Annotated in this window: 102 protein-coding genes and 1 pseudogene (2 of these 103 only partly in view); 63 read left to right on the top strand and 40 right to left on the bottom strand. The window is 69.7% G+C overall.

All coding sequences use genetic code 11. The features are described from left to right. Positions 1-1,058: the 3' portion of a phosphoribosylformylglycinamidine cyclo-ligase gene (gene purM, locus C5B97_RS01645; RefSeq protein WP_104310392.1), read on the top strand. Its footprint begins 49 nt before the window's first position; 1,058 of the gene's 1,107 nt are visible here — the last part of the coding sequence; the start codon falls outside the window, past its left edge; it ends in the stop codon at positions 1,056-1,058. A 325-nt stretch (positions 1,059-1,383) separates the two neighbouring features. Here the strand turns inward: purM and C5B97_RS01650 are convergent, their stop codons facing one another. Continuing rightward, entirely contained in the window at positions 1,384-2,325 is a 942-nt protein-coding gene (locus C5B97_RS01650) for an asparaginase domain-containing protein (RefSeq protein ID WP_258067830.1), read from the bottom strand. Positions 2,326-2,570: 245 nt separating this feature from the next. Here C5B97_RS01650 and C5B97_RS01655 point away from each other — a divergent pair, with 245 nt between their 5' ends. From C5B97_RS01655 to C5B97_RS01675, 5 genes are all read left to right on the top strand, one after another. Further along, positions 2,571-3,509, top strand: a complete 939-nt coding sequence (locus tag C5B97_RS01655) for an ABC transporter substrate-binding protein (protein WP_104310394.1) — start codon at positions 2,571-2,573, stop codon at positions 3,507-3,509. A gap of 160 nt (positions 3,510-3,669) precedes the next feature. Further along, positions 3,670-5,352 carry an aromatic amino acid ammonia-lyase gene (locus tag C5B97_RS01660; RefSeq protein ID WP_104310395.1) on the top strand — a complete coding sequence of 561 codons (1,683 nt, stop codon included), beginning with the start codon at positions 3,670-3,672 and terminating at the stop codon, positions 5,350-5,352. Between the two features lie 49 nt (positions 5,353-5,401). After that, positions 5,402-6,466, top strand: coding sequence for an ABC transporter ATP-binding protein (locus C5B97_RS01665; protein WP_104310396.1), 1,065 nt, complete (start codon positions 5,402-5,404; stop codon positions 6,464-6,466). Further along, the gene (locus tag C5B97_RS01670; RefSeq protein WP_104310397.1) at positions 6,463-7,206 is read left to right on the top strand and encodes an ABC transporter permease; all 744 of its coding nucleotides are present in this window, start codon (positions 6,463-6,465) and stop codon (positions 7,204-7,206) included. The genes C5B97_RS01665 and C5B97_RS01670 overlap by 4 nt, the downstream gene beginning before the upstream one ends. Next, positions 7,206-7,967, top strand: coding sequence for an ABC transporter permease (locus C5B97_RS01675; protein ID WP_104310398.1), 762 nt, complete (start codon positions 7,206-7,208; stop codon positions 7,965-7,967). Before C5B97_RS01670 ends, C5B97_RS01675 begins: the two co-directional genes overlap by 1 nt. A 231-nt stretch (positions 7,968-8,198) precedes the next feature. Here C5B97_RS01675 and ald read toward each other — a convergent pair whose 3' ends face one another. Next, positions 8,199-9,320, bottom strand: a complete 1,122-nt coding sequence (gene ald, locus C5B97_RS01680) for an alanine dehydrogenase (RefSeq protein ID WP_104310399.1) — start codon at positions 9,318-9,320, stop codon at positions 8,199-8,201. Between the two features lie 141 nt (positions 9,321-9,461). Here ald and C5B97_RS01685 point away from each other — a divergent pair, with 141 nt between their 5' ends. From C5B97_RS01685 to C5B97_RS01730, 10 genes are all read left to right on the top strand, one after another. Then, positions 9,462-9,944, top strand: coding sequence for an Lrp/AsnC family transcriptional regulator (locus C5B97_RS01685; RefSeq protein ID WP_104310601.1), 483 nt, complete (start codon positions 9,462-9,464; stop codon positions 9,942-9,944). A gap of 276 nt (positions 9,945-10,220) precedes the next feature. Further along, on the top strand, positions 10,221-11,609 hold the full coding sequence (locus C5B97_RS01690; RefSeq protein ID WP_104310400.1) for a dihydroorotase family protein: 1,389 nt from the start codon (positions 10,221-10,223) through the stop codon (positions 11,607-11,609). 2 nt (positions 11,610-11,611) lie between these two features. Continuing rightward, complete coding sequence (locus C5B97_RS01695) at positions 11,612-12,454, top strand: IclR family transcriptional regulator (RefSeq protein ID WP_104310401.1); 843 nt, start codon at positions 11,612-11,614, stop codon at positions 12,452-12,454. Beyond that, positions 12,447-14,336, top strand: a complete 1,890-nt coding sequence (locus C5B97_RS01700; protein ID WP_211892242.1) for a urocanate hydratase — start codon at positions 12,447-12,449, stop codon at positions 14,334-14,336. The genes C5B97_RS01695 and C5B97_RS01700 overlap by 8 nt, the downstream gene beginning before the upstream one ends. Next, positions 14,329-15,447 (top strand): DUF917 family protein, encoded by a 1,119-nt coding sequence (locus C5B97_RS01705; RefSeq protein WP_104310403.1) that lies wholly within the window; start codon positions 14,329-14,331, stop codon positions 15,445-15,447. The genes C5B97_RS01700 and C5B97_RS01705 overlap by 8 nt, the downstream gene beginning before the upstream one ends. Further along, complete coding sequence (locus C5B97_RS01710) at positions 15,437-16,744, top strand: M20 family metallo-hydrolase (RefSeq protein ID WP_104310404.1); 1,308 nt, start codon at positions 15,437-15,439, stop codon at positions 16,742-16,744. Before C5B97_RS01705 ends, C5B97_RS01710 begins: the two co-directional genes overlap by 11 nt. Before the next feature lie 215 nt (positions 16,745-16,959). Continuing rightward, positions 16,960-17,640 (top strand): alpha/beta fold hydrolase, encoded by a 681-nt coding sequence (locus C5B97_RS01715; protein WP_104310405.1) that lies wholly within the window; start codon positions 16,960-16,962, stop codon positions 17,638-17,640. 25 nt (positions 17,641-17,665) lie between these two features. Next, a complete protein-coding gene (locus tag C5B97_RS01720; protein ID WP_104310406.1) occupies positions 17,666-18,157 on the top strand; it encodes an FBP domain-containing protein in 492 nt (163 codons plus the stop codon). A gap of 117 nt (positions 18,158-18,274) precedes the next feature. Then, positions 18,275-20,539, top strand: coding sequence for a carbon starvation CstA family protein (locus C5B97_RS01725; protein ID WP_104310407.1), 2,265 nt, complete (start codon positions 18,275-18,277; stop codon positions 20,537-20,539). A gap of 25 nt (positions 20,540-20,564) precedes the next feature. Then, positions 20,565-20,768: a YbdD/YjiX family protein gene (locus C5B97_RS01730; RefSeq protein ID WP_104310408.1), complete on the top strand. Its 204-nt coding sequence runs from the start codon at positions 20,565-20,567 to the stop codon at positions 20,766-20,768. Between the two features lie 7 nt (positions 20,769-20,775). On the opposite strand, the gene C5B97_RS01735 is transcribed toward C5B97_RS01730, so the two are convergent. After that, positions 20,776-21,153, bottom strand: a complete 378-nt coding sequence (locus C5B97_RS01735) for an SdpI family protein (protein WP_104310409.1) — start codon at positions 21,151-21,153, stop codon at positions 20,776-20,778. 68 nt (positions 21,154-21,221) lie between these two features. Further along, on the bottom strand, positions 21,222-21,467 hold the full coding sequence (locus C5B97_RS01740; protein ID WP_104310410.1) for a DUF3073 domain-containing protein: 246 nt from the start codon (positions 21,465-21,467) through the stop codon (positions 21,222-21,224). 179 nt (positions 21,468-21,646) lie between these two features. Here C5B97_RS01740 and C5B97_RS01745 point away from each other — a divergent pair, with 179 nt between their 5' ends. Beyond that, the gene (locus C5B97_RS01745) at positions 21,647-22,840 is read left to right on the top strand and encodes an NAD(P)/FAD-dependent oxidoreductase (RefSeq protein ID WP_104310411.1); all 1,194 of its coding nucleotides are present in this window, start codon (positions 21,647-21,649) and stop codon (positions 22,838-22,840) included. Positions 22,841-22,875: 35 nt separating this feature from the next. Here the strand turns inward: C5B97_RS01745 and C5B97_RS01750 are convergent, their stop codons facing one another. From C5B97_RS01750 to C5B97_RS01775, 6 genes and pseudogenes are all read right to left on the bottom strand, one after another. Continuing rightward, positions 22,876-24,357, bottom strand: coding sequence for a permease (locus C5B97_RS01750; RefSeq protein ID WP_104310412.1), 1,482 nt, complete (start codon positions 24,355-24,357; stop codon positions 22,876-22,878). Next, complete coding sequence (locus C5B97_RS01755) at positions 24,354-25,127, bottom strand: ABC transporter ATP-binding protein (RefSeq protein WP_104310413.1); 774 nt, start codon at positions 25,125-25,127, stop codon at positions 24,354-24,356. Before C5B97_RS01755 ends, C5B97_RS01750 begins: the two co-directional genes overlap by 4 nt. A gap of 134 nt (positions 25,128-25,261) precedes the next feature. Further along, positions 25,262-25,726 (bottom strand): CrcB family protein, encoded by a 465-nt coding sequence (locus C5B97_RS01760; protein ID WP_104310414.1) that lies wholly within the window; start codon positions 25,724-25,726, stop codon positions 25,262-25,264. Beyond that, positions 25,726-26,184 carry a CrcB family protein gene (locus C5B97_RS01765; RefSeq protein ID WP_181026851.1) on the bottom strand — a complete coding sequence of 153 codons (459 nt, stop codon included), beginning with the start codon at positions 26,182-26,184 and terminating at the stop codon, positions 25,726-25,728. The genes C5B97_RS01760 and C5B97_RS01765 overlap by 1 nt, the downstream gene beginning before the upstream one ends. Before the next feature lie 963 nt (positions 26,185-27,147). Then, positions 27,148-27,471, bottom strand: a pseudogene (locus C5B97_RS18120) (PadR family transcriptional regulator); the annotation flags it as partial. Further along, positions 27,468-28,487: a hypothetical protein gene (locus C5B97_RS01775; protein WP_104310417.1), complete on the bottom strand. Its 1,020-nt coding sequence runs from the start codon at positions 28,485-28,487 to the stop codon at positions 27,468-27,470. The pseudogene C5B97_RS18120 and the gene C5B97_RS01775, both read right to left, overlap by 4 nt. Positions 28,488-28,682: 195 nt before the next feature. Between C5B97_RS01775 and C5B97_RS01780 the strand changes: the two genes are divergently transcribed. From C5B97_RS01780 to C5B97_RS01805, 6 genes are all read left to right on the top strand, one after another. Then, positions 28,683-29,771 (top strand): YdcF family protein, encoded by a 1,089-nt coding sequence (locus C5B97_RS01780; RefSeq protein ID WP_181026852.1) that lies wholly within the window; start codon positions 28,683-28,685, stop codon positions 29,769-29,771. A gap of 105 nt (positions 29,772-29,876) precedes the next feature. Next, entirely contained in the window at positions 29,877-30,506 is a 630-nt protein-coding gene (locus tag C5B97_RS01785; RefSeq protein WP_218854885.1) for an RNA polymerase sigma factor, read from the top strand. Between the two features lie 361 nt (positions 30,507-30,867). Then, on the top strand, positions 30,868-31,560 hold the full coding sequence (locus tag C5B97_RS17685) for a hypothetical protein (RefSeq protein WP_146080690.1): 693 nt from the start codon (positions 30,868-30,870) through the stop codon (positions 31,558-31,560). A gap of 118 nt (positions 31,561-31,678) precedes the next feature. Then, the gene (locus C5B97_RS18125; RefSeq protein ID WP_258067831.1) at positions 31,679-35,134 is read left to right on the top strand and encodes an efflux RND transporter permease subunit; all 3,456 of its coding nucleotides are present in this window, start codon (positions 31,679-31,681) and stop codon (positions 35,132-35,134) included. 179 nt (positions 35,135-35,313) lie between these two features. After that, complete coding sequence (locus C5B97_RS01800; protein ID WP_104310421.1) at positions 35,314-37,473, top strand: DEAD/DEAH box helicase; 2,160 nt, start codon at positions 35,314-35,316, stop codon at positions 37,471-37,473. A gap of 120 nt (positions 37,474-37,593) precedes the next feature. Then, complete coding sequence (locus C5B97_RS01805; protein ID WP_104310422.1) at positions 37,594-37,929, top strand: hypothetical protein; 336 nt, start codon at positions 37,594-37,596, stop codon at positions 37,927-37,929. A gap of 111 nt (positions 37,930-38,040) precedes the next feature. Here C5B97_RS01805 and C5B97_RS01810 read toward each other — a convergent pair whose 3' ends face one another. The 3 genes from C5B97_RS01810 to C5B97_RS01820 are packed head-to-tail and all read right to left on the bottom strand — an operon-like array spanning position 38,041 to position 41,362. Then, the gene (locus C5B97_RS01810; protein ID WP_104310423.1) at positions 38,041-38,907 is read right to left on the bottom strand and encodes an energy-coupling factor transporter transmembrane protein EcfT; all 867 of its coding nucleotides are present in this window, start codon (positions 38,905-38,907) and stop codon (positions 38,041-38,043) included. Continuing rightward, positions 38,904-40,802 (bottom strand): ABC transporter ATP-binding protein, encoded by a 1,899-nt coding sequence (locus tag C5B97_RS01815; protein WP_104310424.1) that lies wholly within the window; start codon positions 40,800-40,802, stop codon positions 38,904-38,906. Before C5B97_RS01815 ends, C5B97_RS01810 begins: the two co-directional genes overlap by 4 nt. Further along, positions 40,799-41,362: an ECF transporter S component gene (locus tag C5B97_RS01820; protein WP_104310425.1), complete on the bottom strand. Its 564-nt coding sequence runs from the start codon at positions 41,360-41,362 to the stop codon at positions 40,799-40,801. Before C5B97_RS01820 ends, C5B97_RS01815 begins: the two co-directional genes overlap by 4 nt. 177 nt (positions 41,363-41,539) lie before the next feature. Here C5B97_RS01820 and C5B97_RS01825 point away from each other — a divergent pair, with 177 nt between their 5' ends. From C5B97_RS01825 to C5B97_RS01870, 10 genes are all read left to right on the top strand, one after another. Next, on the top strand, positions 41,540-41,938 hold the full coding sequence (locus tag C5B97_RS01825; protein ID WP_104310426.1) for a BlaI/MecI/CopY family transcriptional regulator: 399 nt from the start codon (positions 41,540-41,542) through the stop codon (positions 41,936-41,938). A 74-nt stretch (positions 41,939-42,012) separates the two neighbouring features. Next, the gene (locus C5B97_RS01830) at positions 42,013-42,837 is read left to right on the top strand and encodes a M48 family metalloprotease (protein WP_104310427.1); all 825 of its coding nucleotides are present in this window, start codon (positions 42,013-42,015) and stop codon (positions 42,835-42,837) included. A gap of 3 nt (positions 42,838-42,840) precedes the next feature. Continuing rightward, positions 42,841-43,323, top strand: coding sequence for a hypothetical protein (locus tag C5B97_RS01835; protein ID WP_146080691.1), 483 nt, complete (start codon positions 42,841-42,843; stop codon positions 43,321-43,323). 64 nt (positions 43,324-43,387) lie between these two features. Continuing rightward, positions 43,388-44,830 carry a sensor histidine kinase gene (locus tag C5B97_RS01840; RefSeq protein ID WP_181026853.1) on the top strand — a complete coding sequence of 481 codons (1,443 nt, stop codon included), beginning with the start codon at positions 43,388-43,390 and terminating at the stop codon, positions 44,828-44,830. A 104-nt stretch (positions 44,831-44,934) separates the two neighbouring features. After that, entirely contained in the window at positions 44,935-45,666 is a 732-nt protein-coding gene (locus C5B97_RS01845) for a response regulator transcription factor (RefSeq protein ID WP_104310430.1), read from the top strand. Positions 45,667-45,826: 160 nt separating this feature from the next. After that, entirely contained in the window at positions 45,827-46,711 is an 885-nt protein-coding gene (locus C5B97_RS01850; RefSeq protein ID WP_104310431.1) for an ABC transporter ATP-binding protein, read from the top strand. Next, entirely contained in the window at positions 46,708-47,907 is a 1,200-nt protein-coding gene (locus tag C5B97_RS01855) for an ABC transporter permease (protein WP_104310432.1), read from the top strand. The genes C5B97_RS01850 and C5B97_RS01855 overlap by 4 nt, the downstream gene beginning before the upstream one ends. A 202-nt stretch (positions 47,908-48,109) precedes the next feature. Continuing rightward, entirely contained in the window at positions 48,110-50,194 is a 2,085-nt protein-coding gene (locus C5B97_RS01860) for an acyl-CoA dehydrogenase (RefSeq protein ID WP_258067854.1), read from the top strand. Between the two features lie 114 nt (positions 50,195-50,308). Continuing rightward, positions 50,309-51,664 (top strand): FAD-dependent oxidoreductase, encoded by a 1,356-nt coding sequence (locus tag C5B97_RS01865; RefSeq protein WP_104310434.1) that lies wholly within the window; start codon positions 50,309-50,311, stop codon positions 51,662-51,664. A 9-nt stretch (positions 51,665-51,673) separates the two neighbouring features. Further along, positions 51,674-52,135: a flavodoxin domain-containing protein gene (locus tag C5B97_RS01870; RefSeq protein WP_104310435.1), complete on the top strand. Its 462-nt coding sequence runs from the start codon at positions 51,674-51,676 to the stop codon at positions 52,133-52,135. A 36-nt stretch (positions 52,136-52,171) separates the two neighbouring features. Here C5B97_RS01870 and C5B97_RS01875 read toward each other — a convergent pair whose 3' ends face one another. Beyond that, the gene (locus C5B97_RS01875; protein ID WP_104251644.1) at positions 52,172-52,639 is read right to left on the bottom strand and encodes an Lrp/AsnC family transcriptional regulator; all 468 of its coding nucleotides are present in this window, start codon (positions 52,637-52,639) and stop codon (positions 52,172-52,174) included. A 576-nt stretch (positions 52,640-53,215) separates the two neighbouring features. Here C5B97_RS01875 and C5B97_RS18130 point away from each other — a divergent pair. Further along, entirely contained in the window at positions 53,216-53,932 is a 717-nt protein-coding gene (locus tag C5B97_RS18130) for a cyclase family protein (RefSeq protein ID WP_244295948.1), read from the top strand. A 20-nt stretch (positions 53,933-53,952) separates the two neighbouring features. Then, a complete protein-coding gene (locus C5B97_RS01885; protein ID WP_258065797.1) occupies positions 53,953-54,717 on the top strand; it encodes an IclR family transcriptional regulator in 765 nt (254 codons plus the stop codon). 3 nt (positions 54,718-54,720) lie between these two features. On the opposite strand, the gene C5B97_RS01890 is transcribed toward C5B97_RS01885, so the two are convergent. From C5B97_RS01890 to C5B97_RS01900, 3 genes are all read right to left on the bottom strand, one after another. Beyond that, a complete protein-coding gene (locus tag C5B97_RS01890; protein ID WP_104310436.1) occupies positions 54,721-55,479 on the bottom strand; it encodes an IclR family transcriptional regulator in 759 nt (252 codons plus the stop codon). A gap of 64 nt (positions 55,480-55,543) precedes the next feature. Continuing rightward, entirely contained in the window at positions 55,544-56,698 is a 1,155-nt protein-coding gene (alr, locus tag C5B97_RS01895) for an alanine racemase (RefSeq protein WP_104310437.1), read from the bottom strand. A gap of 8 nt (positions 56,699-56,706) precedes the next feature. Continuing rightward, the gene (locus C5B97_RS01900; protein WP_258067855.1) at positions 56,707-58,161 is read right to left on the bottom strand and encodes an amino acid permease; all 1,455 of its coding nucleotides are present in this window, start codon (positions 58,159-58,161) and stop codon (positions 56,707-56,709) included. Between the two features lie 341 nt (positions 58,162-58,502). On the opposite strand from C5B97_RS01900, the gene C5B97_RS01905 reads away from it, so the two are divergent. From C5B97_RS01905 to C5B97_RS01915, 3 genes are all read left to right on the top strand, one after another. Next, positions 58,503-59,591 carry a homoserine dehydrogenase gene (locus C5B97_RS01905; RefSeq protein ID WP_104310439.1) on the top strand — a complete coding sequence of 363 codons (1,089 nt, stop codon included), beginning with the start codon at positions 58,503-58,505 and terminating at the stop codon, positions 59,589-59,591. Continuing rightward, complete coding sequence (locus C5B97_RS01910; RefSeq protein WP_244295812.1) at positions 59,588-61,012, top strand: aldehyde dehydrogenase family protein; 1,425 nt, start codon at positions 59,588-59,590, stop codon at positions 61,010-61,012. Before C5B97_RS01905 ends, C5B97_RS01910 begins: the two co-directional genes overlap by 4 nt. A 154-nt stretch (positions 61,013-61,166) precedes the next feature. Beyond that, on the top strand, positions 61,167-62,066 hold the full coding sequence (locus C5B97_RS01915) for a neutral zinc metallopeptidase (RefSeq protein ID WP_104310440.1): 900 nt from the start codon (positions 61,167-61,169) through the stop codon (positions 62,064-62,066). Positions 62,067-62,211: 145 nt separating this feature from the next. Here C5B97_RS01915 and C5B97_RS01920 read toward each other — a convergent pair whose 3' ends face one another. Next, positions 62,212-63,045 (bottom strand): aldo/keto reductase, encoded by an 834-nt coding sequence (locus C5B97_RS01920; protein ID WP_104310441.1) that lies wholly within the window; start codon positions 63,043-63,045, stop codon positions 62,212-62,214. Between the two features lie 103 nt (positions 63,046-63,148). Then, positions 63,149-64,078, bottom strand: coding sequence for a LysR family transcriptional regulator (locus C5B97_RS01925; RefSeq protein WP_104310442.1), 930 nt, complete (start codon positions 64,076-64,078; stop codon positions 63,149-63,151). Positions 64,079-64,153: 75 nt separating this feature from the next. On the opposite strand from C5B97_RS01925, the gene C5B97_RS01930 reads away from it, so the two are divergent. Continuing rightward, positions 64,154-65,767: an aminotransferase class I/II-fold pyridoxal phosphate-dependent enzyme gene (locus C5B97_RS01930; RefSeq protein ID WP_258067832.1), complete on the top strand. Its 1,614-nt coding sequence runs from the start codon at positions 64,154-64,156 to the stop codon at positions 65,765-65,767. A gap of 133 nt (positions 65,768-65,900) precedes the next feature. On the opposite strand, the gene C5B97_RS01935 is transcribed toward C5B97_RS01930, so the two are convergent. Both C5B97_RS01935 and C5B97_RS01940 read right to left on the bottom strand, forming a co-directional pair. Then, positions 65,901-66,431, bottom strand: a complete 531-nt coding sequence (locus C5B97_RS01935; RefSeq protein WP_104310443.1) for a GNAT family N-acetyltransferase — start codon at positions 66,429-66,431, stop codon at positions 65,901-65,903. A gap of 76 nt (positions 66,432-66,507) precedes the next feature. After that, positions 66,508-67,539, bottom strand: coding sequence for a LacI family DNA-binding transcriptional regulator (locus tag C5B97_RS01940; RefSeq protein ID WP_104310444.1), 1,032 nt, complete (start codon positions 67,537-67,539; stop codon positions 66,508-66,510). 157 nt (positions 67,540-67,696) lie between these two features. Between C5B97_RS01940 and C5B97_RS01945 the strand changes: the two genes are divergently transcribed. The 5 genes from C5B97_RS01945 to C5B97_RS01965 all read left to right on the top strand — a co-directional run bounded on the left by C5B97_RS01945 (position 67,697) and on the right by C5B97_RS01965 (position 73,236). Next, entirely contained in the window at positions 67,697-68,923 is a 1,227-nt protein-coding gene (locus C5B97_RS01945) for a Gfo/Idh/MocA family protein (protein WP_104310445.1), read from the top strand. A 1-nt stretch (position 68,924) separates the two neighbouring features. Continuing rightward, complete coding sequence (locus tag C5B97_RS01950; RefSeq protein ID WP_104310605.1) at positions 68,925-69,920, top strand: Gfo/Idh/MocA family oxidoreductase; 996 nt, start codon at positions 68,925-68,927, stop codon at positions 69,918-69,920. A gap of 290 nt (positions 69,921-70,210) precedes the next feature. Beyond that, complete coding sequence (locus C5B97_RS01955; protein WP_104310606.1) at positions 70,211-71,188, top strand: substrate-binding domain-containing protein; 978 nt, start codon at positions 70,211-70,213, stop codon at positions 71,186-71,188. 66 nt (positions 71,189-71,254) lie between these two features. Then, positions 71,255-72,337 carry an ABC transporter permease gene (locus C5B97_RS01960; protein ID WP_104310446.1) on the top strand — a complete coding sequence of 361 codons (1,083 nt, stop codon included), beginning with the start codon at positions 71,255-71,257 and terminating at the stop codon, positions 72,335-72,337. Then, positions 72,337-73,236 (top strand): ATP-binding cassette domain-containing protein, encoded by a 900-nt coding sequence (locus C5B97_RS01965; RefSeq protein WP_104310447.1) that lies wholly within the window; start codon positions 72,337-72,339, stop codon positions 73,234-73,236. Before C5B97_RS01960 ends, C5B97_RS01965 begins: the two co-directional genes overlap by 1 nt. 84 nt (positions 73,237-73,320) lie before the next feature. Here the strand turns inward: C5B97_RS01965 and C5B97_RS01970 are convergent, their stop codons facing one another. Continuing rightward, positions 73,321-73,722, bottom strand: a complete 402-nt coding sequence (locus C5B97_RS01970) for a YccF domain-containing protein (protein ID WP_104310448.1) — start codon at positions 73,720-73,722, stop codon at positions 73,321-73,323. 175 nt (positions 73,723-73,897) lie between these two features. Between C5B97_RS01970 and C5B97_RS01975 the strand changes: the two genes are divergently transcribed. After that, the gene (locus C5B97_RS01975) at positions 73,898-74,398 is read left to right on the top strand and encodes a heme-degrading domain-containing protein (RefSeq protein ID WP_104310449.1); all 501 of its coding nucleotides are present in this window, start codon (positions 73,898-73,900) and stop codon (positions 74,396-74,398) included. 25 nt (positions 74,399-74,423) lie between these two features. Here C5B97_RS01975 and recQ read toward each other — a convergent pair whose 3' ends face one another. The 3 genes from recQ to C5B97_RS01990 all read right to left on the bottom strand — a co-directional run bounded on the left by recQ (position 74,424) and on the right by C5B97_RS01990 (position 77,144). Continuing rightward, entirely contained in the window at positions 74,424-76,307 is a 1,884-nt protein-coding gene (gene recQ / locus C5B97_RS01980) for a DNA helicase RecQ (RefSeq protein WP_258067833.1), read from the bottom strand. A 107-nt stretch (positions 76,308-76,414) separates the two neighbouring features. Then, positions 76,415-76,576, bottom strand: coding sequence for a hypothetical protein (locus C5B97_RS17840; protein WP_181026855.1), 162 nt, complete (start codon positions 76,574-76,576; stop codon positions 76,415-76,417). A 265-nt stretch (positions 76,577-76,841) separates the two neighbouring features. Continuing rightward, positions 76,842-77,144: a rhodanese-like domain-containing protein gene (locus tag C5B97_RS01990; RefSeq protein ID WP_104310452.1), complete on the bottom strand. Its 303-nt coding sequence runs from the start codon at positions 77,142-77,144 to the stop codon at positions 76,842-76,844. A gap of 269 nt (positions 77,145-77,413) precedes the next feature. Between C5B97_RS01990 and efeU the strand changes: the two genes are divergently transcribed. The 5 genes from efeU to C5B97_RS02015 all read left to right on the top strand — a co-directional run bounded on the left by efeU (position 77,414) and on the right by C5B97_RS02015 (position 83,501). Then, the gene (gene efeU, locus C5B97_RS01995) at positions 77,414-78,322 is read left to right on the top strand and encodes an iron uptake transporter permease EfeU (protein ID WP_104310453.1); all 909 of its coding nucleotides are present in this window, start codon (positions 77,414-77,416) and stop codon (positions 78,320-78,322) included. A gap of 26 nt (positions 78,323-78,348) precedes the next feature. Further along, on the top strand, positions 78,349-79,566 hold the full coding sequence (gene efeO, locus C5B97_RS02000) for an iron uptake system protein EfeO (RefSeq protein ID WP_104310454.1): 1,218 nt from the start codon (positions 78,349-78,351) through the stop codon (positions 79,564-79,566). A 278-nt stretch (positions 79,567-79,844) separates the two neighbouring features. Further along, positions 79,845-81,146 carry an iron uptake transporter deferrochelatase/peroxidase subunit gene (gene efeB, locus C5B97_RS02005; protein ID WP_104310455.1) on the top strand — a complete coding sequence of 434 codons (1,302 nt, stop codon included), beginning with the start codon at positions 79,845-79,847 and terminating at the stop codon, positions 81,144-81,146. Between the two features lie 64 nt (positions 81,147-81,210). Next, positions 81,211-81,960 carry a response regulator transcription factor gene (locus tag C5B97_RS02010; RefSeq protein WP_104310456.1) on the top strand — a complete coding sequence of 250 codons (750 nt, stop codon included), beginning with the start codon at positions 81,211-81,213 and terminating at the stop codon, positions 81,958-81,960. Then, the gene (locus C5B97_RS02015; protein WP_104310457.1) at positions 81,957-83,501 is read left to right on the top strand and encodes a cell wall metabolism sensor histidine kinase WalK; all 1,545 of its coding nucleotides are present in this window, start codon (positions 81,957-81,959) and stop codon (positions 83,499-83,501) included. Before C5B97_RS02010 ends, C5B97_RS02015 begins: the two co-directional genes overlap by 4 nt. A 14-nt stretch (positions 83,502-83,515) precedes the next feature. Here the strand turns inward: C5B97_RS02015 and C5B97_RS02020 are convergent, their stop codons facing one another. The 3 genes from C5B97_RS02020 to C5B97_RS02030 form a co-directional block, all read right to left on the bottom strand. Next, positions 83,516-85,018: an MFS transporter gene (locus C5B97_RS02020; protein WP_104310458.1), complete on the bottom strand. Its 1,503-nt coding sequence runs from the start codon at positions 85,016-85,018 to the stop codon at positions 83,516-83,518. A 210-nt stretch (positions 85,019-85,228) separates the two neighbouring features. Further along, complete coding sequence (locus C5B97_RS02025; RefSeq protein WP_104310459.1) at positions 85,229-86,617, bottom strand: M20/M25/M40 family metallo-hydrolase; 1,389 nt, start codon at positions 86,615-86,617, stop codon at positions 85,229-85,231. Positions 86,618-86,621: 4 nt separating this feature from the next. Further along, positions 86,622-87,155, bottom strand: a complete 534-nt coding sequence (locus tag C5B97_RS02030) for a MarR family winged helix-turn-helix transcriptional regulator (protein ID WP_104310460.1) — start codon at positions 87,153-87,155, stop codon at positions 86,622-86,624. A gap of 39 nt (positions 87,156-87,194) precedes the next feature. Here C5B97_RS02030 and C5B97_RS02035 point away from each other — a divergent pair, with 39 nt between their 5' ends. After that, positions 87,195-88,169: a DMT family transporter gene (locus C5B97_RS02035; protein ID WP_104310461.1), complete on the top strand. Its 975-nt coding sequence runs from the start codon at positions 87,195-87,197 to the stop codon at positions 88,167-88,169. Here the strand turns inward: C5B97_RS02035 and C5B97_RS02040 are convergent. The 3 genes from C5B97_RS02040 to C5B97_RS02050 all read right to left on the bottom strand — a co-directional run bounded on the left by C5B97_RS02040 (position 88,142) and on the right by C5B97_RS02050 (position 90,454). Beyond that, the gene (locus C5B97_RS02040) at positions 88,142-88,645 is read right to left on the bottom strand and encodes a dihydrofolate reductase (protein WP_104310607.1); all 504 of its coding nucleotides are present in this window, start codon (positions 88,643-88,645) and stop codon (positions 88,142-88,144) included. The genes C5B97_RS02035 and C5B97_RS02040 overlap by 28 nt on opposite strands. 101 nt (positions 88,646-88,746) lie before the next feature. After that, a complete protein-coding gene (locus C5B97_RS02045) occupies positions 88,747-89,556 on the bottom strand; it encodes a thymidylate synthase (RefSeq protein WP_104310462.1) in 810 nt (269 codons plus the stop codon). 88 nt (positions 89,557-89,644) lie between these two features. Next, positions 89,645-90,454, bottom strand: coding sequence for a hypothetical protein (locus tag C5B97_RS02050; protein WP_104310463.1), 810 nt, complete (start codon positions 90,452-90,454; stop codon positions 89,645-89,647). A 131-nt stretch (positions 90,455-90,585) separates the two neighbouring features. On the opposite strand from C5B97_RS02050, the gene C5B97_RS02055 reads away from it, so the two are divergent. The 11 genes from C5B97_RS02055 to C5B97_RS02105 all read left to right on the top strand — a co-directional run bounded on the left by C5B97_RS02055 (position 90,586) and on the right by C5B97_RS02105 (position 103,897). After that, entirely contained in the window at positions 90,586-91,437 is an 852-nt protein-coding gene (locus tag C5B97_RS02055) for a sugar nucleotide-binding protein (RefSeq protein WP_104310464.1), read from the top strand. A gap of 186 nt (positions 91,438-91,623) precedes the next feature. After that, positions 91,624-93,396, top strand: a complete 1,773-nt coding sequence (locus tag C5B97_RS02060) for an amidohydrolase (RefSeq protein WP_104310465.1) — start codon at positions 91,624-91,626, stop codon at positions 93,394-93,396. A 259-nt stretch (positions 93,397-93,655) separates the two neighbouring features. Next, positions 93,656-94,801 (top strand): Gfo/Idh/MocA family protein, encoded by a 1,146-nt coding sequence (locus tag C5B97_RS02065; protein WP_218854887.1) that lies wholly within the window; start codon positions 93,656-93,658, stop codon positions 94,799-94,801. Positions 94,802-94,874: 73 nt separating this feature from the next. Then, positions 94,875-95,789: a sugar phosphate isomerase/epimerase gene (locus C5B97_RS02070; RefSeq protein WP_104310466.1), complete on the top strand. Its 915-nt coding sequence runs from the start codon at positions 94,875-94,877 to the stop codon at positions 95,787-95,789. A gap of 131 nt (positions 95,790-95,920) precedes the next feature. Further along, a complete protein-coding gene (locus C5B97_RS02075) occupies positions 95,921-96,676 on the top strand; it encodes an SDR family NAD(P)-dependent oxidoreductase (protein ID WP_104310467.1) in 756 nt (251 codons plus the stop codon). Next, positions 96,673-97,818, top strand: a complete 1,146-nt coding sequence (locus tag C5B97_RS02080; RefSeq protein WP_219819741.1) for an aldose 1-epimerase family protein — start codon at positions 96,673-96,675, stop codon at positions 97,816-97,818. The genes C5B97_RS02075 and C5B97_RS02080 overlap by 4 nt, the downstream gene beginning before the upstream one ends. Before the next feature lie 98 nt (positions 97,819-97,916). After that, entirely contained in the window at positions 97,917-99,347 is a 1,431-nt protein-coding gene (locus C5B97_RS02085; RefSeq protein WP_104310469.1) for a CaiB/BaiF CoA-transferase family protein, read from the top strand. Then, positions 99,344-100,663 carry an ABC transporter substrate-binding protein gene (locus C5B97_RS02090; RefSeq protein WP_146080692.1) on the top strand — a complete coding sequence of 440 codons (1,320 nt, stop codon included), beginning with the start codon at positions 99,344-99,346 and terminating at the stop codon, positions 100,661-100,663. Before C5B97_RS02085 ends, C5B97_RS02090 begins: the two co-directional genes overlap by 4 nt. Beyond that, a complete protein-coding gene (locus tag C5B97_RS02095; protein WP_104310470.1) occupies positions 100,660-101,454 on the top strand; it encodes an enoyl-CoA hydratase/isomerase family protein in 795 nt (264 codons plus the stop codon). Before C5B97_RS02090 ends, C5B97_RS02095 begins: the two co-directional genes overlap by 4 nt. 197 nt (positions 101,455-101,651) lie before the next feature. Next, positions 101,652-102,872, top strand: coding sequence for a fumarylacetoacetate hydrolase family protein (locus C5B97_RS02100; protein WP_249312591.1), 1,221 nt, complete (start codon positions 101,652-101,654; stop codon positions 102,870-102,872). Further along, positions 102,869-103,897 (top strand): LacI family DNA-binding transcriptional regulator, encoded by a 1,029-nt coding sequence (locus tag C5B97_RS02105; RefSeq protein ID WP_104310471.1) that lies wholly within the window; start codon positions 102,869-102,871, stop codon positions 103,895-103,897. Before C5B97_RS02100 ends, C5B97_RS02105 begins: the two co-directional genes overlap by 4 nt. 92 nt (positions 103,898-103,989) lie before the next feature. Here the strand turns inward: C5B97_RS02105 and C5B97_RS02110 are convergent, their stop codons facing one another. The 7 genes from C5B97_RS02110 to C5B97_RS02140 form a co-directional block, all read right to left on the bottom strand. Beyond that, positions 103,990-105,564: an AMP-binding protein gene (locus C5B97_RS02110; protein ID WP_104310472.1), complete on the bottom strand. Its 1,575-nt coding sequence runs from the start codon at positions 105,562-105,564 to the stop codon at positions 103,990-103,992. A gap of 154 nt (positions 105,565-105,718) precedes the next feature. Then, positions 105,719-106,141: a RidA family protein gene (locus C5B97_RS02115; protein WP_104310473.1), complete on the bottom strand. Its 423-nt coding sequence runs from the start codon at positions 106,139-106,141 to the stop codon at positions 105,719-105,721. A gap of 39 nt (positions 106,142-106,180) precedes the next feature. Then, a complete protein-coding gene (locus C5B97_RS02120) occupies positions 106,181-107,260 on the bottom strand; it encodes an acyltransferase (RefSeq protein WP_181026857.1) in 1,080 nt (359 codons plus the stop codon). Between the two features lie 242 nt (positions 107,261-107,502). Beyond that, positions 107,503-108,558 carry an ABC transporter permease gene (locus tag C5B97_RS02125; protein WP_104310475.1) on the bottom strand — a complete coding sequence of 352 codons (1,056 nt, stop codon included), beginning with the start codon at positions 108,556-108,558 and terminating at the stop codon, positions 107,503-107,505. After that, a complete protein-coding gene (locus C5B97_RS02130) occupies positions 108,555-109,574 on the bottom strand; it encodes an ABC transporter permease (RefSeq protein ID WP_104310476.1) in 1,020 nt (339 codons plus the stop codon). Before C5B97_RS02130 ends, C5B97_RS02125 begins: the two co-directional genes overlap by 4 nt. Further along, a complete protein-coding gene (locus tag C5B97_RS02135; protein ID WP_104310477.1) occupies positions 109,571-111,217 on the bottom strand; it encodes a sugar ABC transporter ATP-binding protein in 1,647 nt (548 codons plus the stop codon). Before C5B97_RS02135 ends, C5B97_RS02130 begins: the two co-directional genes overlap by 4 nt. 75 nt (positions 111,218-111,292) lie before the next feature. After that, entirely contained in the window at positions 111,293-112,375 is a 1,083-nt protein-coding gene (locus tag C5B97_RS02140) for a substrate-binding domain-containing protein (protein WP_104310478.1), read from the bottom strand. A 635-nt stretch (positions 112,376-113,010) separates the two neighbouring features. Here C5B97_RS02140 and C5B97_RS02145 point away from each other — a divergent pair. Beyond that, entirely contained in the window at positions 113,011-113,736 is a 726-nt protein-coding gene (locus C5B97_RS02145) for a hypothetical protein (RefSeq protein WP_104310479.1), read from the top strand. 176 nt (positions 113,737-113,912) lie between these two features. Here the strand turns inward: C5B97_RS02145 and C5B97_RS02150 are convergent, their stop codons facing one another. Further along, on the bottom strand, positions 113,913-114,785 hold the full coding sequence (locus C5B97_RS02150; protein WP_104310480.1) for a DUF3592 domain-containing protein: 873 nt from the start codon (positions 114,783-114,785) through the stop codon (positions 113,913-113,915). Beyond that, on the bottom strand, positions 114,782-115,343 hold the 3' portion of the coding sequence (locus C5B97_RS02155; RefSeq protein ID WP_104310481.1) for a DUF3592 domain-containing protein. It continues 284 nt past the right edge of the window; the window shows 562 of its 846 coding nt (coding positions 285-846); its start codon lies off the right edge, out of view; its stop codon occupies positions 114,782-114,784. Before C5B97_RS02155 ends, C5B97_RS02150 begins: the two co-directional genes overlap by 4 nt.

Raw genomic sequence — 115,343 nt, forward strand, 5'->3', positions numbered from 1 at the left:
GCGACACCGCCGTCGAGCTCATGAAGCGCGCCGTCCAGGCGACCCACGGACCAGAAGTGCTCGGCGGCGTCGGCGGCTTCGCCGGCCTCTTCGACGCGTCGCGTCTGACGTCGTTCACGAAGCCCATCCTCGCGACCTCGACCGACGGCGTCGGCACGAAGGTCGCGATCGCGCAGGCCATCGACAAGCACGACACCATCGGGCAGGACCTCGTGGCGATGGTCGTCGACGACATCGTCGTCGTGGGCGCCGAGCCCCTCTTCATGACCGACTACATCGCCTGCGGCCGCGTCGTCCCCGAGCGCATCGCCTCGATCGTCGAGGGCATCGCGAAGGCGTGCGCCGAGACCGGCACCGCGCTGACCGGCGGCGAGACGGCAGAGCACCCCGGTCTCCTCGGCCCGGACGACTACGACGTGGCTGGCGCCGCGGTCGGCGTCGTCGAGGCCGACCGGATGCTCGGACCAGAGCGTGTGCAGCACGGCGACGTCGTCATCTCGATCGCGTCGAGCGGACTCCACTCGAACGGCTACGCGCTGGTGCGCCGCATCGTCGCCGACCAGGGGCTCGCCTTCACAGACACCTCGGCGGAGCTGGGCGGGGTCGTCGGCGAAGTGCTCCTCGAGCCGACGCGCCTCTACACCGGCCCGCTCGTCCGTCTCCTCGCCGAGCCAGCGCTCGACGGCGCCGTGCACGCCTTCAGCCACGTCACCGGCGGCGGCATCGCAGCGAACCTCGCCCGCGTCCTCCCGCAGGGTGCCTGGATCGAGCTCGACCGCGGCGCCTGGTCCCCGAACGACATCTTCCGCGTCCTCGCGGGCTTCGCCGGCACCGACCTCGAGTCGACGGAAGGCACCTGGAACCTCGGCATCGGCATGTTCGCGGTCGTCGACGCGCAGCGCGCATCCGCGGTCGTCGAGTGGCTCGAGGCTGCTGGCCTCCCCTCCTGGGTCGCCGGCACCATCTCGACCGAGGCCCGCGACTTCGACGGCTTCGAGCAGGGCGCCAAGGGCGTCGACGGCGGCGCCGTGCGCCTCGTCGGCAGCTACGCCAGCTAGCAGGACGGAAGTCGCCGCTTCTCCCGGACGGACGAAGAAGCGCGACCACGAGCACGCGGGTCTTCGCGCGGCCTGACCAACATCAGTGCAATACACGCGCTTCGAGGGCGTTTCGACGCTTTCGGGCCCGACATCGCACTGATGTTGGACAGGCGTCCGCGCAACGTCGAAGCGGCGCCCGGGAAATCCGCTCCCACCTGGCCAAGGTCCGTGATGAAACGGCCGGGTTCGCGCGTTGCGGCGTCTCCCGCGCTCACTGATCCCGGAAGTTGGACAGGCGTCCGTGATGCCTGGACTCCGCCGCGGCGCAGGAGGGGCAGCCCACCTATTCGGCGGCGAACGCCGCCGCGATGTCCTCGCTCGTCGCCTCATTGGCGAGCAGGGCGGCGAGCAGGATGCGCGCCTGCCCGGCGCGCAGGACCGCCGCGTGGATGGCGCCGACGACCGCGAGGTCGTGCCCGCCCCCGCCTCCGCCGTAGCTGGCCTTGAGGACACCGAAGGGCACGCGGCTCGAGACGACGAGCGGGATGTCGGAGGCCTGGCATTCCCATGCGGCGGAGACGATGCTCTGGCTCGCGTTGCCGGAACCGAGGCCGACGAGCACGATGCCCTGCACGCCGGCTTCGAGGCTCGCGTGCAGGTGCGTGGCGTCGCCGCCAGGCATGACGGCGACGGTGTCGACGCGCATTCCGGTCACCGGGGCCGGCAGGTGCAGGCGGCGGGCGGGCCTGTCGGTGACGCTCCGGAACGCATCCGCGCGGTCTGCGGATGCCTTCGTGAGGCCCCACGCCTTGAGCAGTCGGCCGCCGAACGCGACGAGCACGCCTCGCCCGCGGTTGGCGGGATCGAGGGCGGCGGCGAGGGCCGCGGCGACGTTCGCGGGCCCGTCCGGTGCCTCAGACTCCGCAGTGAACTGCGAACCGGTGAAGATGACGGGCTTCGAGCTCTTGAGCTGCAGGTCGGTGAGCAGCGACGACTCCTCCATGGAGTCCGTGCCGTGCAGCACGATGACGGCGCTGACCTCGTCATCCTCCACCTGGCGGCGCACCTCGTCGCTGATCGACTGCATGTCGCCGAGGGTGAGGCTCGAGGAGTCGACGGCCATGAGGTTCACGGGCCGCAGGCGGGCACCTGGCGCGTCTGCGCCCTCGAGCAGCGCATCCGCGCCGAGGCTGGGCGTCGTCGCCCCTGAGGCGGTTGTCGTGCTGGCGATGGTGCCGCCCGTCGCGATGACGGCGATGAGGGGGAGAGGCGCAGTGGTCGTCACGGTCACATGTCTACCCGGTTTCGCCGGGGCGCGCGCTGAGGGTTGACTGCGCGGCGTTCGGGGACCGACGGCCAGGATGCGCGACCCGCGACGCGGGGAACACGGACGCTTTCCCGTGCGTTGGGCACGTAACACAGAGTTAATTCGCGCCTTCCGGGAAGCGCGTCCCGAATTCATGGGGCACATTCCTAAGATGGCCGCACATCACTGATGTTCTGGCTACCGCCGAAGATAGGGAAACCCCAATGCAGAAGACACGCCTGATCACTGGAGGCATCGCCGCGCTTGCAGCGATCGGCCTCCTCTCAGCCTGCTCGAACCCGACCGCCCCCGACGCCGGCGGAACCGACGAGGGCGCCGCGTCCGGCGACACCATCGTCGTCTCCTCGGCGAACTTCCCGGAGTCGGAGATCATCGGCAACCTGTACGCGGAAGCGCTCAAGGATGCCGGCTTCACGGTCGAGACGCAGTTCAACATCGGCTCGCGCGAGGCGTACATCCCGGCGCTGTCGGACGGATCGATCGACCTGATCCCCGACTACACCGGCAACCTCCTCATCTTCCTCGACCCCGAGGCGGACACGGCGGATGCGGAGACCATCAACACGGGTCTCACCGCGGCGCTCGAGGCGGAGGGCCTCACGGGGCTCACCCCGGCCGAGGCCGAGGACAAGGACGCGGTCGTCGTCACGAAGGAGACCGCTGAGAAGTGGAACCTGACGACCATCGCCGACCTCGCCGCGCACAACGCCGAGATCACCTACGGTGCCCCGGCCGAGTTCCAGGAGCGCCCGCAGGGCCTGCCCGGTCTGAAGGCGAACTACGGCGTCGAGCCCAGCGCCTTCACCCCCATCGCTGACGGCGGCGGACCGGCTACGGTCGACGCGCTCGTGAGCGGACAGGTGCAGGTGGCGAACATCTTCACCACGTCGCCCGCGATCGTCGAGAACGACCTGGTCGTGCTCGAGGACCCGAAGAACAACTTCCCGGCGCAGCAGGTCGTCCCGATCGGCAACACCGAGAAGCTCACCCCCGAGGTCGCTGAGGTCATCGACGCCATCTCGGCGCAGCTGACCACCGACGAGCTCATCGCGCTGAACACGCGCGTCTCGGGCGAGGAGAAGGTCGAGCCGACCAAGGCCGCGACCGACTGGCTCACCGAGAAGGGCCTGCTCGGCGCGTAGGCACCGGAGCACCCGCACGACCGCCCAGAGGGTGGATGCGGCCGGTCACGCGCCGTCCGCATCCACACTCTCGGCAGCACCCCCAGGCACGACCGCCGAACCCACCTCCCCCGCTTTCTTCACCCCTCCAGTTTCAAGATCCACCAGAAGCGAGTTCCGGATGCAGCAGCACGCAGACGCCGAGCAGCGGCCGCAAGTGCGCCCGACGATGCGCCCCAACAGGCGTGCCGCGCAGGCGAAGCGCTCGGTCACGGACGCGTCGTCCGCTGGCGTCAACGCGCTCGCGGGGACCAGCGCGGAGGCGTCGCTGCCGCTCTCCAGCTTCGTCATCGGTCGCGACCGCATGACCCCGCGCATCCTGGAGCGACTGGCCGTCACGGTCGGCCACCTCGACATCGACCCGCACGTCAGGGTCCGCCTCGCGGAGGCCCGCGGCGTCATCGAGAGCGTCATGGCGCGCGGCGAACCGGCGTACGGCGTGAACCGTGGCCTCGGCCCGCTGCGCGACCAGGAGATCCCCGAGGAGCTGCAGCACGCCTTCCAGCTGTTCGTCCTCGCCTCCCACGACGCCGCTGTCGGCAAGAACCTCACCCCGATCGAGGCTCGTTCCGTCATGCTCGCGCGCCTCGCCGTCATGGCGCAGGGCAACTCTGGGGCGACGACGTCGCTCTTCGAGGGGCTGCGCTGCCTGCTCGAATGCGGCGTGACGCCCGCCATCCCGTCTGAGGGATCCGTCGGCGCGGCAGACCTGTCCATGCTCGCGGCGATCGGGAACGTGCTCGTCGGCCGTGGCCGGGTGCTCGACGAGACGGGCACGCAGACCGTCCCGGCTCGCGAGGCGCTTGCGACGGCAGAGCTCGTCCCGCTGGAGCTCGCCGCGAAGGACGGCCTCGCCCTCGTCGGCGCGAATGCCGCCTCGGTGGGCATCGCCGCCCTCACCTCGGTGCGACTCGACCGCTTCACCGCTTCAGCCGACCTCGTCGTCGCCCACACCTTCGACGCCCTCAACGGCAGCGTCAAGGGCTTCCAGGAGAAGGTCGTCGCCGCGCGCCCCCACCCCGGTCAGATCCGCGCCGCCGCCCGCTTCCGCTCGCTCCTCGGCTCGAGTCGCGCCTACGGCCCCGCCACGGCTGGCTCGCTGCAGGACCCGCTCTCCATGCGCACCGTCCCGCAGGTGCACGGCACGCTCATCGAGCAGGCGGATGTGCTGCGCGAGTCGGTCACGGTCGAGCTGAACGCGCGCAGCGAGAACCCCTACATCGACGTCGACAACGACGTCATCATCTCCAACGGCAACTTCTCGACGATCCAGATGGCGATCACCGCCGACTCGGTCCGCCTCCTCCTCGCGCACTTCGGCATCATGAGCGAGCGGCGCTGCTCCCTCATGATCAGGCGCCTCCGCTCCGAGCGCTCGCTCGTCGAGCAGGTGCTGTCGATCGATGACGCCGAGCATCCGTTCGTGCCCGTCATCCTCGCGAACACGGCCTCGTCGCTCATGGCGCGACTCCAGCAACTCGCGGCGCCCGTCTCGCACCTCGGCGGGGTCGTCGGCGACGGCGTCGAGGACCACAACGCGCAGGGCTACCTCGCCGTGCGCCTCCTCGAGGACAGCCTGGAGGCCGCCGAGCGGCTCCTCGCGATCGAGGCGCTCCTCGCAGTCGGCGTGGGCGTCGCAGCCCCCGCGCCCTCCATGAAGGACCGCGCCCCGCTTGTGGTGCAGCTCTCGAAGCGCATCCGTGAGACGCTCGCCCTCAACGACCCCGCCATCATGACCTCTCAGCGAATCGACCGAGTGCGCGCCGACATCGCCGAGCTGAGCGAGCACGTGCAGGACGCGTGAGCCGTCGGCTCTCGCACCAAGATCACCCCGTCCCCAGCCAAGGAGCAGCATGATCACCTTCGAGAGCGTCACCAAGACGTATCCGGACGGCACCACCGCGGTCAACGACCTCAGCCTCGACATCGAGGAGGGCTCCTTCACGGCCTTCGTCGGCCCCAGCGGATGCGGCAAGACGACGTCGATGCGCATGATCAACAAGATGATCGACGCGTCGAGCGGCCGCATCACGGTTGCAGGCAAGGACGTCGCGGATGTGCCCTCGACGCAGCTGCGCCTCGGCATCGGCTACGTGATCCAGAACGCGGGACTCTTCCCGCACCGAACCGTGCTCGACAACGTCGCCACCGTGCTCCGGCTCAAGGGCGTGCCCGCGAAGGAGGCCCGCGCGAAGGCGATGGATGCCATTGAGCGGGTTCGCCTCCGCCCCGAGCTCGTGCACCGCTATCCCGCCGACCTGTCCGGCGGCCAGCAGCAGCGCGTCGGCGTCGCCCGTGCGCTCGCGGCCGACCCGCCCATCCTGCTCATGGATGAGCCGTTCAGCGCCGTCGACCCGGTGGTGCGCGACGAGCTGCAGCAGGAGATGATCCGCCTGCAGCGCGAGCTGAAGAAGACGATCGTGTTCGTCACGCACGACATCGACGAGGCGCTCATCCTCGGCGACAAGATCGCCGTCTTCGGCCCCGGCGGCGTACTGCACCAGTACGCGGCGGCCGAGGAGGTCATGACGAGGCCCGCGAACACGTTCGTCTCCAGCATGATCTCCAAGGACCGCGGCTACCGGGCCCTCACGTTCCGGGACGCATCCCTCACCGCGGAGCCCCTCGCCGAGCCGGTCGCCGGCATCATCAGCCTCGACCCCCACACATCGGAGTGGTCGCTCGCCGTCGACGACAACGGCCGCCCCGACGCCTGGCTGCACCGCGCGAGCTCGCTGCGCGTCCCCGTCGGCGCCGTCGTCACCCTCGACGACAACCTGCGCCGGTCGCTCGACGCGGTGCTCGCCTCCCCGGCGGGCCTCGCCGTCGTGGTCGACGAATCCGGCGTCGCCGCCGGTGTCGTGCGCGGCGAGACGGTGTTCGCGCGCGTCGCCGACTCGAGCGGCGAACGGTCATGAGCTGGCTCATCGCGAACTGGGACACCGTCTGGCCCATCATCATCCAGCACGCGATGCTCTCGGTCGTGCCCACGGTGCTCGGCCTCGTCATCGCGCTGCCGCTCGGGATGCTGCTCGTCGGGCGCCCCCGGGGTCGCGCGGTCGCGATCGTCGTCGCGAGCATCGTGTTCACGATCCCGTCGCTCGCGCTGTTCGTGGTCATCCCCTCGATCGTCGGCACGCCGATCATCAGCCCGCTCAACGTGGTCATCGCGCTGACGCTCTACTCGACGGCGCTCCTCATCCGCACCGTGCTCGAGTCGCTCGACGCCGTGCCCGCCGACGTGAAGGACGCGTCGAGCGCCATCGGCTACTCGTCGATCAAGCGGGTCATCGAGGTCGAGCTGCCCCTCGCCATCCCGGTGCTCGTCGCCGGCCTCCGGGTCGTCGCCGTCACCAACGTCTCGCTCGTGTCGGTCGGTGCCGTCATCGGCGTCGGCGGCCTCGGCCAGCTCTTCACTGCCGGCTTCCAGCGCGACTACCCGGACCAGATCTTCGCGGGCATCATCACGATCCTCGTGCTCGCGTTCATCTTCGACCGCATCATCGCCCTCATCGGCGTCGCCACCACACCGTGGCTCCGCAGCGGGCGCGTCAAAGCGAAGCGCGCCGCGAGGCGCACACCCAACGAGCGCACGGAGACCGCCATGCTCGACACCGTCATCGGACTCGATTCTCCGGAAAAGAAGGCAAACGTCTGATGTTCAACGAGATGCTGTCCTACTTCCTCGACCCGGCCAACTGGGTCGGCTCCGCGAGCATCCCGGCGCGAGTGGGCGAGCACCTCTGGTACTCGCTGCTCGCCGTCGCACTCGCCGCCGTCATCGCGTTCCCGCTCGGCCTCGTCATCGGCCACACCGGCAAGGGCACGACCTTCATCGTCGCCACCGCCAACGTGCTCCGGGCGCTCCCCAGCCTGGGCCTCATGACGCTGCTCGTGCTGCTCATGGGCCTCGGCCTGTTCCCGCCCGTGATCGCGCTGGTCATCCTCGCCGTGCCGCCACTCCTCGCCGGCGTCTACTCGGGCGTCGCCAACGTCAGCCGAGCGACCGTGGACGCCGCGCGAGCCATGGGCATGACCGAGTGGCAGATCGTGTGGCAGGTCGAACTGCCCAACGCCATGCCGCTCATCGTCGCCGGCCTCCGCAGCGCGGTGCTGCAGGTCATCGCGACCGCGACCATCGCGGCCTACGTCAACCTCGGCGGCCTCGGGCGCTACATCTTCGACGGCCTGGCCGTCACCGACTACGGGCGCGTGCTCGTCGGCGCGATCCTCGTGACGCTCCTCGCGCTCGTCGTGGATGGCATCCTCGCGCTGCTCGGCCGCCTCGTCGTCCCCGGCAGCAAGAAGCGGGGTCCGAAGGATGCTGAGGCTAGCTCGGGCTCGGCCGCAGGCTCGAGTGCTGGCGCTGTCTCCGGCGCGACGGTCGCATCCACGAGCGCCGCCACGACCAGCGCGTAGCTGTGCGGTCGGTGTCCGCGGGTTCCCTGGCCTGCGCTGGCACCCCGGTCGCCGGCCCGGCCGGCCCGGCCAGCCCGCGCACCCGCCCCACAGCGCGATCACTGCCAGCCAGGTGGCCCTTCTGGATGCTCCAGAAGGGCCACTTGGCTGGCGGCGTTTGCGGTGGCTCGGGGCTCAGGGGCCATCTGGCTGGCAGCGATTGAGGTTGGGTGCGCGGATGCGGTGCGGCGGCTACTCGGCGGCGAGGATCTCGTCGACGGGGCGGTAGTCGAGGCCGAGCGCCGTCGCGACGCCGCGGTTGGTGATGTGCCCGCCGTGCACGTTGAGCCCGAGCGAGAGCGCCGGGTTGTCCTGCATGGCACGCGTCCAGCCCTTGTCGGCGATGGCGGTCACGTACGGGAGCGTCGCGTTGGTGAGCGCGCGCGTCGAGGTCTCCGGCACGGCGCCAGGCATGTTCGCGACGCAGTAGTAGATCGAGTTGTGGACCGGGAACGTGGGGTCGTCGTGGGTCGTCGGGTGCGACCCCTCGAAGCATCCGCCCTGGTCGATGGCGATGTCGACGAGCACCGATCCGTGCTTCATGCCCGCAACCATCTCGTCGGTCACGAGCTTCGGTGCGGCGGCCCCCGGGATGAGGACGGAGCCGACGACGAGGTCGGCCTCGGCGAGCTGCGCCGCGATCTCGTACGCCGATGAGGCACGCGTCTGGATCTTGCCCTGGAACTGCACCTCGAGCTCCCGGAGCCGGGGGATGTTGAGGTCGATGATGGTGACGTCGGCGCCCATGCCGACGGCGTTCGCGGCCGCGTGCTCGCCGGCGACGCCGCCGCCGATGACGACGACCTTCGCCTTCGGCGTTCCGGGGACGCCGCCGAGCAGCATGCCGCGTCCGCCGGCGGCCTTCATGAGGTGGTACGCGCCGACCTGCGTCGCGAGGCGGCCAGCGACCTCGCTCATGGGGGTGAGCAGCGGCAGCGAGCGGTTCGGCAGCTGCACCGTCTCGTAGGCGATCGCGGTGGTGCCCGCGCCGACGAGCGCCTCTGCCTGCGCCCGGTCGGCGGCGAGGTGCAGGTAGGTGAAGAGCACGAGGTCTGGCCGCATGTGCCGGTACTCGGAGGCGATGGGCTCTTTGACCTTGAGGAGCAGCTCTGCGCGCGCCCACACCTCGTCGGCGGTGGCGAGGATGCTCGCACCGGCGGCCTCGTAGGCCTCGTCGGTGATGGCGGAGCCGAGCCCTGCGCCCGCCTCGATGAGCACCTCGTGGCCGTGCCGCACGAGCTCGTGCACTCCGGCGGGCGTGATGGCGACGCGGTTCTCGTTGTTCTTGATCTCTGCAGGGATCCCGATGCGCATGATGACCTCGTTGTGTTCGTGCTGATTCGGTGCTGTTCTTCGGAAATCATGCGCAGAAAGTGTTTCGAACGGGTTGAGAGCCGCAGGAACCGCGGCCCTTGGGCCAGTATTGGTAGAAATCTGTGATCGAAGGGGATGCGCATGGCTGGAACGCCGAAGGAACTTCGGGGTGCGGATGCAGGGGCGCTCGACGACATCGACCGCAGGCTCGTCGAGCTGCTGCAGGCCGACTCCCGGCAGTCGAACACGCAGCTCGCGAACGCCGTCGGCATCGCGCAGTCGACGTGCATCGCGCGCGTGCGCTCGCTGGTCGCCCGCGGCGTGATCACGAGGTTCACGGCGGATGTGGGCCTGCCGCAGCTCGGCCTCGCGCTGCAGGCGCTCATCAGCGTCAACATCCGGTCGGGGAAACGGCAGGAGCTCGCGCATTTCGCGGAGGAGATGCGGGCGCTGCCCGAGGTCGTGCAGATCTTCTTCCTCGGCGGCTCGGAGGACTTCATCGTGCACGTCGCAGTGCGTGACTCGAATGACGTGCGGGAGTTCGTGGTGGCGCACCTGTCGACGCACCCGGCCGTCGCATCCACTCGCACGAGCATCGTCTTCGACCACCACCGCATCCGCTGACCTGAGCTGCGTGCGCTGACTGAGCCGAGCTCAGGCACAGACGTTGGGGGTGCGCATGCTCGGCGCTGCTCGTGCCTGCGGAAGCCCCAGGTTTGGGGATGCTGGAGTCGGCCCGGCGTGCAGACGTGGGGGTTGCGCTGGTTCCGTGCTGGGGTGGGCTGCTGAAGCCCCAGGTCTGCAGCAGGCTGGCCGGCATGCGGCAGCTGCATCCGCACTTCGTCCCGTGATCTAAGAACGCAGTAGCCGAAACCACCGTTGCGTTCTTATTCTGTGTGCATGGAGCCAGGAGCGCAGCCGCAGGAAGACCTCGTCGCGACCCTCATCGTGCGCGGGAGGATCCGGGATGCCCGCGGCGTCTGGGGACCGGGCGAGGTGTGGGCTGCGGGGCCTCGGATCGTCGCGGTGCACACCGGCGCGTCCCGCGCCGCGGCTCCCGCAGGAGCCAGGCTGGTCGACGTCGGCGATTCCTACGTGCTGCCCGGAGTGGTGGATGCGCACGTGCACTCCCTCTCGCACGGCGGCGAGGGCATCGCCGCGTCGACGAGGGCGGCGGCCGCGGGTGGCGTGACGACGATCGTGGAGATGCCGTACGACGGCACCGGCCCCATCAACAGCATCGACAAGCTGCGCGCGAAGCAGGATCTCGCGAACGACGAGGCGCACATCGACGTCGCGCTGCTCGGCACCCTCGCACCCGGTGGCGGGTGGCGTGCGGCTGGAGATCTCGCCGAGGCTGGGGCCGTCGGCTTCAAGGTCTCTCTCTTCCACACGCACGAGACGCGCTTCCCGCGCATCGACGACCGCGAGCTGCTGAGCGTCATGGCCGCCGTGCGGGACGCGGGCCGCACCCTCTGCACGCACGCCGAGAACAACGAGATCATCCAGTCGCTGCTCCGGGAGGAGCGGGCGGCGGGCAGCACCGACCCGCAGTCGCACTCGCGGTCGCGGCCGCCCGTCTCGGAGACGCTCGGGGTGCTGACGGCGCTCGAGGTGGCGGCCAACACGGGCGCGCGCCTGCACGTCTGCCACCTGTCGCTGCCGCGCAGCGTCGACCTCGTCGAGTGGTACCGCTCGCAGGGCGCTGACGTCACGCTCGAGACGTGCCCGCACTACCTGACCTTCACCCAGGACGATCTCGAGACGCAGCGCGGGCACCTCAAGATCAACCCTCCGCTGCGCGATGCGACCGCACGTGAGGGCCTGTGGGACCGCATCGGGCGTGGCGCCGTGAGCGTCGTCAGCTCCGACCACGCGCCGTGGTCCCGCGAGCTGAAGGAGCACGAGGTGATGCTCGACAACAGCTCGGGTGCTCCCGGCGTGCAGACGCTCGTCGCGGCGACGCTCGGCGGGGCGCTCCGCCGCGACGCGTCCGAGGCGCTGCTGTCGCAGGCGGTGGATGCGCTCACGATCTCGCCAGCGCGCCGGTACGGCCTCGACGTGCGCAAGGGCTCGCTCGAGGTGGGCAAGGACGCCGACATCGTCGTGTTCACGCCTGGCGACGCATCCATCGAGCTCGACCGGATGCTGTCGAACGCTGGCTGGACGCCGTACGAGGGCATGTCGCCGGGCGGCAGCGTGACGCACACGTACTCCCGCGGTGAGCTGGTCTACTCCGACACGGCGGGGCTGCTCGCGGCCGCTGGCCGGGGAGAGGTCCTGGTCTGATCATGAGCGACCTGCGACCGAAGGCGGACCCGAACGGGCGGCCCATCTCCGGGGGAGCGGCCGCATCCGGCGGTGGCAGCGGCACCGGTGGAGCGGCGTACAAGTCACTGCACCGTGGCCTCGAGATCCTGCAGCTCATCCAGGGCCGCGGGCGCCTGAAGATCTCCGAGATCAGCAGCGAGCTCGGGATGCCCCTCTCGACCGTCTACCGCTACGTGACAGTGCTTCGGGATGCGGGCTTCGCGATCGAGATCGACGGCTACCTCATGCCGTCGAGCCGCCTCGCGGAGAGCGACGACGCCTCGCCGCACCTCGTGCGCTACGCGGCCCCCGTCCTCCGCCGCCTCCGCGAGCTCACCGGCATGACCGCGATTCTCGCCGTGCGGGTGCACATCACCGCCGTGTGCCTCGAGGTGTCCTACGCGCATCCGCAGCATCGCATCCCGTTCGGACGCGGCAAGGTGCGCAGCCTCTACGCGGGCGCCACGGCGCTGCCGCTGCTGGCGTACGCGCCGAAGAAGGTGGTGCGAGAGCTGCTCTCCGGCGGTCTGCGCGCGTACACGACCGCGACCATGAGCCCCGAGATGATCGAGCCGTATCTGCGCCAGGTGCGCGCCGAGGGGCACGCCGTCTCCTACGGGCAGATCACCCCGGGCATGGTCGGCATCGGCGTTCCCGTCTTCGCGGGCGGCCGCGTGCTGTGCTCACTGTCGCTTGTCGGTGACGAGCGGCAGACTGGGGCACTGGATGAGCGCATCGCGCTCCTCAAGCAGGGAGCTGCAGAGCTCGCCGCGAAACTGCCATCGAACGTCGACCTCGAAGTCTGGAGCGATCAGAGTGCCTGAATCAGCCGCGACCCCCGCGAACAGCCAGACCCGCGCGGGCGGCGAGACTCCCACGGACGGCGAGACGCCGCCGCCGGCATCCGCGCCCCTCGCCAGCCCCATCCTCGCCCGCGGCACCCAGCCCATCACGGCGCAGCGCGGCACGAAGCTGCGGGCCAGGAACTGGCGGGCCGAGGGCCTGCTTCGCATGTTCGAGAACGTGCTCGAGGTCGGCGAGAACGCGGCGGAGCTCATCGTCTACGCCTCGCTCGGGAAGGCCGCCCGCAACTGGGACGAGGCCTGCCGCATCGTCACCTCGCTGCTCGAGCTCGACGAGGCCGAGACGCTCATCCTGCAGACGGGCGCCGCAGTCGGCGTCATGTCGACGAAGCGCGACTCTCCCATGGTGCTGTCCGCCGTCAACAACACCGTCGGCAACTGGGCGACCAGCGACCGCTTCTACGAGCGGTACCGCGCCGGCCAGACCATCTGGGGCGGCCTGACCGCCGCCGCGTGGCAGTACATCGGCCGCCAGGGCGTGCTGCAGGGCACGTACGAGCTGCTGCGCGAGGTGCTCGTCCAGCACTACGACGCGCGGGCGGAGGGCAGGTGGATGCTCACCGCTGGCCTCGGCGGGATGGGGTCGGCCCAGCCGATCTCGGCGCGCATCCTCGGCCTCTCCTCGCTCACGGTCGAGATCGACCAGGTGAAGATCGACCGCGCGCTCGCGGTCGGCGGCATCGACGTGCAAGCGCCGACCCTCGACGACGCGCTCGCGCTGATCGAGGCGGCGCGCGCCGAGGGGATCCCGGCCGCGGTCGCGCTGCACGCCAACGCGGCGGCCGTGTTCACCGAGCTCGCATCCCGAGGCGTCACGCCGGACATCGTCACCGACCAGACCGCCGCGCACGACGCGCGCTACGGCTACGTGCCCCTGGAGTACACGCTCGACGCGTGGATCACGGCCCGCGAGACGGAGCCGGAGCGCGTCGAGGCGCTCGCCCGAGCATCCATGGCCCAGCAGGTCGAGGCCATGCTCACGCTGCAGGAACGCGGCTCGGTCGCCTTCGAGAACGGCAACAACCTGCGCGTCAAGGCGCTCGAGCACCTGGGGGAGGGGGAGGCCGACCGGGTCAACCGCATCCCCGGCTTCATGGAGGCCTACCTGCGGCCGCTCTTCGCGCGGGGCATCGGCCCGTTCCGCTGGGTGTGCCTGTCCGGCGACGTCGACGACCAGCTCACGATGGATGCGCTCGCCTCGTCGCTCTTCCCCGAGCGGCCCGAGATCGCCGAGTGGCTGGCGCTCGCGGGCGTGCACGTGCCCCAGCAGGGGCTGCCGGCCCGATCATGCTGGCTCGGCCACGGCGAACGCTCGCGCCTCGCGCAGGCCGCGAACGAGCTCGTCGCCGACGGACGCCTCTCGGCTCCCGTGCTCTTCAGCCGCGACCACCTCGACTCGGCCGGCATGACGCATCCGCGCATCGGCACCGAGGGCATGCGGGACGGCTCCGACGGGGTCACCGACTGGCCGCTCCTCGACGCCATGCTGCTCTCGACGGCGGGCGCCGACCTCGTCGCCATCCACTCCGGCGGCGGCGGCTACACGGGGTGGATGCAGTCGGCCGGCGTCTCGATCGTCGCAGACGGCAAGCCGGAGACCCTCGAGCGCCTGCGCCTCGCGCTCGACCTCGACACGGGCCTCGGCGTCATCCGCCACGCGGCCGCCGGCTACGAGGAGGCGACCGTCGCCATCGCGCGCGGAGGCGAGACGGGGGATGCGCCCATCGCGGCCCTCGGGCTGGCCGCGCGCGGCGCATCCGCTGGGCCAGCTGCATCAGCCCCGGGACCACAAGCACTCCCAGCCAGCTCTGACACCGACCCCGAAGGGAACGCTCGTGCGTGAACTCACCCAGGAAGACGCCATCCACGGAGTGCTCGGGGGCGGTGTGCTCGCGTGCGGCGGCGGCGGGTGGAAGCACCACGGCGAGCTCATGGGCCGCATGGCGACCGAGCTGAACCGGCCGGTGCTCGCGAGCATCGACGAGCTGCCGGAGGACAGCTGGGTGGCGACGGTCACGGCCATCGGCGCCCCGGCGGCGAAGAACTGGGAGATCCGCCCGGTCGACTACGTGCACGCGCTGCAGGAGCTCATCAGGGCGACGGATGTGCCCATCGCGGCCGTCATGACCGCCCAGAACGGCTACTCGACGACCCTCAACGGGTGGATCCAGTCGTCGGTGCTCGGCGTGAAGGTGCTTGACGTGGCCGGCGACGTGCGCGCGCATCCGACCGGCAAGCTCGGCTCGCTCGGCCTCGCCGAACGTGAGGGCTACGTGGCGAAGCAGGTCGTCTCGGGCGGCAACCGCGCCCTCCACGGGCACTTCCTCTCGGTGAACACAGGCACGATCAACACGTGCGACGACGTGCTGCGCGACATCTCGGTGCGCACGGGCGGCTTCATCGCGGCCGCGCGCAACCCCGTCGAGCTGAGCTATGTGAAGGAGCACGCGGCGCACGGGTCCATCTCGCTGGCCCTCGACCTCGGGCGCGACATGGCGGCTGCGCTGAAGAAGCGCGGCGCGGGCAAGCAGGAGGCGTTCGTGCAGGCCGTCGTAGAGCGCCTCGGCGGCACGGTCGTGTCCCGCGGCCCGCTCGGCTTCGAGGTGCCGACCGAGACGCACGGCGGCTGGGACCACGGCACGTTCCGCATCGGCGACTTCACGGTGCCGTACCTCAACGAGTACATGGCCATCGAGTCCGGCGGTGAGCGCATCGCGACCTACCCGGACACGATCATCATCCTCGACCCCAAGCTCGGCGAGGCCGTCGCAGTCAAGGACGCCTACGAGGGCGAAGAGGTTGTCCTCGTCTCGGTGCCCGCATCCGCCCTGCCCGTGTCGTCGTCGGCCATCGACGAGTCCGGGCTCGCCGAGATCGAGCAGATCATGGGCATCGACTTCCTGAAGTACCGCGACTCGGGCCTCGTCGGCGGGACGGTCGGCTATGTCAGCTGACACCGCGGATGCGCTGCTCGGCGCCGTTGACCCGTCCAGGCTCCGGCCCGACCAGCAGCGGGTCCTCGCCGATCTGACGGAGCTCGCCGGCCTCGTCGAGAGCGCAGAGCCTGGCTTCTCGCGACGCGTGTTCTCCGACGCGTACCGCGCGGGGCGCGAGTGGGTGCGAGACCGGATGCGCACGGCGGGCCTCGAGGCGCACATCGACCCGGCGGGCAACGTCGTCGGAGTGCTGCGCGGCGCGAACTCGGCGCTCAAGCCGCTCATGACGGGATCGCACACCGACACCGTGCACGCGGGTGGACGCTACGACGGCATCGTCGGCGTGCTCGGCGGCATCGAGGTCGCGAGGCGGCTCCGCGAGGAGGGCATCACGCTCTTGCGCGACCTGTACGTCGTCGACTTCCTCGGCGAGGAGGCGAACTCCTTCGGCGTCTCCTGCATCGGGTCCCGGTCCATCGCCGGACTCCTGCTGCCCGAGCACCTCGAGCGCACCGACGGCGAATCCGCGCTGCGCCTCGGCGACGCCATGACGGGCTTCGGCCTCGACACGAGCGGCGCCCTCGGCCAGGCCTGGACTCCCGGCTCGCTGCACGCCTACCTCGAGCTGCACATCGAGCAGGGCCCGCAGCTCGAGCGCAGCGGCAAACAGATCGGCGTCGTCACGGCGATCGCCGGCATCGAGCGGCTCATGGCCGCCTTCTCCGGCCGCGCCGACCACGCGGGCACCATGCCCATGCAGGGCAGGCACGACGCGCTCATCGCGGCCGCCGAGGCGATCCTCACGATCGAGCGAGAAGCGTGCGGCGCCCCCATCCACGGAGTATCGACGACCGGCCGCATCGAGTCGTCGCCCGGCTCCTTCAACATCGTTCCAGACGAGGCGCGCATCTGGGCGGAGATGCGCAGCGTGGATGCGTCGTGGCTGCACGGCGCGAAGCGTCGCGTCGCCGAGGACATCGCGGCGGGCGCCGCGCTGCGCGGCGTCGAGACCGCCATCGAGTGGCTCAACGACCAGGACCCGGTCGCGGCAGACCCCGACGTGCAGCGCCTCCTCGGCGAGGCCGCCGACGCGCTCGGCTACACGTGGGAGGCGGTGCCCTCCGGTGCAGGCCACGACGCCGCGCACCTCGCGCACCTCGGACCGATGGGCATGATCTTCGTGCCATCCGTCGGCGGGCGCAGCCACGTGCCAGAGGAGTTCACGGAGGCAGACGACATCGCCGTGGGCATCCACGTGCTCGCGACGGCCCTCGTCGCCGCCGACCGCAGCGAGCGTCCGCTCGTCGCGAGCTGAGTTCCCTCGGCCGTCGCCGAAGTCTCGGGATGGAAACCTCGCTGCGCTACGGGAATTTTCCCAGCACGAAGTGAGTTCGCCAGCCCGAGTCCCCGCGCGCCGAGATCGCCGGCCAGGTGCCGAGTCGGGCGAAAGTCCAGGCTCGGCCCCCAGGCTTGGCAGTCGGATGCATGTGCATCCGTTCACAGACAACTGATGCGGGAACGGGGAACACCATGGCGACGTTTGTGCTCATCCACGGTGGAGGATCGTCGAGCTGGGACTGGCACCTTGTCGTGCCGAAGCTCGAGGAGGCGGGGCACCGCGCCATCGCGGTCGACCTGCCGGTTGAGGAGCCGGGCCTGTCGCTCGTCGACTACGCCGATTCGGTGTCCGCGCAGCTCGACGAGGCGAGGGGCGACAGCTCCGACGGTGACGGGCAGGGCGAGCAGCTGGTCATCGTCGGCCACTCGCTTGGCGGCTTCACGGCGGCGCTCGTGGCGGAGCGCCTGGACGCCGACGGGCTCGTGTACGTCGCCGGCATGATCCCGAAGCCGGGGGAGACGATGCAGGAGTGGTGGGATGCCACGGGCCACAGCGCGCTCGGTGTCGATTCCGAGGACGAGCTCGTGTTCTACAACCTGGTCCCAGACGACCTGGTCGTCGATGCGAAGGCGCACGTGCGCGAGGAGACGGGGTCGTGGATGGACGCTCCGTGGCCCGGAGTGGGGCGGGAGACGTCGACGGGGTTCATCGCCGCCGAGGACGACCTGTTCTTCCCGATCGAGTTCGCGAAGCAGCATGCGCGCGACCGTGCCGGGGTCGAGGCGGTCGTCGTGCCCGGCGGCCACTATGTCGCCATCGGTGCCCCGGATCCCCTGGCGAAGGCGCTCGCGGAGTTTGCTGACGGCCTCTGACCGTTCGGCTCGGTACGCTCGTCGGATGCAGCAGCTCACCGAGGCCCAGATTCGGGATGCGTTCGTGAACGCCTCGCGCAAGGAGGTCAGCGACGTGACCCTGCCGCCCGGTTTCCACGATATCGACTGGGGGCGACGCGACTACCTTGGCTGGACGGACCCGAAGCTGGGGCGTCGCGCCTACGCGGTGGTCCCCGTCGACGGCGAGCTCGTGGGGATCGTGCTCGAGCGGGCGCGCAAGCTGCCGACGCGTCGGGCGATGTGCTCGTGGTGCGAGGACGTGACGCTGCCGAACGATGTCGTCTTCTACAGCGCGAAGCGCACGGGGGAAGCCGGCCGGCGCGGCGACACCGTCGGGACGCTCGTGTGCGCTGCGTTCGAATGCTCGGCGAACGTGCGCCGCCTGCCTCCGTCCGCGTACATCGGCTATGACCGGGATGCGGCGCGCGAGCAGCGCACGGAGAACCTGCGGACGCGCGCGGCGAGCTTCGCGCGCAACCTCCGCGACGGGGTCTGACCGAGTCCGTCTGGCGTCCGGGTCTCGATCCGGTCACTCCCTCCTTCCGGAGGTGGCGAGTGTCGGTGGCATGGTCCATCGTGGACTCCACGACAGCCACTCGACGAGGAGCGACCTGTGAGCCACGACGCGAAGAACAGCGGAGCAGCACTCCGCGACCCTCAACTGCCACCTGTAGCGGTGGAGGATCTCGACCCAGACGCCGAGAAGCCGAGGTGGACGCCGGCGAAGGTCGCCCTGTGGGTCGGCATCGGGCTCTTGGGCGGTCTGGCCTGGACGATGCTCGCGATCGTCCGCGGCGAGACGGTCAACGCCATCTGGTTCGTGTTCGCCGCCGTCTGCACCTACCTCATCGCCTACCGCTTCTACTCGAAGCTCATCGAGCGCAAGCTCACACGCCCTGACGACCGCCGCGCGACACCTGCCGAGTACAAGGCGAACGGCAAGGACTTCGTGCCGACCGACCGTCGCGTGCTGTACGGCCACCACTTCGCGGCGATCGCCGGCGCAGGTCCTCTGGTCGGGCCGGTGCTGGCAGCCCAGATGGGGTACCTGCCCGGCACGGTGTGGATCATCGTCGGCGTCGTCCTCGCGGGTGCCGTGCAGGACTACCTCGTCCTGTTCTTCTCGACCCGCCGCGGAGGTCGCTCGCTCGGGCAGATGGCCCGCGACGAGCTCGGCGTGATCGGCGGCATCGCGGCGCAGATCGCGACGCTCGTCATCATGATCATCATCGTCGCGATCCTCGCGCTCGTGGTCGTCAACGCGCTCGGCGAGAGCCCGTGGGGTGTCTTCAGCGTCTCCATGACCATCCCGATCGCCCTCTTCATGGGGCTCTACCTGCGCTACCTGCGCCCGGGCAAGATCACCGAGATCTCCATCATCGGCTTCGTGCTGCTCATGTTCGCGATCGTCGCCGGCGGCTGGATCGCCGACACCGAGTGGGGCACGCAGCTCTTCACGCTCGACCGCACGACCATCGCCTGGGGCATCATCATCTACGGCTTCGTCGCCGCCGTCCTCCCCGTCTGGCTCCTGCTCGCACCTCGCGACTACCTGTCGACGTTCATGAAGATCGGCGTCATCGTCATGCTCGCCGGCGCGATCGTCGTCGTGCGCCCCGAGATCGAGGTGCCGGCGTTCAGCGAGTTCGCGAGCCGCGTCGACGGTCCGGTCTTCTCGGGCTCGCTCTTCCCGTTCCTCTTCGTGACGATCGCGTGCGGCGCCCTTTCCGGGTTCCACGCGCTCATCGCATCCGGAACCACCCCGAAGCTCGTCGAGAAAGAGAAGCAGACCCGCTTCATCGGCTACGGCGGCATGCTCATGGAGTCGTTCGTCGCCATCATGGCGCTCGTCGCGGCGCTCTCCATCGACCGCGGCATCTACTTCGCCATGAACTCATCGGCGGCCGCCACGGGAGGCACCATCGAGGGTGCCGTCGCGTTCGTCAACTCTCTGGGTCTGACTGGCGTCAACCTGTCGCCGGATGCCCTCTCGACGATGGCGACGAACGTCGGCGAGGAGAGCATCGTGTCCCGCACGGGCGGCGCGCCGACCCTCGCCGTGGGGCTCGCGCAGATCATGCAGCAGTTCATCGGGGGCGTCGGCATGATGAGCTTCTGGTACCACTTCGCGATCATGTTCGAGGCGCTCTTCATCCTCACCGCTGTTGACGCCGGCACCCGAGTCGCCCGATTCATGCTGCAGGATGCGATCGGCAACTTCGTGCCGAAGTTCCGCGACCCCGACTGGAGGTTGGGCGCCTGGATCGCCACCGCTGTCATGGTGGCGGGCTGGGGCGCGATCCTCATCATGGGCGTCACCGACCCCTTGGGTGGCATCAATACGCTCTTCCCGCTGTTCGGTATCGCGAATCAGCTGCTCGCCGCCATCGCGCTGGCGATCTGCCTCACGATCGTCGCCAAGAAGGGCCTCTTCAAGTGGATGTGGATCGTCGCGCTCCCGCTTGCGTTCGTCGCGGTCGTCACGATCACGGCGTCGGCGTTCAAGATCTTCTCGCCGGTCCCCGCCGTCGGGTACTGGGCGCAGAACGCGGCCTTCCGGGATGCGCTCGCGGCTGGCGAGACGAGCTTCGGCAACGCGAAGACCGTCGAGGCCATGGAAGCGGTCGTGCGCAACACCACCGTGCAGGGTTCCCTGTCGATCCTGTTCGTGACGCTGTCGATCATCGTCATCGTCGCCGCGCTCGTCCGCACCTTCCGCGCGATGCGGGGCGACCTCGGCCAGAGCACGGAGGACCCGGTGACGCCGTCGCGGCTGTACGCCCCAGCGGGGTTCCTGCCGACCAAGCCGGAGCGCGAGCTGCAGCGCGAATGGGAAGCGGTCCCCGCCGACAAGCGCCCCGACATCGTGAGGCACTGACGTGACGAGCAGTCCGACCTCTGGGATGCGCCTGGCTGTGGACACAGTCGGGCGCGTCCTGCGGGCCATCCGCTGGTACGTGACGTCGATGATGGGCGACAACGCCTACGCGGTGTACGTCGCGCACCAGCGCCGCGCGCATCCGGGCGTCGAGCCGATGGGCGAGCGCGCGTTCTGGAGGGAGCGCACCGACGAGCAGGACAGGAACCCGCAGGGACGCTGCTGCTGAACCCCGCCTACAGGCCCGCGACGCCCTTCGCCGCCCGATGAGCGATCACCAGACTCGAGATGACGCCCGCCAGCGTCGCCACGACTGCGAGAGCGAGCGATACGAGGTACGGCGCGACTGTTCCGGCGGAGAGCACGGATACCACCGCGAACACGATGCCGGCCCCAGCTCCCGTATTCGCGGGTCGGAGCGCCGCTTCGTGCCCGGCGCGCCAGGCCTCGTCTGAGGAACGGGTCGCCGCCGTCCGCAAGCCCGCATACCCCCAGCGGTCGAGTCGACCATCCGCACCCCAGCGAACCGTGAGCATGCTCACGAGGTTGCCGACGATGAGGATGACCGCCACAGCGATGGCGGCGGGAAAGCTCGGCGGCTGGAGTTCGATCACTGGGGATTTCGAGTTCGGCTCAGAGGCAGACGGCAACTGCGCGGCTCGGGGGAGCCGTTCGCAGACGCCTACGCGCGCTTCTGCTCGTAGCCGCTCGCGTCGTCGTCTTCGTCGGCGTCATCATCGTCGAGGTACTCGGACCACTTCGAGAGGATGTCGTCGGCTGGTTCTTCAGTGACTGGCTGCGTCGCCGGATAGCTCGAGGAGCCACCGGACAGTTCACGTGCCAGCGCGTCATAGTTCGTCTCATGTACGGAGTACTTGAGCTCACGGGCGACCTTGGTGTGCTTCGCCTTTTGACGGCCACGCCCCATGCGTAACCCCCTTATAAATCGGGCCGGGCAGGAATGGCCACCCGGTCGCACGTCGTTAACGAAAATCTGACGCTCACATTACCACGGCGGCCGAGCTAATCTTCGGTGCGCCGACCCGGCCACGTCACCCCGCGTCTCTAGACTGACCCCTACCGGACGGAAGCTCGTCGACCGTCCGAGTGACCGCACAGGTGCGCCCCCAGCGCCTCGACAGGAAGCCGGACGTGCACAGCGTGAAGACCGACATCGACCTCGTCGTCATCGGCGCGGGCGTGCCAGGTGTGACCGTCGCCGCGACGCTCGCCGAGATGGGTCTGCGTCCGCTGCGGGATTTCGTGGTCTTCGATGCAGAGCCCCAGCCCGGCGGGTCGTGGGGGCGCGGCTGGGATTTCCAGACGGTCGGTCACACGCCGCTCCTCACGGGGCCTCCCGGGTTGTCCGAGCTGGGTATCCGGCTGAGCGACCAGGATCCGGAGGCCATCGTCCGCGACATCATGCCGCCGCTCATGCGCCGCTACGAGGATGCCTACGACCTGTTCGTGGCGCGGCCCGTGCGCGTGCTGAGGGTCGAGGCGATGCGTCGCTCCCCGCATCTGACGGTGCACATCCAGGTGCGTGATCGTCCGCCCCGGACCATCACGACGCGATACGTCATCAACGCCACGGGGGACTGGTCGTCGCCGTTCGTGCCCTGGTATCCGGGGGCATTGGAATTCGCGGGCGAGCAGCTGCCATCCGCCCACATCGAGTCGCTGGCCGGATTCGCGGGCAAGCGCGTCATGGTCGTCGGTGGCGGCCGTTCAGCTGTCACGATCCTGCGCGAGCTCGAGCCGATCGCGGCGGCGACCGCATGGTCGACCCGACGCGAGCCCGACTTCCATGAGCTCCCGCGCCTCACGCTGCCGTCCCGCACCGACTCGCGGCAGCGCGACATGGATGCGCGCCACGAGGCGGAGTTCGTGCGCTTCGTCGAGCGCGGGGAGCGCCTCCCGAGCGAGGTGAGCGTCCGCGGCATCCCCCTCTCGAGGGGGACGCTCGCCGCGATCCGCCGCGGGCTGCTCGTGTCTCGGGGGCCGCTCGCGAGCATCCAGCCGGACGGCGTCACACTCGCGAGCGGCGACCGCTTCGAGGCGGACGCGATCATCTGGGCGACGGGCAGCCGCCCCACGATGCGGCACCTCGCGCCCCTGCAGCTGCGCGAGCAGGGAGGGATGGCCCGGCTACGCGACGGATGGAGCCGCCGCGACAACCGTGTGGCGCTCCTCGGCTACGGCACGAACCGCCGCAACCCCGTCGCAGCCCGGCTCGACGCTGAACGCCTCGCCGAGGGCGTGTTCGACCGCCTCGGCGAGACCCCAGCCGACGTCAAGTAGGGCCTGCACGGCGCCCGGCGCCCCGCGCCCCAGAGCTAACCGCGGTGCGGTGAGGCGAGCACCGACGTGACGACGGGGCGAGTGCCGAGCAGGGCCAGCCAGACGGCGCCGAACCCGAGCGCGAAGCACAGCGCCATCGTGAGCATCGCGAGTGGCGCCACGAGCAGGGAGGCGCCGACGATCGGCAGCACCAGGGCGACCGCGGCGCCCGCCCCGCCGAGTGCGGCGAGCAGCAGGGGCGCCCAGACCTGCGCCCGTTGCGCCTTCTCGAAGACCGTGCGCGGCATGCCCGTGCGGTCCAGGGAGATGAGCAGTCTGCGCTCATCGAGGATCGCGGCGGCCTGCGAGACACCCACGGTGCACGCCAGCATGAGGAAGGCGACGAACAGCGTCAGGAAGACGCCAGTCCGGAGGTCGGTCATGAGCGTGAGGTCCTCCGCCGAGACCCCCTCGGTACCGCCCACCATGTCCAGCAACGCGAGTCCGCTGCCGCTGATGACGGCGACGAACGCGATCATCGCGATACCGGACACGCTTCGCCAGGCCACGCCGGGCGCCTCCGCGAGGCGGCGCCCGGCGATGAGGCGAGCCGGCGTCTTCGCGCGCTTCGCCATCTGCCGACCGATCAGCCCGACGAGCGGTCCGCCTGCGAGGTTGATGGCGAGCATCCCGATCGCGAACGGCACGAAAAGGGCGAGGACGATGCCGACGATGCCGAGCGCCGAGACGAATCCCTGGGCCAAGCTGACGAGGCCGAGCGCGACGAGCAGGGCGACGACGCCGCCAGCGAGTGCGAGCCACTTCACCCGCGGTGCCTTGTCGCGCTTGCGCACGCCGAGGGGTGTGACGCGCACGGCGGCGAGTCCGGCGAAGGAGCTCGCCGCGGCGAGCACGGCGATGCCCGCGGCGGTCGCGGCGAGGATCGGGAACCCGACCCACAGGGACGCGGCCCCGACGGCCCCGCCGTAGAAGTGCAGCAACCCGACGACGGGAAGCAGCGCCGCGTAGAGCGCCGTCCCGGCCAGGATGCCCACGACGGCGATGAGTGTCGCCTCGGCGACGGCGAGCATCGTCACGACGGTCGTGGACGCGCCGAGCAGTCTCAGCGTCGCGAGCCGGTCGTCGCGTCGCCTCGCGGAGAGGCGCGCGGCGGCGACGCCGAGCGTCAGCAGCGGCACGGCCAGCAGGGTCAGCGCGAAGACGGCGAAGAAGCCGTGCGACTGCATGCCGGCCGGTGGGTTGAAGAGCATGATGGTGCCGCCGACGACGATCAGCGTGAGGGCCGTCACGACGGCGAACGCCACGGCGGGGAGGGCGACCGCGGCGACGCCGACGGTGTCGGGCCGGGTGAGCATCCGCAGGAGCGTGAGCGCCGGGATGCGTCCGGTTCCGCGAGGCGCGGGGCCCGGGATGCGCGGGCCCTGAGCGACCGTCGAGCTGGCGGTCGGCGTGGCGCCCGCGGACGGGAGCGTGTCGCCGGTGGGCCCCGGGAAGCTCGCCCCTCGCGCGGCGCTCATGCGCGGGCCGCCGAGTCGTCGAGGACGCGGCCGTCGCGCATCCGCACGGTGCGGTCGCAGCGGGCCGCGACCTCGGGATCGTGCGTGACGACGACCAGGCTCCGACCGGCGCGGGAGGTCGCGGCCAGCAGCGCCGTCATGACGTCGGAGCTCGTTGCCGAATCGAGGGCACCCGTCGGTTCGTCGGCGAACACGATGCGGGCGCCCGTGACCTGGGCGCGGGCGATTGCGACGCGCTGCGCCTGGCCACCGGACAGCTCGCCGATGCGACGCGCCTCCATGCCGCGGAGGCCCATGGCCGCGAGCCACTCGCCGGCGGCGTGCTCGGCGCGCTTGCGCTCGACGCCGCACAGCATGGCCGCGAGGGCGACGTTCTCGAGCGCCGTGAGCTCCGGGAGGAGCATCCCCTCCTGGAACACGAAGCCGAACTCGGTGCGGCGCAGGTCGGTGCGCTTCGCCTCCGACATGTCCGTCATCTCACGGCTGCCACCCTCAGCGTGCAGCTGGATGCTGCCGGAGTCGGGGGTGATGATGCCCGCCAGGCTGTGCAGCAGCGTCGTCTTCCCGGAGCCGGAAGCGCCCATGATCGCGAGCGCCTCGCCCGCCCGGACTGCGAGGCTCACGCCGGCGAGCGCGACCGTGGCGCCGTAGGTCTTCGTGAGCGAGTGCGCCGCGAGGACGGTGCCGGGGTGATGGGCGCCGGCAGCGGTGGAGGTTTGAGCGCCAGGACGCGGCGCCGCTGGTGTCTGGAAGCCTGGGTGAGAAGTCATGGTTCCAAGGTGCCCGCACAGGTGGCCGCGCCTCGACCATCTGGGGGCTCATCCGTCCCCTCCTGGAGGAGGGCTTTCCGGGATGCGCGTCATCCGCGAGGATGACCCGCGGTGCCCTGCCACCGGTGGTGTCGCTACCAGGTGAGCAGGCCAAGTCCAAGGTTGGCGCCGAGCAGCTGACCGACCGTCACGCCGATCAGGGCCGCGAACACGCCCCAGAGCATCTGGGCGACCACGATGATCGCGGTCTTGCCGAGCTTCCTCGCGCTGAGCGCGTTCGCCGCGTCGAGCATCACTGAGCTCCAGGAGCTCATCCCACCGCAGAAGCCCGAGATGACGACCATCGAGGCGACGGTCGGGAGCGGCAGCAGTCCCGCCGCCAACCCGGCGATCAACGATGCGATCACGTTCACGATCATGAGGCGCCACTCTGGTGCCACGCGGCGGGGGAGCCGAGCGTCAGCCGCCGTGGCAGAACCGGCCACCGCGGCACCTGTGTGGTGGGCCGGGACCCGCGGCCACCCTTCGACGGCGACGTAGCGGACGCAGGCGCCGACACCGCCGGCGATGGCAACCGCGAGGATGAAGAGGACGTCCATCAGCGCGCTCCCGCTCCCGCCGGCGGCGGAGAGATGCGGCGCCCGAGAGCGCGGCCGAGGACGATCGCGAGGACCCCGCCGAGTGTGCCGAGCAGAAACGCGGCGATTGCCCACGCGGACGTGGAGAAGACGAGCGCCAGCGCAAGCGCGATGAGCGAGAACGTCGTGAAGCCTCCGCAGAAGCCAGGGCCGAGCGCCGCACGCCACCCGGCGCGCTGCGGAGCCCAGTGGGCACCCGCCACGATGCCGAGAGCCAGCGACCCCGCGAGGTTGGCAATAAGGGCAGCCAGGATGTCCGAGTCGAGGACGTGCATGCTTCCGGCTGACAGCTCGACGAGGTCCGCCGTGCCCTGCGGCATCGTCGCGGTTGAGACGACCGAGCCGAGCCACACCCGGGCGAGCGTGCCGAGGGCTCCGCCGAGGAACACGGCGAGGAGGAGGCGGGCTGGCGTTCGCACGCGGCAACCGTACTCCCGGGGCGAGGGTGGCGCCAGCCCGCTTCCGAGGGTCCCGCCCGCTGGCCAGCTTCGGTGACAGACGGCGGCGTCCGGCGCCGAAACGAGCCAGAAGCGCCGTTTAGTCACCGAAGTTGGACGGGGAAAGGGGCAATCCTCCGTGCGGTCGGGCGCGGGTCGCAACGGTCGCCGGGGTCGCCGCGGACACCGAAGGGCCGCCTCCCGTCATGGGAAGCGGCCCTCCGATACGGCGATTCAGGCGCCGGGCGCGTCCTTCTCGTCGCGAGCCCCGAGAGCGTGAGAGATGCGCTCGCGGACTCGTTCGAGCTCCTGGTCGAGGAACGTCACGATCCCGGGTGAGAGGTGCTGCGCGCTCTGCGCGGCGCGGAGCTCTTGCCGAAGCTCGTGCCGGAACTTGTTGAGCACGAGGTCCGCCTGGGACATGGCCTCGAGCTGCTCACGACCGGCGTCACGCCGCGGGTTGCTCGCGGAACTCGTGGTTCCGGTTTTCGGAGCCTCGCTCGTGCCGCTGTTGCTGTTGCTGCCGCTGTCGTCGTTCCAGACGTGCGAGCTGGTCGCCGATGCCCAGGTGTCGAACCTGCCGTGCGTGCGGTGGCCCGAGCTCGATGCACCCGGCGCACCCGGCGCACCCGGCGCACCCGGGGCCTCGGGCGTCGGCGGAGCCTGTGGCGGGTCCTGCGGGCGAGGCTCGCCGGGCGCCGTCGTGCCGTCGGCGAATCCAGGCGCTGAGGATCCCGGAGCTGTCTTGCCCGGGGTGGAGAACGGGGCGTCGCGGGGCTCGTTCCAGCCCTTTGCCGCGCCGGCGAAGAACCCGCGAGCTGACGCAGCTCCAGCTGCTCCAGCGCTTGCCGCCTTCTCGAAACCCGAACGTGCGTCCGGCCCGAGTTCCTGGGCGAGGCGCGCGAACTCGGCGCGGAGCTCTTCGCGCGCGCTGGCGAGGCCATGCCGGACGTCCGCGGCGAGGCGGCGGACGGAGGAGTCGACGTCCTGCTCGATGGCGGCGAGCTCATCGCGTCTCGAGTCGAGCTCGCGTCGCCCCGCTTCCGTGATGCGATAGACGCTCTTGCGGCCGTCGTTGTGCTTCGTCACGAGGCCTTCCTCTTCGAGCTTCGCGAGGCGCGGGTAGATGGTGCCGGCGCTCGGCGAGTAGGTGCCGTCGAAGCGCTCGGAGAGTGCCTGGATGAGCTCGTAGCCGTGGCGTGGCTGGTCCTCGAGGAGGCTCAGCAGGTAGAGGCGGAGGTGTCCGTGGGCGAAGACTGGCGGGGTCATGCGGTGCCTCCTGGCTTCGTGGCGTCTGATGCGGTGTCGGTGTCAGCGTCGGCGCTGGCGTCGACCTCGATGTTGCCGCCCGGTTCGGCATCGGCGCCCGCGGTGTCGGGTTTCGCGGTGCCTGCTGCGGGCGTGCTGGCGTGGTCATCCTCGGTCGCGGGCGCGATGCGGGCGTCGATGCGCTCATCGAAGTCGGCCGGTGTGTCGCCTGCCCGCGGGGTGCGCGCGGAGAGCATGACGGAGACGCGGCCGGTGACGGTGCTGATGCGCACGTCGGTGACCTCGCCCTCGACGGGCTCCGAGCGGTAGGTGGTTCCTCTGAGCGGTTCGAGGTGCAGGCCGTCGAGCTGCACGGAGGAGCCGACGGTCGAGACCTGGTAGCTGGGGTGCGTTCCGCTCGGGAGTCGCACGGTCGTTGCCCCGCTGACCGACCTGTTGGCGACGAGGGTGGGGGATCCGGATGTGACGTCGACGATCGTTGCTCCTGAGACTGTGCTGCCGTCGAAGCTCACGATGGGGCCCGTCGCGGTGACGTCGCCGGATGCCGTCTTCACCACGGCTTTGCCAGCGTGACCGCGGACGCTGATCTCGCCGCCGATGGAGTTGAGGTGCAGCTCGCCTTGGGTGGCGTCGAGGAACTGCTCGCCGCCGACGGTGTTGACGTCGATGCGTCCGTCGATGCCTGCGACCAGCACCTCTGAGCTCACGCCGAGGATGTCGACGTCGACACCTGCTGGGACGAGCACGCTCACGACGACGGTCGGCTGGTTCCAGATCGTCTTCGCGGAGGTCTGCACGTCGGTCCACGACAGCTGGGGGTGGTCGATGAGGAGCTGGTCTCCATCGATGGCGATCTTGAGGTCACGGCCGGTGATGGCGGACACCTCGATGCGGGTGCTCGGCTCGTCGTGCGCGAGCACGCTGATGGCGCCGCCTGCGAGTCTCGCGCGAACGCTGCGGACGGTCTGCACGTCGATGACGCGGGGCCCGTCTACGATCCACTGTTCAATGGCCATGGCTGCTCCTCGGGAGGGTGTTCTGGATGCGTTCCGGCGGTGAGTCCGGCAACCGACAGTCACGTTATATCGCGATTCTGAGTATTCGCGTTATATCGCGACATGCGGGCGGGCGGTCGCGGCCCCGAGCGCGTAGGCCATACTGAGCCCGTTCCGCCGTCGCTCGGCGGTGGGGAACGGAAGGCGACGCGCATCATGGAGATTCTGGGCATCACGGGCATCGCGCTGCTATCCACGCTCATCCTCTTCGGGCTGGCCGCGCTCGTGGCCGTCATCGCCGTGCGGCGGACGCGCGAGGAGCCGCGCAGGTTGAGCAACGGCGTCTGGCTCGTTGCCGCCGTCATCGCAGTGACCTCAGCGCTCTCCGGCCTGAGCAGCGGTTTCGCCGGGCTCGTCGGCGCGGTCACGGGGCTGCCGCTCATCCTCTCCCCGCTCCTGCTGCTCGTGCTCATCGTCACCCTGCTGCTGAACGGGGCGCGCATGCTCCGGCGCGAGGGGCGCTCGCTCGGCAACCTGCTCTCGCTGGTGCTCGCCGTCGTCCTCGCGGCCCTGGCCGCGCTCCCCTTCGCAGCAGTGCTGATCGACGACCGGATCTTCTTCGCGGTGGCCCTCTTCGTCGCCCTCGGCGCCGCCTATCTCGGGGCGGCTTTCGTGCTGTTCCTCGGCTACTCGTGGCTCTACGCTCGGCTGGTGCGCGGCGCGGCCGGCACGTGGGTGATCGTGCTCGGCTCCGGGCTGTCCGGCGGACGCCGGGTGCCGCCACTGCTCGCGTCTCGCATCCGGACGGGCCTGGATGCGGCGCACCGTGTCGGGGCTGCGGTCGTCGTCATGTCCGGCGGGCAGGGCAGCGACGAGGCGCTGGCCGAGGGTCGTGCCATGCGCGCGTGGGCGCTCGACCCAGCGAACGCGGGCGGTGACCTCGGGAGCCGGGAGGTCGCAGTCGGCGTGGCCAGCCCTCGCATCCTGAGCGAGGAGGAGTCGGTCAATACCGAGGAGAATCTGCGGTTCACGAAGGCAATCCTCGAGCGCGAGGGCGTCACGGGCCCCGGCATCATCGCCACCAGCAACTATCACGCCATGCGAGCGGCGATGCTGGCGCGCGAGCTTGGCATCGATGCGCAGGCCGTGCAGGCGCCCGTCGCCCGCTACTACTGGCCGAGTGCGATCCTGCGCGAGTTCGCCGCGATCCTCAGACGGTATCTGCTGCTCAACCTCACCGCTGGTCTGCTCTTCGCGCTGCCGCTGCCTGTTCTCAGCCTCGTGCTGGCGCTCGGGATGAGCTGAGCTGGGCGCACGGCGAGCCGGCTCGATGGACGCGGTGCGCAGCCGTGCGCGTCCCGACGCGAAAACTCTCGTGAACTCTTTCCCGTGGAACGTGCAATACCTGTTGTGAGCACTGACATCCAGATCATCGAACGCTCGCGGGTGCAACCCGCGGCCTTCGCGGAACTGTACGACCGGCACAGCCGGCTCGTGCACCGGTACGCCGCGCGAAGAACGAACGAGCAGATCGCCGACGACGTCATGTCGGAGACGTTCCTCGTCGCCTTCGAGCAGCGCGTCCGCTTCGACACGACGAGAGGCGAGGTGCGGGCCTGGCTGCTCGGCATCGCGACGACGCTGCTCAAGAAGCACCGCCGCGTCGAGGCGCGCGAATGGCGCAGCTTCACCGCCTCTGACGCCGCCGCGCTGGCCGAGCACCGCGACTTCACTCCGGATGCTGAAGCCCGCCTCGACGCGGGAGCGCGGATGCGGAGCCTTGGTTCCGCGGTCGCCTCGCTCTCAAAGGGCGACCGAGACGCACTGCTTCTCTACGCGCTGGGGGACCTCGACTACGAGGGCGTCGCGGCGGCGCTCGGCATCCCGATCGGGACCGTCCGCTCACGCCTCAACCGCGCGCGGAGGAAGCTCCAGCGCGCCACTGAACTGCAGGAGAGCCGGCGCGCGAACGCGCAGGCCGCACACGGATTGGAGACACGCGATGGACGAGATCGAACTGCTGCGCCGAGTGCGCGCTGACCAGGCCGGGCCAAGTCGAGCGGCGGTCGAGCGCGGACGGGATGCGCTTCTCGAGCGTGCGAGCGGGGCAGCGGGCGGTCGAGCACGGGGGCGTGCCTCCCGTCTGAGGCTCGGCGCGCGGTCATCGTGGGGTCTCGGAGCGTTCATCGCGACGGGGGCCGCGGTTGTTGCTCTCGTTGTGACGATCGGCCTGAGTTCCGGTGGCCGGCCCGTGGTGAGTCCAGCGGGGCAGACGCCCGCGGTAGACGCAGGCGAGGCGGTGAGAGCTTCCGAGTTCCTGGACGACGCGGCCCGCCAGGTGGAAGAGAGCGGCGACCCGGTCCTTGCGCCAGGCGAATTCCTGAAGGTTGAGAGTCGAACGTTGCACGGGCAGCAACTCGCCCCGGACGGGGCCGCAGATGGGCGACCGGATTGGTACTACTCGTCGATCCGCGAGTTCTACATTCCTGCTGACCGCAGCGCGGAGTGGGTGACAAGGCTCGTGGGCGTGAGTTACGAACACGCGGCAGACGCGGATGCTGCGCTCGTAGCTGCCGACATCGAGGCCTTTCAGGCGCGTGAGGCGGAAATGTACGAGGGGGCTGGTCTGGACCCCGCCTATGAGCGTGCTGCGGGAGGGCAATTTGTTTCGGCGCAGTTCAGTCCCCAAGAGGTTGCGCGCATCGAGTGGTCCCAGGAGCCGGCGGTTGCCCTGCAGCAGGTCTATGACCTGACGGGGGTCAACGTTGGTCGGGAGATGGGGGCGTTGAGCACGATCGGCGACTTGCTGCAGCCGGGGGTCGTGGATGCGGCGACGGGAGCTGTCCTGCTCGAGGCGGCGGCGCTCATCCCAGGTATCCGCCTGCTCGATGCTCCTGTCGACTTCTCAGGCAGACAGGGGGTGGCCATAGCCGTGGATGAGGGCACCGGCTATGAGCACCAGCTTGTCTTCGACTCGGAGACTGGCTTGCCCATGGGGAGCCGAGCCATCGGGATGCCCGTCGACGGGACTGGTGGGACCGTGCTCTGGGAGTCCAGCGGCTACAGCTCTGCCGTCGTGGGTTTCGCGCCCTGACATTCAGGCCCAGTTCCCGCTGAGCGCTTCCTGACCACGGATTCGGGAGGCGCTCAGCGGGGTTCCGGAGACTGTCGGAGGTGCGTGCAAGACTGACCGGGTGCACAAACTCGCTGAGATGAGCTTGAGAAACCGCGCGCTGATCGCCCTTGTGACGCTCTCCGTGCTCCTCTTCGGTGGCCTGTCGATGACCTCGCTCAAGCAGGAACTGATTCCGTCGGTCTCCCTGCCCATCGTCTCGGTCGTCACGAGCTACCCGGGCGCCTCGCCCGAGATCGTCGACGAGGACGTATCCCGCCTCGTCGAGACGTCCCTCCAGGGGCTCCAGGGGCTCTCCTCGACCCAGGTCACCTCCAGCGCGAACCTCTCGTCGGTGACGGTCGAATTCGAGTACGGCACCGACACGGTCTACGCAGAGCAGCGCATCCAGCAGGCCCTCAACCGCATCGAGAGCCAACTCCCCGAGGGCACCGAGACGACCGTGCTCAGCGGGTCGATCGATGACTTCCCTGTCATCCAGATCGCGGCCACCGGCGGCACAAATGCTGAAGAGCTGGCCGCGAGCCTCGAGAGCTCGACCGTGCCCGGTCTCACCGAACTCGACGGGGTGCGCGAAGCGGCGGTCAGCGGCGCACCGGTCTCTCGCATCGAGATCACCCCAGACCAGGCGGCGCTCGCGGGAGCTGGCGCCAGCATCCAGAGCATCCGCGACACGCTCGACGCCGCCGGCACGCTCATCCCCATCGGCCAGATCACCGAGGGCGACGACGCCCTCACCGTGCAGGCCGGGACGCTGCTGGACAACGTCGACGCCATCGCCGCCCTTCCGCTCAGCGGCGCGAACCCCGCCACGACCACCCTCGGCGACGTCGCCACGCTCGAGCTCGGACCGGAGCCCGCCAGCTCCATCTCCCGCGTCAACGGCGAAGACGCCCTCACGGTCTCCGTCACGAAGCTCGCGAACGCCAACACCGTCGAGGTCTCCCAGGCGGTTCGGGATGCGCTGCCCGCGCTCCAGGCGTCCATCGGCGGGGGCGCGACCCTGCAGATCGTGTTCGACCAGGCCCCGTTCATCCAGCAGTCCATCGACACGCTCGTCGTCGAAGGACTCCTGGGGCTCGTCTTCGCCGTCATCGTCATCTTCGTGTTCCTGCTGTCGTTCCGCGCGACACTCGTGACCGCGATCTCCATCCCGACCTCGCTGCTCGTCACCTTCATCGGCCTGCAAGCCGCCGAGTATTCCCTCAACATCCTCACGCTCGGGGCGCTCACCATCGCGATCGGTCGAGTCGTCGACGACTCGATCGTGGTCATCGAGAACATCAAGCGGCACATGGCGATGCACCCCGGCGCCAGCCTGCGGGGCAGCGAACGCGTGCGAGTGATCTCTGAAGCGGTCCGCGAGGTGGCCACCGCCGTCACCAGCGCGACGATCGCCACCGTCGCCGTCTACCTCCCCATCGCGTTCGTCGGCGACATCTCCGGAGAGCTCTTCCGCCCGTTCGCGCTCACGAGCGTCATCGCCCTGTTGGCGTCGCTGCTCGTCTCCCTCACCATCGTGCCCGTGCTCGCCTACTGGATGCTCGGCGGGCGGCACCTCAAGCGTCGCGCCCGCGTCGGCACGGCGGAGACCTGGTCGGGCAACGGCAACGGCGCCGAGACCGGTGACGCGTCGACGCCTTCGGAGCCGAGCAGAGAACGTGAGCACGTGCTTGCGAGCGAATCCGCACCCGCCACGGACGTCGTCGCCGTCCAAGGCTCGGAGACGAAGACGGAGACGGCGAGCAGCGACGGCCCCGTCGAGGCCGTTCGAGTGCGCCCGCGCCGCGAACGCGCGCAGCGTGACGCCGGGAGGTTCGCACCCCTCGGTCTGCGGAGTGACGACGAAGAGCTCCACCCGCGCCGAGCCCGCCGCCGCCAGGCAGAACAGGGAGCGGGTGTCGCAGGTCGTGCAGAGCACGGCCCCGACTCCGAGCTCGCGACCGCGCACGAGGAATCGAGCTGGCTGCAGCGCGGCTACGAGCCGGTGCTGGGATGGACCCTCCGCCGACCCTTCATCACCCTCGGCGCGGCCGTCCTCATCCTCATCCTCACGGGCGCCCTCGCTCCGCTCATGAAGACCAACTTCCTCGGCAACACCGGCAGCAACAGCTTCACGGTGACGCAGGCTCTCGAACCCAACCTCACGCTCGCCGCCTCCGGGGAAGCCGCCTCGCAGGTGGAGGACATCCTGCGAGCCAAGCAAGGTGTCGAGACCGTGCAGCTCACGATCGGCGGAGGCGGCGCGGCCTCGCTCTTCACCGGCGGCGGCGCCTCCCGCGCCAGCTTCTCCGTGACCACATCGACAGACGCCGACTCCGACGCGATCCAGGCCGAACTGCGCGAAGAACTCGACGCCCTCCCCGAAGAAGCTGGCGAGATCTCCGTCGGCGGCGGCGGAAGCGCCGGCTTCTCCAGCGCCATCAGCGTCGACCTCACGGCTCCAGACGCGGAGACGCTCCGCGAGGCGAGCGACCAGGTCGTCGCCACCCTCACCGGCGTCGAAGAACTCGGGGAAGTCACGAGCGACCTCGACGAGACCCGCCCCTTCGTGCAGATGGATATCGACCAGGCGACGGCCGCCCAGTACGGGCTCAGCCAGACCGCCATCGGCGGCATCGTCGCCCAGCAGCTCCAGCCCACCCCCGTCGGCTCCCTCACCGTCGACGGCGCCAGCGTGCAGGTCGTGCTGCTCGGGGCGGAACCGCCCGCCAACATCGATGCGCTTCGCGCCACGAGCATCCCAACCGCGCTCGGGCCCGTCCCGCTCACCACGCTCGCGACGGTCGAGATCGTCGACGGACCAGTCTCCATCTCGTCAGAGCGAGGCGTGCCCCTCGCCTCCGTCACCGTCGTCCCGACCGACGACAACCTGAGCTCCGCAAACGCACTCATCACCGAGCAGCTCGACTCGCTGACACTCCCAGAAGGCGCGACGGCTGTGCTCGGCGGCGTCAGCTCAGACCAGGCCGCCGCCTTCCAGCAGCTCGGGCTCGCACTGCTCGCCGCCATCCTCATCGTCTACATCGTCATGGTCGCGACGTTCAAGAGCCTCCTGCAGCCGCTGCTGCTCCTCGTCTCGGTACCCTTCGCCGCGACCGGAGCCATCCTGCTGCAGCTCGCGAGCGGGGTTCCCCTCGGCGTCGCCTCGCTCATCGGCGTGCTCATGCTCATCGGCGTGGTCGTCACGAACGCCATCGTGCTCATCGACCTCGTCAACCAGTTCAGGGAGCGAGGACTCGCCGTTCGCGACGCGATCCTCGCCGGCGGCGCCCGCCGAGTCCGTCCCATCGTCATGACCGCCCTCGCGACGATGCTCGCCCTCACGCCCATGGCGTTGGGCATCACCGGCCACGGCGGGTTCATCTCGCAGCCCCTCGCCCTCGTCGTCATCGGAGGACTCCTCTCCTCAACCGTCCTGACGCTCCTCGTGCTCCCCGCGCTCTACACGGTGGTCGAAGGCCCGCTTGAGCGGCGCCGCGCTCGACGTGACGCGCGCATCGAGGAAGAACTGGCCGCCAACGACGTCGACTGACCCGGTTGGGGGATCGGAGCGCGAGGACGTATCCGGACCCGCTCGGTCGCGGATTCCGGCGAGAGTTCGGGACGCCGCACGTTCCCGTCTGGTCAGAGCGAGCGACGTGAGCTAGCCTGGCAAGTTGGGCATGCGCCGAATTCTGTGTGAGCAGCGTGCCAGATCTGGAGAAGGCACACATGCCCAAGCGCAAAGCAAAGGGCGGGTTCAAGCCCGCGAGCAACTACATTCCCAAGGATTCTGCGGGCCGCGGCGAGCGACCCGCCCGCGCCGGCGGCGGTGCCGGCCCCGGTGGCAACCCACGCTGGGCGAGCGAGAACCGCCGAGACGGGGCGGCCGGAGACGACCGTCGCGGAGGCTACGCCGGACGCGACGACCGACGCGGGAGCTCCGCTGGACGCGACGACCGACGCGGCTCGGGTGCGGCGGGCAGCGGCGAGCGCGGCGCCTTCCGCGGAGACGACCGCCGGTCCGGCGGAACTCGCGCGGGCGGCGACGACCGCCGCGGCAGCTATGCCGGACGCGGCGACGACCGCCGAGGCGGTTCTGCGGGCGGCGACGACCGCCGCGGCAGCTATGCCGGACGCGGCGACGACCGCCGAGGCGGCTACGGCAGCAACACCCGGCCAGGTGACGACCGGCGGAGCGCCGGCCGAGGCTCGGACGACCGTCGTGGCGGCTACAGCGACCGCAGCGACGACCGTCGTGGCGGCTACGACGCGTCCGGCCGCAACGATTCCTTCGACCGCGGCGGCGACCGCGACCGCGGCGGCTCGCGCGGCTCCGACCAGAGCCGTCCCCGCGGCGACGACCGCTACAGCACCCGCCGAGGAGCACCCGCGCGCGGAGCAGCATCAGCGCGCGGCGGCGCTCGCGGGCGCGACGGGCAGTTCTCCGATCGCAACGAGCGCATCGACCGTCACCACCACGACGCCCTCCGCCAGTCGCATGGGCGTCAGCCGGCGGCCGGCTCGCGCGGCGACCGCAGCGCCAAGCACTTCGACCCCACGGCTCGCGGCGCGAACCAGCCGCAGCGCGGGGCGATCCAGGACTACCGCAGCCACAGCCAGTCCGTCGCGGGCCGCGCCCCCTCTCACGACGAGGACCGCGTGCTCGAGCGTCTCGCCCCGACCGCGGTCGGCGCGAAGAACGCCGACGGCCTGAGCTTCGGCGACCTCGGGCTCGGCGCCAACATCGTCGACGCGCTCGCCGAACTCGGCGCACCGAGCCCGTTCCCCATCCAGGCATCGACGATCCCGGATGCGATCCAGGGGCGTGACGTGCTCGGCCGTGGCCGGACCGGCAGCGGCAAGACGATCGCGTTCGGCGCAGCCCTCGTGCAGCGGCTCAGCGTCGCGCGCGGCCGCGATGCCGACGCCAGCAAGCGCAAGATCGGGCGCGCGCCCCGCGCCCTCATCGTCGCGCCGACACGCGAGCTCGCCCTGCAGATCGACCGGACCATCCAGCCGATCGCCCGCAGCGTCGGCCTCTTCACAACCCAGGTGTACGGGGGCGTGCCGCAGCAGCGTCAGGTCACGGCCCTCGGGCGCGGCGTCGACATCGTCATCGGAACCCCCGGCCGCATCGAGGACCTCGAGCGTCAGGGCTTCCTGCGGCTCGACCAGGTCGAGTTCACGGTGCTCGACGAAGCCGACCAGATGTGCGACCTCGGGTTCCTCGAGCCCGTGCAGCGCATCCTGCGCATGACCATGCCCGGCGGACAACGCCTGCTGTTCTCGGCGACGCTCGACGCGGCCGTGCAGCGACTTGTGACGGAGTTCCTCAAGAAGCCGTCCGTGCACGAGGTGGCGGGCGAGGAAGAGCAGCACACCGACATCGACCACAGCGTGCTCGTCGTCGAGCGCGACGACAAGCGCGCCGTCATCGAGCAGCTCGCCGGCTCCGGCGGCCGCGTGCTGATCTTCACGAAGACGCGTATCGCCGCCGAGGGGCTCGCCACCGAGCTGTCGATGGCCGGCGTGCCCGCGGCTGCGCTCCACGGCGACCTCACGCAGGGGCGACGCACGCACAACCTGCGCCTGCTCACGAGTGGCAAGGTCAACGTGCTCGTCGCGACTGACGTCGCCGCGCGCGGTATCCACGTCGATGACATCCGTCTCGTGATCCAGTCGGACATGCCGGAGGAGTACAAGTCGTACCTCCACCGCTCCGGCCGAACGGGTCGCGCGGGACAGCGCGGCACGGTGGTCACGGTCATCCCGAAGCAGCGTCGTCGCCGAATGTCCGAGCTGCTCGAGCGGGCCGAGATCGACGCGCCCATGATCCCGGCGCGCCCGGGCGGCGCCGAGCTCGACGCCTTCATGGCGTACGCAGACTAGGTGCCCCGCGCGAGCTGATCGACCGATGCCCCTCTGGACGAACACACCCTTCGTCCAGAGGGGCATCGTCGTTCGTGCCCGCACCCGAAACGTGGATGATCGCCGCGTAGCGTTGCGCGCATGAGCGAACAGCAGGCGAACGACCCGCAGGCGCGGGCAGACCAGGCAAGCGCGGGCGAGGACGTCGCGGCGAACGGTGAAGGCTCCGGCGGCGAGAGCGCCGGCCACGAGAGCGCGGCGCGCATCAGCACCGAGCAGCTCGCCAACGAGCGCGCGAACGGCGACGGCCACCTCTTCCCCGACGCGGGCTCGCTCTTCGAGCCGGAGCCCGCCGACACCCCGCAGGAGCTTGAGGCTGAGGTCGAGGAAGCGGAGAAGCACGACAAGCGCTTCGCGACCGGGCCAGATGAGTGGGGCGTGGCCGAGAGCAATTTCGGGCAGAACACGAGCGAGTAGCGTCATCGCCCGACGAGGCACTGCCCTCGGTCTCGGGATGGGTTCCTCACTTCCAGATGGGTTGCACCCCATCCCGAGATGAGGAACCCATCCCGAGATTGGCGGGATCGTTCAGCCCAGGTGGCTCGACGCGAGCAATGCGGCCGCCGTCGCGGTCCACGCGACGGCCACGAGTGCCCAGTCGGCGGCGTCCGTGCGGAGGATGTGGCGCTCGGTGCGCGTCGGGGCGAAGCCGAACGCGCGCGCATCCATCGAGAGCGCGACCCGGTCAGCGTGCCGCAGCGCGCCCGCGAGCAGAGGGATCGTGACGTCGAGCTGCGAGCGAAGCCAGGCGAGCGGCCCCCGACCTCGATCGACGCCGCGCACGCGCCGGGCGGCTCGGATCACCTCGAGTTCAGACCGGAACCTCGGCACGAACCTGAAGGCGGCCATCGCGGCGTAGCCGAAGCGGTAGGGCACGTGCAGGTGCTGCACCAGGGAGCGCACGAAGTCGTCGCCCGCCGTGGCGATCCCGCCGACGAGCGACAGCAGCACGATCGCGACGAGGCGGAGCGCTGTGCCGAGTCCGGTGGCCCAGGCGGCCACCGTGAAGGGCCGGCCGGCGAGCTCGAAGATGGTCGCCGTGCCGTCGAGCGCGAGCGCGGCGAGCAGGGGAGCGGCGCTTGTCGTCTCGCCGGACACCGTCGGGTCGACCCAGACGCCGAGGGTCACCGACAGGACCGCCAGCACGACGGGCACGCCGGCGATCAGCAGCAGGGCGCTTCGGGCAGACAAGCGCGCCCCGCTCAGAATCGCGATGCCGCAGAGAACGATCAGCAGCGCTGGGCTGAAAGCGTCGCGCACCACGAACATCGCGATGATCGCGGGCAACGTCGCGGCGATCTTCACGAGCGGGGTGCGCCGGTGCAGCCAGGGCAGGCGCTCGGCGCGCGAGCGCGCGACACTGGGCCGCGAGGCGAGTGCGTCGCCTGCGCTCACGACGCACCGCGCAGGTTCGCCGAGGACTGGCGAGCGAGCTCAGCCTCGAGCCGAGAGATCGACGTGATGCCGCGCAGGCCTGGGTGACTGCGCACGTCCGCGAGTGCGCGCGCAAGCGGCGGCAGGCCAAGGCCCGCGGCCTCGAGCGCACCGGAGGACACGACGTCGCCGACTTCGCCGTGCGCGGCGACCACGCCACCCTCGAGAACCAGGAGGTGCGTCGCGAGTTCCGTCACGAGCTGCAGGTCGTGCGTCGCGAGCACCAGCGTGGCCCCGTCTCGGTGGAGCTCACGCAGCAGCGAGACGAGCTCATCGGCGCGCGCCTTGTCCTGCCCGAAAGTCGGCTCGTCGAGCACCAGCACGTCGGCCCCGTCGAGGAGGGCGGCGGCCACCGTGAGCCTCCGCTTCTGACCGCCGGAGAGGAGGAACGGATGCCGGTCGGCGTGCTCGGCGAGCCCGAAGCGCTCGAGCATCTCGTCGACCCGGCTCCGTGCATCCGCCGCCCCTCGCCCGATCTCGAACGCGAGCTCGTCTCGCACGGTGTGCGTGAGGAACTGGTGCTCCGGGTTCTGGAACACGTAGCCGACGCGGGCGCGGAGTTCACCCGCCCGCATCCGGGAGATGTCCTGCCCGTCGAGCAGCACGGTGCCTCGCGGCGCGCGACGCACACCCGCGAGGGCTTGCAGCAGGGTCGATTTGCCTGCCCCGTTGTGCCCGACGACGGCCGTGATCGTGCCGGGCTGGATGCTCAGGGCAACTGGCCCGAGCACTTGTGTGCGGCCGCGGGTGACGGTGAGCTCGCGGACGTCGAGGCGAGGGGAGGCCGGTTGCGTTCCGGACTGCTCGGGGGACGCGGCCGACTTCGGTGACAAGTGCTGGGTCGCAGGGGTGTCTGTGGTCGATTCGGCGCGAGTAGTCACCGAAGTTGGCCGCAGACCGATGCGCAGGTCGGTCGCTGTCGGTGAGGCCGCGTGCTCGAGGCGCCGCGCGAGCTCGGTGCCGAGCAGCGGCAGCGGTGCCGCGCCCAGATCCCAGCCGGCCTCGGTGAAGACCGCCGCAGCCTCGTGTGCGACGGGGAACCAGACGCCGAGCTCGCGGAGCCTGTCCGAGTGCTGCCCGAAGATCTCGCGGGGCGGGCCGTCGAGCACGAGACGCCCGTCGGAGTCGAGCACGATGACGCGGGTGGCGATCGTCAGCGCCTCATCGAGGTCGTGCTCGATGAGCAGGAGGCCGTGCGTTCCCGCTCGCACGAGCTCGCCGAGCGCCAGGTAGATGGCGTGCTTCGCCGCCTGGTCGAGGTTCGCCGTCGGCTCGTCGAGCACCAGGAGCCGCGAGCCCATGGCGAGCGCGCTTGCGATGGCGAGCCGCTGCCTGCCCCCGCCGGAGAGCACATCCGGAGAGTCCTCGCGCCGCGACCACAGACCGAGCTGGGCGAGCGACGCCTCGACCCTCGTCTCGATCTCCTGGACCGGAAGACGGAGGTTCTCTGGGCCGAAGGCGACCTCATCGAAGACCTGGCCGGTCACGATCTGCGCGTCCGCGTCCTGGAACACCATGGCGACGTACTGGCTTGCGGCGGCGACGCCGAGCTCGGCGACGTCCCGCCAGTCGGCGCCTGCCCGCGCCCCTTCCGCCCGCGCCCCGCCCGTTCCTTCTGCCTTCGACTCGTCTGCGCCGTCCGCGAGCAGCACCCTCCCGGTCACGTCTGCCCCGAGCGACTGCGGGATGAGCCCGTTCAGTGCGCGGGCGAGCGTCGATTTGCCGCACCCGGACGGGCCGAGGAGCAGCACCGCCTCGCCGCGGGAGATTGAGAACGAGACGCCGTCGGGGCGCGGAGCCGCAGCGTCGAAGTGGGTGACGGAGAGACGTTCGACCCGCAGGAGCGGGGACGTCACCTGGGTGCTCTGCGGTCTTCCGCGAGCCGCAGGTCACGGCCGATGCCTGCACGCTCGAGCTGCTTCGCGAGCCAGACCGCGAGCATCGTGCAGAGCGGAGGCGACACGAGGAAGCTGCCGATGAGGAGCGCCGTGCCGAGCGCGTCGTACCCGCCGCCGTCGAGGATGCGGAACGCGGCGGCGGTCATGACGAGGCCCGCGAACAGCGACCCGGCGAGGAACAGCCACGCCGACCAGCGTCGGTAGCGTGTGACCAGGAACGGCAGCTCCTGGAGCACCCCGATGCCGACGCCGATGAGGAACGCGCCGAATGCGATCGGCTGGAACGGGCTCGCGACGAGTCCGGCGAGGGCCGAGGTGATGAGGCCGACCCACGGGCGGCGGAACAGCGCCTGCGCGAGTGCCCCCGGAATGAAGTACAGGCCGATCGTGAGCCCGTACACGAGTGGGAGGAGATTCGAGACGGCGCCGCCGATGTAGGCGTTGACGGTGAACACGACTCCGCCCGCGACTCCGATCGCGGCACAGCTCATGAGCAGACGAGTGCTGACGTTTCTCATTGGGCTCCACGCCTTCCCTCAGCGGGACACGATCCCGCTGGGGTCACGGGCTGGTGCAAGTCTACAAACTGTAGAGCGACGCGCGCGACAGGCCGTGGAGCTTGATAGCCTGAAGGCTCGCGGAGATCTGGGTGACGTTCCCCACGGCAGATCCGCGTCAAGAATTGGAGCAGCACAATGCCAGGAACTCGCACTCGAGCACGGGGTGAGCTCGAACTCGTCGTGCTGCGGCTCCTGTGGACCGCCGACGAGCCGCTCACGGCCCGTGAGATCCAGGACCGGTTCCCGGGCCGGGTTCCCGCGTCCACGACCATCCTCACCGCCCTCGACCGCCTGCGGGCGAAGGGTGATGTGACGCGCGTCGGCCACGAGCAGCGCGGCATCCGCTTCGCTGCGACGCAGACCGAAGCCGAGCACGCCTCCAGGGCGATGCTGAATGCGCTCAAGACGATCGACGGCCGCGAGGCCGCGCTCCTGAAGTTCGCAGGCAACCTCGACGCCCGTGACGCAGACCTCCTTCGCGCGGCTCTGCAGCACTCGCCTGTCTCGGCTTCCGAGCCCGCATCGGCCAGCTAGCCGGAGCCGGACCGGGTTCCACCATGGCTCCAAGCGGGCGTCCGGGGTTCCTGCCCGGACGCGAGTGATCCGAAGTGTGGATCATCCCTGCGCTCGCGTGTCTCGCGTTCGCGGTCTTCACGATGCTCGCGGCACCGTCGCTCCTCACCCGGGGCACCTGGCAGGTGCAGCATCCGCAGCTGGCTCTCGGACTGTGGCACGGCGCCGTCGTCGGCGGCTCGCTCGCGCTGCTGGCGGCCGTCGCGCTGTCGGTCGTCGCTGTGCTCACCTGGGAGCATGACGAGGGCAGCTGGCTCAGCGGCTTCGAGATCGCGCTCGCCTCGGTCGTCGCGAGCGTCGGCCTGATCGCCATGTTCGGCTGGGGGTTCATCGTCACGCGTCGTTCCGGGCGGGCTCTGGCTGACGGCAGGCGCGCGAACGACGAGCTGCGGGATGCTGCGCGCGTGCTGTCCTACAGGGATGAGCGCATCGGCGGGGCCCTCGTGCGCTTCGTCGAGTCTCCGGCACCGCACGCGCTCGCGGCGGCCGGGCCCGCTCCGGTGGTCATCGTGTCGAGCGGACTCGAGCAGCTGCTGACGCGCGAGCAGCTGGAAGCGGTCGTCGCGCATGAGCGCTGTCACCTGGTCAGGTTCCACGCCCTCGCCCAGCGGCTCGCCGAGGTCAACGAGGCGTGCCTCCCGCGGTACACGGGCGCGAAGAACCTGTCGCGCGCGACGGCGCTGCTCATCGAGCTGATCGCGGATGACGCGGGTGCGAAGGCGGTGGGCGCGGATGCGCTTGCCGGCGCGCTCCAGGCGCTTGCGGGTGCGGGTGCCGGATCGGACGATGACGTGCTGCGCCAGCGGGCGAGAAGACTCCACGCTCGTCCGGGAGGCATCAGCTCGACGTGGCAGGCTTGAGGCATGCCTGATTCCCCTTCGTACGAAGAACCTCGCCCGGGCTACGACGTGCCACGTGCAGCAGAGCCTGAGCGGTCGCTCACCCCGGCGCGCGTGTCGAGGCTCCGGCGGCTCACGATCCTCCTCGCGGTCATGGTCGCGGCCGGTGCGCTCGCGAACTGGCAGCAGGAATCCGAGTTCCGGTCGGCGAGCATCCTGAGTGTCGTGGTCTCGATCGTGGTCATCGTCGTCGGCTACGGCGCGATCTGGAAGATCCTCGGCTCACCCAAGCGGAAGCGGGCGGAGGGCGCTCGGACTGCGGGCAGCATCCTCTCCGTGCTCGCGGTCACGGGTCTTCTGCTGACGGGTGTGCTCGCGATCACGGGTGCGAGCGCGAACGGCGCGGTGCAGCTGGTCGTCGGGCTCGGCTCGGCGATCGTCGGAGCCATCTGGCTGCACGCCGCCTGGCGCCGTCTCCCCGCCGAGCCGACCGGCCTGCTCGACTGACACGTTCGCGTGCCCCGCGACGCGCGCGCGTGGAATGTCGGGGGCTGCGCCTAGCCTTGAGCCCATGATCTCGTCACCGCGCGGCAGCGATCTCTGGCAGCGACTCCAGGGCCTCGATGCCGAGCATCCGTCCGACTGGCAGCGACCCGGCCCATCTCGGCGTGCGCTGCGCACCGACATCATCGTGGCGCTCATCGCGGTCGGCCTCATGGTGTTCTCGAACTGGGCGGTGCTCGAGCTGCGCAAGGGGGCCGACCCCTCTGAAGTCGGCGCCCTGCTCCACGACGAAGATCCGGCTGCAGCGCTGGTCGGCATGGTCCTCGTGCCCGCGATGTACGGCGTCGCCATCGCGTTGCGCCGCCGATTCCCGTTGTGGATGCTCGTGCTCAGCACGGTCGCGTTCGTGTCGGCGTTCGCCTTCACGTACCTCGACACCGTCGTCACGCAGATCGGGTACTTCCTGCTCATCTTCACGGCGGGTGCCTGGAGCAACCAGCGGGTGATGGTGACGCTGCTGCGCATCGCCATCACGGTCGGCATGACCGTGTGGGCCGTCGTCGACGCCTTCACTCGTGCGACGCTCCTCTTCGCGTTCTCGGAGTCGAGCGACAGCGAGAACTGGATCTCGAGCGTCTTCACGGCCTACACGCTGCTCATCAACGTGCTCTACTTCATCGGCGCCTTCTGGTTCGGCAACTCCGACTACCGGCGGGCGGGGCAGCGCGCCGCGCTCGAGGAGCGCACGCGTGAGCTGGAGGAGTACGCGGAGGCGCTGGCTGACGAGCGCAAGCGCGTGGGAGAGCAGGCGATCCGCCTCGATCGTGTCCGTATCGCGAGAGAACTCCACGACGTGGTCGCGCATCACGTCTCGCTCATGGGCCTGCAGGCGGCCGCGGCTCGGCGCACCGCAGAGACTTCGCCAGAGAAATCGCAGCAGGCTCTGCTCGGTGTCGAGCAGAGCGCACGCGTCGCGATCGAGGAGCTCCATTCGCTCCTCACGACGCTGCGCAGCGCGGATGCGGACGACGCCGACGGTGCGCCGGCGCCCGACGACGGCGCACCGGGAGTGCAAGCAGGAGCATCCGCGCCTTCGACGCACACCGTCGAGCAGGTGCCGGCGCTCATCGAGGAGCTGCGCGGGGCCGGCATGCGGGTTGAATTCAGCACATTCGGGGAGCCGCGGCCGGTGTCGCCGCTGACCGGCATCGCGGTGTACCGCGTGCTGCAGGAGGCGCTGACCAACACGCGGAAGCATGCCGGCCCCGAGGCTCCCGCCGACGTCCGGCTGCGCTATCTGGAACGCGGAATCGAACTCGATGTGACCGACGACGGGCCAGCATCCTTCGCCCACGCCGCTGCCGCGAAGCACACGAACAGCGCCGGCGGGCTCGGGCTCGTGGGCATGCGGGAACGAGCCCGCGCGGCGGGAGGCGAGGTCACCACCAGCAAGCGCGGTGGCGGAGGTTTCCGGGTTCTCCTCCGGGTGCCCTATGACCGGCAGGTGTGACGACGTGCCCCTGGACTCCAGCGCCACTCGGACAACTCCCGGTAACCTCGCCCGCATACGGTCACGAGAACGACACCGCTGCTGCGGGTGCCAAAGGAGGCCAAGTGTCTGAACAGATCCGCGTGGTGCTGGTCGACGATCACCAGCTCGTGCGCATGGGCTTCAAGCTGATCCTCGAGTCCGAGGCCGATATCGTCGTCGTCGGCGAGGCGACAGACGGGCGCGAAGCCGTCGCCGTCGTCGAGCGGCTCAAGCCAGACCTCGTGTGCATGGACGTGCAGATGCCCGTGCTCGACGGCATCGCAGCGACCCGCGAGATCATGCAGCTCGGCGACGCCGCCCCGCGTGTGCTCATGCTGACGACCTTCCGCGACGAGGCCGCCGTCCGCGACTCGCTGCGCGCTGGAGCGAGCGGATTCGTGCTGAAGAACTCGCCGCCGGAGACGCTCGTCGAGGCCGTGCGGGTCGTCCACTCAGGCGATGCCCTGCTCGATCCTCAGGTCACACGTGGCGTCATCGCCGGCATGCTCCACGACGCCCCGGAGTCGGCCCCGACGCAGGTCGCGGATGCGCTGCAGGCCGGCGTGCACGAAGAGGGCACGTCGCTGGCACCCACCCAGCATCCTGCGCTCGCGAGCCTCACCGAGCGCGAGAGCGAAGTGCTGGCCCTCATCGCGGAGGGTCTCAGCAACGCGGACATCGCGGCGCGTCTGTTCGTGTCCGAAGCCACCGTGAAGACGCATGTCTCGAACCTGCTCGCGAAGATCGGGGTGCGCGACCGCATCCACGCGGTCATCTTCGCCTACAACGTGGGCGTCGTCGCGCCCGTCGAATAGCGCCCCTCAGGCCGAGCGACCACCACCTCACCCGAGCGGATGAAGCGGCAGAGCTCGAGTTCCGTCGCGCGGCCGATCCCTCGACCCGCCGTTGTCCGTAGCGTCTTCTGCATACCCAGAGACGGTGCGGCGTCGGACGTCGCGCGAGACAGGAGGGGTGATGCTCGAGATCCAGAACATCTCCAAGACCTACGGCGACCGCAAGGTGCTCGACGATGTGAGCTTCTCCGTGGAGCCGGGCAAGCTCACGGGCTTCGTCGGCGGCAACGGCGCGGGCAAGACCACGACGATGCGCACGATCCTCGGCGTCGTGAAGCCGGATGCCGGAGTCGTCACGATCGACGGCCGTCCCGTCGTCGTGACCGACCGGGCCCGCTTCGGGTACATGCCGGAAGAGCGTGGCCTCTACCCGAAGATGAAGGTGAAGGAGCAGGTCACCTACTTCGCCGAGCTGCACGGACTCAGCGCCAAGGAGGCGGCCAAGAACGCCGACCGCTTCCTCGATGACCTGGGGCTCACAGAGCGGGCAGACGACAACGTGGAGGACCTCTCGCTCGGCAACCAGCAGCGGGCGCAGATCGCCGCGTCGCTGGCGCACGAGCCCGAGATGCTCATCCTGGACGAGCCGTTCTCCGGACTCGACCCGCTCGCCGTCGAGGTCGTCCTCGAGACGCTGCAGGGCTTCGCGGCCCGCGGCGTCCCCGTGCTCTTCTCCAGCCACCAGCTGGACGTCGTCGAGCGGCTCAGCGACAACCTCGTCATCATCTCCGGGGGAGCCATCAGAGCGAGCGGCGACCGACACGAGCTGCAGGAGCGCCACTCCGAGGGCATGCACCGCATCTCCGTCGCCGGAGACGCCGGCTGGCTCCGAGACGAGCCGGGCATCAAGGTCCTCGAATTCGACCGAGGGGATGCGATCTTCGTCGCCGACTCGGGGGAGACGGCGCAGCGCATCCTCCGCACGGCCCTCGACCGGGGCCCGGTCTTCGGCTTCGGTCGCCACATCGTGAAGCTCTCCGACATCTACCGGGAGGTCGTCGCATGACGAACACACAGGAAACCACGTCTCCCCAGCGGGCCGCAGCCGCGGCGCCGCGGCCTCGTCAATTCGGCCTCAGCTCGGCGAAGGGCATCCAGCTCATCGCCAAGCGAGAGATCCTCGTGCAGGCTCGCTCGCGCGCCCAGCAGATCTCGTTCCTCATCACCCTGCTGCTCGTCGCGGGCGGCATCGTGGCGGTCGCGCTGTTCGGTGACGCCATCGGGGGCGGATCGACGAAGGTGGCGACGGTGTCCGACACGACGTCGATCGCTTCCACGGCTGGCCTCGAGGCGACCGAGGTCGCATCCGCTGAGGCCGCTGCCCAGCTCGTGCGAGACGGCGAGGTCGAGTACGCGGTGCTGACACCGGCCGATGCTCGAGGCCTTGAGCTCTTCACGGGCGACGGGCAGCCGGCGAGCGACCTCGGTGACGGTGCGTTTGTGCTCGTCGGGCTCGACGGGGTGCCGACCGAGGACTCCATGGCCCTCGCTCAGGTGCCCCCGTCGTTCTCGCTCGAGGCTCCCGAGGTGAACCCGGCCCTCGGGTACATCATGGCCGTCGCGTTCGGCGTGCTCTACTTCATGGCCGCGATGGGCTATGCGTACACGATCGCGCAGAGCGTCGTCGAGGAGAAGCAGTCGCGCATCGTCGAGATCCTGCTCTCCACGGTCACGCCCCGCGTCATCATGGCGGGCAAGGTCATCGGCAACAGCATCCTGGCGCTCATCCAGGTGGCGGCGATCCTCGCCGCCGCAGCCATAGCGCTCGCCGCGACGGGCCAGGGGGCGCTGTTCTCGCTCATCGGGCCGGGCTTCGTCTGGTTCCTGGTGCTGTTCGTGTTCGGCTTCGTGCTGATCGCCACGCTGTACGCGGGCGCATCCGCGATGGTGTCGAGGCAAGAGGAGGTGGGCAGCGTCACGACGCCCCTCATGATGCTCATGCTCATCCCGTACATGCTCGTGATCCTCTTCAACAGCAACGCGCTGCTCATGACGATCCTCAGCTACATCCCGTTCTCGGCGACCATCGCGATGCCGCTGCGCGTCGTGCTCGGGCAGGCCGAATGGTGGGAGCCGATCCTGGCGCTGGTGATCCTCATCGTGACGAGTGCGGTGTCGATCATGATCGGGGCCCGTATCTACGAGAACTCCATCCTCCGCATCGGCGGACGTGTGAAGCTCAGCGACGCCCTCAAGGGGTAGGCGCAGGCCGCAACAGCCGGCATCACCGCACATCTCTAGCGGGTCAAGCTAACGCTTGGCCCGCTGAGTTGTATGAAGTGTGCAATTCGGGGGGTTCTGGCGCGCAGAATCCTCGTGCCCTCCCACCGGGAAATGGCGAGTGTCGGTGGCCCGTCCTAGCGTGGAGGCATCCCAACGTTGCAAAGGAGCATCCGTGTCTGACATCAGCATCAACGATCCGGAACTCGACGAGCCTGTTGCTCTCGAGCAGAGCCGCATCGATGTCGGCTGGCTGTCGCAGCAGCTGCTCGGCACCTGGCCGGAGGAGCGCCTGCGCGCACGAGCGAACTCGGCTCGGCCCGAACTGTGGCACGACCCGGCCCTTGCCATGCCGGAACATCGCGACCGTGTGATGGGCCAGTTGCACATCCTCGTCGAGGAAGGCGCCGTCAACCTGGCGTTCCCGAAGCGCCTCGGCGGTGAGGCGAACCACGGTGGGAACATCGCTGCCTTCGAGGAGCTCGTGGTCGCCGACCCAAGCCTCCAGATCAAGGCCGGCGTGCAGTGGGGACTCTTCGGCTCTGCCGTCATGCACCTCGGCACCGACTACCACCACGACACGTTCCTCCCGGGCATCATGAGCCTCGAGGTGCCCGGCGTCTACGCCATGACGGAGACGGGCCACGGCTCCGACGTGGCGTCGATCGGCACGACGGCGACGTACGACGAAGCCACGCAGGAGTGGGTCATCAACACCCCGTTCCGCGGGGCGTGGAAGGACTACCTCGGCAACGCGGCGCTGCACGGCAAGGCGGCGGTCGTGTTCGCGCAGCTCATCACGAAGAACGTGAAGCATGGCGTGCACGCGTTCTACGTCCCCATCCGCGACGACAGCGGCCACTTCCTGCCGGGCATCGGCGGTGAAGACGACGGCGTCAAGGGTGGCCTCAACGGCATCGACAACGGGCGCCTGCACTTCACCCAGGTGCGCGTGCCTCGACGCAACCTCCTTAATCGCTACGGCGACGTCTCGGAAGACGGCACGTACACCTCGCCCATCAAGAGCCCGGGGCGACGCTTCTTCACCATGCTCGGCACCCTGGTCCAGGGGCGAGTCTCGCTCGACGGCGCCTCGGTGGCCGCATCGAAGGTCGCGCTCAAGATCGCCATCACCTACGCCAACGAGCGGCGGCAGTTCGCGGGCGGTGACGGCGAAGAAACGGTGCTGCTCGACTACGGGATGCACCAGAAGCGGCTCATCCCGCGTCTCGCGACGACCTACGCGCTGAGCTTCGCGCACGAGAACCTGCTGAAGCAGTTCCACGGCGTCTTCTCCGGCGACCTCGACACCCCGGAGAACAGGGAAGACCTCGAGACGCTCGCGGCCGCCCTCAAGTCCCTCTCCACCTGGCACAGCCTCGACACGCTGCAGGAGGCACGAGAGGCGTGCGGCGGGGCCGGGTTCCTCGCCGAGAACCGCATCACGCAACTGCGTCACGACCTCGACATCTACACGACCTTCGAAGGCGACAACCACGTGCTGCTGCAGCTCGTCGGCAAGCGACTCCTCAGCGACTACGCCGAGCAGTTCAAGGGTGCCGACCGGGGCGAGGTCACGCGCATCGTCGCCGAGCAGACGGCCGAACGCATCTACTCGGGGTCCGGCCTTCGCGGCATCGGCCAGATCGTCCTCGACCGGGGCAGCCGAGCCCGGTCGGTCGGCTGGCTGCGACAGCCCGCCACGCAGCACGAACTCCTCACCGCGCGGGTCGAGACCCTCGTCTCCGAGATCGCCGCGAAGCTGCGCAACGCCAAGAAGCTGTCCAAGTCCGAAGCGGCCGCGCTCTTCAACCGCCACCAGCCGACCCTCATCGAGGCGGCGCGGGCACACGGGCAGCTGCTGCAATGGGAGGCGTTCACCGACGCGATCGCGGCTATGCCTGAAGGCAAGACGCGCCAGGTGCTCACGTGGCTGCGCGACCTCTTCGGTCTCGGCCTCATCGAGGAGAACCTCGCCTGGTACCTCATGTCGGGTCGCCTCTCCGTGCCTCGCGCGCAGGCCGTCTCCGCATACCGAGAGCGGCTCATCGCACGACTGCGCCCGCACGCTGGCGACCTGGTCGACGCGTTCGGCTACGGGCCCGAGCACATTCGAGCGTCCATCGCCTCCGGTGCGGAACGCGAACGTCAGGACGAGGCACGCGCCTACGTGCGAGCGCAGCGTGAATCGGGTACTGCTCCCGTCGAGGAGAAGGCCATGCAGGCAGAGGAGAAGCTGAAGCAGCAGAAAGCGGGCGCCAACGCCTGACGATCGCCACCTGACCGGCGGCCGGCCTCCAACCTGAAGCAGCGGCTCGGGCCGAGGTGCGATACTCGGCGGAGCGTTTCCCGCGCCCCCGCAAGTCGAGGAGAGCACCACTGCATGACCGTTGAACCCCGCCGTGCCGTCGCGATCATCGGCAGCGGCCCCTCGGCTTGCTATACGGCGCAGGCGCTGCTCAAGCTGAGGCGCGACGTCGATATCACCATGTTCGAGCGCCTGCCCGTGCCTTACGGCCTCATCCGCTACGGCGTCGCACCGGACCACGTCGGGACCAAGGCTGTCACCCGCCAGTTCGATCGACTCTTCACCCGTTCGGGTGTGCGCTTCCTCGGCAACGTCGAGGTGGGGCGCGACGTCGACCTCGAGTCGGTGCGAGGCGCGTTCGACGCAACCGTCGTCGCGACGGGGCTGCACGCCGACGCGCACCTGCCGCTCCCGGGGTTCGACGACGCGCGAGTCGTCGGCGCTGGACGATTCATGCGCATCCTGAACCAGCACCCCGGCGACGAGGTGTCCCTTCCCTCGCTCGGCGCTCGCGTCGCGGTCGTCGGGAACGGCAACGTGGCGATCGACATCGTGCGGCTGCTCGCGAAGCACGAGACGGACTTCGAGGGGTCCGACGTGCACTCGCCGCTGCTCGAGCAGGCCTCGGGTGAGCTGCGGACCATCGAGGTGCTCGGACGATCCCTCGTCGACCAGGCGAAGTTCACCCCCTCGCTGCTCGCAGAGCTCGGACGCATCGACGATGTCCGCTACGAGGTTGTCGGCGTCGAGGCCTCGTCGCTCGAAGATTCTGCGGAGAGATCGGGGCAGGCGGCTGCGCTCGCGGCGCTGCTCGCCCGCGACCAGCCGACCACGCCTCGCATCACGGTGCGCCTCCGGTTCGGCGTCGCGCCCGTCGCGCTTGCCGCTGAGTCCGAGGGAGGCTCGCCCCTCCGGCTCTCGGTCGCCGGCCCCGGCTCCTTCGAGCCCCAGGGTGCTTCGACGGTCGCCGAGCCCGCGTCTCTCGACGTCGACTCGGTCGTTACCGCCGTCGGCTTCCACCGCGGTGACGCGCACCTGCTGCATGCGCTGCTCGGTCACGAGCGGGATGTCTTCGCGGCAGGCTGGGCGAGGCGCGGCCCGCAGGGCACCATCGCCGAGAGCCGCGCCGAAGGGCAGACGGTCGCGCGCGAGGTCGAGGAGTGGCTTGCATCGGCGGATGTGAAGCCCGAGGGTGAGCGGGCGGCCCTGCTCGCACGCCTCGACGAGGTCTCGGTGAGCTTCGCCGAGTGGAACGTCATCGACGAGCACGAGCAGCGTCAGGCTGGCCCCGGCCGCGTGCGGGCGAAGGAGCAGGACACCGAGAGTCTCCTGCGCATTGCTCGAAGCTCATCCGGGTCCTCGGCCGCGGTTGCTCCGCTAAGCTCCCACCCGTCCGTGCCAGAAGCCCCAACCCCCGACAGTGACAACTAGGAGCAGTTCATGAGCATCGTCATCCTCTACGGAACGGAGTCCGGAAACGCGGAGATGGTCGCCGGCGACCTTGCGGACGCCATGCCCGACCGTGAGGTCACGGTCGAGGACATGTCCGTCTTCGAGCCGGAGGAGCTCGAGGAAGGCACGTTCTACCTCTTCGTGTGCTCGACCCACGGTGACGGTGAGCTGCCGAGCGGGGCTCTGCCCTTCTGGGAGGAGCTCGACGCCATCCGCCCGGCACTCGACGGCTACCGCTACGGCATGTTCGGAATGGGTGACACCACCTACTCGGACACGTACAGCCAGGGCAGCGAGCACATCGACCGGCTCATGACCGAGCTCGGGGCGCAGCGGGTCGGTGAGTACGGGCGGCACGACGCCAGCTCGCGCCAGACCGCGAGCGACGCGGCACTGGCCTGGCTCCCAGGCCTGCTCGCAGCGCTCGAGGCCGCCGGCATCGACGCGTAGCGCAGGGAGCTGTGCCCTCGGTCGTGGTGGCCAGGGTCAGTCGCCTGCGGGCGGCGAGTGTCGGATGGCCGTGGACAGGGAGAGTGAGGTCACGGTGTTCTTGACGCCCGGGATGGCGGCGATGCTCTCCCAGACCTCCTTGATGCGCTCGACCGAGCGGGCCTCGAGGAGCACGAACAGGTCGTAGTCGCCGGTCAGGATGTCGCATCTGATCACCTCGGGGACCTCCGCGAGCGTTGCGAGGACATCGGCCCCGCGCATCCGGTCGGCGCGGTAGACGAAAAGTACGGCGGAGATCGGGTGGTCGTGGGTGTCGGCGTCGCTGCCCCGCACGAGGGTGTAGCCCTCGATGACCCCGTCTCGTTCGAGGCGCTCGATGCGCTGCTTCACCGCGTTGCGTGAGAGTCGGACCCGGTTCCCAAGTGCGACGAGCGGGATGCGCGCGTTCTTGGTCAGCTCTCGCAGGATCTGCGCGTCGATCTCGTCTCGTGGCCGCATCGTCATTGCTGCACCCCCTCCATGCGTGTGACATTAGCACTATGACATGGTTATATTGCATAGGGCGTGGAACGACGACGACGCGATGACGCGTCACAGGAGAGGAACACGATGGTTCTCAGGACAACGGTTCGAAGCAGGATCCGGGTGTACTGGCCAGTGCAGCCGGCCACGTTCGCCGAGGTCGTCGCCGGCAACGTATCGGTCTTCAGGGAGAGTCCCGACGTGCGCCCACTGCGCGACGTGCTCGCGTCGTTCTCGGAGGTCGGTGACTTCGGTGACTACAAGACGGTGACCGAGGTGTCGATCGGCTTCGAGGGCTTCACCGTGGGGTCAGGAGCTCAGCCGACGCTCGGGTCCGCTGGCGAGCGGACGATTTCGCCCACGCTCGCGGTGACGACGCACGTCGACGACGCACTCGGCTCTGCTCGGCTCACCGAGATTCTCGAGCGCATCGTCGAGGTGCATCCATGGGAGGTGCCCGTGATCGAGGTGACCGAGGGGGTGACGCTCGTCTCGCGGGGGAAGGGGACGAGCGCGCTGGCCTCGAGCGGCGCCAGCTCGAGTGATGCCTGGTCGCAGCTGAGCGCTGCGCTCGAGGGGCGCGTCTACACGGATCTCACGCACGCCTTCCACGCCGGGCAACCCCATTTCCCGGCGTTCCCGGACGAGGAGCGTGAAGAGCTCTTCTCCCTGGAGCGTGGAGACGGATTCACGGCGCACCGGTACTCGCTCATCGGACAGTGGGGCACGCACGTGGACCCGCCATCGCACTTCGCCGCCGGAGGGCGGGCTGTCGACGAGCTGCCAGTCTCCGAGATGATCCTCCCGCTGGTCGTCCTCGACATCAGCGAACGTGCGGCGAGCGACGCGGATGCGACGCCGGTGCTCCGGGATGTCGAGCGCTGGGAGGCGGAGCACGGACGGATCCCCGCTCGCGCCTTCGTGGCGCTCCGCACCGATTGGAGCCACCGCTGGCCCGACGCCGCAGCCATGGCCAACACGGACTCGGACGGTGTGAGCCACACGCCCGGATGGTCGCGCGAGGTGCTCACCTTTCTGATCGAGGAGCGTGACATCGCGGGTGTCGGTCATGAGCAGACCGACACGGATCCGGGTGTCGCGACCTCCGCTGGCGACTTCAGCCTCGAGCGATTCCTGCTCGAGCGGGATCGGTGGCAGGTTGAGCTGCTCGCGAGTCTTGATCGCGTGCCGGCGGCCGGCGCAGCGGTCGTCGCGACCTGGCCGAAACCGCAGGGCGGAAGCGGATTCCCCGCTCGAGTCTTCGCGATCCACTGACCCTCGCTAGGCTGGCGAGCGTGGAGTCGAATTCGAGCATGGGGCGTGCCCTCGACGTGCTCACCACGCTCGCCCAGCTGACGCGGACACCTCCGCACCGTGCGACGGTGGCTCAGGTCGCGGGTGCGCTCGACCGTGATCGCTCGCAGGTCTCGCGAACGCTGAAGCACCTTGCCGAGGATGGCTCGGTCCTGAGGCGCGATGACCGGAGCTACGAGCTCGGATGGCGCGGCTACGCGACCGCTCAGGAGCTCACGGAGCGACGCCTGAGGATCGATGGCCTCACGCTGCTCGAGGGGCTCGCGCGGGACACCGGCGAGGCCTGCTTCATCGGCGTCCTGAGCGGTGACAGCACGGTGACGATCGTGGAGGCACTGCCGAGGGACGCTCGCATGATCGGCTCCTGGCTGGGCCGCCCGTATCCGGCGTTCTGCTCGGACGCAGGGCAGGGGACGCTCTGGGATGCCGACGACGACGAGGTGGCCGCCGTTCTCGCGGCAGCGGACTTCCGGGCGTCAGGGCCGAATGCTCCGGTCGATGTCGGCGACTTCCTCGAGCGCCTGGAGCGCGCGCGTCGGCGCGGGTACTCGATCGTGGATGAGGAAGCAGAACCGGGGCTCTACTCGGTCGGCGCTCCGATCTGGGACTTCCGCGGCGAGGTGATCGCCGCCGTGCAGATCGTCGGCGCCCGTGCGGAGATGGTGCCGAAGAGCGATGAGCTCGGGGCTGCGGTGGCCCGGACCGCCGCGCGCCTCTCCGAAGTGCTGGCCGCTCCCGCCTGCTGACGCTCAGCTGTTGGAGGTGGCGAGTGTCGTGATGCGCGCGGCCGCGGCCTTCATCGCCGCGATCAGGCCGGGGGTCTCGGCTTCCGGGAGGGCTTGGGAGACGCAGCTGAGCGAGGCCACGATGACCTCGCCCTCGCCTCGCAGGGGGACAGCGAGATCGCTCGACTCATGTTCGAACTCCTCGAAGGCGTCGACGTGACCGCTTGACCGATCACGGTCGATTCTGGCGGCCAGCTCGGCGATCGAGTAGGCGGCGCGGGGTCCGCCGACGCCGACGAACTGCGCGTTGCCGAGGAGCTGCTCTAGCGTGCCGAGCGACGAGTCCCAGAGGAGCGCACGCCCGGCCCCCGTGCACCAGATCGGGGTGACCATGCCGGGGCGCAGCGACGCGGTCGTCCCCGACGTCGGCGACTCGAATCGAAGGAGCAGTGCGCGGTCGCCGAGTGACGCCGAGATGCGCGCATCCACGGGGAACCGGGCGACCAGGGAGCGCAGTTCGCTTCGTGCCGCTCGCAGCCACGGGGTGTGGCGGGCGGCGGCTACCTGGAAATGGCGAGGTCCTGGCCGGAAGACCAGCTCCTCGTTCTTCTCCAGCATCCGCAGCTGGACGAGTTCTTGCGTGAGGCGCGACACCCGGCTGCGTTCGATCCCGGTGTGGTCGGCGAGCCTCGACACCGTGAAGGCGGAGCGGCCGGTGGCCTCCCTCTGCGTCGCTGCGGTCAGGAGCGACAGGCCCTGCGCCAGCGAGGACTGCTGCTGCATGGTGCGATCTCCTCGGAGTCGAGCTCTCTGCGTGTCACCTCGGATGTCGGCGACGGTGGGGGCTTCAGCGTACTGCGAGCGCGGGCCGACGGGCGGCGCTGCCGACCGCGAATCGGGGGAGGATACGCCCCCAGGCGGTGTAGAGGTCTGCGGCGATCTGCGTGTTGGCGAGTTCGAGGTCGTGGCTCGTCACCTCGCCTCCGCCCTGCCTGCCGTAGAGCACGACATCGTCCCCCGGGAAGACGCCGTGGACCTCCGTGACGTCGATGATCAGGCAGTTCATGCCGGGCAGGTCGATGACGGGCGCGCGCTTGCCGCGGATGAGCACCTGCGCGCGACCGCCCAGGCTCCGATGGAAGCCGTCCCCGTAGCCGACCGGGACCGAGGCGAGCACGGAGTCGCGTTCGAGCACGTGGGTGCGTTCGTAGCCGACGGTCTCGCCGGCGGAGTATCCGTTGACGGCGGCGACGCGGGATCTGACGGTCATCGCCCTCCGGAAGCGCTTAGGGTCGGCCGCGGTGTCGCCGTAGAGGGCGGCCCCGATGCGGACGAGGTCGAGTCGGGACTCGGGCACGGTCAGGCCCGCGTACGAGGTGGCGCAATGGCGGTCGATCCGCGAGGTGGCACCCTGCTCTCGCAGCACGCTCGTGGCGGTCTCGGCCTCGTCGACGAACCGGGCCGTGCCGGCTCTGATGTCCTGCTGATCCTCGAGGGGGAAGTGCGTCGCGATGCCGCGCACATCGAGTCCGGGGAGGGATGCGAGCGCCCGAAGCTCTGCGAGGCCTGCGGGGCGTGACACGTCGATGCCCTCCCGCGTGATGCCGGTCGAGTTCACGGACAGGTGAACGGGAATCGATCGACCGGAGGCGGTGGCGATGGCCGAGGCGGTTGTGGCGTGCGGGAAGCCGCCGATCCACTCCTCGATGTTCCAGTGGACCCCCGCCTGCATCTCCTGCGGCTGCGCAGAACGCAGCCGCAGGAGACGCCCCGTGAAGCCAAGGGCGCGGAGTTGGGCGGCTTCACGGTTACTCGAGATGCCGAGCATCTCGATGTTCTTGGCGATGACGACGGGGCCGAGCAGGTCGATGCCGTGCCCGTAGGCGTCCGCCTTGAGGACGATGCAGAGCGTGCTGCGTCCGGCGAACTCCCGCTGGATCTCCTGGAGATTGTGCTCGATGGCGTCGAGATCCACCTCGACCCAGACGGGTTCCGTCGTCATCCGCGTGCTCACTGCTCTGCGCTTCTCTCCGGTGAGCGCCCACGCCCGGTCTCGGTCGCGGTCCCATCCGGGGCGGCGACGGGTGCCTCCTCGTCGATGAGGAGCCTCGGCTTCGCGCCACGGCGGGTGTAGCGCCACCAGAAGATCACGTAGCAGGCGATGACGAACGGCACCCCGAAGTAGAGGGCTGCGATCTGGTTCGGGTCGAAGGCGATCGCCACGATCGAGACGCTCAGCAGCACGAACGCCAGGATGGGCACGAACGGGTACAGCGGCGTGCGGTAGGCCAGCGTGCGCACGTCGCCACCGCTGCGCACGAACTTCCGGCGGTGGAAGAACTGCGAGGCGACGATCGACATCCACACCGCGACCACGGCGAAGCCCGCGACGGAGACCAGCACGAGGTAGACCGTCTCCGGTGCCATGACGCTCGAGATGAGCGACGCGAGCCCGCCGAGCATGCTGACGCTGAGGGCCACAAGGGGGATGCCGCGGCGGGTGAGCTTCGTGAAGACCTGGGGCGCGTGGCCTTCCTCGGCCAGCGAGAAGAGCATCCGAGCGCAGGAGAACAGTCCGCTGTTGCCCGCGGAGAGCAGCGCCGTGATGATCACGAAGTTCATGATGTCGGCGGCGAACGGGATGCCGATGTACTCGAAGACCGTCACGAACGGGCTGTCGGTGACGCCGGTCTCCTCGTACGGGACGATCGCTGCGATCACCGTGATCGCGCCGATGAAGAAGATCACGAGGCGCAGGACCGTCGACTTGAGCGCCTTGGGGATGTTCTTCGCAGGGTCCTTGGTCTCGCCGGCGGCGACACCGATGAGCTCGGAGCCGCTGAACGCGTAGAACACGGCGAGGGCGGTGACGAGGACACCGGAGATGCCGGTGGGGAAGAGCCCGTCAGGCGTGTCGAAGTTGCTGAACAGCACGGGGCCGCTTTCCGCCGCCTGCCCGCCGAACGGGGCGAAGCCGAAGATCGCCGCACCGCCGAGGATGATCAGCACGATGATCGCCGTCACCTTGATCAGGGAGAACCAGAACTCCGACTCTCCGAACACTCGCGCCGAGATGGCGTTCATGCCGAAGAGCGCCGCGGCGAAGACGAGGCACCAGATCCAGACGTCGACGCCGGGGAACCAGCGCTGCATGAGGATGCCGGCGGCGGTGAACTCGGAGCCGAGCGCGACCGCCCAGCACAGCCAGTAGAGCCAGGCCGTCGTGAAGCCGGTGGCGGGGTTGATGCTTCGCGCGGCGTAGATGTGGAAGGCCCCGGACACTGGGTACGCGATGGCGAGCTCGCCGAGGCAGGTCATCACGAGGTAGACCACGACCGCGCCGATGCCGTAGGCGAGGACGGCGCCGAGCGGTCCCGCCTGCGAGATCGTGTATCCGGAGCTCAGGAAGAGGCCGGAGCCGATGACCCCGCCGAGGGCGATCATCACCAGGTGGCGTGCACCCATCGATCGCTGCAGCTTGCGCAATGGCACCTGCGTGGAGGTGGTGTGGGGGAGCGAGTTGTGCAGCTCGGTATGCGTTGAAGGGGACATGGCTCACCTTTGAGTTCTGTGTCGTGACCAGGATGCTGCGAGTGCTACATAGTCACGTGGTGGTGTCTATATTGCATCTCTCTGGGATATTTCCCAAGTATGCATCCGCCACCGGGTTCCACAAGCCCCTACGACGAGGGCAGGCGAAACGGCAGTCGCACCGCCGAAACGTCAGGCGACAGCGGCGAAAAGACAGCATCGGCCTGACGCAGGTGCCGCCCAAGCTGAGGTCACCTCGACCAGAAGGAGACACCGTGAGAACGTACGACCTGGCCCTCATCGGATTCGGCGGCGTCAGCCGCGCACTCGCAGAGCTCATCAGCAGTGACGCTGAACGACTCACCCGACAGCTCGGCTTCAGCCTCAGGGTCGTCGCCATCACCGACCTCGCCTTCGGATCGCTTGTGCAACCGGACGGCATCGACCTCGCCGCAGTGCTGGCCATGCCGCGCGGGGCGGACTTCAGTGCGCTCCCAGGAGGAAGCGCCGACCCACGCAACCACGACGTCATCCAGGACTGCCCTGCCGACATCGTCGTCGAGGCGACCTTCACCAACCCCGTCGACGGTCAGCCCGCCGCCTCACACGTCCGGTGGGCGCTGGAATCCGGCAAGCACGTCACCACGACCAACAAGGGCCCGGTGGCGCTGCACGCCCGAGCGCTGACGGCGCTCGCCGAGGAACGCGGCCTGTCCTTCGAGTTCGAGGGGGCCGTGCTCAGCGGCACGCCGATCCTCCGGTTCGCGCAGCAGATGCTGCCAGGGCTCACGACGACGTCCGTCGAGGGCATCCTCAACGGGACCAGCAACTACGTGCTCGGGCGACGCGAAGCAGGCGCGACACTGGAGGCGGCCATCCGCGAGGCGCAGGAGCTCGGGTACGCGGAGGCGGACCCGACCGCCGACATCGAGGGCTCGGATGTGCGGCTCAAGGTCGCGATCCTCGCCCAGCAGGTGCTGGGCGTCGACGTGTCCCTCGCCAGCATCGACACGCAGGGCATCTCCGGCATCAGCGACGCCGACATCCGCGAGGCCAGCGAGCAGGGGCTTCGATGGAAGCTCATCGGATCGGCGACGAGAACGGATGACGGGGGCGTGACAGCTGCGGTGAGGCCGGTCGCGCTGGGCGAAGAGCACCCGCTCGCCGGCATCGCGGGGGCCACGAACGCTGTGACGTTCACGACCGACCTCCTCGGACAGGTCACCGTCTCGGGCCCAGGAGCTGGTCGTGTCGAGACGGCGTACGCGTTGCTCTCCGACATCATCGCCATCGACGCCGCCACGCGCACGAGCGAACGAGCCGCGGCTGCAGAGCTCGTCGACCTCGTCGGGGTCACTCTGTGACCGCCCGGCTGTCCGTCGTCGGACATGCGCCGGGTCTGGTCGCCACCGGGGAGGAGCTGGTCGTCACGAATCCCGCAGACGGAGCGGTCGTCGGGCACGTGCGCCAGCATTCCGCGGAAGACCTCCCCGAGATCATCGAGCGAGCCCGATCAGGGAGCCTCGTCGCCCGCGCGCTGTCACGCCACGCTCGCGCGACTGTCCTGGAGAACGCCGCCGCCCTCCTCGGCCAGCGGTCGGACGAGGTCGCTCGACTGATCGTCGCCGAAGCGGGCAAGACCATCGTGCAGGCGCGAAAGGAAGTCGCGCGCTGCCAGAACACCCTCAAGCTGTCCGCGGTGCAAGCACGAAGCAACGCAGGCGAAGTCGTTCCATTCGACGCGTTCGAAGGATCGGAGACGCGAACCGGGTGGTTCACGCGCGAACCGCTCGGCATCATCCTCGCGATCACGCCGTACAACGACGCGCTGAACCTGGTCGCGCACAAGATCGGTCCGGCGATCGCCGGCGGCAACTCCGTCATCCTCAAGCCCTCGCAGCTCACCCCGCTCACGGCGAGGCTCCTCGTCGACCTGCTGGTCGAGAGCGGCCTGCCCGCCGAGGTCATCACCACGGTGCACGGCAACCGACTGCTCTCGCAGGCACTCGTCTCCGCGCGCGAGATCCGGATGGTGTCCTTCACCGGCGGCTTCCGCACTGGTGAGGCGATCGCAGCGGCCGCGGGCATCAAGAAGGTCTCGATGGAACTCGGCGGCAACGCCCCGGTCCTCGTCTTCGGCGACGCGGATCTGACCACGGCAGTCGCGCGCTGCGTGTCCGGGTCCTTCTGGGCCGCAGGCCAGAACTGCATCGGCACGCAGCGCATCATCGTCCATGAGTCGGTCGCGGATCGGTTCCGGAACGAGTTCGTCGCGGCCACGTCGAGGCTGACGACCGGGGACCCCTCGAAGGAGTCGACGGATGTCGGCCCCATGATCAGCGAGGCCGCCGCGGACTCGGCACAGCAGTCGGTCGAGGCCGCCGTGGCCGCCGGCGCGCGGCTCCTCGAAGGCGGGCGCGCCGACGGCGCGTTCTTCCCGCCGACGGTGCTCGCCGACGTGCCGCGCAGCCAGTGCGTGTGGGCCGATGAGGCGTTCGCGCCCATCGTCGTCATCGAGACGTTCTCCTCGTTCGAGGAAGCCGTCGACCTGGCCAACGAGCCCGAGTACGCCCTCCATGCGGCGGTCTTCACGAGCAGCCTGAGCACCGCGATGCGGGCGACGCGTGAGCTCGAGGCCGGGGCGGTCATGGTCAACGACTCCTCCGACTACCGCTTCGACGCCATGCCGTTCGGCGGCGCCAAGTACGGCAGCATGGGTCGCGAAGGGGTCCGGTTCGCATACGAGGACATGACGCAGACGAAGGTCGTGGGCATCCTCGAGTGACGAGGGCGAACCGGACGGCCCGGTGCCGTGTGGTGAGAAGCGGATGCGGCGAGCGGATGCGGCGCGAGCTGCGTCCGCTCCCCGCCCGGCCTCATTTTGGGCACGCTCTCGCGTCGAGGCCCACGCCCGCCGTGCAGCGGAGTAGATTTCGCGCATGACTTTCAACGAGAACGCGAAGCTCGACACGAGCGGCGTGCAGAAGCGCGGCCGGGGGGCCAAGACGGCCGCGATCGGCGGCGGCTCGATCGGGTTGCTCATCGTGGCGTTCCTCGCCTCGCAGTTCCTCGGCGTCGACCTGACGGGAATCGTCGGCGGCGTCGACCAGGGCCAGCAGTCACAGCAGGAGGAGGTCGAGGGTGGCGGGCTCGCCGAGGAGTGCCAGACCGGTGCCGACGCGAACGCGCAGATCGACTGCCGCATGGTCGGCGTCCAGAACTCGCTCGCCGACTTCTGGGAGACGGAGAGCGCGGCCGTGGGCGTCACGTACGAGCAGCCCGGGTTCATCCTGTACGAGGGCCAGACGAGCTCGGCGTGCGGGACCGCATCCAACGCGGTCGGCCCGTTCTACTGCCCAGGCGACTCCTCGATGTACGTCGACACGTCGTTCTTCCAGCTGCTCACCTCGCAGCTCGGCGCGCAGGACGGCCCGCTCGCCGAGATGTACGTCGTCGCACACGAGTGGGGCCACCACATCCAGCATCAGATGGGCGTCTTCGACACCACGAACCGCACCGACACCGGGCCCACGTCTGACGGCGTCCGCATCGAGCTGCAGGCCGACTGCTTCGCCGGTGCCTGGCTCGGCGAGGCCGCGACGACCGAGACCGCCGAAGGTGTGACGCTCCTCGAACCGCCCACGCGCGATCAGGTGGACGTGGCGCTCTCGGCCGCGTCCGCCGTCGGCGACGACCACATCCAGGGCCAGCAGGGCCAGGTGAACCCGGAATCGTTCACGCACGGCACCAGCGAGCAGCGCGTGAACTGGTTCGTGACCGGCTACGAGCAGGGCACGGGCGCCTGCGACACGTTCGCCGTGAGCGGCAACGAGCTGTAGCGCTGAAGCGGTCCCCGCCGCCGCCGCGAGCACAGGATTGTGGCCCGGTGCTGTTCATCCGTCGATGAGCAGCACCGGGCCACAACTCTCTGCCGTCGCTGCGCTGAGGGCCGGAACGGGCAGGCCCGAGCGCGAGGCCTGGGGGCTAGAACTCCTCGTGGGTGTCCGGGTCCTGGTCCCAGATGCGTCCGCGCTCGAGGCCGGAGAGCGCATCCACCTCTGCCTGGTCGAGCTGGAAGCCGAAGATGTCGAGGTTCTTCGCCTGGCGCTCGGTGGAACGCGACTTCGGGATCGGCACCGAGCCGAGCTCGACGTGCCAGCGGAGGATGGCCTGCGCGGGCGAGACGCCGTGCGCGGCAGCGACCTCGACGACGACGGGATGCTCGAGCAGCTCGCCGCGACCGAGCGGGCTCCAGGCCTCGGTCACGATGCCGTGCTCCGCGTGGAACTCGCGCAGCGCGGCCTGCGGGAAGAACGGGTGCAGCTCGACCTGGTTGACGGCGGGTGTGACACCGGTCGCGTCAACGATCTTCGTCAGGTGCTCCGGGGTGAAGTTCGAGACGCCGATCGACCGCACCCGGCCGTCCTTCTGCAGCTGCACCAGTGCGCGCCAGGTGTCGACGTACTTCTCGAGGCGCGGCAGCGGCCAGTGGATGAGCAGCAGGTCGAGCTGTTCGAGGCCGAGGCGCGCGATCGACTCGTCGAAGCCGGTGAGCGTCTCGTCGTAGCCGTGGAAGCGGCCGGGGATCTTGCTCGTGACGACGATCTCGGAGCGCGGTACGTCGGACGCACGGATGCCCCTGCCGACGGCTTCCTCGTTGTCGTAGCTGATGGCGGTGTCGAGGAGTCGGTAGCCGAGCGAGAGCGCCTCGCGTGTGGGTCCGGCGGAGTCCTCGCCGGCGTGCGGGAAGGTGCCGAAGCCGATCGCGGGGATCGTGGTGCCGTCGTTGAGTCCGAGTTCAGGAACGTTGCTGGTCACTGTTCGCCTTCCGCCATTTGTTAGAACAACACGACCCTAGGGCTTGTCACCGGGAGGTTTCCGACCGTGACGCAATCGGCTGGCAAGGCGGGAGACGGCCGCCTCAGCGAGTCCTGAGTTCCGACAGTGCCCCCGCGATCGCGTCTCTCAGCGCGGCCGGAGGCTCCTCCCGTGTGGCGAGCACGACCTCGCGGGTGAGCGTCGCAGTATCGATGGGCAGGAACGCGACTGCATCGTCGTGCCAGGTAGCGACCGAAGCGGGGACGATGGCGACGAGCTGCCCCGCCGCGATCATCCCGAGGATCGCGGGGTAGTCGTCGGAGTGCATGCCCGTGCTCGCTTCGAAACCGGCCCGCCCGCACAGCTCGCGCGTGGCCTCGTCGAGCGTGTCGCCGCCCGATGCGCCGAACGCCCACCGGTCCTGCCGCAGCTCGGTGAACTCTCGAATGGGCTCGCTCGGCTCCGTGGTGGCGAGGGGATGCGAGCGGTGCACCGCCAGAACGAGGGGCTCAGCGAAGAGCAGCTCGGTCGTGACCTCGGCTGAGAGGGGCGTCGGCAGCCCTGGGGCCTGGAAGAGGACGGCCGCGTCCAGCTGGCCCTGCTCCAGCTGTCTAGCGAGCCGTTCGCACTCGTCGAGTGTCAGCTCGAGGCTGAGACGCGCGAGTTCCGCTCGGCGCAGGATGCCGGGGACGACGAGCGCGCCGAGGGTGGGGAAGATGCCGAAGCGCACGAGTCGCCGCTCGTCGTCGAGCCAGGCGTCGAGTTCTGTGAACGCCCTGCGGCCGGCCTCGAGCAGCTGCCTCGCGCGGACTGCGAAGACGCGGCCCGCTGCGGTCGGGGTGCTGCCACGGGGGCCGCGCTCCAGCAGCTTGACGCCTGCCTGCTGCTCGAGTCGCCGGAGATGGTGATCGACGGTCGGATGGCTCCATCCGAGCCTGTTCGCCGCCGCGGCGACGGAGCCCTCCGCGAGAACGGCGTCGAACGCTGCCAGCCCCCTGAAGTCGGGAAGATTCGGCGCCTGGCGGTGTGACATGGCTTCAGTCTACGACTGAAGCCATACCGTCAAGTTGCCATTCTCTCTTGCAAGCGACCCTGGCACGATGGAGACATGACGCACGCACCCGAGGTTCCGACGTTCGCCTACGACGACGCTGAAAACGACTTCAGTGGGGCGTCGGCGAACCCGACTCAGAGCGCGATGTCCCTCGAGAACTCGACCGGCGCGACTCGAGACACCGCAGGGGCGCCATACGCCGCCGCGCTCGCCGTGCACGCCGCCCGCGACCCCACTGCCTTCCTCGTGCCAGGCCACGGCGCCGACGCCACCGGTCTCGGCCTGGGTCAGGCGGAGTACTTCGGCGAGCGGGTCCTCGAACTCGACGTGACGCCACTGCTCGACGGCATCGACCTCGGCGACGGGTCACCCCGCGAGCAGGCCGAACGTCTCGCCGCGGACGCGTGGGGTGCATCCCGAACCTGGTTCCTCACCGGCGGTTCCTCGATGGGCAACCGCATGGCTGCGCTCGCCGCGCGCGGGCTCGGCGAGGGCGTGCTCATGCAGCGCAGCGCCCACTCGAGCTTCGTCGACGGCATCATCCTGGGCGGGTCGTCGCCGAGCTTCGTGCTGCCCGAAGTCGACCTCGAGCACGGCATCGCCCACGGGGTCACCCCCGCCGCGGTCGCGGATGCGCTGGCCGAGCGACGCGCATCCGGCGGCGGCGACGTCGCGGCCGTCTACATCGTCTCGCCCAGCTACTTCGGCGCCGTCGCCGACGTCGCAGGCATCGCCGAGGTGGTGCATGAGGCCGGTGCCGCCCTCATCGTCGACGCCGCCTGGGGCGCTCACTTCGGGTTCCTTCCCGAGCTTCCCGATTCTCCTGTGCGCCTCGGCGCTGATCTCGTCGTCACGAGCACCCACAAGCTCACCTCGTCGCTCTCGCAGAGTGCGCTGGTGCACCTCGGGCACGGTCCCATCGCTCGGGCGCTCGAACCGCACGTCGAGCGAGCCCACCGCATGACCGCGTCGACAAGCGAGAGCTCGCTGCTGCTCGCGTCGCTGGACCTCGATCGTCGCGACCTCGTCGAGCGCCGCGACCTGCTCGAGGCGTCCTACGACGCCGTGCTCGCCGCCCGCGACATGTTCCGCGCCGACGGTCGCTTCCCGGTCGTCTCAGACGAGTTCGACGCGTACCCGTCGACGGTCGCGATCGACCCGTTCCGCATCCCCGTCGACATCCGCGCGACGGGCCTCGACGGGCACACCGTGCGGCTGCGCCTCGCCCGCGAGTTCGGCGTCATGGTCGAGATGGCCACCGTGAGCTGCGTCGTCGCGGTCGTCGGCATCGGCAAGACGCCGGATGCGCGTGTCCTGCTGGACGCGCTCGCCGCAATCGCGGCCGATGCCACCGCGGCGCCGCCCGCCACCGAGGTGCCAGGCGACGCTGCTGTCACGATCCCGCCGATGCCTGGACCGGGGGAGATGCGCATCCGCCCCCGCGCCGCCTACCTCGCCGACGCCGAGACAGTTCCGTGGGCGGATGCGATCGGGCGCATCTCCGCCGACTCGCTCGCCGCGTACCCGCCGGGAATCCCGAACGTGCTGCCTGGCGAGGAGATCACGGTCGAAGTCGTCGAGTTCCTGCGGGCGTCGGCCGCCGCGGGCAGTCATGTGCGCGGTGCCGTCGACAGCCCGGTTTCGGCGTTCCGAGTCGTCGTCGAGTAGCAGCTCAGCTCGTTGGTGCTGTGGCGCATACTGCTTGGCGCCTTCGTGACCAACATCAGTGCAGAATCGCCGCCTGGAGTCTGCACCGAGCTCGACGGCCCGATTTTTGCACCGATGTTGGTCAGGAGTCTTGCTAGCTTCGCCCGGCGTCGCCCGGGCCGCCGGCGTCGAGGATGAGCTGCAGGAAGATCACGTCGAGCCAGCGGCCGAACTTCGTGCCGACCTGGTCGAGGCGACCCGCGTGCGTGAAGCCGAGGCGCTCGTGCAGGCTGATCGATGCCGAGTTGTCTGCGTCGATGGCGGCGACCATGACGTGTTTGCCTGCCCTCCGGGCGCGGTCGATGAGCGCGAGTGTCAGTGCCTTGCCGAGCCCTCGTCCGCGGGCTTCGCCTCGCACGTACACCGAGTGCTCGACGGTGTGCCGGTAGCCCGAGAAGGTGCGGAAGTCGGCGTATGTCGCGTAGCCGAGCACGGCGCCGAGTTCGTCGACAGCGACGAGGACCGGAAGTCCGGCGGTTGCTCGGCCGGCGAACCAGGCGCGGCGGTCGTCCTCGTCGACGGTGGCGGCGTTCCAGTTGACGGTTGTCGTAAGCACGTCCTCGTTGTAGATCTCGGTGATCGCGGGGATGTCGTCGACGGTGGCGTCGCGGATGTTCGGGGTCACCCGGTCAGTATCGCGCAGGGTTCAGGCCATCATGCGGCGGTGAGGCAGAAGCGCTGCGATCGAGCCGCCGCGAAAGTCAGGCCGGTGCGCTGCCGGTCGAGCCGCGCACGGCGAGACTCGTTGCAACGCGCTGCACGCGCTGGAGCTGCACGGGGTGCTGCATCCGCTCGAGGAGGAGCGTGCCGGCCTGCACTCCGATGGCGAAGTTGCCGGTGTCGACGGAGGTGAGCGACACCACCTGGAACTTCGCGAGCGGGGAGTTGTCGTAGCCCGCAACGGACAGGTCGGCGGGCACCCGCAGTCCGAGGGTGTTGGCGACCGAGAGCACGCCGATGGCGGACGCGTCGTTGAAGGCGAAGATCGCGGTGACCCGCTCGCCTTCCGGGGCCCCGAGGAGCCGTCCGGCGGCCGCATGCGCGCTCTCCTCGCTCATGCCGCCAGCCTCGACGACGGCGTGAGCGGCGAGTCCGGCTTCGGTCATGGCTCGCAGGAAGCCCTGCTCCCGCAGTTCGCTGATTCGACCGGGCCCACGGAGGTAGGCGATGCGAGTGTGGCCGAGCTCGAGCAGGTGGCGAGTGACCTGGCGGGCGCCGGCCTCGTCGTCGTTCGTGACGATGTCGACCGCGGGAAGGTCGGGGTCGAGGGTGCCGGCGAGCACGACGGGCACGTCGTCGGCGATGCGGGCGACGGCGTCACCCTCTGAGGTGGTGCCGATGACGACGATGCCGTCGACGCCCTGCTGGATGAGGGCATCCAGCGAGCTGCGCCCGATGCGCTGGTCGGTGCGGCTGTCAGTCAGGAGCGTCGCGTAGCCGGAGGCGTGGAGCGTCGCGGAGGCCCCTTCGAGGAGCTCGACGAACCAGGGGTTGCGGAGGTCGTTGACGACGAGCCCGACGGTTCGGGTCTTGGCGCGGGAGAGTCCGCGGGCGTGCGCGTTGGGGCGGTAGCCGAGTTCCGCGATCGCGGTGAGGACGGCCGCGCGGCGGGTGTCGCTCACGTGCGGGGCATCGCGCAGCACCAGCGAGACCAGCGACTTGGAGACACCGGCCCGCTCGGCCACGTCGCGGATGGTGACGGGGGTCGAGGCTGACTTCTGGGTCTCCTCCACGGTGTCACCTCCTGACTGCGCTTCGGTCGAGCCACCAGCGTATGGCCTTTTCCGTCGCAGTGTGGAACTATTTGCACCGATCTATATTTGTCCAAGACACGCGAGCAAGCAGCAGCAAGCACTGCCGGGCACGCATCCGATGAGCAACGAGGGTGGCATGAGCACACAGAACGCGCGCCGGCTGAGCGCAGGAATGGTCGGGGGCGGCATCGGCGCCGACATCGGCAAGACGCATCGCTTCGGGATGCGGATGGATGACCGGTACTCGCTCGACGCGGGGGTCTTCGGGCGCGACCGTGAGCAGTCGGCCGGAGTGGCCGCATCCCTCGGGGTCGCGCCTGAGCGCACCTACGACACGTACCAGCAGATGGCGGAAGCTGAGGCCGCACGCGAGGACGGCATCGACATCGCCGTCGTCGCGACGCCGAATGACAGCCACTTCGAGGTGGCCAAGGCGTTCCTCGAGCGCGGTATCAACGTCGTGTGCGAGAAGCCGCTCACGCGGGACTCCGCGACAGCTCGCGAGCTCGTCGACCTCGCGGCGGCCAACGACGTGATCCTCGCCGTGCCGCACTGCTACTCGGCGTATCCGATGGTCAGAGAGGCGGCACGCATGGTGAGCGACGGTCGCCTCGGCCGGCTCACGTTCGTGGACGTGGAACACGCCTCCGGCTGGGCCGCGACGCCGCTCGAGCTGACCGGCCACAAGCAGGCGAGCTGGCGCACGGACCCCGACGTGGCGGGGTTCCCGAGCGTCGTCGGCGATCTCGGCACGCATGGCTACCACCTCGCTCGCTACATCACCGGCCTCGAGGCCGATCGCGTCTCGGCGCAGCTCCACACTCTCGTGCCTGGTCGGAAGGTCTTCGACAATGCGACGGTCGCACTCGAGTTCAGTGACGAGGTCCCGGGTCGGCTCTGGGCGAGCATGGCCGCGACTGGCCACAATCACGGGCTGCGCATCCGCGTCTTCGGCGACGAGGGAAGTCTCGAGTGGCAGCACGAGGACCCGCACCACCTGACCTTCCAGGACCTCGAGGGCACGACCACGGTCTTCACGCACGGCCTCGCCTCGCTCTCCGAGGACTCAGCCAGGCTCACGAGGGTCGGCCTCGGGCACCCGGAGGGCTTCCTCGAGGCGTTCGGCAACTTCTACCGCGACCTCGCCGACGAGCTCGAGGCGCGACGGGATGCGCGCCCGTCGACCATCCGCGAGCTGTCGTTCCCGACGGGCATCGACGGTCTCATCGGTGTGCAGTTCGTGGAGGCCGTCGCTGCCTCGCACGACGCCGATGGGGCGTGGGTCGTGCCGGCGAGCGTTGTCGATCACGAAGCCGAGGTGGCGGCCGCCGACGCTGAACTCCGTGTGGCAGGGGGCAACTGAGATGCAGAGATTCGCGCTCATCGGCGCCGGGTTCATCGGCGCCGTCCATGCTCAGAGCCTCGCGGCCAACCCCGATGTCGACTTCCGCTACGTGTACGACGTCGACCTCGCGAGGGCAGAGAGGCTGGCCGTCTCGCACGGCGCAGCGGCCGTGCCCTCGCTCGCGCAGGTCTTCGATGCCGCGCAGGTCGACGCCGTGCTCATCGCGTCCTCCACCAACAAGCACTCCGAGCATCTTCGGCTCGCGGCCGACGCGGGCATCGCAGCGCTCTGCGAGAAGCCCATCGACCTCGATCTCGAGCGCGCCCGGGAGACGGTGGCGTACGTCGAGGCGTCCGGCATCACCGCGATGGTCGATTTCAATCGTCGTTTCGACCGCGACTACTCCGAGGTGAAGCGAATCGTGGATGCGGGCGAGGTCGGCGACGTCGAGCTGCTGCAGCTCTCGAGCCGCGGGCCATCCATGCCGCCGCTCGAGTACATCGCGGTCTCCGGCGGGCAGATGCGCGACCAGACGGTGCACTTCTTCGACCTCGCGACCTGGATCACCGGCCTCGATGCGGTCGCCGTGTCCGCGACGGGCAGTGCCTTGGCTGAACCCAGGGTCGCCGAGTACGGCGACGTCGACACGTCGATCGCCACCGTGCGCCTCGCGAACGGTGCCCTCGTGCAGATCGACAGCATCCGTCGCTCCGGCTACGGCTACGACGAGCGCATCGAGGTGTTCGGCTCGGAGGGGCTGGTCGAAGCCAAGCGGCACAGGTCGGGCCAGGTGGCCAGGTATGGGAGCGGAACGGTGACGGAGTCGGGGATGCACGCTGGCTGGTTCGAGCGTGTGCAGCCCACGTACGCCGCGGCTCTCGCGGAGTTCGTCGGTGCGCTCGAGGATGCGCGTTCGCCGTCGCCGTCACTGCGCGAGGCGCTTCGCGCGCAGGCTGTCGCCGAGGCGGCGACGCGCTCGCTCGCGAGTGGCCGGGAGGAGCCGGTGCTCTCTTGAGCGCGCGTCGAAACGTACCGTCGGACGGCGGGTGATCGAGTCTCGGTCGCCCGCCGTTCTGGGGTTGAGACCGATCCGTGATGCGGTCTTCACAAGAAAAGGTTTGCTTAATACACCTGTTGAGCTATTGTCATGACAAGTCAGTGACGTGCTCGTTGCTCTCGGACAAGGATGACCGAGCGAGCACACGTGGGCTTCTCAAGACGCCGTCCCCCAGCGGCTGTCTCGTCGAGCGCACAACTGACGCCATCACGGCATTCAAAGGAGTTTTCGTGAAGAAGAAACGTCTCATGTTCGGCCTGGCCGCACTCGCCATGGTGCCGGTCTTCGCACTCACCGCCTGCTCCTCCGCAGGTGGACGCGACACCGGAACGGCGGAGGACCCCGCAGTCGCCGGCGTCGCAGACACGCCCTCGATCAAGATCGCGATGATCACTCACGCCGCCCCCGGCGACACCTTCTGGGACATCGTCCGCAAGGGCGCCGAGACGGCGGCGGCGAAGGACAACGTCGAACTGCTCTACTCGTCTGACCCGCAGGCTCCGAACCAGGCTCAGCTGATCCAGCAGGCCATCGACCAGGGCGTCGACGGCATCGCCGTCACCATCGCCAAGGGCGACGCGCTCGAGGACTCCATCAAGGCCGCCGTCGACGCCGGCATCCCCGTCGTCGCCTTCAACGGCGGCAGCAAGGAAGCCTTCGAGTTCGGCGCCTTCACCTACATCGGCCAGGACGAGGTCGTCGCGGGCCAGGCCGCCGGTGACAAGATCACCGAGCTCGGCTACACCAAGCCCCTCTGCATCATCCAGGAGCAGGGCCACGTCGGCCTCGAAGCGCGGTGCGCGGGCATCAAGGAGAAGGTGCCAGCCACCGAGATCCTCTACGTGACCGGCACCGACATGACCCAGGTCAAGTCGACGATCTCCGCCAAGCTGCAGTCGACGCCCGACACCGACGTCGTCATCGGACTCGGAGCTCCCTTCACCCTCACGGCCATCGACTCGGTCTCCGAGACCGGCTCGAGCGCCAAGGTCGCGTCGTTCGACCTCAACGCGGACCTCGCGCAGGCCATCGTCGACGGTGACGTCGCCTTCACGGTCGACCAGCAGCCCTACCTCCAGGGGTACATGGCCGTCGACTCGCTCTGGCTGCAGAACAACGGCGAGTTCGCACTCGGCGGTGGCAAGCCCGTGCTCACCGGCCCGACGATCATCGACGAGAGCAACGCGGCCGTCGTCCTCGAAGAGGCCAAAAAGGGCATCCGCTAACCAGCGAACCACGGTCGGGGTGGCCGCCAGCGCGGCCATCCCGACCCCTCACAAGGAAGTGCAGTCATGGTTCAAACCTCAACACCAACCGCAGCATCCCCCCGGTCGCCCAACACCGGCTCGGCCCCCGTCACCACCGACGAGCGCGTCGGCAAGCGCTCGCCGCTCTCCGTCATCCTCGGCCGGCCCGAGATGGGCGCCGTCGTCGGCGCCATCGTCGTCTTCGTGTTCTTCGCGGTCGCCGCCCCAGTCTTCACGCAGGTCACGTCGCTCGCGACCGTGCTCTACGGCGCCTCCACGATCGGCATCATGGCCGTCGGCGTCTCGCTGCTCATGATCGGCGGCGAGTTCGACCTCTCCGCCGGCGTCGCCGTCATCTCGTCGGCACTCACCGCATCCCTCTTCAGCTGGTACTTCGCCACCAACGTGTGGGTCGGCGTGCTCATGGGGCTCGTCTTCGCCCTCGTCGTCGGCTTCATCAACGGCTGGCTGCTCATCAAGACGAAGCTGCCGTCGTTCATCGTCACGCTCGCGTCGTTCCTCATGCTCACGGGGCTGAACCTCGGCATCACCCGCCTCGTCGGCGGCGGCGTCTCCAGCCCCGCGATCGCTGACATGGACGGCTTCGCATCGGCGAAGGCCATCTTCGCGAGCGAGATCCCGGTCCTCGGCGTCAACGTCAACGTCACCGTCTTCATCTGGATCGCCCTGGTGCTCGTCGCCACGTTCATCCTCATGCGCACGAAGATCGGCAACTGGATCTTCGCGGTCGGCGGCGACGAGAACGCGGCCCGCGCCGTCGGCGTCCCCGTCACGGCGACGAAGATCGGCCTCTTCATGGGCGTCGGCTTCTGCGCCTGGATCCTCGGCATGCACAACCTGTTCGCCTTCAACGTCGTGCAGTCGGGCGAGGGAATCGGCAACGAGTTCCTCTACATCATCGCGGCCGTCATCGGCGGCTGCCTTCTCACCGGCGGCTACGGCTCGGCGATCGGCGGTGCCATCGGCGCCCTCATCTTCGGCATGGCCAACAAGGGCATCGTCTACGCCCAGTGGAACCCGGACTGGTTCAAGTTCTTCCTCGGCCTCATGCTGCTGATGGCCACGATCGTGAACCTCGTCGTCAAGAAGAGGGCGGAGCAGAAGTAATGGCAACGAATCAGGCAACAGTGACGGATGCGCAGCAGTCGGCGTCGGCAGACCAGGGCGCGCACCTGATCTCGCTCCGGGAAGCCGGCAAACGGTACGGCAACATCCTCGCCCTGCAGGGCGTCGACATGGACGTCGACCCGGGGCGCGTCACGTGCGTGCTCGGCGACAACGGTGCCGGCAAGTCGACGCTGATCAAGATCATCGCGGGACGCCACGAGCACACCGACGGCGAGTTCCTCATCGAGGGCGAGTCGGTGCACCTCAAGTCGCCTCGCGAGGCCCTCGAACGGGGCATCGCGGCGGTCTACCAGGACCTCGCGGTCGTGCCGCTCATGCCGATCTGGCGCAACTTCTTCCTCGGCTCCGAGCTCACGAAGGGCTTCGGCCCGTTCAAGAGCCTCGACGTCGAGCAGATGAAGGACATCACGAAGAAGGAGCTGCTCGACATGGGCATCGACCTTCGCGACGTCGACCAGCCCATCGGCCAGCTCTCAGGCGGCGAACGGCAGTGCGTCGCGATCGCCCGCGCCGTGTACTTCGGGGCGAAGGCGCTCATCCTCGACGAGCCGACCGCCGCCCTCGGCGTCAAGCAGTCTGGTGTGGTGCTGCGCTACATCCTCGCGGCGCGCGACCGCGGACTCGGCGTGATCTTCATCACCCACAACCCGCACCACGCGTTCCCCGTCGGCGACAGCTTCCTGCTCCTGAAGCGAGGCAAGTCGATCGGCTACTACGACAAGGCCGACATCACCCTCGACGAGCTCACCGCGCAGATGGCCGGAGGCGCCGAACTCGAGGAGCTCGCCCACGAGCTCGAGCAGCTCGGCGGCTACACGCAGGACATCGCCGTCATCCGCGAAGTGGAGGACGACATCCCGGACGTGCCCGCCAAGTAGGCGCAGCGTCCGCTGCGTGGATCATGCGAGAACGGCCGGCACCCGCTGCGGGGTGCCGGCCGTTTCGCGCGCTCAGGAGGCTGGTCAGCGGCGGGCGGCCGCAAACGGACCGTTGTCGCGGTCGACGACCTCCTTGCCGAGCGGCGAGAGGGAGATCGGGATCATCTTGAAATCGGCGATGCCCATGGGGATGCCGATGATGGTGACGCACAGCGCGATACCGGAGACGATGTGACCGATCGCAAGCCACCAGCCAGCGAGCACGAACCAGATGACGTTGCCGATGAAGGAGAAGGCACCGGCGTTCGGCCGTGAGACGACATCGCGGCCGAAGGGCCAGAGCGCGTACAGGCCGATGCGGAACGAGGCGATGGCCCACGGGATCGTGATGATCGGGATGCAGAGCAGCACGCCGGCCAGCATGTAGCCGCAGAAGAGCCAGAAGCCCGAGAGCAGGAGCCAGATGATGTTGAGGAGAGTGCGCATGCGTCAAGCCTGCCGCAACTCGCGATGTATCGCGTCATCCCGGAGACTGAACTCTGCATGTGCATATGTCATGACAAAAGGGCGCAGGAGGGCTATGCTCGCAGCAGGTACGCCGTCGTGCCGAAACCCCCAGCCCATCCGCAGTCCGAGACTGCCGTGCACACCGAGGTCACCCATGAGCTCCACCACCCCACCCCCGTACGCCGGCCTGCCCGCCGGCGAGATCCTGAGCATCCTGCACGCCGAGGAGCAGGAGCTCGACTTCCCGAGCTTCACGCTCGAGGATGCGTGGCAGGTGGGCACCTGGCTGCGCCACGAGTCGATCATGCGCGGCCACAGCGTCGCCGTCTCGGTCGTGCTCGGCGGACAGCGTGCGTTCCACGCCGCGACGCCAGGCTCCTCCGCGTTGAATGACGCCTGGCTCGCCCGCAAGTTCCGGGTGGTCGAGCACTTCGGTCACTCGACCCTCGCGGTCCGATACACGTACGAGGCGGACGGCGAGGACTTCGCCGCAGACTCCCTCCTGGACCCGCGCGAGTACGCCGCCGCGGGCGGCGCCTTCCCGATCCGCATCGGCGGCACCCTCGCCGGCGCGGTCGGCGTCAGCGGCCTCGAGATGCACGAGGACCACGCGCTGGTCGTCGAAGCGCTGCGCGTCCACCGAGTCCTGTCGTAGCCGCGCGACGGCCAGGGCTGCGGCGCTACTGGTCGGCGACGGCGTCGAGAACGTCGTCGGCGTAGCGCTCGAGCTTCGCCGCACCGACGCCGGAGATGGCGGCGAGCTGCGCGTGCTGGCGCGGCTTGACCTCGGCGATGGCGGCGAGGGTCGCATCCGTGAACACGATGTAGGCGGGCACGCCCTGCTCCTTCGCGGTCTCGGCGCGCCAGGTGCGCAGCCGCTCGAAGACCTCGCGCTGCGACTCCGTGAGGGCTGCCGCTGCCGCGCTCCCGCCGCCGGAGCGACCCGAGTACTCCCCGCGCGAGCGGCGCCCGCTCGAGCCGGCCGGCTTCGGGGGCTCCTTGCGGAACATGAGCTGCCGCTCGCCGCGGAGCACCGGGGCGGCCTCGCTCGTCAGCGCCAGCACCCCGTACTCGCCGCGCACAGCGAGCACCCCCGCGGCCAGCAGCTGGCGGATGACGCCGCGCCACTCCGTGTCGCCGAGATCCTTGCCGATGCCGAACGTCGAGAGCTCGTCGTGCTTCCACTGCGTGATCTTGTCGGTCGTCTTGCCGGTGAGGATGTCGATGAGCTGGCCGGCGCCGAACGCCTGGCCGTTGCGCTCGCGGTCGAGTCGCAGCACGGTTGAGAGCAGCTTCTGCGCCGCGATCGTGCCATCCCACGAGTCGGGCGGCGAGATGCACGTGTCGCAGTTGCCGCACGGCTCGCTGAGCTGCCCGAAGTAGGCGAGCAGCTGCACGCGGCGGCACGTGACGGTCTCGCAGAGCGCGAGCATCGCGTCGAGGTGCTGGCTCTGCGCTCGCTTGCGCTGCGCGTCTCCTTCGCCTTCCGCGATCATGCGGCGCTGCTGCACCACGTCGTTCAGGCCGTAGGCCAGCCAGGCGGTGGACGGCAGGCCGTCTCGGCCCGCGCGACCAGTCTCCTGGTAGTAGCCTTCGATGCTCTTGGGGAGGTCGAGGTGCGCCACGAAGCGCACATCCGGCTTGTCGATGCCCATGCCGAATGCGATCGTCGCCACCATGACGACCCCGTCTTCGCGGAGGAACTTCGCCTGGTGTCGCGCACGCGTCTCGGCAGGCATCCCCGCGTGGTAGCCGAGCGCGTTCACGCCCTGTCCCCGCAGCCACTCGGAGACGTTCTCGACCGACTTGCGGCTCAGGCAGTACACGACGCCGGCGTCGCCCGGGTGCTCCTCGTGAATGAGGCGCAGCAGCTGCGCCTTCGGGGTGGCCTTCGGGGAGACGCGGTACTGGATGTTCGGGCGGTCGAAGCTGGCCACGAACACCTTCGCGTCGCCGAGCACGAGCCGGTCGACGATCTCCTGCCGGGTCTCGCTCGTCGCGGTGGCCGTCAGGGCGATGCGGGGGACGCCTGGCCAGCGCTCCGCGATCATCGACAGGTTCAGGTAGTCGGGGCGGAAGTCGTGCCCCCACTGCGCGACGCAGTGGGCCTCGTCGATCGCGAACAGCGAGATGTTGGTGCGACTCAGGAGGTCGGCGGCGACAGGCAGGCGCTCGGGGGCCAGGTAGATGAGGTCGAGCTCGCCCGCGAGGAGTTGCCGCTCGACGTCTCTCCGCTCGTCGATCGACTGCGTGGAGTTCAGGAACGCGGCGCGCACGCCGAGCTGCTCGAGCGCGCCGACCTGGTCGTGCATGAGCGCGATGAGGGGCGAGATGACCACTCCGGTGCCCTCTCGCACGAGCGCGGGCACCTGGTAGCAGAGGCTCTTGCCTCCACCGGTCGGCATGAGCACGACAGCGTCGTCGCCAGCGCAGAGGCGCTCGATGATCTGGGCCTGGTCGCCGCGGAAGTCGTCGTAGCCGAAGACCTCGCGCAGCACCCGCTGCGCTCGCTCGAGCAGGGTCCCTGACCTGGCGGGGGCTTCTGTCTCGTGCGTTGCGACCATGCAAGCAACCCTAGGCGCGACGACCGACATCCGCTTGGTCATCCACAGGCCCGGCCGCATGCATCCGCGCACCGACGCGACCGGAAAGCGGGGGCCTCAGCGTGCCGCTATCGGGCGGCGCCGAGGCGCGAGACCGGCGGGTAGTAGCGGAACCCGGGGATGAACAGAGGCGCAGACGCCGCCCGTATCGCGCGCCGCGGGAGGGTGCGGTCGAACGGGTCCAGCTGAGCTGCGCGGTGCTGCTGCTCGAGCTGCAGCCGAGGGTCCACGCTCGGCTGCGATGCCAGGCGGGTCGAGGCATCACGGGCGCGCGCAAGATGCCGTGGGCTGTTCACACTCAGCTCCCATCGCCGGTGACTCGTCGCGCCGCAGGGCTCGCGATCTTGGGGGCTTCAACGCTAGCGAGAATCGACGCACGGCACACCCGAGATCCAGGGGAGAACTCCCCACCCGACAGGATGGCTGGGGAGGTCTGCCTCGGGTCGATCGGCGAAGGAATGGCGAGTATACGGCGGGCAGCCGACCGTGGGTCGTTCAGTCGCGTTCGACCGTGAACCCCGACCCCGCCCATTCGGACATGCCGCCGAGCACATTCACGACCGGCTTGCCCTGCTGCTCGAGGTACGCGGCGGCGCGTTCGCTGCGGACCCCCGCGGCGCAGATCAGGTACACGGGGCCGTCCTCCGGCACCTCGTCGACACGATCCGTGAGCTCGCTCAGCGGCACGTTGCTGGCCCACGGGATGCGCACGGCAGAGAACTCATCGCGTTCGCGAACGTCGATGACGGTGGCCTGCTCGCCGAGTTCTGCGAGCTGCTTGGTGTCGATGGTCTGCACGGGTGATCCTCCTGGTCGAGTCTCTGCACCGCGGGACCGCGGGCCGCGCACCACGGTACTTCAGCGCACTTCGAGAGCGCTGGCGCACTGGCCTCGGGAGGAGTTGGGACGCCGGACGGGCTCTGACCTGAACGGAACTTGGCAAATCCCCGAAGGCAGGTGTACCTTCACAAAAGGTAAGCCTTACCTGGCCTACCGCGTATGGACGCCTGGGCTCTGGCTGGCCCTCACGCCCGCCGGCCCGTTCTCTTCACGCCCAGGAATCCAGCATGCTCGGCTCTCTCCTCATCGGCCTCCGCGAAGGCCTCGAAGCGGCGCTCGTCGTCGGCATCCTCATCGCCTACGCTCGGCGAATCCGACGACCGGACATCGTGCGTCGCATCTGGCTCGGCGTCGCGTTCGCGGTCGTCGCCTCCCTCATCCTCGGCGCGGTGCTCACGTTCGGCGCCTACGGGCTCTCCTTCCAAGCCCAGGAGATCATCGGCGGCACGCTGTCGCTCGTCGCCGTCGCCATGGTGACGTGGATGGTGTTCTGGATGCTCCGCGTCTCGAAGACGCTCAAGCACGACCTTGAGGGGCAGGTCGATCGCCACCTCGGGGGCAGCGGCTGGGGCATCGTCGCGGTCGCCTTCGTCTCCGTCGCGCGAGAGGGCCTCGAGACCGCGCTCTTCGTCTGGTCGACGACGCGCTCCGGTGACGGCTGGGTGCTCGGCTTCCTCGGCGCCATCCTCGGCCTCCTCATCGCGGTCGGGCTCGCCTGGGGCCTCTTCCGTGGTGTCGTTCGCATCGACCTCTCCACGTTCTTCACCTGGACCGGCGCCCTCCTCATCGTCTTCGCCGCGGGCATCGTGGCCTACGCGATCCACGACCTCCAGGAGGCCGCGGTGCTGCCTGGACCCTTCATCGCCGCCCCCGAGACCGCACCGGCAGCACTGCAGGCCTGGTTCGGGGAGAACGCGTGGGCGTTCCGCATCCCCGAGATCATCCCGCCGGACGGGCTCCTCGGCGCGCTCCTCAAGGGCACGCTCGGCTTCACTCCCGAGATGACGAAGCTCGAGATCCTGGCCTACTTCGCGTACCTCATCCCGACCGCCACGCTCTTCGCCATCCGCACCCGCTCCGGCAGGCGGCACGCGACCACAACCTCACCCCAGCCTGCGGCGACCGCCGCGCTCTAGACACGCGCCCTCAAAGAAGGACACCCATGCACCTCAAGCCACTTGCCGCCGGACTGCTGTCGGCCGCGGCCCTCGTCTCCCTCACCGGCTGCGTGCCGAACGCGCCGGCTGACTCAGCGTCGTCGCTCGCCGTCTCGAGTACGGACTCGGACTGCACGGTCTCCGGCGCAGCCGCCGCCAGCGGGCCCATCACCTTCGACGTCACCAACGACGGCGAGCGCGTCACCGAGTTCTACCTGCTCGCCGACGACGGCCTGCGCATCGTGGGCGAGGTCGAGAACATCGCCCCCGGCACGAGCCGCCAGCTCTCCGTCGTCGCGCAGCCGGGCAGCTACTTCACGGTCTGCAAGCCGGGCATGATCGGCGAGGGCATCGGGCAGACGGCCTTCGAGGTCTCCGGCGAGGCGGTGGAGGTCGCGGCAGACGACCAGGCCGCCTACGACGAGGCCGTCACGAGCTACACCGCCTACCTGCGCAACCAGGTCTCCGAGCTCGTGCCGCTCGTCGAGCAGTTCACCACCGCCTACAAGTCGGGCGACGACGCGAAGGCCCGCGAGCTGTTCGCCGCGGCGCGCGTGCCCTACGAGCGCATCGAGCCGACCGCCGAGGCGTTCGGCGACCTCGACCCGAAGATCGACTACCGCGAGGTCGACGCCGTCGCCGAGGGCCTCGACTGGACCGGCTTCCACCGCATCGAGAAGGACCTCTGGCAGCCGCAGCCGGGCGACAAGAACTCCGACGACACCGACGCGTTCCTCGACTGGGCGCCCTCCACGCCCGAGGAACGCACCGCCTACGCGGACCAGCTCGTCGCCGACATCCAGGAGCTCGCCGACCTCGTGAACGGCGAGGAATTCGAGATCTCCATCGAGGACATCACGAACGGCGCGATCGGCCTGCTCGACGAGGTCGCGACGGGCAAGATCTCCGGCGAGGAGGACTGGTGGTCCGGCACCGACCTCAGCGACTTCAAGGCGAACGTCGAGGGCGCAGAAGTCGCCTTCGGCATCGTCGAGGACGTCGCCCGGTCGAAGGGAGAGGACGGCACAGCGATCGCCGACTCCATCAGCACGGAGTTCACGGCGCTGAACGACCTCCTCGGCAGCTACGGCAGCTACGAGGAGGGCTTCACCAACTACCGCGACCTCACGCCAGACCAGGTCAAGGAGCTCTCCACGCAGGTGGATGCGCTCGCCGAGCCGCTCTCGCAGCTCACGACCACGGTGCTCGGCCTGCAGGCGTAGCCTCTCCGAGACGCACGCCGCCAGTCAGGGTGACGTGGCGTCGCTGAGTGCCCTTCATCACGGCGATGCGACCCCTCGTCACCCTGACTGACGGGACTCCGGTCCGTGCTCGGATTTCCGCTGGAATCTCCCGGGACGGCACCACGTGAACCATCAGCAGAAGGAGCGCCGTGAGCGCAGGTGAGACCGGGCGCGAACCCGACGGCGCAAATGCGCGAGCAGGGAACGTGAGGTCCGGATCGACGGCGGCACGTCGGCCAGCGGCGAGCTCCGACCCGGTGGCGGACTCCGACCCGGCGGCTCCCGCAAGTGGTGGCCTCTCTCGACGCGGGCTGCTCGGGCTGCTCGGTGCGGGCGCCGCGGGCATCGCCGCCGGCGGTGCCGGTGGCTTCGGTATCGCGGCCGCGACCGGGGCCGGTGCCAGCACTCACGCGGGCAGCGGCACCCAGTATCCGTTCTCCGGCGACCACCAGGCCGGCATCGTCACGCCAGCCCAGGACCGGCTTCACTTCGCGGCCTTCGACGTGCGCGAGGGCACAACCCGTGAGGAGCTCATCGAGCTGCTGCAGGACTGGAGCTACGCGTCGTCGCGGCTCGTGCAGGGCCTCGACGTCTCAGCGTCGGGCGCCGTCGGCGGCTCCCCGCTCGCCCCGCCGGACGACACGGGCGAGGCCATGGGACTGCCTCCGTCGGCGCTCACCGTCACGTTCGGCTTCGGGCCGACGCTCTTCGTCGACGGCGACGGCGTCGACCGCTTCGGGCTCGCGAGCAGGCAGCCCGTGAAGCTCACGCAGCTCCCGCGGTTCTCGGGCGACGCCCTCCAGAGCGAGCTGTCCGGCGGTGACCTGTGCATCCAGGCCTGCGCTGACGATCCCCAGGTCGCGGTGCACGCCATCCGCAACCTCACGCGCATCGGCTTCGGCCGCGTCATCCTGCGCTGGTCGCAGCTGGGCTTCGGGCGCACCTCGTCGACGTCGACGAGCCAGGCCACGCCGCGCAACCTCTTCGGCTTCAAGGACGGCACGGCGAACGTCAAGGCAGAAGAGACGAGCGCCACCGCCGAGCACGTCTGGGTCGCCCCGGGAGACGGCCCCGACTGGCTGGCCGGGGGCTCCTACCTGGTGGCGAGGCGCATCCGCATGATGATCGAGTCGTGGGACCGGGTGCGCCTCGAGGAGCAGGAGCAGATCATCGGCCGCGACAAGCGAGCCGGTGCCCCGCTCAGCGGCGGCGAGGAGTTCACCGAGCCCGACTTCGTGGTCGAGAGCGACACGACCTTCGGGCAGCCCGCCATCGACGCGAACTCGCACGTCGCTCTCGCCCACCCCGCGAAGAACGCCGGAGCCCGGCTCCTGCGCCGCGGCTACAACTTCGTCGACGGCAACGACGAGCTCGGCCGGCTCAACGCAGGGCTCTTCTTCCTGTCCTACCAGCGCGATCCGGAGCAGTTCATCCGCGTGCAGCAGTCGCTCAGCACCGACCTCCTGAACGAGTACCTCAAGCACACCGGCAGCGGCATCTGGGCGATCCCGCCCGGCGCGCGCGACGGCGGCTACGTGGGGGAGACGCTCTTCTCCTGACCGCGCATACTCCACGCCCAGGCGGCTCATAGATGCTCCATAGAAGAAAGAGGAGACTGGAGCCATGCCTGCAACCGATCAGTCGAGCTCGCGGCTCGGCCCGAAGCTCACGGCGGCCGACGGATCCGCCATCCGAGTGCTCGTCGTCGACGACGAGCCCTCGCTCACCGACCTGCTCCGGATGGCGCTGCGCTACGAGGGCTGGGAAGTCCGCACCGCCGCGGATGGTGCCTCCGCGATCAAGGTCGCCCGAGAGTTCAAACCCCACGCCGCAGTCCTCGACATCATGCTCCCCGACACCGACGGGCTCAGCCTGCTGCACCGCATCCGCGCCGACGACGAAACGCTGCCCGTGCTCTTCCTCACCGCGAAGGATGCACTCGCCGACCGTCTCGCCGGACTCACAGCGGGCGGGGACGACTACGTCACCAAGCCCTTCAGCCTCGAGGAGGTCATCGCGCGCGTCCGCGGCCTCGTGCGTCGGTCCATGCTCACGCAGGGCACCGCGAACGACCCAGTACTCCGCGTCGGCGACCTCAGCCTGGACGAGGAGAGCTACGAGGTTCGCCGAGGCGACGACCTCATCGAGCTCACGGCCACCGAGTTCGAGCTGCTCCGCTTCCTCATGCGCAACCCCCGCCGCGTGCTCTCGAAGGCACAGATCCTCGACCACGTCTGGAGCTACGACTTCGGCGGGCGAGAGACCGTCGTCGAGCTGTACATCTCCTACCTGCGCAAGAAGGTCGACGCCGGCCGGGAGCCCATGATCAGCACGGTGCGCGGTGTGGGGTACATGCTCAAGGCCACGGAATGACCTCGCCCCTCGCCGGGCAGGGAGGGCATGCCGAAGCGGCCGCCCCGCAGGGCCGCGCACCGATGACGCTTCGCCGGAGGCTCGTCCTCGGCCTCGTCGCGACGCTCGTCACCGTCACCGCCGTCATCGGCGCCGTGAGCGTCTCGCTGCTGCACAACGTGCTCGTCGACCGGCTCGACCAGCAGCTGCTCTCTGCCAGCGACCGCGGACGCGAGGGCGCATCCGGTCCCGGCGACACGGGCGGGCCGCTGTCGCTCACGCCGAACGCGACCTTCGTGCTGAAGCTTCCCGGCCAGGCCGAGGGCACGGTCGGGGCGGTCATCGACGGCGGCGAGGTCATCTCCGCCGGCGCCCTCGACAGCCTCGGCGAGGTCGTCATCATCTCGCCGAGCACCGCGGAGTCGCTCGCGAGCGTGCCCCTGGACGGGCGGGCGCACACGGTCACCGTCGACGGCATCGGCGAGGTCAGGGCGCAGGCGAGCGAAGGGCCCGCCGGGTACGGGGTCGTCATCGCCCTCCCGCTCGGCGACGTCAACGCGACGACCACCACGCTGAGTCTCATGATCGGCCTCATCGGGCTGCTCGGCATCGCGCTCGCCGCCCTGTTCACGTCTCGCTGGATCCGCGCATCCATGGCCCCGCTCGAACGGGTCGAGCACCTCGCGACCAGCATCTCGAAACTGCCGCTCACCTCGGGCGACGCCGCGCTCGACGTGCGCGTCGACCCCCGTGACGCCGACCCTCGAACCGAGGTCGGGCGCATGGGGCAGGCGTTCAACACGATGCTCGGGCACATCTCCCGCGCCTTCACGGCGAGGGAGGCGAGCGAAGCGAAGATGCGGCAGTTCGTCGCGGATGCGAGTCACGAGCTGCGCACGCCCCTCGCGTCGATCCGCGGCTACTCCGAACTGACACGTCGCAGCCGCGCCGACCTGCCGGAGGACACGGCGCGCGCGCTCGAGCGCATCGACTCGGAGTCCGTCCGCATGACCGCGCTCGTCGAGGAGCTCCTCCTGCTCGCTCGACTCGACGAGGGCGTGGAGGCCACTCGCGGCAGGGTCGACCTGTCCCTCATCGCCCTCGAGACGGTCGGCGACGCGGATGCCGCCTGGCCCGATCACCGGTGGAACCTCGATATCCCCGGCGAGCCCATCGAGGTGGTGGGGGTCGAGGGTCAGCTGCGCCGCGTCGTCTCGAACCTGCTGGCCAACGCCGACGCGCACACGCCGCCCGGAACCAACGTCACGCTGACGCTCGGCGTCGATGGCCGGTTCGCGATGCTCAGCGTCCTCGACGACGGCCCGGGCATCGACCCCGCCGTGCTCGGCCACCTCTTCGAGCGTTTCGTGCGCGGCGACACGTCGCGCGCCCGCGGCGAGACCGAGGCCGGTGACATTCCGGTGACCAGGGGAACAGGTCTCGGCCTCTCCATCGTGAAGAGCGTCGTGGATGCGCACGGCGGCACGATCGCCGTCGACAGCCGACCCGGCGCCACGCGCTTCACGGTGCGCCTGCCGCTCGCTGCCCCAGCCCAGGGCTGAGGGATGCGCGGGCGCTACACGGCGACCGGCGGCTGGCCGGCCCGCTCGGGCGCATCCTGGAAGGCCGTCCTCGGCACGAAGCAGAGCGCAGCTGCGGCGGCCACGGCCGTCAGCCCGCACACGGTCCACACCGTGAAGTAGCCCGTGAGGGAGCCTGCCGTGCCGTCGCCTACGGCGGGGGCATTCGCCAGCGTGCCGAGCAGGGCGATGCCGAACACGCACGACGCCATGGCCCCGCCCAGCGTCTTCACCGAGTTGGTCAGCCCGGTCGCGACGCCCGTCTGGGTTGCGGGGGCTGCGGCCGCCGCGGCAGAAGGAAGCGCCGCGACGAGCGCGCCGGACCCGATGCCCGCGATGACCATGTTGGTGACCGCCTGCACATACCCGTCGTGGAAGGGCAGGAACAGCAGGTACCCGGTTGCGACGAGACCGCTCGCGCCGATCAGCGCGATGCGCGGTGCGAGCAGTTTCGTGACCTGCGCGTAGAGCAGCGCGCCGGCGACCATGGAGAGCACGTACGAGCCGATGAGGATCGACGTCTGGCCAGCGGATGCGCCCAGCCCGTACCCGTAGACGCTCGGGTCGGTGCGTGCGAACGTCGAGAGCGGCGCTTGCGCGCCGAGCACGCTGACCCCGAAGAGGCCGGCCGTCAGGAACACGGGCCAGAGCGCCGGCGACTGGAAGAGGCGCACGTCGATGAGGGGATCCGGTCGGCCGAGCTCGACGCGCGCGAAGACGGCAAGCAGGGCGAGGCCGAGCAGCACGATGCTCCACGAGAACAGGTCCGCCGGACCGTTGACGCGCAGCAGGCTGAGCCCGCCGGTGAAGGAGATCAGCGCGAAGCTCAGGAGCAGGAGGCCCGGGTAGTCGAGCCTGCCGCCGACCGGGTTCGGGGCTTCCTTCACGCCGAACAGGATCACGAAGAAGCAGAGAGCAACCGCGACGGCCGGGATCAGCAGGAGCACCGGCACGGGGAGGGTTTCGGCGAGCGCGCCAGCGCTGAGCGCGCCGGCGACGGCCCCGAGTTGCAGCGCCGCGACGAGCACACCGGCCGAGGTGCGGGTGAGGCGCGCGGAGTTCGGGCGCTCGCGCGTGCGCGACCAGATGAGCGCGATCTCGATCGGCAGCCAGATGACGTAGAAGCCCTGCAGCGCCCAGGCGACGAGGAACATCCAGAACTCCTGCGCGAACACGAGGCCGAACGACGCCAGCGCAGTGACGGCCGTCGAGACGAGCAGCACCTTGCGCTGCCCGAGCATGTCGCCCAGCTTCGCGAGTACCGGCACGACCAGTGCCGACAGCATGAGCTGCGCCCCCTCCAGCCAGTTGACGTCGGCGTCGTGGATGCCCAGGTGCCGCGCGATGTCGGTGAGCAGCGGGGTGTAGTAGCCCTGCAGGATCCCGCTCGTGAACTCGACGAACGCGAGGAAGCCGACGATGCCGGCGATCGAGGCGAAGCCGGCGGGGCGGAGACGGTGCACGTTGGTGCCTTCCTCGAGGGGAGCTGGGCGGAGCATCGGGCGACTGAGCTCCGACCCCTGCGCTGGCGGGGGTGGGGCCCGGGGTGGTGCGTCGTGCCGGACGGCTGCGGTGTCGTCCGTCGTTCCGGGTGGAATCACTGTACTGCCGCCGTCGCTCGCCACCTACCAACCGGTCTGTGCAATCTGGCCCCACTTCGGGGAACTGCGGAGGCGGAGGCGCTCAGGCGCGGCCGACGAGCACGGGAATCAGAGCGAGCGCAGCAGGGACTCGTGGAAGAGCTTGCCAGCGCGGAGGCTGGCGATCGAGACGCGCTCGTCGACGCCGTGGATCGACGCGCGCTGCCTGGCATCCATGGCGAGCGGCGCGAAGCGGTAGGTCGCGGGCGCGAAGCGCTGGAAGTGCTTCGCGTCGGTGGCGGCGAGCGTGATGTAGGGCGCGGCGACGGCCTGCGGGTAGGCGCGGCGTGCGGCATCGCGCAGCCGAGCGAACTGCGCATTGTCGGTCGGGGCGAGCGCCGTCGGCTCGTTCGGATCAGTGCAGCGGATGCGCACCTGCCGGTCGCGGACCGCCCGCCGCACGTGCCGAAGCGTGGAGGCGACACTCTCGCCCGGCGCGATGCGGCAGTTGAGGGTCGCGCTCGCGCTCGCGGGGAGCACGTTGTCGGCGGTGCCACCGCTGAGGCGTGTCGTCGCGAGGGTCGTCCGCACGAGTGCGGCCGCATCACCGCCGAGGCGGGCCAGCGTCTGCGCGGCGAGCAACGGGGCCCGCGTGAACGACTCGAGGATGACCCTGCCGCGGCCCTGGGCATGCGGGATGAACGTCGCGAACATCTCGCGGGCCGCCGGAGTCAGCCGCGCGGGGAACGGACTGCGTTCCACCCTCGTCACGGCCTTCGCGATGCGGGCCGTGGGCGTCAGTCCGGACGGCGCCGATGCGTGCCCCGCGTCGCCGCTCGCCTCGAGGATGATGTTCACCGACCCCTTCTCGCCGACCCCGATCATGGCCGCTGGCACATCGATGAACGGCAGGGGAGCATCCACGACGGCACCGCCTTCGTCGAGCACCAGCCACGGCGTGAGGCCGCGCTCGCGGAACAGGGTCGCTGCCGCCGTCGCCGCTTCCGAGCCCGTCTCCTCGTCGCCACCGAACCACAGGTACACGTCGCGCGCCGGCGCGAACCCCTCGCCGAGCAGCGCTTCGACGGCTTCCAGGATCACGCACAGCGGCCCCTTGTCGTCGAGCGTGCCGCGGCCCCACACAGAGCCGTCGGCGACGGTGCCCTCGAAGGGCGGATGCGTCCATCCCTCCGATTCGAACGCCGGGACGACGTCGAAGTGCGCCATGAGCACCACGGGTTCACTCGAGCTGCCGGGCCCGGGTCGACCGCCGGTCTCGGCCATCGGCCAGCGGTACAGCACGCCCCGGTCGGTGACGGGTTCCCGTTCAAGTCGCTGGTGGGCCAGCGGGTACAGCTCCTCGATCAGGGAGAGGAAGTCCTGGAGCGGGGCAGCGTCGCGCTCCGTCATGTCCGCCGAGACGGTCTTCACCCGCACCATGCGCGACAGGCGCTCGGCGATGCCGGTCGCCTCGTCCGGGAGCTCGGAGCCGCGGCCCGACGCCTGGGGAGCAGTCATGACGTCAGTCTAGGGAAGCGCGCCTGCCGGTGCCCTCGACGGTGCCCTCGACGTCGGCGAGCCAGCGGCCGAGGATGCGGGCGAGCGCGGCCCGGTCGTCGGCGCTCACGCCGGAGAGGAGCCGCTCCTCGTTCTCGAGGTGTCGCGTGTAGGCCTTGTCGATGAGGTCGAGCCCGCGCGGCGTGAGCTGCACGACCCGGCCTCGCCCATCCGCTTCGCTGGCCCGTCTGGAGACGAGGCCAGCGCCCTCGAGCCGGTCGACCCTCTTGGTCATGGCCCCGGTCGTGACCATGGTCGACGCGGCGAGCTCGCTTGGCGTGCGCTCGAACGGTGCGCCGGCCCGGCGCAGGGTGGCGAGCACGTCGAAGTCGCCCTCGCCGAGGCCGAATTCGCGGTAGACGCGGGTGAGCTCGTCGGTGAGGTGCAGGCCGATGCGGTGGATGCGCCCGATCACACCCATCGGGGATGCGTCGAGGTCCGGACGTTCGCGCGCCCACTCGGCGAGGATCTGGCTGACGCGGTCGTCGGGGGCGATCATGGTGCCATCATAGCTTCCGTGGAAGCTAGGATGGCTTCCATGGAAACTACATGGCGTTGGATGCTCATCACGGCGATCGCACCGATCGCCTGGGGCAGCAACTACTACGTCATGGGGTCATTCCTCCCGGCGGACGCGCCGCTCTGGGGCGCCGTGCTTCGCGCGCTGCCGGCCGGGCTTGTCCTCCTCCTCTTCGCCCGGAAGCTGCCGAAGGGCGCGTGGTGGTGGCGCGCCCTCGTGCTCGGCACCATCAACATGAGCGCCTTCTTCGCCCTCGTCTACGTCGCGTCGCAGCTGCTCCCGTCAAGCATCGCGTCGATGATCATGGCCGCGTCGCCCATCGTCATGATGGTCTTCGCCGTCTCCATGCTCGGCGAGCGGCTGCGCGTCCTGCCCGTCGTGGGAGCGGCCACCGGCCTCGCCGGGGTCGTGCTCATGCTCGCGACGGGAACGGGTGCCGTCGACTGGATGGGAGTCGCCGCATCCGTCGCAGCCATGGCGCTGGCGTCCTTCGGCTTCGTCCTGGTGAAGCGGTGGGGGAGCGGCGTCGAGCTGCTGCCGCTCACGGCCTGGCAGCTCGTGGGCGGCGGGGTCGTGCTGCTCCCCGTCGCGCTGCTCGTCGAGGGGCCGATGCCGAACTACGACGGGCCCGCGCTCGCCGCGCTCGCCTACGTCGGCCTCATCTCGACGGCGCTCGCCTACCTCGCCTGGTTCGGGGGACTCAAGAACCTCACGGCGGGGACGACCGGCCTGATCGGGCTCCTCAATCCCGTCACGGGTGTCCTGCTCGGAACGCTTGTCGCCGGCGAGGTGCTCAGCTGGCAGCAGGGCGCGGGCATGGCACTGGTGCTGCTCGGCATCCTGCTTGGGCAGCCGATCATCCAGCCGGTCCTGCGGCGAATCCGCGCAGGCGGGCCCAGAGCGGTGCCGAATGGGGCCGCGGAGTCGGGGACCCGGGGAGCCGCGGTGTCTGGGACCCGCGCGGCTCAGCGCGAGAGGCTCAGGAAGCGGTAGCGGATGCCCGTGCGCGACTCGAGCCAGCCGTCGAACGGCTCGCGCACATCAACGACCCAGTCGTCTCCCGACCAGTCGGGGGCGTGGGCGTCACCGTCGACGGCGAGGTCGATCTCGGTGACCTCGAGGCGGTCGGCGGTGGCGATCGCCGCCCGGTAGAGCTCGCCACCGCCCATCACCCAGGCCTCGGCGGCGGTTCCGGCGCTCGCCAGGCTGAGCGCTTCCTCGAGCGACCCTGCGCGTTCGGCGCCCTCGGCGAACCAGTCGGGCTGTCGGGTCACGACGATGTTGCGTCGCCCGGGGAGGGGTCGGAAGCGCTCGGGCAGCGAGTCCCACGTCTTGCGGCCCATGATGACGGGGTGCTCGAGGGTGACGGCCTTGAAGTGCGCGAGGTCCTCCGGCACGTGCCACGGAATGCCGCCCTCCGCGCCGATCACGCCACCGTGCGCCTGCGCCCACACGAGGCCGACCGTCAGGCCGGTGCCGTCGCCGGTGTCGGTGCCGTCGCCGGCGTCGCCCGCGCTTTCTGCCGCCGCACGCACCGCATCCGCCGCCCAGGTCGCTCCCGCTGCGTCGCTCATACGGCGATCGCCGCGCGGATCGTGGGGTGGTGCTCGTAGTTCGCGACCTCGAAGTCCTCGAACTCGTAGTCGAAGATCGTGTCGGGCGTGCGGTGGATGCGCAGCTGCGGGTACGGGTACGGGTCGCGTGTGAGCTGCTCCCGAACCTGTTCCTCGTGGTTGTCGTAGATGTGCACGTCGCCGCCCGTCCACACGAACTCGCCCGGCTCGAGGCCCGTCTGCTGCGCGACCATGAGGGTCAGCATGGCGTAGGACGCGATGTTGAACGGGACGCCGAGGAAGAGGTCGGCGCTGCGCTGGTACAGCTGGCAGGAGAGCTTGCCGTCGGCCACGTAGAACTGGAAGAGGGCGTGGCACGGGGGCAGCGCCATGGTCGAGATCTCGGCGGGGTTCCACGCGGTGACGATGTGGCGGCGCGAGTCGGGGTTCGCGCGGATCTGGGCGACGACCTGTTCGATCTGGTCGATGTGTCCGCCTTCGGGTGTCGGCCAGGAGCGCCACTGCACGCCGTAGACGGGGCCGAGGTCGCCGTTCTCGTCGGCCCACTCGTCCCAGATCTTCACGCCGCGCTCCTGCAGCCAGCGCACGTTCGAGTCGCCGCGCAGGAACCACAGCAGCTCGTACGCGATGGATTTGAAGTGCACGCGCTTCGTGGTGATGAGGGGGAAGCTCTCTGACAGGTCGTACCGCAGCTGGCGGCCGAACACGCTGCGCGTTCCCGTGCCGGTGCGGTCGGACTTGCGGGCGCCGTTCTCGAGCACGTCGCGCAGCAGGTCTTCGTACGGGGTCAGGATCTCCGAAGTCACGTCCCGAGGATACGCCCGAAGGCGCTCAGGCGCTCAGGCGCTCAAGCGGTGCGTCATGTGACGTGGCGCCCGCTCGGGGTGGCGCAGCTCAGCCGCAGCCGGGTTCCCGCACGGTGAAGGTCAGGGGAGTGATCCACACGTTCGACTGGGCGGCCTGCTGCGGGTTCGACGCGCTCGCGTTGATGAGAGCGGTCACGTTCCATCCGGTGATGGGGCCCGTGTAGCTGACGTCGACGGTGCCCTGCGGCAGGTTGTTGTCGATGAGGACGGGCAGTGCGGTCGAGATGCGGGACCACGGGGATGCGGCGGTGCCGTTGCCCTCGAGGTAGCTGGGATCCCGGCGAACGCCGCTTGTCGGCGTCGGGGAGACCCACGCGCGTTCCGCGCTGCCGCCGCCGGCGATGGTCGCACCCTCGAGGTCGGCGATCGAGAACCCGAGGTCGGCGGCGGGGATCGCGGCGAAGGCGCCGCCGGACGTGGCGCGGTACTCGAGCGCGAACGCGTAGGTGACGCTCGAGGTCACGCCCGTGCCCTCGATGGACATGCGCAGCGCCGACTGGGCGCCCGGGACGCCACCGTACGGCTGTCCGCCGCCGAGCGTCGTCCACTGCAGGTTGTCGGTGCCGAGCGTGCCCACTCCGGTTCCCGCTGCGACGCTCGAGGTGACCCGCAGGCGCAGCTGGTCGCCGGTCGCGTAGACGTTCGACCAGGTGAAGGCGCCCTGGGATGGGCTCTGCCTGGCATAGGCGGTGCCGGTCGTCGTCAGCGTCCGGAAGCATCGAGGGGATGCCGCGACGAAGGGTGCGGCGACCCCCGCGGCGACGACCGGGGCGCTCCAGACGGCCGTCGTCAGCAGGGCGCGACGAGACGGCGAACCGGCGGCTGTGGTGTTCGGCATCTGGGCTCCGTGGTGACGCATCTGTATGGGCGTGCCCAACGTACCGCGTCTGCGATCGAGGAAGAAGCCCTCACTGCCGGTGATCTCGCGCCCTGGGAGACCCCGCGAGCGCGCCGATCTACGATTTCGAGATGAGTCTCCCGCATGCGCAGTCCTCACCTCCGGGTCGTGTCCTCATCGCTGGCTTCGGCAAGCTCGGCTCGAGGCTGGGGGAGCGGTACCTGGCCCGCGGTGCTGCGGTCGTCGGAGTGCGACGCAGCGCGGAGGCCGCAGGCGGTGGGATAAGGCTCATCCGCGGGGACCTCGCGGACCCGACTTCCTTCCCGCCCTCCCTCCCGGACGCGGACGCGCTGGTCATCACGCTGCCTCCCCCCTCCGTCGACAGGGTGGTCGCCCCGGACGCCTACCGGCGATCCCTCGAGGCGCTTGCCGCGCGCCTGCCGCGCGTCCCCGACCGCGTCGTGTTCGTGTCGTCGACTCGCGTCTTCGAGGGGCGGGCCGACGGCGCCGAGATCACCGAGGCCGACGCGCCGTCACCGATGTCCGACCGGGCGCGCGCGCTCGTCGACGGCGAGCGTCGCGCGGTCGAGCTGCTGGGCGCATCCGTCATCAGGCCGTCCGGGATCTACGGTCCCGGCCGGGACAGCCTCCTCAGGCGCGTCCTCGAGGGCGACCCCATCCAGTACGCGCGTCGCACCAATCGAGTGCACGAGAGCGACCTGGTGCGGGCGATCGAGGCGATGCTGGAACGTGCCGACGCGCCCTCACTCCTTCACGCGACGGATGCGCGCCCCGCGCCGCTGGGTGAGGTCGCCACGTTCGTGGCCGGCGAGCTCGGCGTGGCCCCGCCCCCGCGCATCCACCGGGAAGAGGCCAGCGGCACGCTGCTGAGCGGCGAGCGGATGCTGCAGCTGCTCGGCACACTCGACTACCCCGGCTATCGCGAGGGCTACGCCGAGATGGTCCGCCTCCGCTCGACCTGACGCCGCTCGCACCTCGCGCCTCGCGCTCGCCTCCGCGCGCCCCCTCGCCCCACGGACCGCAGCGGAGTTGTGGTCGTTCTCAAGCGATTTTGACGACCACAAGACCGCCCTGGGCGTCCATACTGGAGACGCCCTGCTCCACCCGCGTCGCCCGGCCGCTTCCATGCGGCGCCCCGAAGGAGTCGCATGTCAGAGCCAGCCGCCACCCCCGCGCGCGCCGCCACCCCCGACGTGCCCGCGGTGCCGGACGCGTTCATCCTCACTGCCGGCACAGTCGTGACGATGGATGCGCAGCTGCCGCGCGCGTCAGCCGTCGCGGTGTCTGCGGGCAAGATCGTGGCGGTCGGCACGCTCGCCGAGTGCCTTGAGGTGGTGCCGGGCGCTCCCGTCATCGACAGCGGCGCGCCCGTCCTCATGCCGGGCTTCATCGACCCGCACAGCCACCCGTTCCTGAGCGGCCTCGCGACGCAGCTGCCCGCCTTGTCGATCGCGCCGTGGAAGGCGCCGACCTGGAGCGAGGTGCTGAGCATCTTCTCGCAGGCGATGGCCGAGCACGACGCCGACGTCCCCCTCCTCTTCAACGGCTTCGATGCGCTCCTCCACGGCCGCCCCGCCCCGACGGCCGCCGACCTCGACGACATCTTCGGCGACCGGGTCGCGGTGGTCGTAGACAACTCCGGGCACGCCTGCTCCTTCACGTCGGCGCTCATCCGCAGCCGCGGGTGGGACTCGAACCCCCCGGCCGACCCCATCGGCGGCTCCTTCGCGCGCGACGCTGATGGCGCCCTCGCCGGCATCTCGTTCGAGATTCCCGCGAACGCCGCCGTGCTCGGCCCCGTGATGCAGCAGCTCGGCGGCAACCCGCTTGGCAGCGCCGCCGAGTACTACGCCCTCATGGCGCGGGTCGGCATCACGTCGACCTCCGACATGACGTTCTCCACCGACCTCGCCCCCGCCTACGAGGCGCTCGCGGCCATGCCATCCTCGCCGTTGCGCGTGAGCCTGTGGGAGGTGTCGACGGCTGCCGCCCCGGGCGCCGCGGCGAACTTCGACGCTGGTGAGGAGCGCCTCGTGAAGCAGGGCGTGAAGCTCTGGACTGACGGATCCCCGTGGATCGGCAACATCGCCACCTCCTTCCCCTACCTCGCGAGCGACGCGACGAAGCGGGCCGGTATCGACCCCTCGACGGCGGGAGGCGCATCCGCCATGAACTACTCGCGAGCGCAGGTGGACGCGACGCTCGATGCGTGCGCGCCGCTGGGCTGGCAGATGTCGTTCCACGCGAACGGTGACCTCGCCATCGACTTCGCGCTCGACGCCTACGAGCGCGCCCTCGCCCAGCACGGATTGCTCGGCACGGACCACCGCTGGCGCATCGAGCACGCCGGGGCCGGGCGCCGCGACCAGTTCGAGCGGGCCGCGCGCCTCGGCGTGCACGTGTCGCTCGCACCGTTCCAGTACTACTACTGGGGTGACCTGCTCGACGGGCAGATGTTCGCTCCCGAGCAGGGTGCGCGCTGGCAGGCCTTCGCCGATGCGGTGGACGCCGGGGTCGTCGTCTCGCTGCACAACGACGGCTCGGTGTCACCGCCGTCGCCCATCCTGAACGTGCAGACGGCCGTGACTCGGCGCACCAGCAGCGGGCGCATCCACGCGCCACAGCAGGCCATCTCAGTGGATGCGGCGCTCAGGGCGCACACGATCGATGCGGCGCGCACCCTGCATCGGGAGCATCTGGTCGGCTCGATCGCGGTCGGCAAGCTCGCCGACTTCGTGGAGCTGAGCGCCGACCCGTCCGAGGTGACGCCGCGCTACCTCGCTGAACGAGTGCGGGTGCTCGGGACGTGGGTGGGTGGCTCACGGGTCGACCTGCCCGAGTTCCTGGCCGCGGCGCACGCCAGCGACCCGGCACCGCACGCGCACCACGCGGCTCGCGGTCACTCGGGTCACGGCTGCTGAGCTCCCGGTTTTGCCACGACGCCACGTTCGCCTGACCTCGCGGCTCGCATCGTCGACAGTTGTGGCGAAATGCGCTTGCGGCAGCAGAGAAGCGCACAGAACCACAACTCTGCCCGTGAAGAACCCTCCGACAGGGACTTGCGGCCCGGTCGCCGCATCGCTACATTAGGTGCAATGGCAGCGCTACCAGTAGCGCTCACATGGTTCGGGCCTCCCCGGTTCGAAGCACACGCTCACGCAACGGCGCGAAGGAGTAGCAGTGTCCACGAGTTCCCTTGAGACGCAGGCCGACGAGGCTCGGGCTGGCAGCAATGCCCTCCTCCCCGACAGCCCAGTGCGGGCCCGCTCCGCGAAGATCGGCGCAATCGGAGCCGGCGCCATCATGGCAGACCAGCACCTCGCCGCGTACAAGCAGGCAGGCTTCCCGGTCGTCGCCATCGCATCCCGCACGAAGGCCAACGCCCAGCGCGTCGCCGAGCAGTGGGGCATCCCAACCGTGCACGACACCCCAGAGCTGCTCATCGAGGACCCGGACGTCGAGATCGTCGACATCGCGTATCCACCCGACCTGCAGCCCGCCCTCATCCGCAAGGCGCTCGCGCAGCCGCACGTCAAAGCCGTGCTCGCCCAGAAGCCCCTCGCGCTCACCCTCGATGAGGCCATCGCCCTGCGCGACGAGGCTGCAGCGGCCGGCAAGATCCTCTCCGTCAACCAGAACATGCGCTACGACCAGTCCATCCGCGTGCTCAAGCAGCTGCTCGACGGCGGAGAGCTCGGAGACCCCGTCTTCGTCGAGATCGACATGAAAGCCGTGCCCCACTGGCAGGGCTTCCTCGAGGGCTACGACCGTCTCACCCTCGCCAACATGAGCGTCCACCACCTCGATGTCCTCCGCTTCCTCTTCGGAGACCCCGACGAGATCATGACCGTCACCCGCACCGACCCGCGCACCCAGTTCCCCCACACCGACGGAATCGTCGTCTCCACACTCCGCTTCCCCGGCGGGCTCCTCGCCCTCTCGACCGAAGACGTCTGGGGTGGCCCGCGCGAAGAGGGCTTCGACGACGACTTCTCCATCACCTGGCGGGTGGAGGGCACACGCGGCGTCGCGAAGGGCACGATCGGCTGGCCGAGCGGCACGCCCTCGACCATCACCTACGCATCGGCGGCTCGCGATGACGGCGGCCCATCGACCGACGGCAAGTGGGTGACGCCCACCTGGGACACCCACTGGTTCCCGCACGCCTTCATCGGCGTCATGGAGCAGCTCCAGTTCGCGGTCGAGACCGGCAGTGAGCCAGCCCTCACCGTCGCCGACAACGTCAAGACCGTCGCGCTCATCGAGGCCGGCTACCGCTCCATCGCCGAGCGCCGCCCAGTGCGCCTCGACGAGTTCCAGCTCTGACCGCACCACCCCGCATCCACTTCACCAACACCTCAATCGGCCAACGGCCCCTACAGAAGGAGCAAAGAAGCTCATGATCCAAGTCGGCATCTTCAGCGGATACTTCCCCTACGACCTCAAGACCACCGCCCAGAAGGCGCGCGAGCTCGGCTTCAACACCGTCCAGCTCGACCTGCACTTCAAGGACCTCGACCTCACCGCAGGGCAGATCACGAAGGAGAAGGCGAAGCTCGTCGCCGACACCTTCCGCGACAACAACCTGCCCATCTCGGCGATCTCCGGCTACACGAACATCGTGCACCCCGATCCCGAGCACCGCCGCGCCAACGTCGACTACCTGAAGGAGATCATCCGCAACGCACGCTCCTTCGGCACCCCATACGTCATCTCCGAGTCGGGCACGTTCAACCCCGACAGCGAATGGGACAGCGACCCGCACAACAAGACCGAGGACGCCTACGAGCAGGTGCGCGACGTGCTCGCCGAGCTCGCGCAGGAGGCCTACGACCACGGCTCGATCTTCCTGCTCGAGACGTACGTCAACAACGTCATCGGCTCCGTGCGCGAGACCGTTCGCGTCTTCAACGACATCCGCTCGCCCGGCATCGAGCTGCTCATGGACCCGACGAACTACTTCGACGCGTCCAACATCGACGACCAGGCCGGCGTGCTCAACGAGGTCTTCGACACGCTCGCCGACAAGGTGCGCGTCGCCCACGCCAAGGACGTCAAGCGGGCCGGCGACGACAAGAGCGAGAAGCACGCCGACATCGGTGACGACGACGCGCTCGCATCGCACACGTTCCGCGGCGTCGGCGAGATCGAGCTGCCGGCCGCTGGCCTCGGCTCGCTCGACTACGAGCTCTACCTGCAGCGCCTCGCCGAGCGCAACCCGAACGCGCCGCTCATCATCGAGCACCTCGACGAGTCGGACATCCCGCGTGCGAAGAAGTTCATCGACGACATCCTGCGCAAGTACTCGATCTAGTCGTCTCTGACAGTCAAGGTGACGTGGGCGGGCAGACGCGCCGCCAAGGGGTGACGAACGTGCGCACGTCACCTTGACTGTCAGAAGACCCTGAAGACCCCAGACCACAACAGGCTTCGGCCGGAGGAACCATGACGGAAACAGGTGAGAAACCGGTCGCGATCGTGACCGGCGCCGGGGGATCGCTCGGGCGGGCGACCGCGCTGCGGCTCGGACGCGACGGCTTCGCGGTCGCGGTGCTCGGGCGAGGCGGCGCGACCCTCGCGGAGACGGCCGAGGAGCTGCGTGCGGCCGGCGTGCCCACGTATGTGCTCGAGGTCGACCTGCGCGACGCGGCGGCGATCAAGGCCGCGGTGCGCGAGGCCGAGGCCGAGCTCGGGCCGGTGCATGCGCTCATCAACAACGCCGCGATCTACCCGCCGACGCCGTTCTTCGACATCACCGTCGAGGAGTTCGACGACGTCGTCGCGGTCAACCAGCGCGGTTACTTCGTTGCAGCGCAGGCTGCGGCCGAGCTGATGCGCGAGCGTGGCACAGGCGCGATCGTCAACATCGGCTCCATCACCTGGAGCGGCGGCTGGGACAAGCTCGCGAGCTACGTGACGACGAAGGGTGCCGCCGTCGCCATGACTCGCGCCCTGGCGCGCGAGCTCGGCGAGTTCGGCATCCGCGTGAACCTGCTCTCGCCCGGCGCGTTCCCGACGAAGGCCGAGGAGATCCACGAGAACCCCGAGGAGTACACGCAGTTCGTGCTCGACCACCAGTCGCTCAAGCGGCGCGGTGACCCCGACGAGGTGGCGAGCGTGATCTCGTTCCTCGTCGGCAAGGATGCGAGCTTCGTGACCGGGCAGACGATCAACGTCGACGGCGGATGGGTGATGATGTGAGCGAGCAGACAGCAGGATCAGGCGTCGATGTCTTCGGCTCGAACCTTTCGGTGGCCGAGCTCCGCAGGCGCACGGGCGACCTCTCGGCCGTCGCGGGCATCCGCCAGGTGGTGCTCGACAACGGCGTGGAGCGTGGCGTGCGGGCGATCGACCTGCGCACCTCCGCTGGCCTCGAGCTGGAAGTGCTGGTCGACAGGGCGTTCGATCTCGGTTCGATGCGCTTCCGCGGAGCCCCCATCGGGTGGCGCAGCGGCAATGGGTTCCGCCACCCGGGCCTGCACGAGCACAACGACGAGGGCGGGCTCTCGTGGCTGCGCGCGCTCGACGGCCTTCTCGTCTCGGGCGGCCTCGACCACACGCTCTTCGGCGGGGAGGTGGATGCGACGCGCTACAACTACCCGCCGAAGCAGACCGTGACGCACGGGCTGCACGGGCGGCTGACCGCGATTCCGGCGCGGCTACTCGAAGCCCGTGAGGTCGAACGCGACGGCCGCGTCGTACTGCGGGTGGTCGGCGAGGTGATCCAGGCCACCGCGTTCGGCGAGCATCTGCGCCTGACGCGCACGATCGAGCTCGACTTCGACGGTCGCGAGGTGCGCTTCGACGATGTCGTCGACAACCTCGGATTCGACCCGACGCCGCACATGTTCCTGTACCACATCAACGTCGGCTGGCCGTTCCTGGATGAGGGGGCGAGGTTCGTGGCGCCGATCGCCAGGCACCTCTGGCAGTCGGACTCCGTGGCCGAGCAGGGCGCCAGCTACCGCGTCATGCCGGCCCCGATCGACGGCTTCGTCGAGCAGGTCACCGAGCACGAGCTCGTCGTCGGCGACGACGGCAGGCACCGCGTCGCGCTCATCACCGCGGGTGGCGAGCGGGGTATCGAGCTGAGCTGGGAGGCCGCGGGCATGCCGCACTTCTTCGAGTGGCAGAACCTGCGCAGTGGCCAGTACGGCATCGGCCTCGAGCCGAGCACCCATCACGTGTCGGGGGATGCGGCTTCGCGTGAGGATGGCACGGCGCTGTTCCTCGAGCACGGGGAGTCGCGCAGCTACTCGACGACCATCCGCGTGCTCGACGGGGTCGCGGAGACGAGCGCGGTCGAGGCCGCGATTCGTGCCATCGGCGATCAGCCGGAATAGGACTCCACGCCCGGGGCTGACGACGATGTTGGCCCCGGGCGCTCTACACTTGACATGTTAGCGCTGCCAGTAGCGCATCCACCGAAACGAGGAACACCATGAGCGGCGCAGAAGACACCAGCGAGACGCACCAGCCAGAGGCCGGTGCCGGCGGCGGAATCCTCTCCGGCATCCGCGTGCTCGACTGCTCGATCGCCATGGCGGGCCCCTTCGCGGCACAGCGCCTCGGCGACCTCGGCGCCGACGTCATCAAGGTCGAGCCGCCGGCCGGCGAGTGGCAGCGCCACGCCCCTGCGGGCGGCGCCAACGGCAACGAGATCAACGTCTCGTTCCTCTCGCTCAACCGCAACAAGCGCTCCATCGCCCTCGACCTCAAGTCCGACGACGGCCGCCAGGTCCTGCGCGAGCTCGTCGCGACCAGCGACGTGTTCCTGCAGAACTACCGGCCAGGCGTCGCCGCTCGCCTCGGCGTCGACTACGAGACGCTGCGCGCCATCAACCCGAGCATCGTCTACGTGTCGGTCTCCGGCTACGGCGAGGACGGTCCATACCGGATGCGGCCGGGCCAGGACCTGCTCCTCCAGGCCATGAGCGGCGCCATGCTCTCCACCGGTCGCGACGGCGAGCCCCCGCAGGCCGCCGGACAGTACCTCGTCGACGCCGTCACCGCATCCACCGCCTTCGAAGGCGTGCTCGCGGCGCTCTTCCACCGTGAGCGCACGGGGGAGGGGCAGCTCGTGACCGTCAACATGCTCGACGCCATCACGACCCTGCAGATGCAGGAGCTGTCCGTCTTCACCGCGGGGGGAGTGCCGCAGCAGCGCAGCGCCGAGCCGCACGCGCACGTCTACATCCGCTCGCCGTACGGCTCGTTCGCGACCTCCGACGGCTTCATCGTGCTCGCCATGCCAGACCTCGAGGAGCTCGGACGCACGATCGGCGAGGACAGCTTCATCGGCCTCGACACGCTCGACGACTCGTGGCGCCTGCGCGACGAGGTCTTCGCCAAGACCGCTGCCCGGCTCGCGACGAACACGAGCGCCCACTGGCTCGACGCGTTCTCGAAGACCTCGATCTGGGCCGGCCCCGTCTACGGCTACGCCGACCTCGTCGCCGACCCGCAGATCGCGCACAACGGCACGTTCGTCGAATACGAGCACCCCACCGAGGGGCTCGTGAAGACACCCGGCTTCCCCTATAAGTTCTCGAAGACGCCCGCTCGAATCGACCGAGGCGCCCCGCTCACGGGCGAGCACACGCGAGAGATCCTCAGAGAGCTCGGGCACGCGGCCGCCCGCATCGAGGAGCTCGCCGAGCGCGGCGCGATCGCCGTGCACGCCACCCTCGACAACGTGCGGGAGCAGCTCGGCGGCGCGGTGTCGGCCGACGGCACGGCCCTGCCCGGCGGGTCGGATGCGGTGCTCCCCGGAGAAGGGGCGCCGGAGCCGGCCGCGGCTTCCACCCCCGGGCTCGACACCAGTTCGAGCGCTCAAACCGCGAACGTCGGCGCGAGCGCCGAACGATCGTGAGCGAGACGCCGCCGGTCGCCGCAGAAACGCGGGGCCATCCGCTTCGCTACCGCGGGCTCACCTGGGACCATCCGCGAGGGCGCACTGCGCTCGAGGCGGCAGGTTCGACAGCCGCCGGTGGCCGCGGGGGAATCGAGATCGACTGGGAAGCGCATCCGCTCGAAGGCTTCGAGTCGGCGCCGATCGCCGACCTGGCCGACCGCTACGACCTCATCGTCCTCGACCATCCGCACCTCGGCGAGGCGCTCGCGAGCGGCTCGTTCAGGCCGCTCGACGACGTGTTCGACGCCGCCCTGCTCGATCGCATCGCGGCTGACGCGATCGGCCCGAGCTTCACCTCCTACTCGCTGGACGGCGCGCAATGGGCGCTGCCACTCGACGCGGCCACGCAGGTCGCGGCGGCGCGCGTCGACCTGATCGCCGCGGCCGAGCCGAGCACCTGGGACGACGTCGTCGCCCTCTCCGAATACGCCCCCGTGGCGCTGTCGCTCGCCGGCCCGCACGCGTTCCTCACATTCGCGTCCGTGCTCGCAGGGGCCGGCGCGCCGATCTCCGACAGTCCTGCCGAAGGGGCGCTCTTCTCCTCCCGCCCTGCCGCTCAGGAGGCGTTCGCGCTGCTCCGCACCATCGCCCGCCGGTCCCCGGCAGCGACGCAGGGCGAGAACCCCATCGCCCTCCTCGAGCGCATGTCGAGCAGCGACTCGCTCGCCTATGTTCCCCTCGTGTACGGGTACGTGAACTACTCGTCGCCCACCCTGCAGTTCCGGGATGCGCCGCGCTGGGCCGCATCGGCGCGCCTCGGTTCCACGATCGGCGGCACGGGCATCGCCATCTCGAGGCGCTGCCGCGTCACCCCCGAGCTCGTCGCCCACCTCGCCTGGCTGCTCGACCCCGAGACGCAGCGCACGTTCATCCCGCAGCACGACGGTCAGCCCGGACTGCGCTCCGCGTGGCACGACAGCAACGTCAACAAGGCATCGCACGACTTCTACGCGAACACGGCGGCGACCATCGAGGAGTCGTGGGTGCGCCCGCGGTACGACGGCTACATCGCGTTCCAGACCCAAGCGTCTGAACTGTTGCGCGATGCGCTGCTCGGCGACGCGAGCCACGTCGAAGAGCTTCGCGACGCGTGCCTCGACGCCCTCGAGGTGGCCTTCGCCGCGTCGGCGGGGGCGTCTGGCGCCTCGCCCGCATCTCCGGCTGCGGCTGCGCGTGCCGCCTCGCCTCCGCCCACTGCTGCATCGACGCGCATCGATGCATCCGTTTCGCGCTTCCACGCAGCCCACCCCACGACCTCAGGAGCCAGCTCATGACCGACAGCATCCCTCAGCTCGGTACCGACGAGATCCTGGTAGAACTCGACGGCTTCACCGCCACCGTCACCATCAATCGCCCCGCGAAGCTCAACTCGGTGACGCAGGAGATGTCCGACGCACTCGTCACCGTCGCAACCTGGGCCAACGAGAGCGACGACGTGCGCGTCGTCATCCTCACCGGCGCGGGTGAGCGGTCGTTCTGCGCGGGCAGCGACATCCGCTCGCTCGACAAGTACGCGACCCCGTGGGACTTCCGCAACCGCGAGGACTACTGCGACGCCCTCCGCGCCCTCCGCAAGCCCATCATCGCCGCCATCAACGGCTACGCGTTCGGTGGTGGGCTCGAGACGGCGATGACCTGCGACATCCGCCTCGCCTCCGAGACCGCGTCGTTCGCCGCCCCGGAGATCAAGCTCGGCTGGATCGGCGGCGGCGGGATGGCCTCGTTCCTCGCCCACTCCGCCGGCGCGAGCAACGCCGCCCTCATGCTCCTCACCGGCGACCCCATCTCGGCGCAGCAGGCGCTCGCCTGGGGCATCGTCTCGGAGGTGCTGCCAGGCGATCGACTGCTGGACCGGGCTCGCGAACTCGCCGCGATCATCGCATCCCGACCGCCCATCGCCGCCGAGACGGCGAAGGCCAACCTGCGGGCCTCCTACAACATGGGTCAGGACGCGGCCGTCGCCTACGAGCGAGACCTCCAGACCATCACCTTCGCCACCGCCGACGCCGACGAGGGCCGCGCCGCCTTCGCCGAGAAGCGCGAGGGCATCTTCCACCGCCGCTGACGCCGAGCCGACCTGAACCGAGCCAAGCCCACCATGTCAGCCACCAGCCTCAACTCGTGTGACCTCCCGCCTTCGTCTCGGGATGGGAATGTCGCTTCCTTCGGGGAAAGTTCCCGCACCGAAGCGAGTTCTCCATCCCGAAACCTCACGACCCACTCGCCACGACCGACCATCACGACCAGAATCCAGGAGCTCACATGACATCGCAGCAGATGGCCTCAGGCCAGCAGCCGGCAGCCGGATGGTCGGGCAGCGCCGCCCAGGCGCTCCCCGCCGACGGAACGACGGGCACGCTCATCGGCCGGGTCTGGGACCCGGCGGTCGGCGGCCCATCACCGGTGCTCATCACTGCTGACGGCGTTCTCGACCTGAGCGGAACCTTCGCGACGGTCAGCGACATCACCGAGTCGGCCGAGCCCGCGGCTGCGGTGCGGGAGGTCGCGGCGCATGCGCCGAACCTCGGCTCACTCGACGAGATCTTCGCGAACACAGAGCCCACCACCCGCGACGAGTCGAAGCCGTGGCTGCTCGCCCCGGTCGACCTGCACGTGCTGAAGGCGGCGGGTGTGACCTTCGCGGTCTCGATGATCGAGCGCGTCATCGAGGAGCGGGTGCGCGGCGACATCGAGGCGGCGGCGCGGATGCGCGAGCAGATTCTCGCGGAGATCGGCACCGACCTCGCGAGCCTCAAGCCTGGGTCCGAGGAAGCGACGGCGCTCAAGGCGTACCTCGTGGGGGAGGGGCTCTGGAGCCAGTACCTCGAGGTCGGCATCGGCCCGGACGCGGAGATCTTCACGAAGGGCCCGACCCTCTCGGCGATGGGCACCGCCGAGCAGGTCGGCGTGCACTCCTCGTCGGAGTGGAACAACCCGGAACCGGAGGTGGCGCTGCTCATCGCATCCACCGGCACGATCGTCGGCGCGACGCTGGCGAACGACGTGAACCTGCGCGACGTCGAGGGCCGTTCGGCGCTGCTGCTGCCGAAGGCGAAGGACAACAACGCGTCGTGCGGGCTGGGCCCGTTCATCCGCCTCTTCGACACGGGCTTCGACCTCGACTCGGTGCGCGGCATGACGGTCGAGCTCGACATCCTGGGGCTCGACGGCTTCACCCTGCACGGCTCCTCCGACCTCGCGCAGATCTCCCGCGACCCCGCCGACCTCGCCGCGCAGCTGCTCGGCCCGCACCACCAGTACCCGGACGGGGCGGTGCTCATGCTCGGCACGATGTTCGCGCCCATCGTCGACCGCGACCAGCCCGACCACGGCTTCACGCACCACGCTGGGGACGTCGTGCGCATCTCGTCACCTGCCCTCGGTAGTCTGGTGGGCCAGGTACAGACCAGCGAGGAGTGTGCGCCGTGGACATTCGGGATCGCAGCGCTCATGCGCAACCTGGCGGCCAGAAGGCTGCTGTGACCAGGCGGTCGACGCAGAAGGTGACGCTCACCGACGTCGCGGCGTCTGCGGGGGTCTCTCCGCAGACCGTCTCGCGTGTGCTGCGGACGCCAGAGCTCGTGTCGGCCGACACCCTCGAGCGAGTGCAGTCGGCGATCGGGGCGCTTGGCTACGTGCCGAACCTGGCCGCGTCGAACCTCGCGTCGAACCGGTCGATGACGGTCGCGGCGATCGTCCCGTCGATCTCCGCATCGGTGTTCGCGGATGCGCTGCACGGCCTCGAGGCGATGCTCTCGCCGTTCGGGTACCAGCTTTTCATCGGCACGACCGGGTACAGCCCGGAGCACGAGGAGGAGCTCGTCCGGGCGTTCCTCGGGCGTCGACCGGATGGCATGTTCATCGTCGGCGCGCAGCACACGGAGGCGGCGTCGACGCTGCTGCGAGCCTCCGGAATCCCCGTCGTCGAGGCGTGGGACTCGAGCGAGAACCCCGTCGACAGCCTCATCGGCTTCTCCAACGAAGATGCCGTCCGCGCGCTCGTCGAGTACGTGCGGGACAAGGGATACGCGCATCCCACGTTCGCGGGCTCGTTCCAGTCCGGCGACTTCCGTGCGGCGGCGAGGCGAGCGAGCTTCGAGGTGTCCGTCGCCGAGCTGTTCCCGGGCGAGCCCGTGCGGGTCGTCGACTCCGGAGTTGCGGCGGTCGACCTCGAGACTGGACGCGACCTGCTCGACGCGACGCTGCGCGAGCATCCCGAGACCGATGTGCTCATGTTCGCGAGCGATGTCTTCGCGGCGGGCGCTGTGCTCGAGTGCGCTCGCCGCGGCGTGTCCGTGCCCGGGGAGCTGGCTGTGACGGGCTTCGGCGACTTCGAGCTGTCGTCGCACCTCACGCCCACCCTCACGACCGTGGCGGTGCCCAACCGCGAGATCGGCACGAAGGCGGGCGAGTTGCTGCTCGCTCGCATGAGCCGTGGCGGTGCGGATGCGCCCGAGGGCGAGACCGTCGACCTCGGCTTCGAGGTCGTCGCCCGCGAGAGCGCGTAGGCCGAGCTCCAGGGCGGAGTTGTGGTCGCCTCACGTCGATGTTGACGACCACAACACCGCCCTGGGCGGCGACGGCGAGGCCCGCCCGAGCCTCAGCGGCCGCGGAGGTCCTTCCGCAGGATCTTGCCTGACGTCGACTTCGGGATGACGTCGATGAACGCGACGGCCCGCACCTTCTTGTGCGGCGCGACGTGCTCGGCGACAAACGTCTCGACGCCGGCCTCGTCGAGCGAGGCACCCTCGCGGCGCACGACGAACGCCTTCGGGATCTCCTGCCCGTCCGCATCCAGCGCCCCCACCACGGCCGAGTCGGTGATATCGGGATGCGTGAGCAGCAGCGCTTCGAGCTCGGCGGGCGCGACCTGGTAGCCCTTGTACTTGATGAGCTCCTTGAGCCGGTCGACGATCGTGAACTCCCCGAGCGGGCCGACCGTCGCGATGTCGCCGGTGTGCAGGAAGCCGTCGCTGTCGACGGCCTCGTGCGTCGCATCGTCGCGGCCGAGGTAGCCGAGCATGATCTGGGGGCCGCGCACCCAGACCTCGCCAGGTTCGCTCCGCCCGCCCTCGACGGCGTCGATCTCGTCACCGGTCTCGGTCGAGACCAGCTTCACCTCGGTGTTGGCGATGGGCACGCCGACCGAGCCGAGCGGCATGCCGTTCCGCTCGAGGGGGAGGACGTGCGTGACGGGGCTTGCCTCGCTCATCCCGTACCCCTGCCTGGTGCGGGTGCCGAGGCGGTCGGCGACGGCCGTCATGAGCGCCGAGTCGATGGGGGCGGCGCCGGAGAAGACCGTGCGAACGCTCGACAGGTCGAAGTCGTCGATGAGCGGATGCTTCGCGAGCGCGACGGCGATCGGCGGCGCGATGAACAGGTAGGTGCATCGATGCGTCTCGATGATGCGCAGGAACTCGCCGAGGTCGAACTTCGGCATCGTGACGAGGCGGGCGCGCTTCTTGATGGCGATGTTGAGGAGCACGGTCATGCCGTAGATGTGGAAGAAGGGGAGGAGCGCCAGCACGACATCGTCCGCTTCGACGTCGAGCACCGGGTAGGTCTGGACGACGTTCGCGACGAGGTTCGTGTGGCTGAGCTTGACGCCTTTGGGGTTGCCGGTGGTGCCGGAGGAGTAGGGGAGGACGGCGACGTGGGTTGCCGGGTCGAAGCTCACGTCGGGCGCGGGGAGGCCGGCACTGAGGAGCTCGCGGAGGTCGTGGTAGCCCTCGGCGCCGTCGAGGACGATGATGGCGTCCTGCTCGAGGCCCGCAGCGATGGCGCCGGCGTGGGCCTGCGCGAGCAGCGGGCTCACGGTGAACAGCAGCTTCGCGCCGGAGTCGCGGAGCTGCGTCTCGATCTCCTCAGCGTTGTAGAGGGCGTTGATGGTCGTCGCTGTGGCACCGGAGCGGAGGATGCCGTGGAAGACCGACGCGAACGCGGGCACGTTCGGGCAGTGCAGGGCGACCACGTCGCCAACCCCGAGCCCGCCGCCGGCGAGGGCCCCGGCGATGAGCTCGATCTGCTGTCTGAGGGCCCCGAAGGTCGTCTCGGCGCCGCTTGTGCCGTCGACGATGACGGTGCGGGCCGCGTCCGCTTCGCTCAGCTCGGCGAACAGGAAGTCGAAGACCGAGACGTTCGGGATCTGCTCGTCTGGGTATGGGCTCTTGAACACGGCGATCTCCTTTGATCGAAATGCAGGCGGCGCGGCGGTCGGGTTGTGTCCGGCCGGGCCGTGTCTGGCGGATGCACGTGTCGCATCCGCTGCTCATCTTGCGCATCCCAGATGGGAACGACCCCAGCGCGAGCTCCGCCGGCGCAGGCTCGAGCTACGGGCGAGGCGTGGCGGGCGCCACCGCTGCGACCGCCTCGATCTCGACGAGCTGGTCGTCGTAGCCGAGCACGGTGACGCCGAGGAGGGTGCTCGGCACGTCGTGGTCGCCGAACGCGTCGCGCACGACCTCCCACGCGGTGACGAGGTCGGCCTGCGAGCTGGATGCGACGAGCACGCGCGTGCTGGCGACGTCCTCGAGGCGCGCGCCGGCCTCGCGGAGGGCGATGCGCAGGTTCTCGACGCACTTCGCGGCCTGACCCGCGTAGTCGCCGACGGCGGCCGTCGTGCCGTCGTCGTTGAGGGGGCAGGCGCCTGCCGGGAAGACGAGGCGCGCGCCTGCGTCGACGGTGGAGGCGTAGGCGTATTCGGCGGCGTCGCTGAGCGTGTTCGCGCGGATGAGGGAGACGGAGCTGGACACGGGGTCCTCCTGGTGGTCGTCTGGCGGGTGGATGCGCGGCTACGCGGGGCGGACTGGCGGCGCGAGCTGCGGGCTGCGGCGCGCGAACCTGGGGAGCACGAACAGCGCATCCACCACTCGGAATCGGCGCAGCCAGCACGCGAGATAGGCGACGGCGAGGGCACCGAAGAAGCAGGCGGGCAGGGAGATGTTGGGGTTGGTGACGCCGAGGTCGCTGAGGGTGTTCGTGATCCACACCTGCGTTGGGAAGTGCACGAGGTAGAACACGACCGAGTTGCGGCCGATGTACTGCAGCCACCTGGCGCGGTCGTGGCTGTGCCCCTCGTGGGAGCCCGTGAGTCGGCGCACGGCCATGACCGTGCCGGCGATGCCGGCGATCACGACCGGGAGGAGCTCGAGGCGGTGCGCGTCGAAGCCCGCGGTCATGGCGTTCGTGTAGCCGCGGTTGCCGGCGATGATGAACGCCCCGAAGCCGGATGCGACGGCGAGGCACACCCACATCAGGGTGCGCGTCTCGAAGCGGGAGAGCCGCGAGCCGAGGCGCACGCACAGGTGGCCGGCGAAGAAGAAGCCGCCGTAGTAGCAGAGGTTGGAGAGGTCGCCGTCGGGCAGCGGCCAGCTGGCGATCCACAGCACGGCGGGCACCAGAGCGAACCAGGTGCCGGGGATGCGCGCGAGCAGCGGCGCGACCGCGTAGTAAACGGCGAGGAAGAAGATGAACCACAGCCAGTTGTTCGGGATCCAGAAGAACGGGTCCCGCAGGTCCGTGTAGCCCTCGGTGAGCATGCCGATGACCATCCACACGAGGTACGGCCAGATGAGGGTGCGCACCTTGTTCCAGTAGTACGTGCCTGGCGGTTTCGCGAGCGACCGGGTGAGGAGCACGCCGGAGAGGAGGAAGAGGAGGCTCATCCGGTACGGCGCGAAGAACGAGTTGATGTCGTTGACGACGCGGCCCGAGCTGATGCCGCCGAACATCCAGGGGATCGCTGTGGCGTGCAGGAGGACGACGAGGAGGATCGCACCTCCGCGGATGAGGTCCATCCAGCGGGCCCGGGATGCGCCGCTCGGGGCGCGGGAACCGGCCGGTGGCTGGGACTGCGGAGATGGTGAGGTCATTGCGGTTGCGCGTCTGGTTGGGAGCTGGCGGGGCGCGACGGCGGCGCCTCGGCAGTGTCCGACCATACGCGACTCGGGGCGGCCTGGCTCTTGCCTCGCCCCGGAAGCGGGAATCGAGTCGCGCGCGTCAACGTGTGTACCGGGCGCATCCACCTGCATCCAGCGCGCAGAGTTGTGGCGCGGTGCTGTTCCCGAGTCGGGGAACAGCACCGCGCCACAACTCTGGGCGGAGGGCAGCGTCGTTACCCGCGCTTGCGCCCGTACAGCGAGATGACGACGAGGATGATGGCGCCGTAGATGAGCTGCTGCACGTTGGAGCCGAGGTTCAAGACGGTGACGAGCGTCGCGACCTGGCCGAGGACCAGCGCGCCGCCGACGGTGCCGACGACCGAGCCTCGTCCGCCGAAGATGGATGCGCCACCCACAACGACCGCGGCGACGGAGGAGAGCAGGTAGCTGTCGCCCATGGTCGCGGAGGCCTGCTGGAAGTAGCCGACGATGACCATGCCGGCGAAGGCGGCGAGCATGCCGGAGATGACGTAGCCGGTGATGCGGATGCGGTCGACGGGCAGGCCGGCGAGCCTGGCCGTCTCGGGGGCCGCGCCGACGAGGAACAGCGAGCGCCCCCATCCGGTGTAGCTGAGGACAAGCTGCAGCACGACCATGAGGACGAGCCCGAGGGGGAGGACGGCGGCCATGGAGAGGCCGAGGACGCTGATCTGCGCTGACGTGATGGCGGTGATGAAGTCGGGGATCTGCGTGAGCTCGGAGAAGTTGAACTGCAGCAGGATCACGCCGAACAGGAGGCCGTTCATGGCGATGGTCGTGACGATGGGGGTGAGCCCGAGCTTCGCGATGACGAGCCCGTTGAGGAGGCCGATGACGGCTCCGGCGAGCAGCGCCCCGATGAACGCGCCGAAGGGCCCGAGGGGTCCGACCATTGCCAGGAACGACAGTGCCGAGAACGCGATCGTGTTGGGTACCGACAGGTCGATGCCCGCCTGGATGACGGCGAAGGTCTGCCCGAAGGACGCGATCGAGAGGATGATCGCGAAGGTCGCGGTGCCGATGAGCGATTCGATGGTGATGAGGTTCGGTCGGATGATGCCGCCGATGAGGAACAGCACGAGGAACGCGACCAGCGGCCACACGCTGCGGGGGACCCGGGCGAGCAGCGACTTGGACGGTGAGTACTCGACCTCGTGGTCGGCGCCGCCAGTCGTTCCCGGGCCCGTCCCCGAATCTCCGGCGCCGGATGCCCCGGTGCCGCCGACTGCGGCCGGAACTGTTGTGGTCATGACCGTGCTCCCTTCCGAGCGAACGACACCTTGCGCCACACGACGGGGATGCCCACGACGGAGACGATGATGAGCGCCGAGATGACGTACTGCCAGTACGAGTTGATGCCTGCGAAGAAGAGCAGGTTGCCGATGAGGCCGAGGGTGATGCCGGCGAGGATCGTGCCGATGATGCTGCCGCGTCCGCCCGTGAAGCTGGCGCCGGCGAGGGCGACGGCGGCGATGGAGGACAGCAGGTAGGGGTCGCCGCTGCGCGGGTCGCCGGTCATGGTGGAGCCGGCGAGCATGATGGCGCCGGTGGCGGTGAGGACCCCGGCGATGCCGAACGCGGCGAGCTTCGTGAGGCGGGCGTTGAGGCCTGCCGCGCGGATGCTGTCCATATTCGAGCCGACGCCGTAGATGTGCCTGCCCAGGGCGGTGCGCTGCAGGATGAACCAGATCAGCACGGCGATGAGGGTGAGCCAGACGAGCGCGACCGGGACGAACGGGATCGCCTCACCGCTGGTGGCGAGGTGGAACTCGGTGGTGATGTCGCCTCCTGGCCGGTCCATGACCTCGCGGGCCAGCGAGCCGAAGATGAAGGCGCTCGCCAGGGTGACGGCGATCGCGGGGAGGCCGCCGTAGGAGACGAGGAAGCCGTTGAAGAGACCGCAGGCGAGGCCGGTCGCGAGTCCCATCAGGACTGCGATGGGGACGGGGACCAGCTCGGTCTGCGCCGCGAAGACCACGTTCGAGAGGCTCATGATGGCGCCGATGGAGATGTCGATGCCGCCGACGAGCACGATGAGCAGCTGACCGAGGGCGACGAACGCGAGCGGCACCACGAGGTTCGCCGCCGTCTGCAGCTGGAACCTCGTCAGCAGCTCCGGGTTGATGATGATGTAGACGATCAGGAACACGACGAACGCGGCGGCTGGCGCGAACGCGCCCTCGCGTCGCAGCCTGACGAGTCCCTGCCGCTTCGCGACGGCCCGGGTGACGGGGGATGCCGGGGGCGGGGTGACGGTGGCGGTCATCTGCTGCTCCTCGTGGTGGTGTGTCGTGCCGCCTCTTCCAGCTCGGCGGCCGAGACGGTCTGGATGCTGCCCGTCGCGCCGACAGCGGCGCCGACGATCGCATCCGCCGTCAGCCGCTCGCCGGCGAGCTCGTCGGTCACCTGGCCGTTGTAGAGCACGAGCACGCGGTGGCAGACGTGAACGAGCTCCTCGACCTCGGTGGAGAACCAGAGCACGCCGACGCCCTGCTTCGCGAGGTCGACGATCGCGCCGTACAGCTCCTGCTTGGCGCGCACGTCGATGCCGCGTGTGGGGTCGTGGAGCAGGATGACCGACCGGGAGCGGTTCATCCACCTGCCGAACACGAGCTTCTGCTGGTTGCCGCCGGACAGCGAGCCGGCGGCCTCGAGCGGGCCGCGCGTGCGCACGGACAGGGCGGCGAGCACGCCGTCGAGCCAGCCGCGCTCGCGACCGAGGCGCGGCTTCCCGCCGAGCTGCCAGGCTTTGAACCAGGGGGCGAGGAGGTTCTCTCCCACGCCGAGCTCGAGCGCGAGCCCTTCCTTCTTGCGGTCCTCCGGCACGTAGCCGAGGCCGCGCCGCACGCCGCGCACGGGGGTGAGGCGGGTGACGGGGTCGCCGTCGATCGTCCACGAGTCGGCGGTGGCGGCGGATGCGCCGAACAGGGCGCGCAGCAGCTCGGCCTGGCCGTGCCCCGCGAGCCCGCCGATGCCGACGATCTCGCCCGCGCCGATCGTGAGAGAGATGCCGTGCACGCCCTCGGCGCGGAGCCCCTCGACTTCGAGGACGTCGCCGTCGTCGGTGCGCGCTGGCGGGTCTGGGAAGAACCGCTCGGCCTTGCGGCCCGCCATGAGGGAGATGAGCTCGTCGTCGGTCCAGGAGCCGCGCGAGAACTCGCCGGCGAGGCCGCCGTCGCGCAGCACGATGCCGCGGTCGGCGATCTCGGCGATCTCACCGAGGCGGTGCGAGACGTAGATGACGCTGCCGCCGCGCGCCGTGAGCTCGCGGATGCGTGCGAACAGCCACTCGACGCCAGGGGGCGTGAGCGCCGATGACGCCTCGTCGAGGATGAGCAGCTTCGGTTCGCCCGCGAAGGCGCGGGCGATCTCCACGAGCTGCCGGTTGGCGAGCGACAGGTCTGAGACGAGCGCTCGCGGGTCGATCTGCGGGAGCTCGAGCGACTCGAGCAGCGCGCTCGCGGCCGAGATCGCCTTCTTCTGCGAGAAGCCGCGGAGCGGCGCCCCATCCGGGAGGCTCAGGTTCTCGGCGACGGTCCACTCGGGCACGAGCGCGAGCTCCTGGAACGCGCAGCGCACGCCCGAGCGACGTGACAGGCGCACGCTGCCGGACGCGAGCGGCGCATCCTCGACCGTGATCGTGCCGGAGGTCGGCGTGACGGCACCCGCCAGCATCTTCGCGACGGTGCTCTTGCCCGCACCGTTCTCTCCGACGAGCGCCAGCACCTCGCCGGGGTGGCAGACGAAGCTCACCCCCTGCACTGCCTTGACCGGGCCGTAGCTCTTGACCAGGTCGGTCGCGACGAGGAGCGCCTCGCCGCTCTGCGCCTGCCCGGTCGCTGGCGGCCCTGGCGCGGCGGCGGGCTGGAGCGCGTCCGGTGCCGCTGCGCCCACTTCACTTGCATTCATGACTCGATGTGTCCTCGCTGATCGATGCGATTGAGACCTGTCGGCGGCCCCGTCGAGCAGGGCCGCCGGAGCCGGCTAGGAGCCGGAGTAGTACTCCATGACGTCCTCGAGCTTCAGGTCGAGGCCGGGGAAGTCGTAGCCGAGCTGGAAGTTCGCGGGGCGATCTTCGAGGCAGTAGTCGGCGGCGTTGTCGGTCGTGATCTCGAGCGGCGGGAAGAACTGCTCGCGCTCGATGTCCTCGCCTTCGAGGAGCTTCACGGCCTGCTCGAGGCCCTTGGCGTAGATCGACGGCTGGCCGAAGATCATGTTGCCCGAGTAGCCCTCTGGCCCGTACTCGACGAGCGCGCACGCCTCACCGTTGTATCCGGAGCCTCCGACCGTCGGGACGAAGGGGATGCCAGCGGCCTTATAGGCCTCCGCGACTCCCTGGCCGCCGGTCAGGAACGAGTAGACGCCGCCGATGTCGGGGTTGGAGCGCAGGATGTTCGCCATCGACTCCTGCGCGGTGGCCTCGTTCCAGCCGTTGGTGTCCTGGGCGACGACGGATGCGCCGCCGGCTTCGAGCGCGTCGATGACGCCCGGCATGGAGCCCTCGTTGAGGGGAACGCCGGCGAGACCTTCGAGCACCGCGACGTCCTTGTTGTCGGTGAGGTTCTCGAGCAGCCATTCGGCGCCGATGGTGCCGGCGCTCGCCCAGTCGGTGGAGACCGTGTAGACGTCCTCGCTCTCGTACGGGCCGCCGTTGGCGATGACGGGAATGCCCTGGGCGGTGGCCTGCGCGATCGCGGGGTCTGCGCCGCTCGAGGAGGCGGGGTCGAAGAGGATGAGGTCGACGCCGTCCGCGATGAGGTTCTGCATCGCGGCGTTCTGCTGGGCGGCGTCGTTGTCGTCGGTGCGGACGATCTTGAGCTCGACCTTGTCGACGTACTCGGGTGAGTTGGCGAGGGCCTGCAGCGAGGCGAGGCCCATCTCGCGCCAGGCCTGGCCGCCGAGGGGCTGCTGGAAGCCGATGACGAACTTGCCGTCCTCGCCACCTGCGGAACCGCCGCCGCCTTCGGCCGGTGCGCTCGTGCATCCGGCGAGGAGGACCACGGCCGAGGCCGCGGCGACGAGTGCTGAACCCATCCTGAAGCGCGATGTGGGTCGACGAGAGTGCATGATTTCTCCTTTGAAATCTGGCGGATGCTGCTGGCGACAGAGAGTGTGGGGTTGGCCGTCTGAGGGAGATCAGGGGCTGTTCGCCGGCTTGCTTCGTGACACTAGCCCAAAAATGGCAGCGCTACCAGTAGCGCTGCCAAATTGGTTTGGGACGGTGACCCGGACTGGAAGGTCGGGCACACGGATGCGGGATGGGCGACCCCCGCCACCCTGTGCTGTCGGTGCGCGCTGCCCGACTCCGTCGGCGCGCTGCCCGACTCTGTCGGCGCGCTGCCTGACTCTGTCGGCGCGCAGACCTGCGCCGGAAGCATGCTCCTGCGCTCGGGAGCCTGCATTCGTCGTAGGTCTGTCGCTCGACGGCGGCGTGCGGATCGCTGCCAGAGAAGTGGCCCCTTGGGAACCGGCATCGGGGCCACTTGACTGGCAGCGATGGGCCGTGCGGAGGGGGAACGGGCCATTTGGCTGGCAGCGATGGGGCTGCGGGTTGCGGGATGCGGGATGCGCACGTCACCTCACGCCCGACCTCGCCGCTCGGGAGTGCTGAGAGGCGCCGAGGAGTGCTGAGTAGGGTGGCCACAACGAGGGGATGCGACGTGGGATCACTTGCTGAAATTTCAGGGGCCGTCGGTGCACAGATGCGCGAACGGCGCGACGAGACGCTTGCGCGACGTTCGGTGCTGCTTGGTGGCGGGGCGGATGCGCCCGCCGAGCCGAGCGCGAAGCCCGGAATCACCGCATCCGTTCCCGCGTCGTCTGGCGCCGAGACCGCACCCGCCGCGGAGGCTGTCCGTGCGCACGCCCGGCACGACTGGGTCGCGCAGCCGATGCACTCCGACGCGGCGATCCGCGCGCAGACCGGGCAGGGCTGGGACGACTGGATCGACGCGATCGACGCCGGCGTGGGGCGCGACGCCGCGCATCCGCGGATCGTCGAGTGGGTCATGGCCAACTCGGAACAGAATGGCTGGTGGAGCCAGGGCATTGCGGTCAGCTTCGAGCGGATGACAGGCCGGCGCCTCGCCGGGCAGATGCCAGACGGCACGTTCACGGCCAACCGCTCGCGCACGCTTCCCGTCGACCGCGAGGTGCTTCGTGCGCTCATCGCCGACGACGAGGACCGGGATGCACTGCTCGGCTTCGAGACGGAGTTCCGGTCGAAGGTCGCGTCGAAGACCTACAAGGTGCTCATCGCGCGCGGCGGCGAGCCGATCGGCGGACTGCTGTTCACGTTCGACGCCACCGCGGATGGCCGTACCAAGCTCGCCATCATGCACGAGAAGCTGCAGGTGCTCGACGAGATCGAGCTCTGGAAGGCCTACTGGGGCGATTGGCTCGATGCGCTCGAGGCGGCGCTGGTCTGACGCCGCCTTCCTAGGAACCGCCCCACGCGCGCCATCCGCCCGCAAACATGCGGCGGACGCATCTTCGTCACGCCGGGAAGATGCATTCGCCGGTGGATGCACGCACTGGCTGACGCGGGCTGACGCTGGCCGACGCGGGCGGTGCGCGCCAGCGAGAACACCGCGCAGCCCGCACCTCACGCGCCGAACGGGAACGGCGGCTCGTGGGCCCGGTACGACTCGATCCGGTCTGGATGCTCGCGGGCGACGAAGATGCGGCGCTCGTCTCCGGGGCTCGCGGGATCGTAGATGACGGTGACCTGGTCGCCGATCCCGGGCAGTGAGTCCTCGTGGAACAGTCCCGAGGGGGTGGTCCAGCGGGTCTGCCCGTGGTGGTCGGTGAACTGGATCGTCCAGCGGCTGACGACGCGCGCGCTCGCGGGCGGACGCTCGACGCCCTGCGTGACGACGCCCGAGGTGCGGGTGCCGGTCGCGAAGACAGCTTCGAACGTCGACCTCGTGCGTCGGTGTCGCCTGGCGCGAGCAAGGCGCCTCCACACCGACAACGCGAGTCCAAGCGTGAGCAGCGACGGCAGCACCAATGGCAGCACCGTGACGACCCACGGGGTCTGCTCCTCGACCGGGGTCCCGTCGCCGTTCGAGATCAGCGGGCCGGTGATGAAACTCGTTTCTATGGCCAGCGCGGCGAGCGACGCCCACGCGCCAGCTGCGGCGCCCGCGAACCAGATCGGCTGCCCGTCTGCCAGGGCGCGCGTGAAGTCCGTCTCGCCCGTGTAGGCGCGCCGAGTGGCGGCCTGCGCGATCAGGAGGCCGACAGACGCGAAGATGCCGATCGGGATGAGGAGCGGCAGCAGCGCGACGAGCGGGAAGGTGCTGGTCGCCTCGAGTTCGGCGATGGAGAACAGCGAGCTCAACCCCACGACTCCGAGAAATCCACCCGCCGCCAGGCCGAAGTCCATCACCAGGAGCACGGCGAGGGCTCGCCCGCTTCCTACGCGGTCGGCCTTGGCCGCGTGGCGTTGCGCGATCGCCGGGTCGACGGTGCTCATGCGTAGTCCTCCGCTCGGTCCGGAGAGACCCTCGAGACGAAGATCCGCGAGGTGTCACCCGGACGTGCGGGGTCGAAGAGCACCCACACGCGCTGCCCCGGCTTCGGGGCGTTCTGCCACTCGAAGGCGTTGGTGCGCTTCACCCAGCGCTGCACGCCCTGGGCGTCCGTGTACGTGAAGTGCCACGACGCGATCGTGCGTGTGCCCGGGGAGATCGCGACCCCCTCGGTGATCGTGCCAGGCACGGGGCGGCCCGCCGTGAGCATCCGCCGGACCGCATCTCCTCGCCGCGAGGATCGGCGTCGGAGCAGCGTGCACGTCACGAAGGCGACGACGGTGAGGGCTGCAGCGAGTGCCGGCAGCCACAGGGGGAGCCAGTAGGAGGCCCAGGCGCTCGACGACCAGGTGTCGACGGTGGCGAAGTGCTCGTCGCGCGTGAAGCCGACGTGCTGCGGCTGCGACCAGAGACCGCTGAAGGCGAGAAGCCCGACCGTCGTGCCCGCCAGCGCGATCGTGAACGGGTCCACGGGCGGCAGCGGACGCGGATCGCCGATGAGG

It is taken from the genome of Pseudoclavibacter sp. RFBB5 (genome assembly GCF_002931555.1).
Taxonomy (GTDB): domain Bacteria; phylum Actinomycetota; class Actinomycetes; order Actinomycetales; family Microbacteriaceae; genus Pseudoclavibacter.

Coding starts and splice junctions, on each gene's coding strand:
- C5B97_RS01655 (WP_104310394.1), top strand. CDS start 2,571: ATGCAGAAGACACGCCTGATCACTGGAGGCATCGCCGCGCTTGCAGCG.
- C5B97_RS01660 (WP_104310395.1), top strand. CDS start 3,670: ATGCAGCAGCACGCAGACGCCGAGCAGCGGCCGCAAGTGCGCCCGACG.
- C5B97_RS01665 (WP_104310396.1), top strand. CDS start 5,402: ATGATCACCTTCGAGAGCGTCACCAAGACGTATCCGGACGGCACCACC.
- C5B97_RS01670 (WP_104310397.1), top strand. CDS start 6,463: ATGAGCTGGCTCATCGCGAACTGGGACACCGTCTGGCCCATCATCATC.
- C5B97_RS01675 (WP_104310398.1), top strand. CDS start 7,206: ATGTTCAACGAGATGCTGTCCTACTTCCTCGACCCGGCCAACTGGGTC.
- ald (WP_104310399.1), bottom strand. CDS start 9,320: ATGCGCATCGGGATCCCTGCAGAGATCAAGAACAACGAGAACCGCGTC.
- C5B97_RS01685 (WP_104310601.1), top strand. CDS start 9,462: ATGGCTGGAACGCCGAAGGAACTTCGGGGTGCGGATGCAGGGGCGCTC.
- C5B97_RS01690 (WP_104310400.1), top strand. CDS start 10,221: ATGGAGCCAGGAGCGCAGCCGCAGGAAGACCTCGTCGCGACCCTCATC.
- C5B97_RS01695 (WP_104310401.1), top strand. CDS start 11,612: ATGAGCGACCTGCGACCGAAGGCGGACCCGAACGGGCGGCCCATCTCC.
- C5B97_RS01710 (WP_104310404.1), top strand. CDS start 15,437: ATGTCAGCTGACACCGCGGATGCGCTGCTCGGCGCCGTTGACCCGTCC.
- C5B97_RS01715 (WP_104310405.1), top strand. CDS start 16,960: ATGGCGACGTTTGTGCTCATCCACGGTGGAGGATCGTCGAGCTGGGAC.
- C5B97_RS01720 (WP_104310406.1), top strand. CDS start 17,666: ATGCAGCAGCTCACCGAGGCCCAGATTCGGGATGCGTTCGTGAACGCC.
- C5B97_RS01730 (WP_104310408.1), top strand. CDS start 20,565: ATGCGCCTGGCTGTGGACACAGTCGGGCGCGTCCTGCGGGCCATCCGC.
- C5B97_RS01740 (WP_104310410.1), bottom strand. CDS start 21,467: ATGGGGCGTGGCCGTCAAAAGGCGAAGCACACCAAGGTCGCCCGTGAG.
- C5B97_RS01750 (WP_104310412.1), bottom strand. CDS start 24,357: ATGAGCGCCGCGCGAGGGGCGAGCTTCCCGGGGCCCACCGGCGACACG.
- C5B97_RS01755 (WP_104310413.1), bottom strand. CDS start 25,127: ATGACTTCTCACCCAGGCTTCCAGACACCAGCGGCGCCGCGTCCTGGC.
- C5B97_RS01760 (WP_104310414.1), bottom strand. CDS start 25,726: ATGGACGTCCTCTTCATCCTCGCGGTTGCCATCGCCGGCGGTGTCGGC.
- C5B97_RS01775 (WP_104310417.1), bottom strand. CDS start 28,487: ATGGCCATTGAACAGTGGATCGTAGACGGGCCCCGCGTCATCGACGTG.
- C5B97_RS01780 (WP_181026852.1), top strand. CDS start 28,683: ATGGAGATTCTGGGCATCACGGGCATCGCGCTGCTATCCACGCTCATC.
- C5B97_RS18125 (WP_258067831.1), top strand. CDS start 31,679: ATGAGCTTGAGAAACCGCGCGCTGATCGCCCTTGTGACGCTCTCCGTG.
- C5B97_RS01800 (WP_104310421.1), top strand. CDS start 35,314: ATGCCCAAGCGCAAAGCAAAGGGCGGGTTCAAGCCCGCGAGCAACTAC.
- C5B97_RS01805 (WP_104310422.1), top strand. CDS start 37,594: ATGAGCGAACAGCAGGCGAACGACCCGCAGGCGCGGGCAGACCAGGCA.
- C5B97_RS01820 (WP_104310425.1), bottom strand. CDS start 41,362: ATGAGAAACGTCAGCACTCGTCTGCTCATGAGCTGTGCCGCGATCGGA.
- C5B97_RS01825 (WP_104310426.1), top strand. CDS start 41,540: ATGCCAGGAACTCGCACTCGAGCACGGGGTGAGCTCGAACTCGTCGTG.
- C5B97_RS01835 (WP_146080691.1), top strand. CDS start 42,841: ATGCCTGATTCCCCTTCGTACGAAGAACCTCGCCCGGGCTACGACGTG.
- C5B97_RS01840 (WP_181026853.1), top strand. CDS start 43,388: ATGATCTCGTCACCGCGCGGCAGCGATCTCTGGCAGCGACTCCAGGGC.
- C5B97_RS01850 (WP_104310431.1), top strand. CDS start 45,827: ATGCTCGAGATCCAGAACATCTCCAAGACCTACGGCGACCGCAAGGTG.
- C5B97_RS01855 (WP_104310432.1), top strand. CDS start 46,708: ATGACGAACACACAGGAAACCACGTCTCCCCAGCGGGCCGCAGCCGCG.
- C5B97_RS01865 (WP_104310434.1), top strand. CDS start 50,309: ATGACCGTTGAACCCCGCCGTGCCGTCGCGATCATCGGCAGCGGCCCC.
- C5B97_RS01870 (WP_104310435.1), top strand. CDS start 51,674: ATGAGCATCGTCATCCTCTACGGAACGGAGTCCGGAAACGCGGAGATG.
- C5B97_RS01875 (WP_104251644.1), bottom strand. CDS start 52,639: ATGACGATGCGGCCACGAGACGAGATCGACGCGCAGATCCTGCGAGAG.
- C5B97_RS01890 (WP_104310436.1), bottom strand. CDS start 55,479: ATGCAGCAGCAGTCCTCGCTGGCGCAGGGCCTGTCGCTCCTGACCGCA.
- alr (WP_104310437.1), bottom strand. CDS start 56,698: ATGACGACGGAACCCGTCTGGGTCGAGGTGGATCTCGACGCCATCGAG.
- C5B97_RS01900 (WP_258067855.1), bottom strand. CDS start 58,161: ATGGGTGCACGCCACCTGGTGATGATCGCCCTCGGCGGGGTCATCGGC.
- C5B97_RS01915 (WP_104310440.1), top strand. CDS start 61,167: ATGACTTTCAACGAGAACGCGAAGCTCGACACGAGCGGCGTGCAGAAG.
- C5B97_RS01925 (WP_104310442.1), bottom strand. CDS start 64,078: ATGTCACACCGCCAGGCGCCGAATCTTCCCGACTTCAGGGGGCTGGCA.
- C5B97_RS01930 (WP_258067832.1), top strand. CDS start 64,154: ATGACGCACGCACCCGAGGTTCCGACGTTCGCCTACGACGACGCTGAA.
- C5B97_RS01945 (WP_104310445.1), top strand. CDS start 67,697: ATGAGCACACAGAACGCGCGCCGGCTGAGCGCAGGAATGGTCGGGGGC.
- C5B97_RS01950 (WP_104310605.1), top strand. CDS start 68,925: ATGCAGAGATTCGCGCTCATCGGCGCCGGGTTCATCGGCGCCGTCCAT.
- C5B97_RS01955 (WP_104310606.1), top strand. CDS start 70,211: ATGTTCGGCCTGGCCGCACTCGCCATGGTGCCGGTCTTCGCACTCACC.
- C5B97_RS01960 (WP_104310446.1), top strand. CDS start 71,255: ATGGTTCAAACCTCAACACCAACCGCAGCATCCCCCCGGTCGCCCAAC.
- C5B97_RS01965 (WP_104310447.1), top strand. CDS start 72,337: ATGGCAACGAATCAGGCAACAGTGACGGATGCGCAGCAGTCGGCGTCG.
- C5B97_RS01970 (WP_104310448.1), bottom strand. CDS start 73,722: ATGCGCACTCTCCTCAACATCATCTGGCTCCTGCTCTCGGGCTTCTGG.
- C5B97_RS01975 (WP_104310449.1), top strand. CDS start 73,898: ATGAGCTCCACCACCCCACCCCCGTACGCCGGCCTGCCCGCCGGCGAG.
- recQ (WP_258067833.1), bottom strand. CDS start 76,307: ATGGTCGCAACGCACGAGACAGAAGCCCCCGCCAGGTCAGGGACCCTG.
- efeU (WP_104310453.1), top strand. CDS start 77,414: ATGCTCGGCTCTCTCCTCATCGGCCTCCGCGAAGGCCTCGAAGCGGCG.
- efeO (WP_104310454.1), top strand. CDS start 78,349: ATGCACCTCAAGCCACTTGCCGCCGGACTGCTGTCGGCCGCGGCCCTC.
- C5B97_RS02010 (WP_104310456.1), top strand. CDS start 81,211: ATGCCTGCAACCGATCAGTCGAGCTCGCGGCTCGGCCCGAAGCTCACG.
- C5B97_RS02015 (WP_104310457.1), top strand. CDS start 81,957: ATGACCTCGCCCCTCGCCGGGCAGGGAGGGCATGCCGAAGCGGCCGCC.
- C5B97_RS02020 (WP_104310458.1), bottom strand. CDS start 85,018: ATGCTCCGCCCAGCTCCCCTCGAGGAAGGCACCAACGTGCACCGTCTC.
- C5B97_RS02025 (WP_104310459.1), bottom strand. CDS start 86,617: ATGACTGCTCCCCAGGCGTCGGGCCGCGGCTCCGAGCTCCCGGACGAG.
- C5B97_RS02030 (WP_104310460.1), bottom strand. CDS start 87,155: ATGATCGCCCCCGACGACCGCGTCAGCCAGATCCTCGCCGAGTGGGCG.
- C5B97_RS02035 (WP_104310461.1), top strand. CDS start 87,195: ATGGAAACTACATGGCGTTGGATGCTCATCACGGCGATCGCACCGATC.
- C5B97_RS02050 (WP_104310463.1), bottom strand. CDS start 90,454: ATGCCGAACACCACAGCCGCCGGTTCGCCGTCTCGTCGCGCCCTGCTG.
- C5B97_RS02055 (WP_104310464.1), top strand. CDS start 90,586: ATGAGTCTCCCGCATGCGCAGTCCTCACCTCCGGGTCGTGTCCTCATC.
- C5B97_RS02060 (WP_104310465.1), top strand. CDS start 91,624: ATGTCAGAGCCAGCCGCCACCCCCGCGCGCGCCGCCACCCCCGACGTG.
- C5B97_RS02070 (WP_104310466.1), top strand. CDS start 94,875: ATGATCCAAGTCGGCATCTTCAGCGGATACTTCCCCTACGACCTCAAG.
- C5B97_RS02075 (WP_104310467.1), top strand. CDS start 95,921: ATGACGGAAACAGGTGAGAAACCGGTCGCGATCGTGACCGGCGCCGGG.
- C5B97_RS02085 (WP_104310469.1), top strand. CDS start 97,917: ATGAGCGGCGCAGAAGACACCAGCGAGACGCACCAGCCAGAGGCCGGT.
- C5B97_RS02095 (WP_104310470.1), top strand. CDS start 100,660: ATGACCGACAGCATCCCTCAGCTCGGTACCGACGAGATCCTGGTAGAA.
- C5B97_RS02100 (WP_249312591.1), top strand. CDS start 101,652: ATGACATCGCAGCAGATGGCCTCAGGCCAGCAGCCGGCAGCCGGATGG.
- C5B97_RS02120 (WP_181026857.1), bottom strand. CDS start 107,260: ATGACCTCACCATCTCCGCAGTCCCAGCCACCGGCCGGTTCCCGCGCC.
- C5B97_RS02125 (WP_104310475.1), bottom strand. CDS start 108,558: ATGACCACAACAGTTCCGGCCGCAGTCGGCGGCACCGGGGCATCCGGC.
- C5B97_RS02130 (WP_104310476.1), bottom strand. CDS start 109,574: ATGACCGCCACCGTCACCCCGCCCCCGGCATCCCCCGTCACCCGGGCC.
- C5B97_RS02135 (WP_104310477.1), bottom strand. CDS start 111,217: ATGAATGCAAGTGAAGTGGGCGCAGCGGCACCGGACGCGCTCCAGCCC.
- C5B97_RS02140 (WP_104310478.1), bottom strand. CDS start 112,375: ATGCACTCTCGTCGACCCACATCGCGCTTCAGGATGGGTTCAGCACTC.
- C5B97_RS02145 (WP_104310479.1), top strand. CDS start 113,011: ATGCGCGAACGGCGCGACGAGACGCTTGCGCGACGTTCGGTGCTGCTT.
- C5B97_RS02150 (WP_104310480.1), bottom strand. CDS start 114,785: ATGAGCACCGTCGACCCGGCGATCGCGCAACGCCACGCGGCCAAGGCC.